Source organism: Lacinutrix himadriensis, assembly GCF_001418105.1.
Taxonomy (GTDB): domain Bacteria; phylum Bacteroidota; class Bacteroidia; order Flavobacteriales; family Flavobacteriaceae; genus Oceanihabitans; species Oceanihabitans himadriense.
In genome coordinates this window covers 230,685-346,027 of sequence record NZ_LIQI01000019.1, presented here as the reverse complement: position 1 = coordinate 346,027, position 115,343 = coordinate 230,685, and the positions used below count along the sequence as shown (strand labels likewise).

The 115,343-nt window shown below is 32.8% G+C and carries 107 protein-coding genes and 1 tRNA gene (2 of these 108 cut by a window edge); 61 read left to right on the top strand and 47 right to left on the bottom strand.

Features of this window, described 5'->3' with window-relative positions:
- Nucleotides 1-300, top strand: the 3' portion of a protein-coding gene (locus AMD28_RS07190) for an REP-associated tyrosine transposase (RefSeq protein ID WP_055443476.1). Its footprint begins 255 nt before the window's first position; only the last 300 of its 555 coding nucleotides appear in the window; its start codon lies beyond the left edge, outside the window; the stop codon is at nt 298-300.
- A 368-nt stretch (nt 301-668) separates the two neighbouring features.
- Here the strand turns inward: AMD28_RS07190 and AMD28_RS07185 are convergent, their stop codons facing one another.
- The 8 genes from AMD28_RS07185 to msrB form a co-directional block, all read right to left on the bottom strand.
- Nucleotides 669-1,886, bottom strand: coding sequence for a bifunctional alpha/beta hydrolase/OsmC family protein (locus tag AMD28_RS07185; RefSeq protein WP_055443475.1), 1,218 nt, complete (start codon nt 1,884-1,886; stop codon nt 669-671).
- A 13-nt stretch (nt 1,887-1,899) separates the two neighbouring features.
- A complete protein-coding gene (locus AMD28_RS07180) occupies nt 1,900-2,400 on the bottom strand; it encodes a peptide-methionine (S)-S-oxide reductase (RefSeq protein ID WP_055443474.1) in 501 nt (166 codons plus the stop codon).
- Nucleotides 2,401-2,420: 20 nt separating this feature from the next.
- Entirely contained in the window at nt 2,421-3,362 is a 942-nt protein-coding gene (locus AMD28_RS07175) for an aldo/keto reductase (protein WP_055443473.1), read from the bottom strand.
- A 75-nt stretch (nt 3,363-3,437) separates the two neighbouring features.
- The gene (locus AMD28_RS07170; RefSeq protein ID WP_055443472.1) at nt 3,438-5,000 is read right to left on the bottom strand and encodes a protein adenylyltransferase SelO; all 1,563 of its coding nucleotides are present in this window, start codon (nt 4,998-5,000) and stop codon (nt 3,438-3,440) included.
- A gap of 15 nt (nt 5,001-5,015) precedes the next feature.
- Nucleotides 5,016-5,549: an N-acetyltransferase gene (locus AMD28_RS18865; RefSeq protein ID WP_241492453.1), complete on the bottom strand. Its 534-nt coding sequence runs from the start codon at nt 5,547-5,549 to the stop codon at nt 5,016-5,018.
- A gap of 2 nt (nt 5,550-5,551) precedes the next feature.
- Nucleotides 5,552-6,040, bottom strand: coding sequence for a peroxiredoxin family protein (locus tag AMD28_RS07155; protein WP_055443471.1), 489 nt, complete (start codon nt 6,038-6,040; stop codon nt 5,552-5,554).
- Between the two features lie 92 nt (nt 6,041-6,132).
- A complete protein-coding gene (gene msrA, locus AMD28_RS07150; RefSeq protein ID WP_055443470.1) occupies nt 6,133-6,672 on the bottom strand; it encodes a peptide-methionine (S)-S-oxide reductase MsrA in 540 nt (179 codons plus the stop codon).
- Nucleotides 6,662-7,123 carry a peptide-methionine (R)-S-oxide reductase MsrB gene (msrB, locus tag AMD28_RS07145; protein WP_055443469.1) on the bottom strand — a complete coding sequence of 154 codons (462 nt, stop codon included), beginning with the start codon at nt 7,121-7,123 and terminating at the stop codon, nt 6,662-6,664. Before msrB ends, msrA begins: the two co-directional genes overlap by 11 nt.
- A 267-nt stretch (nt 7,124-7,390) precedes the next feature.
- Here msrB and AMD28_RS07140 point away from each other — a divergent pair, with 267 nt between their 5' ends.
- Nucleotides 7,391-8,023, top strand: coding sequence for a hypothetical protein (locus AMD28_RS07140; protein WP_055443468.1), 633 nt, complete (start codon nt 7,391-7,393; stop codon nt 8,021-8,023).
- A 164-nt stretch (nt 8,024-8,187) separates the two neighbouring features.
- On the opposite strand, the gene AMD28_RS07135 is transcribed toward AMD28_RS07140, so the two are convergent.
- The 3 genes from AMD28_RS07135 to AMD28_RS07125 form a co-directional block, all read right to left on the bottom strand.
- The gene (locus tag AMD28_RS07135) at nt 8,188-8,487 is read right to left on the bottom strand and encodes a hypothetical protein (protein ID WP_055443467.1); all 300 of its coding nucleotides are present in this window, start codon (nt 8,485-8,487) and stop codon (nt 8,188-8,190) included.
- A 27-nt stretch (nt 8,488-8,514) separates the two neighbouring features.
- Nucleotides 8,515-9,384, bottom strand: a complete 870-nt coding sequence (locus AMD28_RS07130; RefSeq protein ID WP_055443466.1) for a universal stress protein — start codon at nt 9,382-9,384, stop codon at nt 8,515-8,517.
- Nucleotides 9,385-9,536: 152 nt separating this feature from the next.
- The gene (locus AMD28_RS07125; RefSeq protein WP_055443465.1) at nt 9,537-11,111 is read right to left on the bottom strand and encodes an oleate hydratase; all 1,575 of its coding nucleotides are present in this window, start codon (nt 11,109-11,111) and stop codon (nt 9,537-9,539) included.
- Nucleotides 11,112-11,331: 220 nt separating this feature from the next.
- On the opposite strand from AMD28_RS07125, the gene AMD28_RS07120 reads away from it, so the two are divergent.
- The 22 genes from AMD28_RS07120 to AMD28_RS07015 all read left to right on the top strand — a co-directional run bounded on the left by AMD28_RS07120 (nt 11,332) and on the right by AMD28_RS07015 (nt 31,141).
- Nucleotides 11,332-11,790, top strand: a complete 459-nt coding sequence (locus AMD28_RS07120; RefSeq protein ID WP_055443464.1) for a hypothetical protein — start codon at nt 11,332-11,334, stop codon at nt 11,788-11,790.
- Between the two features lie 35 nt (nt 11,791-11,825).
- A complete protein-coding gene (locus AMD28_RS07115) occupies nt 11,826-12,044 on the top strand; it encodes a hypothetical protein (RefSeq protein ID WP_055443463.1) in 219 nt (72 codons plus the stop codon).
- 17 nt (nt 12,045-12,061) lie between these two features.
- Nucleotides 12,062-12,427, top strand: a complete 366-nt coding sequence (locus tag AMD28_RS07110; RefSeq protein WP_055443462.1) for an arsenate reductase family protein — start codon at nt 12,062-12,064, stop codon at nt 12,425-12,427.
- 101 nt (nt 12,428-12,528) lie between these two features.
- A complete protein-coding gene (locus AMD28_RS07105; protein ID WP_055443461.1) occupies nt 12,529-12,915 on the top strand; it encodes a hypothetical protein in 387 nt (128 codons plus the stop codon).
- 6 nt (nt 12,916-12,921) lie between these two features.
- Entirely contained in the window at nt 12,922-14,196 is a 1,275-nt protein-coding gene (locus tag AMD28_RS07100; RefSeq protein ID WP_055443460.1) for an MgtC/SapB family protein, read from the top strand.
- A gap of 264 nt (nt 14,197-14,460) precedes the next feature.
- Complete coding sequence (locus AMD28_RS07095) at nt 14,461-14,727, top strand: DUF5661 family protein (protein ID WP_055443459.1); 267 nt, start codon at nt 14,461-14,463, stop codon at nt 14,725-14,727.
- A 136-nt stretch (nt 14,728-14,863) separates the two neighbouring features.
- Complete coding sequence (locus tag AMD28_RS07090) at nt 14,864-15,373, top strand: ferritin (protein WP_055443458.1); 510 nt, start codon at nt 14,864-14,866, stop codon at nt 15,371-15,373.
- Between the two features lie 40 nt (nt 15,374-15,413).
- Nucleotides 15,414-17,015: an oleate hydratase gene (locus AMD28_RS07085; RefSeq protein WP_055443457.1), complete on the top strand. Its 1,602-nt coding sequence runs from the start codon at nt 15,414-15,416 to the stop codon at nt 17,013-17,015.
- Between the two features lie 34 nt (nt 17,016-17,049).
- On the top strand, nt 17,050-17,868 hold the full coding sequence (locus AMD28_RS07080; RefSeq protein ID WP_055443456.1) for a DUF1269 domain-containing protein: 819 nt from the start codon (nt 17,050-17,052) through the stop codon (nt 17,866-17,868).
- A 45-nt stretch (nt 17,869-17,913) separates the two neighbouring features.
- Nucleotides 17,914-18,612 (top strand): 2,3-bisphosphoglycerate-dependent phosphoglycerate mutase, encoded by a 699-nt coding sequence (locus AMD28_RS07075; RefSeq protein ID WP_055443455.1) that lies wholly within the window; start codon nt 17,914-17,916, stop codon nt 18,610-18,612.
- Between the two features lie 22 nt (nt 18,613-18,634).
- Entirely contained in the window at nt 18,635-19,111 is a 477-nt protein-coding gene (locus tag AMD28_RS07070) for a coiled-coil domain-containing protein (protein WP_055443454.1), read from the top strand.
- Nucleotides 19,112-19,136: 25 nt separating this feature from the next.
- Nucleotides 19,137-19,637, top strand: a complete 501-nt coding sequence (locus AMD28_RS07065) for a hypothetical protein (RefSeq protein ID WP_055443453.1) — start codon at nt 19,137-19,139, stop codon at nt 19,635-19,637.
- A gap of 20 nt (nt 19,638-19,657) precedes the next feature.
- Complete coding sequence (locus AMD28_RS07060) at nt 19,658-20,227, top strand: HdeD family acid-resistance protein (protein WP_055443452.1); 570 nt, start codon at nt 19,658-19,660, stop codon at nt 20,225-20,227.
- A 150-nt stretch (nt 20,228-20,377) separates the two neighbouring features.
- Nucleotides 20,378-21,970 carry an oleate hydratase gene (locus AMD28_RS07055; RefSeq protein WP_055443451.1) on the top strand — a complete coding sequence of 531 codons (1,593 nt, stop codon included), beginning with the start codon at nt 20,378-20,380 and terminating at the stop codon, nt 21,968-21,970.
- Between the two features lie 62 nt (nt 21,971-22,032).
- On the top strand, nt 22,033-22,656 hold the full coding sequence (locus tag AMD28_RS07050) for a DUF2238 domain-containing protein (RefSeq protein WP_055443450.1): 624 nt from the start codon (nt 22,033-22,035) through the stop codon (nt 22,654-22,656).
- Nucleotides 22,657-22,739: 83 nt separating this feature from the next.
- Nucleotides 22,740-23,216, top strand: a complete 477-nt coding sequence (locus AMD28_RS07045; protein WP_055443449.1) for a Dps family protein — start codon at nt 22,740-22,742, stop codon at nt 23,214-23,216.
- A gap of 213 nt (nt 23,217-23,429) precedes the next feature.
- Entirely contained in the window at nt 23,430-24,083 is a 654-nt protein-coding gene (locus AMD28_RS07040; RefSeq protein WP_055443448.1) for a BON domain-containing protein, read from the top strand.
- A gap of 170 nt (nt 24,084-24,253) precedes the next feature.
- Complete coding sequence (locus tag AMD28_RS07035; protein ID WP_055443447.1) at nt 24,254-24,922, top strand: BON domain-containing protein; 669 nt, start codon at nt 24,254-24,256, stop codon at nt 24,920-24,922.
- 22 nt (nt 24,923-24,944) lie between these two features.
- The gene (locus AMD28_RS07030) at nt 24,945-25,841 is read left to right on the top strand and encodes a 3-hydroxyacyl-CoA dehydrogenase (RefSeq protein ID WP_055443579.1); all 897 of its coding nucleotides are present in this window, start codon (nt 24,945-24,947) and stop codon (nt 25,839-25,841) included.
- Between the two features lie 60 nt (nt 25,842-25,901).
- Nucleotides 25,902-27,662: an APC family permease gene (locus AMD28_RS07025; RefSeq protein ID WP_055443446.1), complete on the top strand. Its 1,761-nt coding sequence runs from the start codon at nt 25,902-25,904 to the stop codon at nt 27,660-27,662.
- A gap of 83 nt (nt 27,663-27,745) precedes the next feature.
- On the top strand, nt 27,746-30,247 hold the full coding sequence (locus AMD28_RS07020) for a cation-translocating P-type ATPase (protein WP_055443445.1): 2,502 nt from the start codon (nt 27,746-27,748) through the stop codon (nt 30,245-30,247).
- A gap of 225 nt (nt 30,248-30,472) precedes the next feature.
- Nucleotides 30,473-31,141 carry an exodeoxyribonuclease III gene (locus AMD28_RS07015; RefSeq protein ID WP_241492452.1) on the top strand — a complete coding sequence of 223 codons (669 nt, stop codon included), beginning with the start codon at nt 30,473-30,475 and terminating at the stop codon, nt 31,139-31,141.
- A 14-nt stretch (nt 31,142-31,155) separates the two neighbouring features.
- Here AMD28_RS07015 and AMD28_RS07010 read toward each other — a convergent pair whose 3' ends face one another.
- The 4 genes from AMD28_RS07010 to AMD28_RS06995 form a co-directional block, all read right to left on the bottom strand.
- Nucleotides 31,156-31,512, bottom strand: coding sequence for a hypothetical protein (locus tag AMD28_RS07010; protein ID WP_055443444.1), 357 nt, complete (start codon nt 31,510-31,512; stop codon nt 31,156-31,158).
- Between the two features lie 91 nt (nt 31,513-31,603).
- Nucleotides 31,604-32,011, bottom strand: a complete 408-nt coding sequence (locus AMD28_RS07005; protein ID WP_055443443.1) for a hypothetical protein — start codon at nt 32,009-32,011, stop codon at nt 31,604-31,606.
- 30 nt (nt 32,012-32,041) lie between these two features.
- Entirely contained in the window at nt 32,042-32,818 is a 777-nt protein-coding gene (locus AMD28_RS07000) for an RNA polymerase sigma factor (protein ID WP_055443442.1), read from the bottom strand.
- A 126-nt stretch (nt 32,819-32,944) separates the two neighbouring features.
- Nucleotides 32,945-33,415, bottom strand: coding sequence for a hypothetical protein (locus tag AMD28_RS06995; RefSeq protein WP_055443441.1), 471 nt, complete (start codon nt 33,413-33,415; stop codon nt 32,945-32,947).
- A gap of 188 nt (nt 33,416-33,603) precedes the next feature.
- On the opposite strand from AMD28_RS06995, the gene AMD28_RS06990 reads away from it, so the two are divergent.
- The 3 genes from AMD28_RS06990 to AMD28_RS18615 are packed head-to-tail and all read left to right on the top strand — an operon-like array spanning nt 33,604 to nt 34,494.
- Nucleotides 33,604-33,927 (top strand): YtxH domain-containing protein, encoded by a 324-nt coding sequence (locus AMD28_RS06990; RefSeq protein ID WP_055443440.1) that lies wholly within the window; start codon nt 33,604-33,606, stop codon nt 33,925-33,927.
- Between the two features lie 5 nt (nt 33,928-33,932).
- Nucleotides 33,933-34,292 carry a hypothetical protein gene (locus tag AMD28_RS06985; RefSeq protein ID WP_055443439.1) on the top strand — a complete coding sequence of 120 codons (360 nt, stop codon included), beginning with the start codon at nt 33,933-33,935 and terminating at the stop codon, nt 34,290-34,292.
- Nucleotides 34,279-34,494 carry a DUF6327 family protein gene (locus tag AMD28_RS18615; protein ID WP_055443438.1) on the top strand — a complete coding sequence of 72 codons (216 nt, stop codon included), beginning with the start codon at nt 34,279-34,281 and terminating at the stop codon, nt 34,492-34,494. Before AMD28_RS06985 ends, AMD28_RS18615 begins: the two co-directional genes overlap by 14 nt.
- Nucleotides 34,495-34,550: 56 nt before the next feature.
- On the opposite strand, the gene AMD28_RS06975 is transcribed toward AMD28_RS18615, so the two are convergent.
- The 4 genes from AMD28_RS06975 to AMD28_RS06960 all read right to left on the bottom strand — a co-directional run bounded on the left by AMD28_RS06975 (nt 34,551) and on the right by AMD28_RS06960 (nt 40,268).
- Complete coding sequence (locus AMD28_RS06975; RefSeq protein WP_055443437.1) at nt 34,551-35,621, bottom strand: response regulator; 1,071 nt, start codon at nt 35,619-35,621, stop codon at nt 34,551-34,553.
- Nucleotides 35,614-38,388 carry a PAS domain S-box protein gene (locus AMD28_RS06970; protein WP_055443436.1) on the bottom strand — a complete coding sequence of 925 codons (2,775 nt, stop codon included), beginning with the start codon at nt 38,386-38,388 and terminating at the stop codon, nt 35,614-35,616. Before AMD28_RS06970 ends, AMD28_RS06975 begins: the two co-directional genes overlap by 8 nt.
- A 3-nt stretch (nt 38,389-38,391) precedes the next feature.
- Nucleotides 38,392-39,432: a mechanosensitive ion channel family protein gene (locus tag AMD28_RS06965; RefSeq protein ID WP_161804625.1), complete on the bottom strand. Its 1,041-nt coding sequence runs from the start codon at nt 39,430-39,432 to the stop codon at nt 38,392-38,394.
- A gap of 71 nt (nt 39,433-39,503) precedes the next feature.
- Nucleotides 39,504-40,268: a patatin-like phospholipase family protein gene (locus AMD28_RS06960; RefSeq protein ID WP_055443434.1), complete on the bottom strand. Its 765-nt coding sequence runs from the start codon at nt 40,266-40,268 to the stop codon at nt 39,504-39,506.
- A gap of 713 nt (nt 40,269-40,981) precedes the next feature.
- Between AMD28_RS06960 and AMD28_RS06950 the strand changes: the two genes are divergently transcribed.
- Together AMD28_RS06950 and AMD28_RS06945 are read left to right on the top strand one after the other, a co-directional pair.
- Nucleotides 40,982-41,365: a hypothetical protein gene (locus AMD28_RS06950; RefSeq protein WP_055443432.1), complete on the top strand. Its 384-nt coding sequence runs from the start codon at nt 40,982-40,984 to the stop codon at nt 41,363-41,365.
- A gap of 176 nt (nt 41,366-41,541) precedes the next feature.
- Complete coding sequence (locus AMD28_RS06945) at nt 41,542-41,982, top strand: PepSY-like domain-containing protein (protein WP_055443431.1); 441 nt, start codon at nt 41,542-41,544, stop codon at nt 41,980-41,982.
- A gap of 107 nt (nt 41,983-42,089) precedes the next feature.
- Here the strand turns inward: AMD28_RS06945 and AMD28_RS06940 are convergent, their stop codons facing one another.
- Nucleotides 42,090-42,524, bottom strand: a complete 435-nt coding sequence (locus tag AMD28_RS06940; RefSeq protein ID WP_055443430.1) for an Hsp20/alpha crystallin family protein — start codon at nt 42,522-42,524, stop codon at nt 42,090-42,092.
- Between the two features lie 175 nt (nt 42,525-42,699).
- On the opposite strand from AMD28_RS06940, the gene AMD28_RS06935 reads away from it, so the two are divergent.
- The 9 genes from AMD28_RS06935 (at nt 42,700) to AMD28_RS06895 (ending at nt 58,188) form a co-directional block, all read left to right on the top strand.
- Nucleotides 42,700-43,059, top strand: a complete 360-nt coding sequence (locus AMD28_RS06935; protein WP_055443429.1) for a hypothetical protein — start codon at nt 42,700-42,702, stop codon at nt 43,057-43,059.
- A gap of 130 nt (nt 43,060-43,189) precedes the next feature.
- Nucleotides 43,190-45,574, top strand: coding sequence for a type I restriction-modification system subunit M (locus AMD28_RS06930; RefSeq protein WP_055443428.1), 2,385 nt, complete (start codon nt 43,190-43,192; stop codon nt 45,572-45,574).
- Nucleotides 45,574-46,944 carry a restriction endonuclease subunit S gene (locus AMD28_RS06925; protein ID WP_055443427.1) on the top strand — a complete coding sequence of 457 codons (1,371 nt, stop codon included), beginning with the start codon at nt 45,574-45,576 and terminating at the stop codon, nt 46,942-46,944. The genes AMD28_RS06930 and AMD28_RS06925 overlap by 1 nt, the downstream gene beginning before the upstream one ends.
- Before the next feature lie 123 nt (nt 46,945-47,067).
- Nucleotides 47,068-48,444, top strand: a complete 1,377-nt coding sequence (locus AMD28_RS06920; protein ID WP_055443426.1) for a DUF262 domain-containing protein — start codon at nt 47,068-47,070, stop codon at nt 48,442-48,444.
- 4 nt (nt 48,445-48,448) lie between these two features.
- Nucleotides 48,449-49,588, top strand: coding sequence for a DUF3696 domain-containing protein (locus tag AMD28_RS06915; RefSeq protein WP_055443425.1), 1,140 nt, complete (start codon nt 48,449-48,451; stop codon nt 49,586-49,588).
- Nucleotides 49,581-50,399 carry a hypothetical protein gene (locus AMD28_RS06910; protein ID WP_055443424.1) on the top strand — a complete coding sequence of 273 codons (819 nt, stop codon included), beginning with the start codon at nt 49,581-49,583 and terminating at the stop codon, nt 50,397-50,399. Before AMD28_RS06915 ends, AMD28_RS06910 begins: the two co-directional genes overlap by 8 nt.
- A 12-nt stretch (nt 50,400-50,411) precedes the next feature.
- The gene (locus AMD28_RS06905; protein ID WP_055443423.1) at nt 50,412-53,471 is read left to right on the top strand and encodes a type I restriction endonuclease subunit R; all 3,060 of its coding nucleotides are present in this window, start codon (nt 50,412-50,414) and stop codon (nt 53,469-53,471) included.
- Nucleotides 53,472-53,518: 47 nt separating this feature from the next.
- Complete coding sequence (locus AMD28_RS06900) at nt 53,519-56,839, top strand: AAA domain-containing protein (protein WP_055443422.1); 3,321 nt, start codon at nt 53,519-53,521, stop codon at nt 56,837-56,839.
- The gene (locus AMD28_RS06895; protein ID WP_055443421.1) at nt 56,839-58,188 is read left to right on the top strand and encodes a phospholipase D-like domain-containing protein; all 1,350 of its coding nucleotides are present in this window, start codon (nt 56,839-56,841) and stop codon (nt 58,186-58,188) included. Before AMD28_RS06900 ends, AMD28_RS06895 begins: the two co-directional genes overlap by 1 nt.
- 311 nt (nt 58,189-58,499) lie before the next feature.
- Here the strand turns inward: AMD28_RS06895 and AMD28_RS06890 are convergent, their stop codons facing one another.
- The gene (locus tag AMD28_RS06890) at nt 58,500-59,300 is read right to left on the bottom strand and encodes a hypothetical protein (RefSeq protein WP_055443420.1); all 801 of its coding nucleotides are present in this window, start codon (nt 59,298-59,300) and stop codon (nt 58,500-58,502) included.
- A 1,262-nt stretch (nt 59,301-60,562) separates the two neighbouring features.
- Between AMD28_RS06890 and AMD28_RS06885 the strand changes: the two genes are divergently transcribed.
- The 3 genes from AMD28_RS06885 (at nt 60,563) to AMD28_RS06875 (ending at nt 64,425) form a co-directional block, all read left to right on the top strand.
- Nucleotides 60,563-62,056 carry an alkaline phosphatase PhoX gene (locus tag AMD28_RS06885; protein WP_055443419.1) on the top strand — a complete coding sequence of 498 codons (1,494 nt, stop codon included), beginning with the start codon at nt 60,563-60,565 and terminating at the stop codon, nt 62,054-62,056.
- A 12-nt stretch (nt 62,057-62,068) separates the two neighbouring features.
- Complete coding sequence (locus AMD28_RS06880) at nt 62,069-63,877, top strand: cytochrome-c peroxidase (protein WP_241492451.1); 1,809 nt, start codon at nt 62,069-62,071, stop codon at nt 63,875-63,877.
- Between the two features lie 188 nt (nt 63,878-64,065).
- Nucleotides 64,066-64,425 (top strand): hypothetical protein, encoded by a 360-nt coding sequence (locus tag AMD28_RS06875; RefSeq protein WP_055443417.1) that lies wholly within the window; start codon nt 64,066-64,068, stop codon nt 64,423-64,425.
- 444 nt (nt 64,426-64,869) lie between these two features.
- On the opposite strand, the gene AMD28_RS06870 is transcribed toward AMD28_RS06875, so the two are convergent.
- The 3 genes from AMD28_RS06870 to AMD28_RS06860 form a co-directional block, all read right to left on the bottom strand.
- Nucleotides 64,870-66,204 (bottom strand): exonuclease domain-containing protein, encoded by a 1,335-nt coding sequence (locus tag AMD28_RS06870; RefSeq protein WP_055443416.1) that lies wholly within the window; start codon nt 66,202-66,204, stop codon nt 64,870-64,872.
- Complete coding sequence (locus AMD28_RS06865; RefSeq protein ID WP_055443415.1) at nt 66,201-66,974, bottom strand: XRE family transcriptional regulator; 774 nt, start codon at nt 66,972-66,974, stop codon at nt 66,201-66,203. The genes AMD28_RS06870 and AMD28_RS06865 overlap by 4 nt, the downstream gene beginning before the upstream one ends.
- Before the next feature lie 608 nt (nt 66,975-67,582).
- Nucleotides 67,583-67,667: transfer RNA gene (locus AMD28_RS06860), tRNA-Ser, on the bottom strand.
- Nucleotides 67,668-67,845: 178 nt separating this feature from the next.
- Between AMD28_RS06860 and AMD28_RS06855 the strand changes: the two genes are divergently transcribed.
- From AMD28_RS06855 to AMD28_RS06830, 6 genes are all read left to right on the top strand, one after another.
- The gene (locus AMD28_RS06855) at nt 67,846-68,481 is read left to right on the top strand and encodes a nitroreductase family protein (protein WP_055443414.1); all 636 of its coding nucleotides are present in this window, start codon (nt 67,846-67,848) and stop codon (nt 68,479-68,481) included.
- A 68-nt stretch (nt 68,482-68,549) separates the two neighbouring features.
- On the top strand, nt 68,550-69,011 hold the full coding sequence (locus tag AMD28_RS06850; RefSeq protein WP_055443413.1) for a thioredoxin family protein: 462 nt from the start codon (nt 68,550-68,552) through the stop codon (nt 69,009-69,011).
- A 98-nt stretch (nt 69,012-69,109) separates the two neighbouring features.
- Nucleotides 69,110-70,303 (top strand): DegT/DnrJ/EryC1/StrS family aminotransferase, encoded by a 1,194-nt coding sequence (locus tag AMD28_RS06845; protein ID WP_055443412.1) that lies wholly within the window; start codon nt 69,110-69,112, stop codon nt 70,301-70,303.
- Nucleotides 70,304-70,459: 156 nt separating this feature from the next.
- Nucleotides 70,460-71,752 (top strand): hypothetical protein, encoded by a 1,293-nt coding sequence (locus tag AMD28_RS06840; RefSeq protein WP_055443411.1) that lies wholly within the window; start codon nt 70,460-70,462, stop codon nt 71,750-71,752.
- A gap of 17 nt (nt 71,753-71,769) precedes the next feature.
- Complete coding sequence (locus AMD28_RS06835) at nt 71,770-72,735, top strand: hypothetical protein (RefSeq protein ID WP_055443410.1); 966 nt, start codon at nt 71,770-71,772, stop codon at nt 72,733-72,735.
- 29 nt (nt 72,736-72,764) lie between these two features.
- Nucleotides 72,765-73,577, top strand: coding sequence for a T9SS type A sorting domain-containing protein (locus tag AMD28_RS06830; RefSeq protein ID WP_083478255.1), 813 nt, complete (start codon nt 72,765-72,767; stop codon nt 73,575-73,577).
- 105 nt (nt 73,578-73,682) lie between these two features.
- Here the strand turns inward: AMD28_RS06830 and ribB are convergent, their stop codons facing one another.
- From ribB to tpx, 6 genes are all read right to left on the bottom strand, one after another.
- A complete protein-coding gene (ribB, locus tag AMD28_RS06825; RefSeq protein WP_055443408.1) occupies nt 73,683-74,840 on the bottom strand; it encodes a 3,4-dihydroxy-2-butanone-4-phosphate synthase in 1,158 nt (385 codons plus the stop codon).
- A gap of 15 nt (nt 74,841-74,855) precedes the next feature.
- Nucleotides 74,856-76,685, bottom strand: a complete 1,830-nt coding sequence (locus AMD28_RS06820) for an LptF/LptG family permease (RefSeq protein WP_083478254.1) — start codon at nt 76,683-76,685, stop codon at nt 74,856-74,858.
- Between the two features lie 31 nt (nt 76,686-76,716).
- Nucleotides 76,717-77,352 (bottom strand): outer membrane lipoprotein periplasmic chaperone LolA1, encoded by a 636-nt coding sequence (gene lolA1, locus AMD28_RS06815; RefSeq protein WP_055443406.1) that lies wholly within the window; start codon nt 77,350-77,352, stop codon nt 76,717-76,719.
- 27 nt (nt 77,353-77,379) lie between these two features.
- Nucleotides 77,380-79,809 carry an FtsK/SpoIIIE family DNA translocase gene (locus AMD28_RS06810; RefSeq protein WP_055443405.1) on the bottom strand — a complete coding sequence of 810 codons (2,430 nt, stop codon included), beginning with the start codon at nt 79,807-79,809 and terminating at the stop codon, nt 77,380-77,382.
- Between the two features lie 171 nt (nt 79,810-79,980).
- The gene (locus AMD28_RS06805; protein ID WP_055443404.1) at nt 79,981-80,349 is read right to left on the bottom strand and encodes a diacylglycerol kinase family protein; all 369 of its coding nucleotides are present in this window, start codon (nt 80,347-80,349) and stop codon (nt 79,981-79,983) included.
- A gap of 37 nt (nt 80,350-80,386) precedes the next feature.
- A complete protein-coding gene (tpx, locus tag AMD28_RS06800; protein WP_055443403.1) occupies nt 80,387-80,887 on the bottom strand; it encodes a thiol peroxidase in 501 nt (166 codons plus the stop codon).
- A gap of 373 nt (nt 80,888-81,260) precedes the next feature.
- On the opposite strand from tpx, the gene katG reads away from it, so the two are divergent.
- Complete coding sequence (gene katG / locus AMD28_RS06795) at nt 81,261-83,453, top strand: catalase/peroxidase HPI (protein ID WP_055443402.1); 2,193 nt, start codon at nt 81,261-81,263, stop codon at nt 83,451-83,453.
- Nucleotides 83,454-83,524: 71 nt separating this feature from the next.
- The gene (locus AMD28_RS06790) at nt 83,525-83,995 is read left to right on the top strand and encodes an ankyrin repeat domain-containing protein (RefSeq protein WP_055443578.1); all 471 of its coding nucleotides are present in this window, start codon (nt 83,525-83,527) and stop codon (nt 83,993-83,995) included.
- A gap of 96 nt (nt 83,996-84,091) precedes the next feature.
- Here AMD28_RS06790 and AMD28_RS06785 read toward each other — a convergent pair whose 3' ends face one another.
- The 5 genes from AMD28_RS06785 to AMD28_RS06765 form a co-directional block, all read right to left on the bottom strand.
- Nucleotides 84,092-84,427 (bottom strand): hypothetical protein, encoded by a 336-nt coding sequence (locus tag AMD28_RS06785; RefSeq protein WP_055443401.1) that lies wholly within the window; start codon nt 84,425-84,427, stop codon nt 84,092-84,094.
- Nucleotides 84,428-84,483: 56 nt separating this feature from the next.
- Nucleotides 84,484-84,888 carry a class I SAM-dependent methyltransferase gene (locus AMD28_RS06780; protein ID WP_152975560.1) on the bottom strand — a complete coding sequence of 135 codons (405 nt, stop codon included), beginning with the start codon at nt 84,886-84,888 and terminating at the stop codon, nt 84,484-84,486.
- A 400-nt stretch (nt 84,889-85,288) separates the two neighbouring features.
- The gene (locus AMD28_RS06775; protein ID WP_055443399.1) at nt 85,289-87,064 is read right to left on the bottom strand and encodes an ATP-binding protein; all 1,776 of its coding nucleotides are present in this window, start codon (nt 87,062-87,064) and stop codon (nt 85,289-85,291) included.
- Nucleotides 87,065-87,070: 6 nt separating this feature from the next.
- Complete coding sequence (locus AMD28_RS06770; protein WP_055443398.1) at nt 87,071-88,201, bottom strand: hypothetical protein; 1,131 nt, start codon at nt 88,199-88,201, stop codon at nt 87,071-87,073.
- 176 nt (nt 88,202-88,377) lie between these two features.
- Nucleotides 88,378-91,236 carry an autotransporter outer membrane beta-barrel domain-containing protein gene (locus tag AMD28_RS06765; protein ID WP_055443397.1) on the bottom strand — a complete coding sequence of 953 codons (2,859 nt, stop codon included), beginning with the start codon at nt 91,234-91,236 and terminating at the stop codon, nt 88,378-88,380.
- A 397-nt stretch (nt 91,237-91,633) separates the two neighbouring features.
- On the opposite strand from AMD28_RS06765, the gene AMD28_RS06760 reads away from it, so the two are divergent.
- On the top strand, nt 91,634-92,692 hold the full coding sequence (locus AMD28_RS06760; protein ID WP_055443396.1) for a flavin monoamine oxidase family protein: 1,059 nt from the start codon (nt 91,634-91,636) through the stop codon (nt 92,690-92,692).
- Nucleotides 92,693-92,733: 41 nt separating this feature from the next.
- Here AMD28_RS06760 and AMD28_RS06755 read toward each other — a convergent pair whose 3' ends face one another.
- The 6 genes from AMD28_RS06755 to nhaC all read right to left on the bottom strand — a co-directional run bounded on the left by AMD28_RS06755 (nt 92,734) and on the right by nhaC (nt 97,638).
- Entirely contained in the window at nt 92,734-93,738 is a 1,005-nt protein-coding gene (locus AMD28_RS06755) for an NAD-dependent epimerase/dehydratase family protein (protein ID WP_055443395.1), read from the bottom strand.
- A gap of 60 nt (nt 93,739-93,798) precedes the next feature.
- On the bottom strand, nt 93,799-94,368 hold the full coding sequence (locus AMD28_RS06750) for a Crp/Fnr family transcriptional regulator (RefSeq protein WP_055443394.1): 570 nt from the start codon (nt 94,366-94,368) through the stop codon (nt 93,799-93,801).
- Nucleotides 94,369-94,539: 171 nt separating this feature from the next.
- A complete protein-coding gene (locus tag AMD28_RS06745) occupies nt 94,540-94,797 on the bottom strand; it encodes a DUF6952 family protein (protein ID WP_055443393.1) in 258 nt (85 codons plus the stop codon).
- A gap of 267 nt (nt 94,798-95,064) precedes the next feature.
- Entirely contained in the window at nt 95,065-95,373 is a 309-nt protein-coding gene (locus tag AMD28_RS06740; protein ID WP_055443392.1) for a thioredoxin family protein, read from the bottom strand.
- 6 nt (nt 95,374-95,379) lie between these two features.
- Nucleotides 95,380-96,024 carry a peroxiredoxin gene (locus AMD28_RS06735; protein WP_055443391.1) on the bottom strand — a complete coding sequence of 215 codons (645 nt, stop codon included), beginning with the start codon at nt 96,022-96,024 and terminating at the stop codon, nt 95,380-95,382.
- Between the two features lie 147 nt (nt 96,025-96,171).
- Nucleotides 96,172-97,638, bottom strand: coding sequence for a Na+/H+ antiporter NhaC (nhaC, locus tag AMD28_RS06730; RefSeq protein ID WP_055443390.1), 1,467 nt, complete (start codon nt 97,636-97,638; stop codon nt 96,172-96,174).
- 365 nt (nt 97,639-98,003) lie between these two features.
- Between nhaC and AMD28_RS06725 the strand changes: the two genes are divergently transcribed.
- Nucleotides 98,004-98,954, top strand: coding sequence for a T9SS type A sorting domain-containing protein (locus AMD28_RS06725; protein WP_055443389.1), 951 nt, complete (start codon nt 98,004-98,006; stop codon nt 98,952-98,954).
- 125 nt (nt 98,955-99,079) lie between these two features.
- Here AMD28_RS06725 and AMD28_RS06720 read toward each other — a convergent pair whose 3' ends face one another.
- On the bottom strand, nt 99,080-100,279 hold the full coding sequence (locus AMD28_RS06720; RefSeq protein WP_055443388.1) for an aminotransferase class I/II-fold pyridoxal phosphate-dependent enzyme: 1,200 nt from the start codon (nt 100,277-100,279) through the stop codon (nt 99,080-99,082).
- 165 nt (nt 100,280-100,444) lie between these two features.
- Here AMD28_RS06720 and AMD28_RS06715 point away from each other — a divergent pair, with 165 nt between their 5' ends.
- The 5 genes from AMD28_RS06715 to lpdA all read left to right on the top strand — a co-directional run bounded on the left by AMD28_RS06715 (nt 100,445) and on the right by lpdA (nt 105,809).
- Nucleotides 100,445-100,903: an Lrp/AsnC family transcriptional regulator gene (locus AMD28_RS06715; protein ID WP_055443387.1), complete on the top strand. Its 459-nt coding sequence runs from the start codon at nt 100,445-100,447 to the stop codon at nt 100,901-100,903.
- Nucleotides 100,904-101,032: 129 nt separating this feature from the next.
- Complete coding sequence (locus AMD28_RS06710; protein ID WP_055443386.1) at nt 101,033-102,625, top strand: S41 family peptidase; 1,593 nt, start codon at nt 101,033-101,035, stop codon at nt 102,623-102,625.
- A gap of 65 nt (nt 102,626-102,690) precedes the next feature.
- Nucleotides 102,691-103,317 (top strand): CPBP family intramembrane glutamic endopeptidase, encoded by a 627-nt coding sequence (locus AMD28_RS06705; protein ID WP_055443385.1) that lies wholly within the window; start codon nt 102,691-102,693, stop codon nt 103,315-103,317.
- A gap of 54 nt (nt 103,318-103,371) precedes the next feature.
- Nucleotides 103,372-104,142 carry a LuxR C-terminal-related transcriptional regulator gene (locus AMD28_RS06700; RefSeq protein WP_055443384.1) on the top strand — a complete coding sequence of 257 codons (771 nt, stop codon included), beginning with the start codon at nt 103,372-103,374 and terminating at the stop codon, nt 104,140-104,142.
- 269 nt (nt 104,143-104,411) lie between these two features.
- Nucleotides 104,412-105,809, top strand: a complete 1,398-nt coding sequence (lpdA, locus tag AMD28_RS06695) for a dihydrolipoyl dehydrogenase (RefSeq protein ID WP_055443383.1) — start codon at nt 104,412-104,414, stop codon at nt 105,807-105,809.
- Between the two features lie 88 nt (nt 105,810-105,897).
- Here the strand turns inward: lpdA and AMD28_RS06690 are convergent, their stop codons facing one another.
- Complete coding sequence (locus AMD28_RS06690; protein ID WP_055443382.1) at nt 105,898-106,614, bottom strand: LytR/AlgR family response regulator transcription factor; 717 nt, start codon at nt 106,612-106,614, stop codon at nt 105,898-105,900.
- The gene (locus AMD28_RS06685; protein ID WP_055443381.1) at nt 106,615-107,667 is read right to left on the bottom strand and encodes a sensor histidine kinase; all 1,053 of its coding nucleotides are present in this window, start codon (nt 107,665-107,667) and stop codon (nt 106,615-106,617) included.
- A gap of 378 nt (nt 107,668-108,045) precedes the next feature.
- On the opposite strand from AMD28_RS06685, the gene AMD28_RS06680 reads away from it, so the two are divergent.
- Nucleotides 108,046-108,426 carry a MotA/TolQ/ExbB proton channel family protein gene (locus AMD28_RS06680; protein ID WP_055443380.1) on the top strand — a complete coding sequence of 127 codons (381 nt, stop codon included), beginning with the start codon at nt 108,046-108,048 and terminating at the stop codon, nt 108,424-108,426.
- A gap of 62 nt (nt 108,427-108,488) precedes the next feature.
- Here the strand turns inward: AMD28_RS06680 and AMD28_RS06675 are convergent, their stop codons facing one another.
- The 3 genes from AMD28_RS06675 to AMD28_RS06665 form a co-directional block, all read right to left on the bottom strand.
- Complete coding sequence (locus tag AMD28_RS06675; protein WP_055443379.1) at nt 108,489-109,079, bottom strand: hypothetical protein; 591 nt, start codon at nt 109,077-109,079, stop codon at nt 108,489-108,491.
- A 216-nt stretch (nt 109,080-109,295) separates the two neighbouring features.
- Nucleotides 109,296-110,660, bottom strand: a complete 1,365-nt coding sequence (locus AMD28_RS06670; protein ID WP_055443378.1) for a DEAD/DEAH box helicase — start codon at nt 110,658-110,660, stop codon at nt 109,296-109,298.
- A 40-nt stretch (nt 110,661-110,700) separates the two neighbouring features.
- Nucleotides 110,701-111,531 carry an aldose 1-epimerase family protein gene (locus AMD28_RS06665; RefSeq protein WP_338035230.1) on the bottom strand — a complete coding sequence of 277 codons (831 nt, stop codon included), beginning with the start codon at nt 111,529-111,531 and terminating at the stop codon, nt 110,701-110,703.
- Nucleotides 111,532-111,670: 139 nt separating this feature from the next.
- Between AMD28_RS06665 and pabB the strand changes: the two genes are divergently transcribed.
- The 4 genes from pabB to tilS all read left to right on the top strand — a co-directional run.
- The gene (gene pabB / locus AMD28_RS06660) at nt 111,671-112,999 is read left to right on the top strand and encodes an aminodeoxychorismate synthase component I (protein WP_055443377.1); all 1,329 of its coding nucleotides are present in this window, start codon (nt 111,671-111,673) and stop codon (nt 112,997-112,999) included.
- A 5-nt stretch (nt 113,000-113,004) separates the two neighbouring features.
- On the top strand, nt 113,005-113,838 hold the full coding sequence (locus AMD28_RS06655) for an alpha/beta hydrolase (protein WP_055443376.1): 834 nt from the start codon (nt 113,005-113,007) through the stop codon (nt 113,836-113,838).
- A 173-nt stretch (nt 113,839-114,011) separates the two neighbouring features.
- Nucleotides 114,012-114,365 carry a four helix bundle protein gene (locus AMD28_RS06650; protein WP_055443375.1) on the top strand — a complete coding sequence of 118 codons (354 nt, stop codon included), beginning with the start codon at nt 114,012-114,014 and terminating at the stop codon, nt 114,363-114,365.
- An 18-nt stretch (nt 114,366-114,383) separates the two neighbouring features.
- Nucleotides 114,384-115,343, top strand: partial view of a tRNA lysidine(34) synthetase TilS gene (gene tilS, locus AMD28_RS06645; protein WP_055443374.1) — the 5' portion only. The gene runs 372 nt beyond the window's last position; the window shows 960 of its 1,332 coding nt (coding positions 1-960); it begins with the start codon at nt 114,384-114,386; the stop codon falls past the right edge of the window.

Below are 115,343 nucleotides of genomic sequence, written 5' to 3'. Positions count from 1 at the left end.
AAACAAATAATAAAAACGTTAATAAACTATCCAGAAAGTAGAAGAGAATGGATATTAGATTATTTTAAAAAAGCCTGTAATCATTTAAAACGAGAACAAAATTATAAAGTTTGGCAAAATGGCTATCATGCAGAAATATGTAGTTCTAATACATTTATAAAACAAAAACTAGATTATATTCATAACAATCCTGTAAAAGACAAGATTGTAGCAAATCCAGAAGATTATGTGTTTAGTTCTGCAAGAAACTATGCTGGTTTAGATTATGAATTAGAGGTGCTGATTTTAACGATGTTTTAGTTTGCGTTTGTAAAGTTTGACAGCGCGGATTTGCAATCCGTGCCCATAATATTTGTAACACCGATATCGTGGATTGCAAATCTACACTATTGATATTAACGTATTACAAATTCACGCTATCTGGTTTTCAAAGTCACGGATTACAAATCCGTGCTATCAAATCCGCGCTATCGTTGCACGGATTGCAAATCCGCGCTTTCTGATTAATGAATTTGTGCTATCAAAGTCACAGATTACAAATACGCTCTATGGTTACGCGAATTGCAAATCTGCGCTATCGTTACACGGATTGCAAATCCGCGCTATCTGATTACAAATCTTCGCTATCATGCTATTAGATTGCAAATCCGCGCTAACGTGCTTCTTCATTACAGCAATTCCGTATCAATTAAAACTTCACTTTGTAAGGTTTTATGCACCGGACATTTAGAAGCAATTTCTTTTAATCTTTGTTTTTGCTTGTCATCTAGATTTCCAACAAATTTTAATTTCTTCTGTAAATGATCAAATCGAGTAGGCGTATCTACTTCTATCAGTAAATCATCACTATGCTTTTTAGAATAGGTGATATACACAAAAACTTCTTGTAAATCCCATTTTTTTCTTTGGGCATACATTTTTAAAGTCATTACTGTACAAGCCGCTAAACCAGCACTTAAATAATCGTAAGGCGATGGTCCAAAATCATCACCGCCAATAGATGCAGGTTCATCTGCTATCATATTATGGTTTTTTGTTTGAATGGTCGTGGTGAAATTATCTTCTACCACATTTAAATGTCCAACCAACTGTTCTCCTTTGGTTTCTAGCATTTCATTTTCTACAGTTTCAAAATAACGCTGTGACCAAGTACCAATCATATTTCCAGCATACATGCTGTCTTTAGAATTGCTTAATAAATGATCGGCGCCATCCAACGTGATAAAACTTTTAGGATGATGTGCATTGTGATAAATCTCTTCTGCATTTTTAATTCCGACTATAGTATCCGTTGGCGAATGCATAACCAGTATTGGTTTGCGTAGGTTTTTTACTATTGAAGGCAAATCAGTTTTATCAAAATTTTCAATAAATTCTTTATTAATAGTAAAAGGTCGACCGCCAATATGTACTTGCGCTTCTCCTTTTTCTTTTACCTCATTTATTCCATGAGAAAATAAATGCGTCACATGTTCTACAGAAGATGGTGCGCCAATAGTTGCTATTGCTTTTATATTTTCTAATTGTGCTCCAGCTGTGATAACCGCTGCACCACCAAGCGAATGCCCTACTAATAACGAAGGTGCTTTGTAGTGTAATTGCATATAATCACTCACTGCAATTAAATCGTCTACATTGGCAGAAAAATGACTCTCGGCAAATTCCCCTTCACTTTTTCCTAATCCGGTGAAATCAAATCTTAGTACTCCAAAACCATGCGTAGTTAACGCACGACTAATATTTTTCACAGCACTTAAAGTACTACTACAGGTAAAGCAATGCGCAAAAATAGCATAGTAGTTTGGTTTCTGATTTGCGGGTAATTCCAGATGTGCTTGTAAGGCTTGTCCGTTTTTATTTTCTATTTTTAGTTTTGTGCTTTTCATAAAATGGAATGTATTAGATGATAGGATGTGTTTGTTTTTTAATATGCTCCGAATACTTTTTAGAAAGCATTTCTAATTTCGGATGAATAAATTTTTTGCAAAATGGCTTTTCCGGATTTTTTAAATAGTAATTCTGAATCGCTTCACGCGACCCTTTAAATACCGAAAAAGGCAATACACGTGTTATTAATTGATGCTCAAAATCGGGCTGAAAACTTTTAATTAAATCGGAAGCTTCTTCTTTTTGTGCTTCGGAAAACGTATAAATTGCAGAACGGTATTTTTCTCGCATCGAATGATTACTCGTGCTTTTATGTGTGATTAAATGTACTTCTGTTAAGGTTTTTAAGGATATTTCTTCCGGATTAAAATGCACAATAACTGCTTCCGAAAAACTAGCATTCTCTGCTGTAGAAGCTACAAAACCTTGTTCCACTTTTTCTACACCTTTTAAAGACTGAAAAACAGCTTCGGTACACCAATGACAACCTCCTCCAAATGCTATTTTAATCATAAAAAGTTACTGGTTTTTATTTAGTTCCAAGCTAATTGTTTTCTTTCTTGCCAATATTCCGTTGGATCGACTTTAAAGGTTTTTAGCAGATTTATTTCTTCTTCCGATAAGGTAATTGTATCTACTTGAAGATTCGATTTTAATTGTTCTGTATTACTTGCACCACTTAAAATAATACTCTTTTGAATGTTTTGCTCACAAAATTTTAAAGCGATGACATCTAATCCTACTTGGTGTTTTGTTGCTAATGCTTCTAAAGTATCATATAATTTAGCGTACTCAGGATACTTAGAGTTTCTAAAGATTCTACCATTTGCAACGGCTTCTTTAATAATAATTTTCTTGTCTTGTTGTACTAGTTCCTTCGCTATGGCTTCTAAACTTTGATCTAAAATATTATAGGTAATCTGAAAACCATCAAACAGCTGTTTTCCTTCCACCGAAACATCTAATGCTTTTTTTATGACTTCCAATTGGTTGCTTCCAGTAGTTGTAATCCCAATTTGCGTGTTATATTCGTTTTTTAAAAATGCTAAATGCTTTAAAACATCGGTATTATTTAGAATACCAGTTTCTAAGGTTGCAGAATGTATTTGATATATTTTTAAATGTGGCAGAAATGCATTCGATACTTCCCATTGTTCCTTTAGCTTCTCCAAACTATGCTCTTTTACTTCATGCACTTTTGCGTTTGCATCAAAATTAGCGACATAGGTATATCCCCATTTTGTTGCTATTTGAATCGTTGGATCGTTTTTGGTTTGTAACCACTCTAATAATAAATCTTCTGCCAATCCGTAGCCAGGAGCAGTATCAAAATAACGAATTCCTAATTGGTACGCGTGCTCTAACACGTTAAAGCTATTTTGTTTAAAGGCTTCTAAATGCGGATTTACATTTTTATCCGTTCGTATATTAATGTATTGTGGTCTTCCTAATGCTGCAGTACCTAATCCTAACATGGTATTTGTTTTTAGTGTTTTAAATGCCTTCAGAATAACCTGCGGACAATTTGTGTTTTTATTTTAATTCTAGTTTTATGAACTACAAGATAACATAGAACAGCCGACTTTATTTCTTGCCCAATCCGGACGCTTGGCAAACCATTTTTCATTTTCTGGTTGCTCGTCGTATGGTTTTTTAAGGATCTGAAATAGGGTGTCTATCAATTTGTAATCGCCTTTGTTGGCATCATCAATTGCTAATTGCGACATATAATTACGAAGGACATATTTAGGATTCACCTGATTCATTTTTTCCTTTCTCGCTTCCGCGGAAATACTTTCCTTTTGTAAACGATTGGCGTAATCTGTAAACCACGTATTCCATTTTTCTTTTATATCCTCGGAAATAGTATCTGGTGTATAAAAAGCATCCTGAATAATTTGTAATCCTTCCGAAGGGTTTTCCGCAGAAAAAGCACTTAAGTTTCTAAAAAAGATAGTCATATCGGTTTCGGTTAGCTGAAGGATTTCGTCTAAACTAAAAATTAAGGAAACATCATTTTCACTTTCTAAAAACAATCCTAATTTGCTTTGCATCATGGCTACGTATTGTTCTGCAGCCTTTTCGTTATACTGATTTAAACTATTTTCTAAGCCTTCTGCTTCACCAATCAAAGGATATAGCGCATTTGCTAGTTGAAATAAATTCCATAGACCAATTTCTAACTGCGCACCAAAACGATAGCGTTTATGTTGGTTATCTGTAGTATTTGGCGTCCAATTCGCATCATAACCTTCTAACCAACCATACGGTCCGTAGTCGATGGTTAATCCAAGAATAGACATATTATCGGTGTTCATTACACCATGCACAAAACCGACACGTTGCCAATGGATAATCATTTTTAAAGTATCGTTTAAAACCGTTTCAAAAAACTGCAAATAGGTTTCTTTACTAGGTTCGCCTAAATGCGAAAAATGATGTTTTATAGTATAATCTACAAGCATTTTTAAGGTCTTGGTATCTTGTCTTGCTGCTAAAATTTGATAGCTTCCGAAGCGTAAAAAACTTGGAGCAATACGCGAAACAATAGCACCTTTTTCATAAGCAGCATTGCCATCATATAACATATCTCGCAATACCTGATCGCCAGATACACTTAAAGATAAAGCTCTGGTGGTTGGCACGCCTAAATGGTACATGGCTTCGCTACATAAATACTCCCGAACGGAAGAACGCAAAACCGCCAAGCCATCTGCAGTACGCGAATATGGGGTTGCTCCAGCACCTTTTAATTGGATTGCCCAATGTTTGTTATTGTGTGCTACTTCTGTTAAATTAATAGCGCGACCATCACCTAACTGTCCTGCCCAATTTCCAAATTGATGTCCGCCATAACACATCGCATACGGCTTGGTATTAGGTAAAATGGCATTCCCTGTAAAGACATTTAAGAAGTCTTCACTTTTAGCTTCTTCTGGAGTGATGCCTAATTCGCTAAGCATTTCTGGAGAAACATGTACGAGTTCCGGATTTGCCGTTTTTATAGGTGTCACATAAGAAAAACAAGCGTTTTCCACCTGTCTTCTGGTATTTTCCAGAATAGGATCTGCTGGTAATTCTTTATTAAATTGATCTTGTATATTCAGTTTCATTAGTTCCCTTGCTGCTTAATATGCTATTTTCGTTTTCCATTTCTCACTTTTAGCCGCAACCGATTTTATGTAGCTACAAATAGCCACGGTGGTATAGCCTTCTTTGGTGAGTTGCTCGAATGTTTTTTCGACCAAAACCTTACCAATACCTTGCCCTCTTAAGTTATATGGCACTTCCGAATGCATAAGATACATTTTATTATCTCTTATTTGGTAATCTACTTTTGCTATTTCGTCATTAATAGCTAAGGTAAAACGTTGCTTTTCTTTGTCGTGTGTAATTTCCAAAATTTCTGGTATTAGCTTGTTTATCCATTTTTGTAATTCCTCTGGTTTCGGATTTCTTAATTTCTTTTTTCCAATCGTTATCGTTGGAAAATGTCCCTTCCTGCTTTCATAAAGATTGCGCAATGTTTCCAGATGCACTTCATTTTCTGCTACATCCAAAAAATGATGCGGAAGTTTTGTTTGGTCTAACCAAGTTTTATAAAACGTTGTTTTATGACAAGCGGCTGTTCCAAATAATTTTATTTCTGGAATGTTTTTCATCCCTAGAGCGTTTTTAAAAATGCAATTGTTGCCTTTGGGTATAAATGAAAATCACTCAACACCACATTATCGTGTTTGTCAATAAAAATAAACCAAGGTGTCCCACCAGTTTGGTAGTTGGTCATGAGATTAGAATTTGATTTTCCGTCGGTACCAGCATCATGTCCGAAAGGTATTTTTAGATCGTACTTTTTCTGCGTTTCTACCATCTTTTCATAGGTATTGGCGTGAAATCCTTCAAAAACAGTCTGGACAGCCAGAAACTGAATGTTTTTATTGTCGCTTAAAGCGTCTACCATTTCCTTTAAATCTGGTAAGCCTTTACTATGGCAACCAGGACACCAACTTTGAAAACAGAATACGATTTTAAACTTTCCTTTAAAATCCGATAATTTTATTTCGCCTGTTTTGTTGCCTTCGGCATCGATCCATTTTTTTATATGGAATTCTGGAGCTTTAAATAACGGTTGTTGCTCTTTTAAATTTGCCATTTGTAAATCCTTTATATGGTTAGAACGAATAGGATCCCTTCGAGAGACTTTCAATAAAAAAGAAAACCCCTCGAATAGATATTATGGTGTAACTATTTCAGTTTCTCGCTATGCAGCTTTCTAAGCTTTGCTAGTTTTGGGTCGATTACAAAAGAGCAATAGCCAAAACCAGGATTACTTCTGTAGAAATCTTGATGCTCTTTTCCTGCTTCGTAAAAAACAGGAAAAGCACTGATTTCTGTTACAATTGTATTTTCATAAAATGGAGCAATCTCTTTAATAACTACTTCGGCAATTTCCTTTTGCTTTTCATTATGATAAAAAATAACCGAACGATATTGCGTTCCGCGATCGGCACCTTGTTGATTTAAGGTGGTAGGATCATGTGTAGTCATAAAAATGACCAAGATATCTTCATAGGAAATTACATTCGCATCAAAGGTAATTTGAATCACTTCGGCATGGCCGGTTAATCCAGAACAGATCTCGCGATAGGTTGGGTGCCCAGGAACTGTTCCGCCAGCATAACCAGAGATTACTTTTTCTACGCCTTTTACTTCCAGGAATACAGCTTCTGTACACCAAAAACAACCACCACCAATAGTGGCTAATTGTAGGTTTTTAGTTTTCATTTACGGTCCCTTTCTCTAATTGCATGGATGCAGAATTAATACAATAACGCAATCCGCTAGGTTCTGGTCCGTCTGGAAAAATATGTCCTAAATGTGCATCACAAGTATTGCACATTACTTCTACGCGAACCATACCAAAGGCAGTATCTTTTTTATACTGAATAGCATTTTCTTGTATTGGCTGTGTAAAACTTGGCCAACCAGATCCCGAAGTAAATTTAATGGTAGAGTCAAACAAAGGCGTATTGCAACAAACACAATTGTATTGTCCTTCGTCATAAATACTACAAAGCGCGCCACTATGAGGTGCTTCGGTTCCTTTTTGTCTAGTAACTCTAAATTGTTCCGGAGTAAGTAGTTCACTCCATTCGGTTTCGGTTTTTTCTACTCTTTTATCTGGAGTAGGGTTTCCATTTACGGTATAATTAATAATATGTTTCCAAGTAAGCATACTGTTATTCCTTTCTTAAATTAATAGATGTTTTAAAGATACATTTTTAGACGCTTTTTTGTTAAAAAACTTACAGCTTATTATAAAATCGGCAAACGGGACTAAAAAGACGAAAACAGTTGCTTCGGGCTTTTAAAGTAGCACCCGTTTTTGTACCTAATATGTATAATTATATCTTTTAATAATTTATATGGGATTCTGATATATATCATTGTTATACAGCTTGTTTTAAGATAGTTTTATAAAACACCTTTAAAAACAAATGTTATGAAAACAGTTTATTTAGTAATCGTTTTATTTCTAATGGTTGGTTGTTCCTCTTCTAGAATGGTAGATAGTTGGAAAAGTCAAGAATATACCAACTACAAGCCTAAAAAAGTTTTAATTGTTGGTATGACAGATAATCTTACTGCCAGAAAGCAGTTTGAAGAACAATTAACTTCGGAATTTAAAAAAAGTGGTATCGAGGCAATGAGTAGTTCTAATGTATTTGAACCATCTTTTACCAATGTAAAACAAACAGAAGACGACATTAATACCGAATTAGTAAAAATTTCTAAAGATGGGTTTGACGCTGTTTTAATTTCGGCAGTAAAAGGGGTAGATGAAAAAGAAACATATTCTGGTACGACATATAGACCTGGATATTATTGGAAACGTTTTGGCCGATATTATTACTTATATCAAGATGTTTATTTTGATGATGGGTATTATGAAAAATATAAAGTATATCATGTGGAAGCTTCTTTATATAATATAGAAGAAAATAATGACAAATCATTAGTTTGGGTCGCTTCTTATGATATTGTAGACCCAAAACAAATCAATACAACCGTTAAAGATTATGTGAAAGTTATTATGAAATCGTTAAGTGAAGAAGGTATTGTTAATATAAAATAATAAAGATTATAAAACTACTTGTTTTTAGTACTGAAAACAAGTAGTTTTTTTATGCATAAAATTACTTTTACAGAAGAACTTTGTTCGCTAGAATGTGTGTGAAATCATCTATTTATGAGTCTTGTAGCTTTTATTTGTTCCGTGTTTCGAGGATAAATAAAGGATTACATTTTGGGATCAACCAAAAAGTCGGGACAGTAAATAGGGATAATAAAAAATACAAATACTAAAAATAAAACAGCCCAAAGTACCCACATTAAAAGCGGGAAAGTAATTAATTCCCCTTTCGATTTTGGGCGTAAGGAATGTGCAATTAACCCATGAATACCTAGACTCAATAGTAAAAAATCAAGTGTAGAAATGATAATTAAAAAACTTTTGGTATGGGATTCTTTTGTTATAAAAAGGTAAATTCCTAATGCAACTGCTAGTATAATAACGATTCTAAATATTCTTCTGGACATCTTATTAAATGTTTTAGTGGTTAATTTTTATAAATGGAATATGCCATAATTTTTGGCGTTAAAACTTATCACAGGAATCTTACCATAAGATTCCATTTTTTTAACTAAATCTCTATGGAATACGTGTGCGGATAGCATTTGGTTTTCTCGTTCTAGCATGCCAATTAGATCGGCATTGGAATTACCAAAGTATGTTTTAAGGGTCTTAAATACATCGTCTGCATATAAAATATCAAGTGTTACGTCTGTATATTTAATTTTTTCATGAATTTTATCTTCTAGTTCTTTCTTTTCGGCTATGTTTAATTTTTCATTTAAAGGAAAAACATGAACAAGCTTGATTTTAGCATGAAGAGGTTCTGCAATTTCTACCAGCTTATTAATGGCACCCAAGTCTTCTTCTTCAAAATCTGTGGCATATACAATGGTATTAATTTTAGTATGACTTGCATCTTCTGGAATAGTGAGTACTGGGCAAGGTGAATCTTTAAGAAGGTTTTTAGCAGTGCTACCCATAATGATTTCCTTTATAGCACTAACACCTTTCATTCCTGTAATAATAAAAAAAGCATCCAACTCAGTCGCTTTTTTTGTAATGCCGTGGACTATAGATTTATCTTCAATAGCTTCCACCTTTATGTGCATTTTATCTAAATCGGAACCTAAATGTTCTTCACAAAACGCATTAAGTTTTGAAATGTGTTTTTTAATAGCATCACCTTCCAAGTCTGGAAATGGATCTTCTGCTTTTAAACTAAAATGATCTAACAAGGTTGGATAATCAAAAACATGAATCACTTTTAATGTCGCTCGCAGGGCTTTACTTAGCGAATACGCATATTTTAAAGCAGGAACAGAATTTTCTGAATAATCAGTAGCATATAATATCGTTTTCATTTTTGCATCGGTTTTTTTATAGACACCTAAATTACAGACTATTAACTTGGGAGTAAATGACTTTCGTCAGTATGGTGCTTTTAAAACAAAAAACCGAAGCAAATAGCCTCGGTTTTTTGATTCACAAGATCCTATTGAAGTTTTTTCTTCCATTATTTAATGGATTTGAAAAAAGAATCAATGAGTACTTTAGGGGATTTATCATGTTTTGTAATTTTAGGTATTACCAAATCAATATTTAATAATTGATAGACTGCAGTTTGCGCAGCTCTAACAGAATATTCCACTGTAAATACAACATCATCTTTAAGTTCTACAAACTGGCTTACAAATGCTAGATTTTTGGAGCTTTCAGGAACCGGTTTTGGTCTGTCGTTGTAAGCACGTGGCATAAACATAGAAGTGATATATGGCATTCTGCATGGTACGCAAACTGCGTCTTCAAAGACACTATCATCAAAATTAAAATGTCCCGCTAACTCTTTAAGTATGTCTTGCCCATTACTTTCAATCATTGTTTTTGGTATAAAATCACCAACACGGTTTCCATGTAAGGCATAACCCCAAAGAATATAGACATCATCTGGTTGATCAATAAAATGAGGTTGATTATAAAGTACAACAGACATTAACCAATTAGAATCTTTGAAGGTTACCAGTCCTCCAGTTCCAGCTTTATTACCGGTCATTTTTTCTATTTTATCAAAAAATTCAGAGGATTTAAAAGTTACTGTAAACGATTCCCAAAAAGACTCAGGAATACTGCTGTTAAATGATGCAGGATTTCCAAAGTCAGGTCTTCCTTTTGCAAGTTTTTCCCAAAGCGTCCAACCTTTACTATCTGCTTTTGTTTTTTTAATAGGAGGATGGTCCATAGAACCAATACTTGAAGCATCCACCATAGAGCCATTTTGGAAAATAACAATATCGTCAGGGTTAACTGCAACTTGTTTAGTGCCATTTTTGTTAATTACTGTAAGTGAAGTAACAGTAACTTTTCCATCGATATCTTCCACGTTTATATCGTCTACAGTAGTAGCTAATTCAAAATGAACTCCTTTACCTTGAAGCCAAGCAATTAGAGGGAGTACTAAAGAGTCGTACTGATTATAAATAGTTCTTTTAACACCACCAAGTGTGTTGATTCTTGGAAATTCATTCATGAAACGGTGTAAATAACGCTTAAACTCTACGGCACTATGCCAAGGTTCAAAAGCAAATGTTGTTTGCCACATATACCAGAAGTTTGTTTTAAAAAAACCAGGAGATAACCAATCGGTGATTTTTGAGGTGCCTAATTTTTCTTCTGAAGCTTCAAGAAGTTTAACAAATTCTAATCTATCATGCATATCAAAACCCATGGTAGAAGTGTCTACAATATGACAGTTTTTATCTACTAAACGACCTTGAGAGTGTGCGATGTGTTTTTTATTAAAGGCAATTGTTTCGTCTTTTACAGACATACCTTTATTGTTAATGGATGGGATGTCTTTAAACAAACCCCAAAAACATTCATAAGCATCTGTGGTAAGCATTCTGCCACCACGAAGGGAATAACTGCCATCTTCAAGACGTGCACCATCTAAGCAACCTCCTAGTGTTGGTAGTTTTTCGAAAACAGTAATTTGATTTCCTGAAATTCCGCCATCACGAATCATAAATACAGCTGCAGATAGGGAGCCAAGTCCGCCACCTAAACAATATGCTTTAAAATTTTTAGTTCTCATATTTTTAATTTTTTTATATTAAATATTGTGTGTTCTACAAAATTAGAGTTGGCAATGGTTTACAGAAATGATATAGGTCAGTGGTCTTATTCTTTTAAAATTGAAGAGATATATTATTTGCGAAATTTTACCGATCTGGTGTTTCATAGTTTTAAACTGACCAAAGTCATTTCTTTGGGAGAATTTCATCTTTATCTTTATACTTTAAATAATACTAGTTATGAATGATTATAGAATCAGACCCAAAGACAACTTTATTCATGAAGCAACTTGGACACAGTTATATGCGCTTACCGAGCACTGGAAATCGGATATGCAATTTTATAAAGGCGATTTAAATTTCCTGCATCATCTTATTGATAAATACTTCTTATATCTATCCAAAAAAGAGAATATAGATTTGGTGCTTGAAATGGAAGTAAACCTGCTTCAAGTGGAAAAACAATGTAATTCATTAGTAGATCGTATTAATAAACATTTTCATCATTTAGCGGAGTTGGTAGATGATCCTTTTACATATGTTTCCGATAAATTTAGAACGGAACACGAACAATTGGAAGATGATCTTTCACAATTTGTAAAAGACTACCGGAAAAACAGAAAAGAAATTTTTGCAATTACAGAACACATGATTGGAGGAGAAGAATTGATTAAGCAACTTAATGTTTTACATCCATAGATTATTTACGTTTTAATCATTAAAAAATATGCATAATGAAAGACTTACACAATATTCTTACAGAAATTACACAGTTAACCAATAAAATTGAAACCAATTACCCGGAACTTTATCGGTCTCTTGATGAAAATCCATTAACCTTGCCTGTTAGTGAAAGTCCACATATGGATAAAAAAGTAATGGCAGAATATCTAGAAGGTTTAAAGCAATTATTAGGTCATTATGTGGAGGAAGAAAAAATTAAAAAGCAATAGATTTTAATATTCAAATTATGGGAGAAATTGCGACATCAAAAAGACAAATAACCGTATACTATAATTCAAAGTCGGATATAGCAAAACAAACCTTAGCCTATGCTAAAGCAGATGGTTTTAAGGTGCAGGAAATAGATGTGTTAAAAACTAAAATTACAGGAACGCAACTGGTAGAACTTGCAGAAAGATTACACCTAGAAGTCGCAGATCTTATTAACCAGGACAGTCCAGCGTATGCTTCTGTTTTTGAACATCATAATCTATCTACAGACGACTGGATAAAAATGATACAACACAACCCTGAAATTATGAAGCAGCCAATAGCTTTAAGAGGAGACACAACTATTTTGGTGGAGACACCTACAGATATTCTTAAAATATAAATAAACCCGATTTTAATTTTGTCTCAATACTGACCAAGGTCATTTCAAAGACTATATAAAAAGGTAACCTTTGTGATACTAATTATAAATAATAAACAATCATGGAAAAAGAAATTTTATACAACTCCAACATGCATTTCGAACACGAACAATGGAAAGGCGAATTAGCATTTTGGAAAGGCGAATTAGTATTCTTTAATAATAGATTAAGTGAATTGGTAACACGTTGGACAAACAAAGATGTGCTAGCACAATTAGAGCATTATCAAAATGAATTTATTCTTCATGGTGGTGTTATTGAAGATTTACAAGAAACCATAGAAAAACATGAAGAGCGTATTGCAGGACAAAGCATAGAAGGCGAAGACGCAATAGATGTGCAATTAGCAAAACAGCATGTAGAATTTAGAAATAAAATGGAAACACAACGTGAGATTTACGCAGATCTTAAAAAAGAATTTTTCAGATTTTTAGAAAAATATATGTAATATTAAATGCAATGGTATCAGGAAATTAGTGAGCTCGTAGGGTCTTATATGCTAGGAGTTCTAATCAGTTTAGGGATAGGTCTTATACTTGGTCTAGAAAGAGAGTACGACAAACTCAAGGAAGACAAAGGTATAGCAGGTATAAGAACTTTCCCTATTGTTACCATTCTTGGATTCTCATTAGGTAATCTTACCGAAATATTTACGCCTTGGCTATTAATTATCAGTTTGGGCACTTTTATTCTCTTTTTGGCATTTAATACCTATTCTCAAAAACAAGACATACTTGGTCAAGACCTAACCACCAATTTAGCCTTAATAGCAACCTTTGTTTTAGGAGTTATGGTTTCGGTAGCATATTACCGAGATGCCGTAGCAACTGCTGTAATTATAGTTACTTTATTATCTCTAAAAACGAGGTTTCGTTCTGTAATTCAAAATATTACTTCCGAAGAGCTTTTCGCTTTCATAAAATTCGTAATCATAGCCTTATTAATTCTTCCTTTTCTACCCAACAAAACCTATGGTCCAGATAATCTATTAAATCCATTCGAAATTGGATCCATTATCGTTATTGTTTCTTTCTTAAATTTTATAGGTTACTTTCTTGTCAAATTTATTGGCTCGAAAAAAGGAATTATACTAACGGCAATCCTTGGCGGACTTATCTCAAGCACAGCAGTAGCGTGGAATTATGCATCCAGTAGTAAAGAATCTCCAGAGCTTTCCAAAAAGTATAGTGCAGGAATCATAGTAGCATCTGCCATTATGTTTCCTAGATTGGCCTTGCTAGCATACATTTTTAACAGTAATATATTAATCCATTTAGCAATACCCTTTGGTATATTAACTTGCATTTGCGTGGCAGCAACGTTGTTTTTAATGCGAAAAGACGATGCTATACCTGACACCAATATTAAATTAGGCAATCCATTAAACATCTTGAATGCCATAAAATTCGGAGCAGTATATGTCATTATTCTTTTCGCCGTTTTTTATAGCAATCAGTTTTTTGGCGAAAGTGGTTTGTATTATTCCGCATTAATTGCAGGTCTGGCAGATACCGATGCCATTACCATTAGCATGTCTAAATTCTCTTTAGATGGCGAAAAATTAAATCTCGCAGCTTCCGTAATTATTGCGGCGACCATTAGTAATATGCTAGTAAAATTGGGTATCACTGCATTTAAAGGTTCCAAAGCAGCAGGTAAACTTGTTGGCTATGCTTTTGGAAGCGTAATTTTAGTTGGTATCCTTTACATTTTTATTATTCGTAGCTAATTGTATTTTTCTGTTTTTAAAAGTTGGGCGTGACCACAAGGGTCAGGCTTTACGCTACAATTCCTCGCATCTCCTGCGTCGAGCTGCGGGATTTTCACTGCAATCCTTCACGCAAATTCGCAAAACAAAATACCCTTCAAAAAAATAGATTCTTTTTTATCATGCTGATGTAGGTCAGTGTTCATATGCTTCTATACCAGTAGTTTTACACTAGAAATGAAGACAGTGGTTTTATCAATTTTCTGTCCAATAAATTACAAGACAATGAAAAAATTAAACGCACAAGAAGCAAAAGAAATTGGAGATACTCTTGGTATTCCATGGACAGATGTACCATTAGATGAATTCACAAAAGGAATAAATGTAGAATTCGAGCACGGTTCAAGATACCCAGAAACGAATGTTACCAACGACGATAAAAACATCACTGGAAAAATAGCATGGGCGCATTTAAAAGAGTTTCCAGATTACTATACACGCTTAGAAAAAATGGAAAATGAAGCGGAAGAATTTTGGAACAAAAAGGAGTAAACTGATTTAAATCAGTTTGCTAGCGCTGACGTAGGTCAGTGTGTCTCTCCTCATAACAATATAATTTTGAAGTGTAAACAGATATCAAAAATTAGATACTTCAAAATAAAAAATGAATATTTTAAATAGAAAGAACATGAAAACGAAATCAGAATTTTTAAGCGAAGCAATGGTGAAGTTGCTAAATTATAGAGTAGAACAAGAAGAATATTCTTCAAGAATATATTTAGCCATGTCTACTTGGTTAGATGATAAAGGGTTTGTAGGAGCAGCGAAATTATTTAAACAATATAGTGATGAAGAGTTGGTGCATGCAGCTAAAGCAAAAAAAATGCTTTTAGCAAATGGTATCCAACCAATCACTCCAGCTTTAAAACAACCAAAACAAGATTTTATTAGCCTTCCAGATGTTATTCTGGCAGCATTAGAACATGAAAAAGAAATTACCACACAATGCTATGCACTTACCAAAGCAGCACATACCGAAGAAAACTTTATGGTTGTAGAATTGGGTTTATGGTTTTGCAAAGAGCAAGCAGAAGAGTTAAGCAAAGTGCAATATTTAATAGGACGACTAGAAGCTTTTGGAGAAGAGTCTATCATGCTAAGAGAGTTGGATGAAGAGATGGGAGAATTAGCCGATTAACTAATTTAAATAACAATTAGTAATATTAAAATTAGATATTATGTATAATAGCAATAAAGATAGAAAAGCATATTTCATAGGTGGCGGAATAGGATCCTTAGCAGGAGCAGTATTCCTGATACGTGATGGTGGAGTAGCAGGAAATAATATTACAATCTTCGAAAGTCTGCCAGTATTAGGTGGGAGTTTAGATGCAGGAGGAAATCCAGAGGAAGGCTACACATTACGTGGTTCCCGTATGTTTACATTAAATATTTACGAATGTACTTGGGAATTGTTTAAATCCATTCCATCCCTTACAGATCCAAATACTTCTGTAACCGAAGAGACCATAGCATTCAATGAAAAAGTAATATCAAATGCAAAAGCACGCCTTATAGATAAAAACCGAGCAATTGTAGATGCATCTAAGCTTGGTTTTTCAATGGCAAATCGTGCCGAGCTTCTTAAACTAAGTGAAGCAAGCGAAGAAAAACTAGGTAATAGTTCTATCTACGATTGGTTTTCTCCTTCCTTTTTCGAAACAAATTTCTGGTTTATGTGGCGTACAAGTTTTGCGTTTTCCCCTTGGCATAGTGCCGTAGAATTTAAACGTTACCTACATCGTTTTATGCAGGAGTTTCCAAATGTAGAAACAATGACCGGTGTTAAACGTACGGTTTACAATCAGTACGATTCTATGATTCTTCCATTACAAGTTTGGTTGCAATCCCATGGTGTTCATTTTATGAAAGGTAGCACGGTGACCGATTTAGATACCGAATATGCTCTAGATGCAAGAACAGAAACTGAAAAAGTAGTAGTAAAACATATTACCTATAAAAGTGCAGGTAATATCGAAACCATAGCGATTAAAGATAGCGATTTAGTATTCTATCAAAATGGTTCTATGACTGATGCTTCTAGTTATGGTTCTATGACAAGTGCTCCAGAATTCTTTACTAAAGAAGATAGTCAAGGTTGGGAATTATGGGAGAAACTAGCCAATAAATATCCTGGATTTGGTAGACCAGAAGTGTTTAATACCAATATAGCAGAATCGTTTTGGGAATCGTTTACAGTAACCTTGAAGGACACTGCATTCTTTGATCAAATGGAGAAATTATCGGGAAACAAAGCAGGAACAGGAAGCCAAGTAACACTTAAAGATTCCAATTGGTTTATGAGTTTTTCATTAAATGAACAACCGCATTATAAAGATCAACCAGATAATGTACAAGTGTTTTTTACCTACGGATTGCATCCAGATCGTGTTGGGAACTTTGTTGGTAAACCAATGACTGCATGTTCGGGAGAGGAAATTCTTAGAGAATTATGCGGACATCTAAAATTCGATTATGATGTAGTGTTTGCAAATGCAATTTGTATTCCTTGTAGAATGCCATACATCACCAGTATGTTTATGCCACGATTAAAAACAGATAGACCACTTCCTGTGCCTAAAAACTCTAAAAACTTGGCTTTTATCAGTCAGTTTGTAGAGATTCCAGATGATGTGGTATTTACTGTAGAGTATTCCGTTAGAGCAGCACAAATGGCAGTGTATGAATTACTAGACATCGATCTGGAAATCCCACCGATTACAAAATTCGATAAAACGTTAAAAGTGGAACTAGAAACCGTAGCGAAAGCATTCCACTAAATCAAATCAGTATTAACATTTAAAATTAATAAAAATGGCAAATATTATCGTTGTTCCTTTTAAGGAAGAGAAAAAAGCAATAGAAGCTTTACACAAAATGAAAGAATTAGATGTATATGGAGATATTACACTCTATGAACATATGATGATTCGTAAAAAAGATAACAATCAATACGAAGTACTAAACGATCAAACCGATGGCGAAGGATGGAGAACCTTTACAGGTATGGCTCTTGGAGGTATTATTGGAGCTTTTGTAGGTCCTTTAGGATTAATTATCGGACTATATACAGGTGTAGTCGCAGGAGCCGTTTGGGATATTAGTCGCTATGATTTTGAAGATGCATTTATTAAAAAGGTGAGTAATAAAATGACTCCAGGAACCATAGCAATTGTGGCAGAAGTAGCAGAAGATAGTTCCATTTTTATTGATGAAGCGCTTAAAGGATTAAGTTCCGAAATTATTAGAAGTGAAGCAGGAATAGAATTCGATGATTATGTAGATGAACAAGTAGAAGACATTGAAGATAGCATTGAAGACCAACGTCAAAAACTAAGAAAAGCGACAGCAGAAGAAAAAATTAAAATTAAAGCAAAGATTGCCGATCTAAAAGCAAAAAGAAAAGCGGAAATGGCAGCATTAGAAGTGAAGAGAAAAGCGGCTTTAAAAGAAATTAAAAACCAAACAAAATCTAGAATTAACAAATTAGAATCTCGTTTGGATAATGTAGAACATGCTATTACAGATGCTTTTGCTACAGCAAGAAAAAATAGACTGAATAAGAGAATCAAAAAGGAAGAAGAAAAGTTATATCAACTGCATAGTGCTTTAGGAGAAGATATTGAGGATTAACAAAGAAGAATATAGCGTTAGTAATATTTCAAAAATAAAATAGAAGTGGGAAAGCTCATATTGGTAAGACACGGAAAAAGCCTTTGGAATATAGAAAACATATTTACGGGATGGACAGATATCGATCTTGCTCCTCAAGGAATCGAAGAAGCTAAGGTAGCTGGTCAAATTATAAGGGATAATAAATTAGTTATAGATATCTGTTTTTCATCGTATCTAAAAAGAGCGATACGAACTGCATGGATTATTTTAGATACTGCCAATTTAATGCACATAGACTTCTTAAAAAGTTGGAAACTTAATGAACGAAATTATGGCGCTTGGCAAGGTCGAAAAAAAGAAGCGGTAAGAAAAGAAGTGGGAGATGATCTTTTTTTAAAGGTTAGAAGAGGTTTTAGCACGGCGCCTCCAAGTTTATCTATGGAGGACGAAAGGAATCCGAAATTTGATCCGAAGTATGCGAAGCTTCCTACCGAAGAATTACCATTAGGTGAATCCTTAGAGGAAACCAGACATAGAGCTGTTCAATACTTCTTTGAAGCGATAGTCCCAGAATTAGTAGAAGGTAAGACCGTTTTAGTTTCGGCACACGGAAATTCTATTCGAGCATTAATGGGACATATTGAAAAAATTTCTCCTATTGAAATTTCTAATGTGGAGGTGAAAACCGGAGTGTTAAATATTTATGAGTTTGATACCGAAATGAGATTAAAAGATAAATATGTTTTAGAGCATGAAAGTTAATTCGCAATTTAAATAATGAGATATGAAAGCTAAAATATTTGCATCGGTTGTACTAGTACTTCTCTTAGGAATTGGATGCTTAGGTTGCAGTTCTGCGACAAATAAAAATTTAAAATTAACTAATGAAAACAGTAAGGAAGCTAATCTGCAGGTAAATCAAGTAAGAAAAGATTCCTTAAAAGTACATTGGGAGACATTTAAAAAAGATGCAGAAATAGCTGTTAAAGCAAGAGAGCGTCAAATTGAAGATTTAAAGCGAGAATTTTCCGATATAAATAAAGAAGAACAAAAATGCAGGACAGCACTGGATACCTTAGAACAAAAAAAGAACGGTCTCCAAGAGAGATTGGCTCAGATTAATAAAAAGATTACCACAGATATGGAACATCTTAATGAAAATGATGAAGCCATAAAAACAACCTTTGAAAAATCGTTTGTCCGTGATATGAATGAACTTATAATGGGCCTTAGAGAATTTTGTAAAAAAGAAGAGTATTAATTAATAACAAATAAAACAATCAATTATGAAAAAAAATATTTTATCCTTAACTGTAATTGTATTTATGGCAGGAGTCGTTTTAACTAGTTGTGGACAGGCATCTAAACAAGATGCTAAATCGGTTAAAGAGGACGTAAAAGAACTTAATAATGATCTAAAACAAGGAGCAAAAGACACTAGTGAAGAAATTAAAACTAGTGTGACTTCCGATTGGCAGAAATTTAAAACATCATCAGAAACTGCCATTGATAATACAGAGCATAAGATTAAAGCGCTTCGAGAAAAAATAGCAGTAGCAAATAAAAAGGAAAAAGAAAAATTGACAAAAGAACTAGATACCCTAGAACAAAAAAATAAAGAACTTAAAGAGAAATTAGCAAAAAGAGCTAAAGCGTTTGAAGACGGTGTCGTTTCTTTTAATGCGACTACTGTAGCAAATGAACTGAAATTCGAGCGTGAGTTTAATCATGATATGACAGAACTAGGGACTGCTTTAAAAGATCTTTTTAAAAATAATGTCGATTAATAATTTTAAATAAAAACGTTATGGCAACTACCATTTTAAGTTCCGCACAATCCGCAGTAAAAAATTGGTGGATATCCCTTTTACTCGGTATTTTATACATAATTGCAGGAGTTTGGGTCTTTCAAACACCACTAGCAAGTTATGTGTCTTTAAGTATTGTTTTTAGTGTATTTATCATTGTTTCTGGTATTTCTCAAATCGCATTTTCTGTTTCTAGCAGCAACGAGATGGAAGGTTGGGGTTGGCATCTGGCAGGTGGAATTCTAGATCTTATAATAGGAATATTACTAATCTCACATCCGTTAATGACGATGGCCATTCTACCTTTTTATATAGGTTTTTGGTTGTTGTTTCAAGGGTTTATGGCTATTGGTTTGTCCTTTCAATTTAAATCTGCTGATGTACCTAATTGGGGATGGTTTTTATTTCTAGGAATTCTAACCTTACTTTTTGCCTTTCTATTATTAGCGAATCCAATTTTTGCAGGATTAAGCATCGTGTATATGACAGCAATGGCATGTATTACCGCTGGTGTTTTTAGAATATTTCTAGCATTTGATTTAAAAAAAATCAAGAATAAATTCAGTTAAAACAACAAATTTAAAGTGCTGTTATAACCGTTAAAAGTATACGTTTTTTAATTCGTTTTTAGTAACCAAAACCGTTTACTAATCAGATTTAACGGATAGAAAATACATGAACGGTTATCACATTACTTATTAATTTTTATCTATAATATTATGAGTAAAATAAAAAACAAAAACCCAGAAGAAGCTAAAGTATATCTTATAGGAAGTGGAATAGCTTCTCTTGCAAGTGCCGTTTTTTTAGTTAAAGATGCGGGTGTGCAAGGAAAAAATATACATATTTTAGAAAAAGATACTATTCTTGGAGGAGCATTGGATGGCGCAGGAGATAAAGAAGAAGGTTTTGTAGTACGAGGCGGTAGAATGCATGAAGCGCATTATGCTTGCTATTGGGATTTATTATCTAATATTCCTTCCTATGATGATCCAAATGTTTCTGTACGTGATGAGTCGTTTGAATTTAATAAACGATTTGTATCCAACGGACAAGCGAGACTTTTAAAAGAAGGGAAAATTATGGATGTGTCTTCTTATGGACTATCCAAAAAACAACAAGCAGAATTTTTAAAACTGATATTCGCTTCCGAGAAATCATTAAGTAATAAAAGAATTGAAGATTGGTTTGATCAAGCCTTTTTCGAAACTAATTTTTGGTACATCTGGTCTACCATGTTTGCTTTTCAAAAATGGAGCAGCGTTGTAGAAATGAGACGCTATATGAAACGCTTTATTCATTTAATTGATGGTTTAAAAAGATTAGGAGGAGTAATGCGCACCAAGTACAATCAGTACCATTCTGTAGTTATTCCATTAAGAAATTATTTAAAGGATTACGGTGTACATTTTGACTTAGGTCACGAAGTCGTGGATATCGATTTTAATTTGTCTTCAGATAAAAAAACAGCGACAGTTATCCATTTAAAAGATAAAAATGAAATCGTACTTGGGGAAAACGATTACGTCTTTATTACTAATGGTTCTATTACAGAAAGCACCGATAATGGTGCCTGGGAAAGACCTGCGAAACTAAAAGGAATTGCGGAATCAGGATCTTGGCAACTATGGAAAACACTAGCGAAAAAAGATAAAGCTTTTGGTAATCCAAATCCTTTTTGTGATAACATCGATTTACAAAAATGGTATTCATTTACCGCTACTTTAAAGGACAGTACTTTTCATGATTATATGGAAAACTTTTCTGGTAATGTAGATGGTACAGGAGGTTTAGTGACCATGACAGATTCTAATTGGTTGATGTCTATAGTTATTGCACGTCAACCACATTTTCCAAACCAACCAGAGGATGTTAAAGTATTTTGGGGTTATGGATTGTATCCAGATAGAAAAGGAAACTATGTGAATAAAACAATGGCAGAATGTACTGGTAAAGAAATACTGGAAGAATTATGGTATCATTTAAAAGTACAAGATTTAATGAATCCAATTGTACATGCAGGAAAAGTAAATTGTATTCCAACAGCAATGCCTTATATTGATAGTTTATTTATGCCAAGAAAAAAAGGAGATAGACCAAAAGTATTACCAAAAGGAGCGACTAATTTTGCGTTTTTAGGACAGTTTGCTGAGGTTCCAAAAGATGTTGTATTTACCGTAGAATATTCGGTAAGAACAGCGCAAACCGCAGTTTTTGGTTTGTTTGAAACCGATAAGAAAGTATTACCTGTTTACGATTCTATACATAGTCCGAAAGCCCTATTAACCGCTGTAAAATCGATTAGTGGCTAATGGAATTATAAAATGAAACGTAATAATTTCATTAACCATTTATAATAAATATTGATATTAAAATGAAATTATACAGCAGTGTTGTAACTGTAATCGGACATAAGCCTTTTTGGTTTGGTTTGTTATTTAGTATCGTTTGGGGGAATTCCCTAATTGGTACAACAGACGTTAAGAATTGGTTTATAGAAAATACGTTAACGGTTATTGCACTGCTTTTTTTAATGCTTACCTACGCAAAGTATCGCTTTAGTAATTATAGTTATTTCCTAATTTGTATCTTTCTTTGTCTTCACGTGTATGGTTCTAAATACACCTATGCGCAAAATTTATTTGGCTATTGGCTACAAGAGGTTTTTCATTCTTCAAGAAATCATTATGATAGGTTAGTCCATTTTAGTTTTGGATTTCTATTATATTATCCATTGCAAGAATGCCTTTCCAATTGGATTAAAATTTCAAAAAAAGTAGCTTTAAGATTTCCTATTTTAATTATTCTATCTGCAAGCGCTTTATATGAAATTATAGAATGGCTAGTAGCAGATGTTTTTTTTGTAGAACAAGGAATTTCCTATTTGGGTACGCAAGGAGATATCTGGGATGCACAAAAGGATATGGCAATAGCATTTTTAGGTGTTGTATTTGCTTCTGTGGGATATTCTATCTATTCCGTATTAAAAAAATCTTAAAAATAGTGTCTACTGACTTAGGTCATAATAATTGTTTGAAACATCCAATACCTTTACTTCATAATTAATTAAAAATCATAAAGATGAAAACACCAAACATAGGAATTTCAGCAGAAAACAGACAAGCTATAGCAGACCAATTATCAAAAATATTGGCAGACGAATTTGTATTGTATTCTAAGACTTTAAACTTTCATTGGAATGTTGAAGGTCCAGATTTTCATTCGGTACATGTTTATTTAGAAACCTTATATGAAGAGCAACAAGAGGTTGTAGATACCGTAGCAGAAAAAATACGTATGATAGGGCATTATGTGCCTGCAACTTTAGCAAAGTATTCGGAATTGACACATCTTACCGAAAAAACAAAAGGTAAAAATGATAGTCAAAGTATCTTTGCAGAATTGCTAGAAGACCATGAAAGCATTATCATTTTTATTAGAGAAGAAATAAAACCTATTGCCGACAAATGGCAAGCAGATGGCATTAGCGACTACGTTACAGGGCTTATGGAACAGCATGAAAAAACAGCTTGGATGTTACGATCCCATTTAAAATAAGCATTCCAAATTTATAAATCCTTCAAAATTAAAAACCCAAACAGTAGCTATATTGTTTGGGTTTTTTGTGCTGTAAGATGTTTATGTTCTAAAAAGGATTGCTTTGTTAAAGTTTTCAGAAAAAAGAACCCTACTGATGTAGGTCAGCGTCAGTGTTTTAAGTGGTGCATATCTTTGGTGTATAATAATTGTTTAATTTAAATCATAGAAATAATGAGATCAGATTTAAGTATTAAAGAAGACATCTTAGAAGAATTAGAATGGCAACCAAGTATTGATGAAACGCAAATTGGTGTTGTTGTAAAAGATGGAATTGTAACGCTAACAGGAACTGTAGATAGTTATGTTAAAAAGCGTGAAGCAGAAAAAGCAGCTAAAAGTGTAGTAGGGGTGAAGGCTGTAGCCGAAGAGATTGAAGTGCAGTATGGTACTTCTGCACACAAATCGGATACAGAAATAGCTAAGGCTGCAGTGAATGCTTTAAAATGGAATATTTCGGTGCCTTCCAATAAAATCGACGTTAAAGTGGAAGATGGTTGGGTATATCTAGAAGGGGAAGTGATGTGGGATTTTGAAAAAACTGCGGCTAAAAAAGCGGTGGAAAACTTACAAAGTGTAAAATATGTGGTAAATAATATTGCATTAAAAAACCCGGTAAGAGCAGAAGACATTAAAAATAAAATTAAAAAAGCATTTGAACGTTCTGCAGATATTGACTCTAAAGGGATTACTGTAAAAGCCGAAGGTCATAACATTAAATTGATAGGTAAAGTGCATTCCTTAAAAGAAAAAGAGGATGCTAGACGAACCGCTTTTTATGCGCCAGGAGTATGGAGTGTGGAAAACGAGTTGGTAGTGGAGTATTAATTTTATAAATTTATAAGAAACCATAATAGTGTTGTCTTATAGGAAATCACCCTAACACATCATATGATGTTAGGGTGATTTTTTATACTGACTTAGGTCAGCATATAATATTATTTACCGCAGTAACTTTATACTAAATTAGATATCAAAATATTTAAAGTATATGGATTATGAAAACAGATTTAGAAATTAAAAATGACGTTTTAGCCGAATTAAAATGGCAGCCCAATATTGAGGAAACCGAGATTGGTGTAACCGTAAACAATGGTATTGTAACACTTACTGGAATTGTAAGTAACTTACCAAAAAAAACAGCAATTGAAAATGCTGTTAAGCGTATATCTGGCATAAAAGCTGTCGCAGAAGAAATTAAAGTAAAATACACAGATAGCGATAAAAAATCGGATATAGAAATAGCAAAAGCAGCAATAAATGCTTTAGAGTGGAATGCTTCGGTACCTTCCGAAGATATTATTGTTACAGTAGAAGATGGAATAATTTATTTAACTGGAGAACTAGAATGGGAGTACCAAAAGAGTTTTGCGAAAAGAACTATCGAGCATTTATATGGTGTTAAAGAAGTAATCAATAATATTGATGTAAAGCCGAAAGCAACGCCACAAAATGTAGTAAATCAAATTAAAAAAGCATTTGAACGTTCGGCAAATATAGATGCCAAAAACATTAATGTGGCTATTCATAATCAAGAGTTAACATTAAGCGGAACTGTGCGTTCTATGAAAGAAAAAGAGGATGCAGAAATCGCGGCGTATCATGCTCCAGGAATTACGAATGTGATCAATCAATTGGAAGTAGAATATTCCCCAATATATGTATAAAAACAAATTAAAAAATAGTACCATGAATTATAAAAATGTAACCATAGCAGGAAGCGGTGTTTTAGGATATCAAATAGCATTTCTAACAGCGTTTCACGGATTTAAAGTAACGGTTTACGATATTAATGATGCAGTTTTAGATAAAGCAAAAGCGAAATTTGAAACCATGAGTGAAGCTTTTAAACGTGATTTAAATGCAACACAAGAACAATTAGATAAAACAGATCAAAATTTAAATTATACTTCCGATTTAGCAGAAGCGGTAAAAGATGCCGATTTACTCATTGAAGCAGTACCAGAAAATCCGAAAATTAAAATAGAATTTTATCATAAATTAGCGAAAGTCGCTCCAGAGAAAACCGTGTTTGTAACCAATTCTTCTACGCTTTTACCAAGTCAGTTTGCAGATGCCACAGGAAGACCAGCAAAGTTTTTAGCACTACATTTTGCGAATAACATTTGGATGCATAACACAGCAGAAGTTATGGGGCATGCTACTACAGATCCACAGAATTTTAAAGATGTTGTAGCTTTTGCAAAGGCTATTGGTATGTTGGCTTTACCACTTCATAAAGAGCAGCCAGGATATATTCTTAACTCTTTGCTAGTGCCATTATTAAGTGCAGCGACTAACTTATTGGTAAACGACGTTGCAGATGTGCAAACTATAGATAAAACGTGGATAAAAGCAACAGGAGCACCTGTAGGACCTTTTGGAATTCTCGATATCGTTGGGATTACCACTGCATATAATATTAATCAAATAGCAGCAGAGAAAACCAATAATCCAATAACCATTAAAACGGTAAAATATCTAAAAGAGAATTTTATAGATAAAAACAAATTAGGAATCTCTACAGGAGAAGGTTTTTATAAATATCCAAATCCTGCGTTTAAGAATCCCGATTTTTTAAAATAAATAGCAAGTCATTTTAATTATTAATAGACAAAGGAATAGAAGTTTTAGGCACGTGTATTTATGAAAAAGCATAAAAAATTAAGCGAGTTGGCAGCAACTGCTATTTGTGGGAATGATATTAGTTCTTCCGTATTATACGTGTCTGCTTTGGCTATTGCTTTTGCTGGACAGTATGCCTGGATTACGTTGCTTATCGTGTCTTTGGTGCTTTTTTTGTTTCGAAAAATTTACGGAGAAGTTGTTGGTGCATTACCATTAAATGGTGGAGCTTATAATGCACTATTAAATACAACAAGTAAATTTATGGCCTCTTTTGCAGCCACACTAACCTTGTTGTCTTATATGGCTACTGCAGTTATTTCAGCAAATGAAGCCATTCATTATTTACATCATTTGGTGCCTTCCATTTCTGTAATAATTGCGACCATCATACTGCTTAGTTTTTTTGGAGCGCTCACTATTGTAGGTGTTTCGGAATCTTCCAAAGTCGCTATAGGTATTTTTCTTTTTCACTTGCTGTCTTTTGCTATATTAAGTGGTTTTATTATTTTCTTCTTGATTAATAATGGTATTGGTTTATTTCTTGAAAATTGGCATTTCCCAACCACTTCAGGGAGTATAACCAAAGCCATTTTTCTTGGTTTTGCAGCTTCTATGTTAGGGGTTTCAGGATTTGAAAGTTCTGCAAATTTTGTCGAAGATCAACAGAAAGGCGTATTTCCAAAAACACTAAAGAATATGTGGATTGTAGTAAGTGTACTAAATCCGTTAACAGCATTGTTTGCACTGTCTTTATTTGCAATTCCTTTATTACAAAGTGATGCATATCAAAATACACTTTTAATCGAAATGGCATCACATGTTGGTGGTAATTGGTTAGCGATTTTAATAAGTATAGATGCCTTTTTAGTACTTAGTGGCGCAGTATTAACAAGTTTTGTTGGTGTTTCTGGATTGTTAGAAAGAATGGCTTTAGATAGAGTTTTGCCTCAGTTTTTTCTTAAGAAAAATAGTAGGGGAAGCTCGTATCGCATTATCCTAGTTTTCTTAATTTTAACCATTTCTGTTTTACTTATTACCAAAGGAAATGTAAAACTGTTGGCTGGTGTTTATACCATTTCCTTCTTATCTGTAATGACATTATTCGGAATAGGGAATGTACTTCTTAAAGTAAAAAGAAACAGTTTGCCTCGTCCGGAAAAAGCAAGTTGGATTGCAATACTTATTGCAATTACGGCTGTGATTATAGCGTTAATAGGTAATGTAGTTATGCCTCCAATAGAAGGTGGTGCTAGTAATGTAGCTGTCTTTTTAGATTATTTTATTCCTGCTATTGTTTTTACAACGATAATGCTGAATAGAACTTTATTGCTAAAAGTGCTATTAAAAGTAATCCATACCATTTTTGATCCTGTTCGTAGTTTTGTGATGAAAACAGATAGTAAAATACTGGCAGTAATTGATACGATTAACTCTCAGGAATTTGTCTATTTTACAAAGGATGACGATGTAGAAACACTAAATAAAGTGTTGTTATATATTCAAAGAAATGAACATACCAAAAAATTAAAAGTCGTTACGGCTACAAAAAATGGTAATCCGATTACAGAACAATTTAGAAATGATATAGATGTCGTGGATAGGGAATACCCTTTAATTAAAATCGAGTTTATAGAACTAGATGCTAATTTTGGACCAGAACTAATCACTAAATTATCCAAAGAATGGAACATTCCAATCAACTTTATGTTTATCGGTTCACCAGGAGACCATTTTCCGTATAAAATTGAAGAATTAGGTGGTGTACGATTAATCATTTGATGGAAGGTTTTTCCATTAGAAAGTCCAAATTTTAAAACGAATGTATTAAATTTATAAAAAAACCACTTTCCCATAATTTTTTAATGCAAACAAATAATTTTAACATAAAAGGGCTGACCAATGAAGAAGTATTAGCTGCACGAACTACATACGGTTATAACAAGCTAGAAGCTAAAAAAGAGTATCCTTTTTTGGATGCTATTAAAAGTTTAGTAAAAGAGCCCATGGTTATTTTGCTGTTGGTAGCTTCTTCTATTTACTTTATTAGTGGAAATATAGGAGACGGTATATTTCTTACGGCAGCTACAGTTCTTGTCGCCGCTATTTCCTTATACCAAGATTCTAGAAGTCGGAATGCTTTAGAGAAACTTAAAACCTTTTCAGAACCTAAATGTAAAGTCATTCGTAATGGCGAGACCGAGGAAATAAAAAGTGAATTATTAGTTGTAGGTGACAGCCTTATTGTGGAAGAAGGAGGTACTGTCGCTGCAGATGGAATTATTGTCCATTCCAATGATTTTTCAGTAAATGAATCTATCCTAACCGGAGAATCCCTAACCGTTTATAAAGACAAAACAAAAGAAGATCATCAAGTATATCAAGGAACATTGGTTTCCGGCGGATTGGCTATTGTTACGGTTACTGCTATAGGTAGTGAAACGCAATTAGGAAAAATAGGAAAAAGCTTAGAAGGAATACAAAAAGAAAAAACGCCATTAGAATTACAGATTAACAATTTTGTAAAAAAAATGGCTATTATTGGTGCTGTTGTTTTTATAATTGTTTGGGGAATTAACTTCTACCATTCTCATAATATTTTAGATAGTTTACTGAAAGCTTTAACCTTAGCGATGAGTATTTTGCCTGAGGAGATTCCTGTCGCTTTCGCCACCTTTATGGCAATGGGAGCATGGCGATTAATGAAATTGGGAGTTATTGTGAAACAAATAAAAACGGTGGAGACTTTAGGAAGTGCCACTGTTATTTGTACAGATAAAACGGGAACTATAACCGAAAATAAAATGAGTCTTGCGAGACTTTACACTTTGTCTTCTAATAAAATATTCAAAATAGAGGATGGTTTTGGTGTTGCTGAAAAAGAACTAATTCGAATATCCATGTGGGCAAGTGAACCCATTCCTTTTGATGCTATGGAAATAGCCTTGCATGCTGCATATAAAAATACAAGCGAGATAGACGAACGTTCTCAATTTCAACTGGTACACGAATATCCTTTAGGTGGAAAACCACCAATGATGACACATGTCTTTGAAAACAAGCAAGGAAAAAGGATTATTGCAGCAAAAGGAGCACCAGAAGCTTTAATGGCGATTTCCAATCTTTCCACTTTAGAAAAGGAACAAATAAATAATGCGATTAAAACCATAACATCAGAAGGGTATCGTGTGTTGGGTGTGGCGGAAACGCATTTTGAAGGGAATGATTATCCAGAGAAACAGCAAGATTTTCCATTTCATTTTAAAGGAATAGTTGCTTTTTACGATCCGCCAAAGAAAAATATAGCATCGGTATTTGAAGATTTTAATTTAGCAGGAATAAAGGTTAAAATTATTACTGGTGATAATGCATTAACGACTAAAGCTATTGCCAAAGAAATTGGATTCAAAGGCTATGAAAAAAGTATTTCTGGCGATGAATTAATGCAGCTGAATGCTACCGAATTACAGCAAAAAGTAGCAGACACTACCATATTTACAAGAATGTTTCCGCAGGCAAAATTAAAAATTATCAACGCTTTAAAAGCGAATAATGAAATTGTTGCCATGACTGGAGATGGTGTTAATGACGGACCTGCGCTAAAAGCGGCACATATTGGTATTGCGATGGGTAAAAAAGGAACTGAAATTGCGAAACAAGCAGCTTCCTTGATTCTATTGGAAGATGATCTATCCAAAATGGTAGATGCTATTGCTATGGGCAGACGGATTTATGCAAATCTAAAAAAAGCCATTCAGTATATTATCTCTATTCATATCCCAATTATTTTAACCGTTTTTATTCCTTTAGCCTTGGGTTGGGAATTTCCAAATATATTTTATCCGGTACATATTATTTTTTTAGAATTAATTATGGGGCCAACATGTTCTATTATTTATGAAAATGAACCGATAGAAAAAAATAGCATGCTTCAAAAACCGCGTCCGTTTACGGTTACTTTTTTTAACGGAAAAGAATTAGCCACGAGTATCGTGCAAGGTTTAATAATTACCTTGGGTGTGCTTATTGTATATCAATATGGCATTCAAAATGGTTATAGCGAAGCGCTAACACGAAGTATGGTTTTTACCACATTAATTGCCGCGAATATATTTCTAACCTTGGTTAATCGTTCTTTTTATTATTCCGTTTTAACGACCTTAAAGTATAAAAATAAGCTAGTTCCATTAATAATCGGTATCACCATTGCTATTACAGCATCGTTACTTTTTATAAAACCATTCGCAAACTTTTTTACTTTTGAAACGTTAAACCTTTTTCAATTATTAATTAGCGTGGGAACAGGTTTTTTAGCTGTGATATGGTGCGAAGCTGTCAAGTGGTATAAACGTAAAAAAGCACAATAGTAAATGCGATTCTTATGGTATTTATTTGTTCATTAAAAACGATATTTTTTAGGTTTAAATAATTTAAATATATTTTATATAAAAACAAATTAGAGGTAGTCGATTACACTAAAAAAAAAATAGATTTTATGAAAATTGTGTCTTGGAATGTAAATGGAATACGAGCTATAGTGAAAAAGGATTTTTTTTGAATCTATAGGGATTTTAAACCCAGATATTTTGTGTTTGCAGGAAACAAAAGCGCAGGATAATGAAGTGGAAAAAGCACTGTTGTCGATGCATGGTTATGAACAGTATTATAATTCTGCAGATAAAAAAGGGTATTCTGGAACGGCCATTTTAAGTAAAACGAAACCACTATCTGTTAGTAATGATATGAACATTTCAGAGCATGATGCAGAAGGTAGAATACAATGTGCAGAATACGAAGGTTTTTATTTAGTAAACGTTTATGTGCCTAATTCTGGTCAAAAATTAGATCGTTTAGATTATAGGCAACAATGGGATACCGATTTTTTGAAATATTTAAAAAATTTGGAAAAGACAAAACCGGTTATTATTTGTGGCGATTTTAATGTTGCACACAAAGCTATCGATTTAAAAAACGATGCATCTAATTACAATAAAACTGCAGGTTATACACAAATTGAAATAGACGGAATGGATCATTTTATCCAATCTGGATTTGTAGATAGCTATAGATATTTACATCCCAATACGATTGCATATACTTTTTGGAGCTATCGCTTTAAGTCTAGAGAGCGTAACACCGGATGGCGAATTGATTACTTTTTGGTAAGTAATTTACTAGTTGAAAAAATAGAAGCTACAAATATATTATCCGAATACTATGGTTCTGATCATTGTCCAATTAGCATGGAAATCAATTTGTAAAGTGCTTTACTTATTTAATGCTCATTAAGGAATTCTTTTAAAACATCTACTTGAAAGCTTCCTACAAGAGGTAAACTTTTATCGGCATTCAATATTACCAATCCATATCCTAAATGCGAGAGTTTACAATCCTGAATAATTTCTTCGTTTATTCCACTATATACGGGCATAAAATGTTTGTTTGTCTCCATACCAGATGTTTTTGCAATGCTAATGGCGGTTGCAACAGCATCTGTAATTTGGTCAGGAGATAATCCTTTTTGTAAAAGATCACTGGCCAAATGTGTCATATGTAAACTGTAGTATAAATCCATAAAATTATGAATAGTATCTGCCGTATTATATGTTTTAGTATATAGTAATAATTCCATAGTTGTTGTGCTTTAGTATTTTATGTTTAAAATAACTACTGAAGAAATTGCGTTTAAACTACAATACTAATTTCTTCAGTAGTTGTGATAATTATAGCCCTTTTGCGTAATCAAAAAGAATGCTTTTAAACGTTTTGAAATCTTTTGTAAACGTGTTCATTCTTGCTAAAAGTTGCGCGTGTTTTTCTCTGTAATTATTATCGGATAATCCTTTTTCGGCCAATTCAATTTTCGATAATAATTGTTCGTGTTCCACAACGCTTTCTTTTAAATCATTAAACAAATCAGCATGTACCTTGTCTAAGTTTTTTAGCATGTTTTCATATGCTGCATTGTTTTTTTCTGAAGCTTCTTTTTTCTTTAGTAAATCATTAAAAAATCTAATTTCATCTTTCCAGAAGTCGATAGTTTCTAGCCATTCTCTACTTTCAAAGTGTAAAACATCTAGTCCTGCACCAAGTAAATATTGTGTTTTTGGATTTAAAGTTGCTGTATTCATAATGGTATGTATTAAGTTGTATTATTTTTATTAATCGTTTGGATATCTATTGAAAAAACTTAGCTGTAAAGCTTTCTTCGCATCTTTTAAAAGTTGGGTTACTTCTTCCACTGTATTTTTTCGTATTTCGGCAATTTCTTCCAGCTCTAGTTTTTGGTTTGTAGATAGTTCAAAAACATTACGCATAGCATATGGTAAGTTGTGCAATACCATTTTGATGTGGTTTTTAATTTCCTCATCACTTAAATCTGCATCTATTTTTTCTATCCAACCTTTTTCTTTATTCTCAATAAATACATCCTTTAAAGTATAATCATTGTGATTGTAAGACCTGTCATCAAATTCTTCAATCAATTTTAAGTGTCCGTCGCCTTCTGCATCCGAGCTATACTTCTCTTGCATAGCACTCCATTCTGGTTTAGAATAGTCATCAATATTTTTAAAGAAAAAATCATCAAACGCTTCTTCTTCAATAATATCCTCCAACAAAGCATTGGTTTTTTTAAATAGCCATTTATAAAAGTGTTCTTCTTTTTCCACCTCTTCAATATGGTCGTAGATTTCAATAAATAGTTGATCTATTATATCGTCAGCTTTATACTTGTTTTTGGAGAAATCCCCTTTTCTAATAGCAGCATTTAATTGTGTATTCACATACTGTCTTATTTGCGGCATTATTTCTAGCACTAATGCATTAAAAGAGGTTTGATTCCCTTCTTTTTTTAGTGTAATTAGATTGGTAAAGGATTTTGTTACGAAAAGTCGGAACTCCTTTTTATTTTCGAAATATGAAACATTTGTTTCCATGGTATAGGTCTTAATAAGTTATATGTAAAGGTGGTAACTAAACATTTTATGTGAAATGACTTAGATCAGTTAATTAAATATAAGGCATACGGATTTGTGTTATTAACGCGCTGAAAATTAGTCGTTTCATAATGCTTTTAACTCTTTTTTAGTGCCTCTAACAATTAATAAATAGCGTCCAAGTTGTAATGCTTTTAAATTTAAAGCAGCGCTTTCGGGGTATATTCCTAAACCTCTTAAAATTCCAAAAGGACCGGTTAGCATGGCACCAATTTCTTTGCGTTCTATTTCTTGTAAAAACGTGGACACAAGAAATCCTGTAATGAAAATGGTACCAATTTCAGGATTGGAAAGAATGCCAAAGTCTATTGGATATGGAAATAATGCTTTGCACTTTGTTTCCATTTCCTCTTCTAAAGCAGCTACATTTTTTGTAGCATCCAAAGGGTCTTCATCAAACTTACCAATAATAGAGATTTGTGGGTTTTTATTCTCTGGTAAGTTCATCGCTTTTATTAGTGCTTCTATTTGCTGAAATTTTGGATATGATTTTATAAAAATGCGCTTTTCGGTTGTTTCTTTTATTTTAGATTCCATGGTATTTACTTATTGTAGGTCTAAAGTAGGATGCTTTGCATAAAAAAGGAATGACTTACATCATTTGGCTATTTTTTTTATGCAGTTATTAATATCTAACAGAGTGACCTAGGTCATTCTAATTCCTAGTTTGTTGTCCTACTTTTGAGGTATAGAAATTAATTTATTAATCTTTAAATGATAGAATTATGTCAAGTACTAAAGAAAACACACTATTAGCTTTATTAGCGGGAGCTGCAATAGGAGCTGGAATCGGCGTTTTATATGCACCGGATAAAGGGATTAAAACCAGAAAAAAAATCAAACAAAAAGCAGACGAAACAAAACATGATATTTCGGAACGTGTATCGCATGCTAAAGCAGATCTTACAAGATCAGTACATGAGAAAAAACAAGAAATGAAAGAAAAGTTAGATGAAACTATTTCGCATATGAATGGTAAGGCCGAAGACATTATTTCTAGCTTAGAACGCAAGTTAGAAGAGCTTAAAAAAATGGAGCCTCAAAAATAATTAGTATGGCTTTTGAAAAATTAAAAGAAAACGTATTAGAGACCGATGTTCATGTTCATGCCTATTTAAAAAGCAGTGAAGAATACATTAAGCTTAAAAGTTTTAAAGTGCTTATGCTAGGTGTTACGTATATCACAAAAATTATCGTGATTGGTTCTTTGGCATGTATTACTTTATTAATATTATCTTTTGCAGTAGCTTTTAGACTAGCGCAAATTTTAGATGATACGTTTTATGGTTTTTTAATTGTTGGCTTGTTTTATGTGTTCGTTGTAATGGTTGTTTATTTTTTAAGAGATAGGTTTAACGGACCATTATTAAGAAAGTTTTCTAAATGTTATTTTATAAAAGATGATACCAAATAGTTACAATTCGTTTGACGAAATAGATAATCAGTTAAAAATTTTAAGTCTGCAAAAACAGATTTATAAACAACATATAAAACTGAATTTAAAAAGCTCTAAAGATAGCCTTAGCGCAACTTCTATTAAAAATGAGGTTAAAGGAGCTTTGCAAGAACAACTGCTAACATTTATAATGAATAGTTTGATTAAAAAGTTTAGATAATAAAAAAGAGTTTTACTTTGTGATTATAGTAAAACTCTTTTTTTATTTAATATTTATTATCCAAATTCTGAAATTTGTTTTAGACTTTCTTTGTCTAATATAACAAGCCTTCTGTTTGTTTCTACGTCAATTAAACCTTCATGTTTAAATTCGGTTAACATACGTATAGCCGTTTCTGTTGCCGTACCAATTAATCCTGCAAAATCTTCTCTAGGAATACTTATACCCGTATGTTTATTATCTTTAATTAGTCCTTTTTCATCTAATTCTAACAATGCTTTGGCTGTTCTTTTTCGTACTGTAGCGTAGGCCATATCTACTAAATGTTCCTGCATGTCTATTAAATTATTAGAGATAATATCTATAAATTTATTGGAAACCTCTTTGTTACCATACAAGAGTTTGGTGAAATCTGCTTTTGGGATTCCGCAAATCTCAGCATCTTCTAATACACTTGCCGTTTCTACGTATAAACCTTTATCGCCAAGAAGTGATAACTGACCAATAAAATCTCCAGGTCCATATAAGCCTGTAACAAATTCTTTTCCAGATTCGGTAGTTCTATATGTTTTTACATTTCCGCTTTGTATAAAATATAATTGATGCGCAGCGGTCCCTTCATTAAAAATACAATCTTTCGTTTTATACTTTTCTAGATTGCGATCTTTAGAAAGTTCTTCTAACTTTAGATAGTCTGAAGCTTCGTTGATAAATTCACTAATACCTTCTATGTTTTTAGAGAATTCTTTTTTCAAAAAGGCATTCTTTTTTATACGGCACACTATGGCGTCTAATAATTCATCCTCTTCAAATGGTTTGGTTAAATAATCATCTACGCCAATATTCATTCCTTTTCTTATATCTGTTTTTTCCGATTTAGCACTTAGAAAAATAAAAGGAATACGCGCTGTATTATGGTTTTTACTTAAGCTTTCAAAAACACCAAAGCCATCTAATTCTGGCATCATGATATCGCAAATAATGATATCTGGATTGTTTTTTATCGCTTTTTCAACACCAATTTTACCGTTTTCTGCAGTAATTACGGTGTAATTGTTTAATTCAAGAATATCTGCTGTATTTTCTCTTACGTCTTGATTGTCTTCAATTAATAGTATTTTATTCATCTTGTTTTTCGTTTAAAGGAAAGGTTATAGAAAAGGTAGAGCCTTTATTTATTTCACTTTTAAAATTAATGGTACCATTCATTAATTCGGTGTATTGCTTCACGATATTTAGTCCTAAACCAGTGCCTTGTATATTGGAAGCATTATTTGCACGGTAAAAACGTTGAAACATATGGTCTTGATCTTCGGAAGGAATACCAATGCCTTGATCTTTTATTTCTATGTATACCAACTGATTTTTAGTTGCTATTTTAATGGTGATTTCCTGTTGTTCTTCCGAATATTTTATAGCATTCGATACTAAGTTATAAAGGATGTGTTTTAATAATTTGATATCTAAAAACACATTAATAGTGGAATGTTCACATTGGAAATTGATGATCTGGCCCTCTTTTTTGATGTCCTCCATTTCTTCAATTAACGATTTAGAAAAATCAATAAGATTAAAAGACTCTGGATGCGCAGTTACTTTTCCTTCTTGTAATTTACTTAAAGAAAGGAAGTCGTTAAGTATCACGACCAGGTTTTTAACATTCGATCTAATTTTAGTTACATAACCTATTCTTTTATCTTCTTTTCCAGGCTCATTTTGTTTCTCAATAAGTATTGCTGAAGACAAAATAGCACTTAAAGGAGTTCTAAATTCGTGCGAAGCCATAGAAATGAATCTCGATTTTAATTCGCTTAATTCCCGTTCTTTGGTTAGCGTATTTAAGATGTCTAATTCGACTTGTTTTTGCTGTGTTATATTATTATTGACCAATAAAATCTGCTCAATTTGGTTATCGTTATTTAATAACGGCGTAGTATTAACGAGGTAAGATCTATTCTGAATATCTATTTCAAAGGAACAATGTTCTCCCTTAAATGTTTTTTTAATTTCTTTTATTAATATGTTTTTAACGTCTTCTGTAATGCCATTTCCATCATATACTGTGGCGTTTGTTAGTACTAGGTTGCTATAGCCTAATGCTTCCACTTCTTCACCATCTATAAAAACAATATTTAGGTTGGCGTCAACAACTACGACAAAACCTTTAGGGAAATTTCTAGTAATATTGGCAAGTACTTGTTTGCTATTTAATGCTATGTTTTCCGCTTCTTCTGTTACCAATATTTGGTCTTCAAGACTTAAGTTAGAGGCTACTAATTTTTGAACAACAGTAGTAAGTTCTTTGGTCCGTTCGGCTACTTTTTCTTCTAATTCCAGGGTGTAATCTCGAAGTTTTTCTTCACTTTCTTTTAATTTTTCTTCTGCTAACTTCTGTTTTGTAATGCTATGTGTTACCCCTATTATGCGTTCTGGTTGCCCAAGGTTGTTTTTAAAAACTTTTCCTTTTTCAAGCAGCCAATGCATAGATAAATCAGGATGTGTAATTCTATATTGTACGGTATAGCTATTGGTTTTTTTTATGGCGTTTGCTATGGTTAACCTTACGTTATCTCTGTCTTCAGGATGAATATTCTTTAAAAAATCGGTATAGGTAGTGGTATACTCTTCTGCTGCTATTCCAAATAAAGAGTTTTGATATTTGTCTCTTACTATTTTATCAGATAGCAAATCCCAATGCCAAGATCCAAATTCGCCAGCTTCTAAAGTTAATCGCAGTCTTTGTTCCTTTTCAAGGATTACTTTTTCTGCATTTTCACTTTCGGTAATATCCCGTATGATGCATAAAAAATTATTAGTATCTGTTTTTACTATTCGGGATTCAAAATGTGTCAACTTGCCCATGATGGTTAGTGAATACTCTACAATTTGATTTTCTTTCGTTTTTTCACAATCGGCAAATCCCTTTCTTATTTTCTCACAAACCTTTTTTGGAAGTATCTTATCAATATTATTACCAATATTGTCTTCATAAGGAGCAACAAGTTGGTAGTCTTCCGGGGTGTGCACCTCTAGATGATTTCCGTGTTTGTCATAAAGTATCATGACGTCCGGTAAAGCCTCTAGTAAAGCTTGTGTTTTTTCTTGACTGTTTTTTAGTTTTAATTCAATGTCTTTATGCCTTGTAATATCTTGAATGCTTCCATATAGTTCTTTTGGGAAGCCTTCGCTATCATATATTGTTTTCCCTTTTGCTAGAATATGTCTTATAGTGCCATCTGGTCTCACAATTCTTTGTTTGTGCTTATAGGGTGTTTTATTTTTTACAGCATCGTTTATTGCCCGTATGGTATTTTTTTTATCCTCTGGGTGAATAAAATCTCTTACAGATTTAGAATTCAGCTTTTTATCTCCAGGAGGAAGACCAAGGATTCTGTAAAATTCGTCAGACCAACTTCTCTCGTCCGTTTCTATATTCCAATGCCAATTTCCTACATGCGCAAGACGTTGGGCTTCTGCCATTCTGCTTTCACTACGTAGTAGCGCTTGTTTTGCATTCATGCGCTCTGTAATATCTATTATAAAAGCAATGACAAGCTGTTTATTGTCAATTTCTGTTGGACTTAAACTTATTTCTAACGGAAATTGAGAACCATCTTTTTTCAATCCCCATAAATCCAAATCCTGTCCCATACGTCTTGATTTGGGCTTTTTAGAATATTTGGACCGATAGGATTCGTGATTTTTTTGGTATTGGTTCGGAATAAGATTTTCTACTGTTTTATTAATTAATTCTTGTTGGTTGTAGCCAAACATTTGCGCACTAGCGGGATTGGCTTTAATAATGACACCAGAATCATCTATAACCAAAATACCTTCTACGGAAGAATGGAAAATACTTTTAAAAAGGTCATTATCTTTTAATGCATCTATCATTTTTTATATTTTAAACACTTCCATTTGTCTTAATTTAGGCAAAGAAGCAGGATATTTCTCTTGTATAAAATGGATTAATTGTTCTCGTATATCACAGCGCAGAGTCCAAGTATCGGAAGCGTTTTTTGCACTAAATGACGCTCGTAATTCTATAGATTTTTCAGTACTGTTTGTCACCAAAAGTTCCCCTGTTTTTTTATTCCATAAAGGATGCGCTTTTAAAAGATCCATAAGTTTTGTTCTTAAAACAGAAACAGGAAAGGTATAATCTACATAGATAAAAACAGCGCCAATTAATTCGGTAGCATTAAAGGTCCAGTTTACAAAAGAATGATCATTAAAATAATTAAGAGGCAAAACCAATCGTCTTTGGTCCCACGTTTTTATAACCACATAGGTTAATGTAATATCTTCTACGGTACCAAATTCGTCTTCAATAACCACTTCATCATCTATTTTAATAGGTTGTGCAAATGCGATTTGAAATCCGGTTATTAGGTTTGCAATCGATTTTTGCGCTGCAACACCAGCTATAATACCAATAACACCAGCAGAGGTAAGTATGGTGGTTCCTAGTTTTTTTACTCCGGGGATATTCCATAGCATGGCAGCTATTGCCAGTGTGAAAATAATAACAATAGTAAGGCTTTTTAAAAAGCGTAGTTGCGTCAATACTTTTCTGTCTTTTGTTTTATGGTTGCCATTCACCGTAAATTTTTCTTTAACCACTTCTTCTAAAGCATTTAATAACGCAATAAGTACCCAAGAGAAATTAATAATGATTAGGCTTTCTATAATTTTTTGCCAAAAGGAGTCTAATGCTAAAAGAGAAAGGGAGCTGTATATAAATAGAATAGGAAGAAGAAACTTGGCTGGAGCTTTTAAATGTTTTAGTAACTGCGTTTTTAAAACGCTAGGTTTTCTTTGGTTAGAAAATTTAATAAGTGAAAATAAAATCCATCTTAAAAGTAGCCCTAGTAATATACTGCATAGAAGCACAATACTATATGTAATCCAAGATGCTAAATGTAGCGATGTTAACATGTTATCCATATTCATTTTATTATTAAATACGCGTCTTGTGTTTTTTCAATAAAAGACGATGTGTATTATTTCTATGCGAATACATTATTGTTTTCTTCTAGCGCTTTTTTTGTGGCCGTATATCCTAAATTGAAAATAGCATCTATATGGTTCATATCAAAAGTACCGTAATTAATTAGTTCCTCTGGAGAAATAACCAAATCACAATTTGGAAATTTCAACATGGATTCAGAAGCGACTTTAATTTTATAGGCTCTTTCCACTACGCTATACGAATGTTTTAAATCTGTGATGCTAATTTTTTTTAACGGATTAACGTATACACCAATAATTTTATCACAGTCTTTTTGTAAAGGCTCTACAGGGAAATTGTTTAAAGTGCCACCATCGATATAGTATTTTCCATTAATTTCGGTTGGTGTAAAAACTCCCGGAAAAGAAGCCGAAGCGATAATAGGTTTTATGAGTTGTCCTTTGCTAAAAACTTTTAAAGAACCATCAATAACATTTGCCGCAGTGATAAATAGCGGTTTTTTTAAAGCACTAAAATCATCCATAGGAAGATAGGCTTTGAGATCGTTATAGAATTTTGCCGAATTTATAAATCCGGGTTTATTATGTGCATATCTAGCTGTTTGAAAGATGGATATATTTTTGAAGAAATCTAACATTTCCGTCCAAGGTACACCAGCAGCATATAAGGCGCCAATAATAGCTCCTGCGCTAGTTCCTGAAATATGTGTTGGAAAAACGCCGAATTCTTCAAGTGCTTTTATAGCACCAATATGTGCCGCACCTCGAGCTCCTCCGCCAGAAAGGACTAATCCTGTATTCATTTGTAAGTTGTGTTGTTTTCATGTAAATGTAATACGTTGATTACATAAAAATAATGATTATTATCAGTTGCTCATTAATAAGGGTTTAAAACTTCAGCAAAACCATTTTTTTAATAGGTTATTTTTCGTTTTTTATGGTGTTGTTCCTAATCAATTTGTCCTCTTTTAAATCCTCTGTTAATGGCTTCCTAGTATTTGGAAAACAATGTGAATTCCAATGAAATATTAATTATCTCTTATACAAAAATTAAGGTCTTAAAGTTATTTACAAGAGGAAGTATCTTTGGGGAATAATTGGATGCATGTATTTCTTTATTCTCAGAGGAGAAATTCGAGTAAAAAAAATGAAGATATTCCTTTAAAAGCATTGCTGGCTTTAAGTGTTTTAAAGCTATTTCCTTTTTATTACAATTTTTTTCTTCGGAAAGCCATTTGATTTTTGAGAAAATTTCTAGCGAATTACTCGTCATAAAATTTATGTAATATTATAAGAAGCATGACTTATGTCATTGGAATGCTTCCTTACTATCTGTACTTTTGAATCTATCCATATACATCATTTCCAGGAAGGTATAGTATCTAGAAATGAAGAATTAGATGGTGAAAACTGATTTTCTTTACGGATGCATGGGAAAGGAAGTGGTTTTTAAAGTTATTCGGAATAAATTATCAAGTTACTTAATGTATAAAATCACAATTTAAATAGAAAATATATGAAAACGCAAAAAAGATTAGGTATTTGGATGGATCATTCCACCGCAAATTTAATGGATTTAAATGCTAAGAAAGAAAGCCATTCTATAGCATCGAAATTTAATTTTAGCACCAAAGAGGAAGCATTAAAAAGAAGTGAAAGCTTGATGCACAATAAAAGACAACAAATGCAAGAAGAATATTATAAAGAAATTGCAGACGCTATTTTGAAATATGATCATGTGCTTTTATTTGGTCCTACAAATGCAAAAACAGAACTACATAATTTTTTGAATAAAGATTTGCATTTTAAAGATATAAAAGTGGATGTGGCATCTGCAGATAAGATGACGGAAAACGAAAAAAATGCATTTGTAAAAAAACATTTTGAGAACCTGCATTAACCATATTCTCATTATATGCATCGCTAAAGCGGTATCCGTGTTTTTTTAATCAACGATCACGCTGGTGAATAATTTTAAGGAAAGCAATATGAAAAAGTAAAAAACAAGTTGGGAATGCCGTAAGAACCACATGCATATCTCACCCATTTAAGGATTATTAATTAAATATTTATAACATGAAAAATTTAAAATTATTAGTATTTGTATTATTTGCAACAGCAACATTAAGTGCCCAAGAATTAACAAAAACAGCAGTGCCACAAAGTTTTACAGAAGGACTTTTAAAAGAATATCCTAAAGCGCAAAATATAGAATGGAAACGAAATGGTAATGACTTTAAAGTAACGTTTGACGTAGGAAACATGGAGCGCGAAGTTTGGTTCAACAGGGAAGGAACAAAGGTGCGTGTAGAAAAAGAAATTACGCATGTAGAATTACCATCTGCACTTGTGAATTTACTGAAAACGCAATACGCAGATTATAGAGTCGATGCTGTAGAGTCTAACGAAAAAGAAGGCGTAACCACCTATAAAGTGGAGTTAGAAAAAGGATGGAATGAAGAAATAGAAATTACCTTTACCAGCACAGGAAAGGTGTTAAATATTTATAAAGATTAATTAATTTTTTTTTTAATACCCATGTATTTATAATCGGAAGATTATACCAATAAAAAGGAGGAGATGAAACCATTCATCTCCTCCTTTTTTTTGGATATATTCTATCCTTAAGAAATTGCTATTTTTTTAGGCTTATGGTTTTTAGACGCTTCTGTTTTAGCGAGATTAAAGCTAAGAACGCCGTCTTTGTATTTCGCTTTCACGTCTTCTTCTTTTACAGAATCCGGAAGTTGTAGTCTTTTTTCAAAAGAATTATAACTAAACTCTTTACGCGTATAGTCGTCGTCTTTTTCTTCTTTCGTGTTGGAACTTTCCGCCGAAATATTTAAGCAGCCATTATCAATGGTTACATCAAAGTCTTTCTTTGCAAAACCAGGCGCTGCTAATTCCACTTCAAAGGCATTATCTGTCTCCTTAATATTTAATGCAGGTGCATCGTTTTTTTTATTCCATAAACGATTATCAAAGAAATCATTGGTATCTAATACATCTGTTGAAAAAAGATTTTCTAAAGGGGTTCTTTTAAATTTTACGAGTGACATAATTATAAGATTTAAGTTAAACAATTAATGAGTAGCTAATGTATAATCAATGAGTTACTTAACAAATGACCTAGGTCAGAGCAATGAAATAATTTGGTTTACGGTTTTCCGTAAGGAAATGTGTGGGGATGGGGTTAGGTTTGGGGTGCTGTTCATCTATTTTAAATTATATAAAATGAAAAACCTTTTACTAAGTCTAGTATTTCTAATAGCTACTTTAACCACATATGCGCAATCTTGTCAAGAAATGATAGATTTCGTGAAATCAAAAAGTTATGGTACCACATATACTAGTTATGATAGTGATGCTATTTCTAAAGTGACTTTTTATAATACACAAATAGAATATCAAACCTATTACTTTGCTGTTGTATGTTTCAAGCAAGAGTATTCTTATGGTTGTAACGAGTATATTTATCAAGTGGGATCCAATACCAAATTAAATTATTCTATGTATTATTTAGATAGTGCAGGTAAAGCCTTTTGGGAATATATTCAGCCGTATAATGCAACCTTAGGTTGTGCACCTAATTAATTTGAAAAACTTTCCCTTTTTTCGATGTATTACTTAGTTAGTTTTAATAAAGTTTATATATTTAAGCTCTCCCTAATTAGCTATTAGCACAGCATTTTTAATAATAAACAAAAAACACATTTATTTATAAATGAATAAATCATCGCACAATAAATTAGTATCTTTTATTTGGTCTATTGCAGACGACTGTTTACGTGACGTTTACGTAAGAGGAAAATACCGTGACGTCATTTTACCAATGATAGTCCTACGCAGATTAGACGCCTTATTAGAACCAACCAAAGACGCAGTTTTAGAAGAGTTAGCCTTTCAACGTGATGAAGCTGGTTTTACCGAATGGGATGAGTCTGGTTTACGTGAAGCTTCAGGTTATGTATTTTACAACGTAAGCACTTGGACACTTCAAAAATTAAAAGATACCGCAACCAATAGCCAACAAATACTACAAGCCAATTTTGAAGATTACCTAAACGGTTTCAGTCCTAATGTGAAGGAAATCATCGAGAAATTCAAACTACGTAGTCAAGTGCGCCACATGGCAACCAAAGATGTGTTGTTAGATGTGTTGGAAAAATTCACATCCTCATACATTAACTTAACGCCTTTTGAAAAGGAAGATCCAGAAGGTAGAAAATTACCAGCCTTATCCAATTTAGGAATGGGTTATGTATTTGAAGAACTCATTAGAAAATTCAACGAAGAAAATAACGAAGAAGCAGGAGAACACTTTACACCACGTGAAGTGATTGATTTAATGACACACATTATCTTCGACCCCATAAAAGACAATTTACCACCAGTAATGACCATTTACGATCCTGCTTGTGGTTCGGGAGGAATGCTTACCGAAAGTCAGAACTTTATTAAAGATGAAGCAGGCGAGATTCGTGCCACAGGTGATGTCTATCTCTATGGAAAAGAAATAAACGACGAAACCTACGCTATTTGTAAGAGTGATATGATGATTAAAGGAAACAATCCTGAAAACATCAGAGTGGGTTCTACTTTATCTACAGATGAATTTGCAGGCAAGTCTTTCGATTTTATGCTATCCAATCCACCATACGGAAAATCATGGTCTAGTGAGCAAAAATACATCAAGGATGGTAAAGATGTTATCGATCCGCGTTTTCAAATCAATTTAAAAAATTATTGGAATGTAGAAGAAGAAGCCGATGCCATTCCTAGATCGTCCGACGGACAATTACTGTTTTTAATGGAAATGGTCGATAAAATGAAATCCTTATCCCAAAGCAAAACAGGAACACGTATTGCTTCGGTACATAACGGAAGTAGCCTATTTACAGGAGATGCAGGAGGAGGAGAAAGCAACATACGCAGACACATTATAGAAAACGATTGGCTAGAAGCCATTGTGCAATTACCAAACAACCTGTTTTACAATACAGGTATTACCACCTATATCTGGATTTTAAGTAACAATAAAGCTGCCAACCGAAAAGGGAAAGTGCAATTGATTGATACGGTACAATTGTACCGTAAATTGCGTAAAGCCTTAGGAAACAAAAACTGTGAGTTCTCGCCAAAACACATTACTAAAATTGTAAATACTTATAAAAACATGAGTGTTGAAGAACGTGTAGGTGAGCAAGGTATTTCTTCAAAAGTCTTTGATAATTCAGATTTTGGCTATTACAAAGCCACTATTGAGAAACCAAAACGTTTATGCGCCCAATTTACAGCAGAGCGTATTGAAGCCTTACGTTACGACCGCGTATTACAAGAACCCATGCAATATGCATTTGAAACCTTTGGAGACAACATATACACCAACACCAAACAACACGAAAAGGAGTTGTTAGAATGGTGCGAAAAAAACGAACTCAACTTATCATCTGCCAATAAAACAAAATTGACCAAGCTAACAACATGGCAAAAGCATTTAAACTTAGTAAAAACAGGAACTGTGTTGTTAAAAGCTATTGGTGAAGACGAATACAACGACTTTAACCAATTTAAAAAATTAGTGGATGCCGAAATTAAAAAACAGAAACTAAGTATTTCTGCAAGCGATAAAAAAGCCATTTTAAACGCAGTAAGTTGGTATGATGCTGAAGCAGAAAAAGTCATTAAAAAAGTAGAAAAACTATCTGGCGATAAACTAAACAAACTCTTAGCCCATTTAGATTGTGAAGAAAAAGACCTGGCAGACTTTGGGTATTATGGTTTTAGTAAAGATGTCTCCTCGAGCGCAGTCGAGAGGTCTCTTAAAAAGGGAGAGTATGTAATATACGAAACCGAAAGTGACCTACGCGACACAGAAAACGTACCACTAAAAGATAACATACACAGTTACTTTTTACGCGAAGTACAACCACACGTACCAGAAGCTTGGATAAACCTAGACGCTACCAAAATTGGTTACGAGATTAGTTTTAATAAATACTTTTATAAACATAAGCCTTTACGAAATATAGAAGACGTAACGAATGATATTCTAGACTTAGAAAAACAAAGTGATGGTTTAATTACTGAGATTTTAAACTTGGTATAATGGTTGAAGCAAAAACAAAAATAGAGCGTTACGAAAGCTATAGAGATTCTGGAATAGAATGGTTAGGAGAAATCCCAAAGCACTGGAAGATTGAATCCTTTAAACATATTCTAACAGAGCGTAATGAAAAAAATGCGCCTATAAGAACTAAAGAGATTTTATCACTTTCTATTGATAAAGGTGTTACTCTATATGCTGAAAAGACTACAAATTTAGACAGATTCAAAGATGATTTTTCCAAATATAAGTTAGCTCATAAAGGTGATTTAGTGTTTAATAGTATGAATATGATTGTTGGAGCAGTTGGTGTTTCAGACTATTTTGGTTGTGTAAGTCCTGTTTATTATACATACTATGGAGAACTTAATAATTCTGATACTTCAAAGTTTTATGAATATTTGTTTAGAAGTAAAATAGTTCAAGGTGTTTTGTATAGTCTTGGAAAAGGATTAATGGCTATTGATAGAGGTGATGGGAAATATAACACATTGAGGTTAAAAGTTTCTAGAGATGATTTACGGTCGATGAAATTGCCATTTCCTAATCCCTCAGAACAAACCAAAATAGTACAGTTTTTAAACGATAAAACGACCAAAATAGAGGATGCTATTGCTATTAAAGAGCAACAAATAAACTTACTTAAAGAACGCAAACAAATTTTAATACACAAAGCCGTAACACGTGGTTTAGATGATAGTGTTACGTTAAAAGATTCTTGTGTGGAGTGGATTGGGGAGATTCCTGAGCATTGGGAGGTGAAGCGGTTTAGATATGTTTTTAATCTTGGAAAAGGCTTAACCATTACAAAAGATAATTTAAGAGAAGAAGGTGTTTTTTGTGTGAATTATGGAGAGATTCATTCTAAATATGGGTTTGAATTAGACACTAATATCCATAAATTAAAATGTGTAGATGAAGACTATCTTTTAAACAATCCAAGTGCACTAATAAATTATGGAGATTTTGTTTTTGCTGATACATCTGAAGATATTGAAGGTTCTGGAAATTTCACTTATTTAGAAAGTAAAGATGAAATTTTTGCAGGTTATCATACAGTTGTTGCTAAACCTAAATTTGAGATAGAGTCAAGATTTTTTGCTTACATCTTTGAATCTGAGTCTTTCAGGAATCAAATAAGAACAAAAGTAAAAGGAGTAAAAGTTTTTAGTATAACACAGTCTATTTTAAAACAGCCAACCGTTTGGTATCCATCAAAAAATGAACAAAAAGAAATTGTTGATTATTTAGATTCAGGCACAAAAAAAATAGAAACTGCTATTGGCTTAAAACAGCAGGAGATTGATAAGTTAAAAGAGTATAAAAGTAGTTTAATAAATGGGGCTGTAACTGGTAAGGTTAGAGTGTGTTAACAACACAAAGTAGAACTATTGATAGATTATTATTATTGACTATAGTTGGAAAGAAGTTTTTAATATATCTTGTGAAAGAACACAAATTAAATTTGTTAAATTTGAAAAAGTAAAATAAAAAACATGTTGATAGAAATCAAAATCGTAAATAACGAAACCGTTTTTTTAAAACCAATAAGAAAAACTAATGATAGTGGAATTGATAATGTTTTTGAACTTATCGATAATAAAAATAAAAATTGGATTGATTTAAAGCTTGAGAATAATAGATTTCTGATCCTAAATAAGGATGAAAAAATTGTTGAAGATGACTATATTCTTAAAATAAAACTAGATAGATTAGTTCTTGATGTTATAGAAGCTGAACAGTCAGGCACAGAAAATAATGAAACGGACATAGATGAAGAAATAAGTCCTTTTAATCCAGAGGATATAAAAGTACATGCTAAGCAATTCAGTTTACGACTCATTTATGATATGATCAAGATTGGAGATATTGATTTATCACCAGATTTTCAAAGGAATTTTGTTTGGAATAATTTTCAAAAATCTAGACTTATTGAATCTATTCTATTGAGAATACCATTACCAATGTTTTACTTTTCGGAAGACGATGAAGGTCGAATTACAATTGTTGATGGTCTCCAACGATTAACTACAATAACAGAGTTTATGGACAATAAATTCCCTTTGAAAAGTCTTGAGTATTTAGGAAGCAGTTGTGAAGGTAAATATTTTTTTGATTCAGAAAAAAAAGAGGGAATTGACGCAAAATATGTTAGATGGTTTAATCAAACACAATTTTCTGTTAATGTAATTGACCCATCTTCACCTCCAAAAGTTAAATACGATATTTTTAGAAGAATAAATACAGGAGGTAAGCCATTGAATAATCAGGAAATTCGAAACTGCTTAGCAAGCGAGGTTTTGAGAGATGTTTTAAATATAATGATTGAGTTGCCTGAGTTTAAAACAGCAACGGATTACAGTATTAAATCCACAAGAATGGATGATCAAGAAATGGCCTTACGTTTTCTTCTTTTTTATAGATATAAGGAAAAAGATAATTTTATTTATAACTATAATGGATATATGCATTCTTCTTTAGATGAGCTGACAGAAGAATTAATGAAGTCTAAAAGGGAGAGTTTACAAAAATATATAGATGCTTTTTCTAATGCAATGAAAAACGCAGAGTATCTATTCGGAAGAAAATATGCATTTAGAAAAGTTAGGCTATATGATTTGGAGCCAAATGCTAATAAACAATTAATTAATAAAGCGCTTTTTATTAGTTGTTCTGTCTTATTGGCTGATATTGAAAATGAGACTATAATTAATGAGAATGCAGAAAAGAGATTACTTGAGCCTTTAGCATATGAAATAGAGAATGATAAAGAATTATTGAATTATCTATCTTATGGTACTAATGGTAGAAACAACTTACTGTATGTTTTTGGGGCAATAGAAAATCTTATTGAAAGAAACTTAAATTTTTAAATTTATGAAATATCTTAAAATTGAAAATTTTAAATGTTTTTATGACGCAGATATACCGCTAAATGGCCTAACTATTTTGGCAGGTGCAAATGGTAACGGTAAGAGTACTGTGATGCAAGCGTTACTTTTTTTAAGAAGAACTATTGAGCATTGCTCAATATGGGAGAATAATGTATATAACTTTAATGAGCCCAATGGACTAAATGTAGAATTGAATGGTTCATATGGTTTATCACTTGGAAATACTGGATTAATTATACCAAGAAGTATCTCTACCAATGTAAATATAAATTTAGGAATCTTTGATGAATTAGAAGAAATCATGGTTTCCTATGAGATTGGAGAGGATAGTTTAGGTTTGAAGCCTATAAATGTCTTAAATGATACTGAAAAAATAAAAGCTTTATTTAAACAAGAATTTTATTATTTAAATGCAGAAAGAAATGGTCCTAGAATAAAACAAGACATTCGTTTTTATGATTATCCTTCTACTGGTTATCAAGGAGAATTTGTAGCTCAACTAATTGGAGATACCGATTTTAATTATAGATTTAAAATTGATGTTAATAGATTACATCCTAAAATTAATAATAGAAGATTAGAACATCAAGTAAATGCTTGGCTAGATTATATTATACCTGGTGTTTCTGTTTCAGCAAGCTATGACAAGGATACTCTTTCAGCACAAATAAGGGTGAATAATGTATTTACAAAGGGTGAAAATACAATAGCGCCAAATATTGGATTTGGCATTAGCTATGTATTACCAATAATTGTAACAGGATTAATCGCTCAAAAAGGTGCTTACATGCTTATCGAAAACCCCGAAGCTCATTTGCATCCTTCAGCTCAATCAAAAATAGGAAGATTTTTAGCAATGATTGCGAATTCAGGTGTTGAAATTATTGTAGAAACACATAGCGATCATTTTCTTAATGGGATACAAATAGCTGCAGCTTCTAATGAGATTGATTCAGAATTAATAGCAATAAATTATTTTAGTCATAATGAAGAATCATTGCAGCCAGTTATAGAACCTATTTCAATTAGTAACAAGGGAGAACTTTCAAAGTGGCCTAAAGGGTTTTTCGATCAAACACAAATGGACTTCTCTGAACTATTTAAAATAAGAGAAGATGAATAATTTTTTCTTGCTTAATGAAGCACTTAATAAGACTACAGTCGTAGAGTTTGAGAAAGGAATAAAAGTATTAAATGATATTCATACAAACAAGTTACCTGAAAGAGATAATTTTATTGTAAATGATAATATTTGGAGGTTTCAAACTAATAATGGAGTTATTTATGAATTCACATATAGTATTGTAAGTGAGGAAATAAGGATTTTGATTCCCAAACTTTTCGGAGCTTTTAAAATAACGACTTCGTATTTTGCAACTGAAAATATACTTGACTTAAATTATCCAAATTGTTGTAATGGGTTTTTAGGTATAAATTTTCAGGGTTTAAATATTACAAACGCCAATCAAATAAATTGTATTTCCAAATTTGATTCATTTATAAATAATTGTGTTTGCAATCAAAATTTTAAAACAGTTCTTGAGTTTTGGGATTTAAGGGCTGGGTTATTTCCAAATTTAGTCTTTTGTGATCGTGTGTTAAGTCAAATAGAACATTTGTCTATTAATGACGATAGACTTAAGTTAATAAACAATAAGTTAGAAGTCTTAAATGAATTTACTGGTAATTGGAAAGAAGGTTTATTTAATTACAAAAACTTAGGCTTAAACAATAGTCCTGACACTCCAACCAGAGTAAAGAAGACATTAGATTTAAGAACATTTTCTTGTCCAAGTATTGGTGACAAAGTTTTTAGTCTTCACATAAAATGGTCTTTTGGTAAAGAACCGTTTAGATTGTATTATTTCCCTAATGATATAGATAAAAAGGTTTACATAGGATACATAGGACCTAAGGATGATATTGGATTTTAAAATATATGATTTATGCATAGCCAAACCAACGAACAAGCTTTAGAAGCAGCCATAGAAAGAACCTTAACAGGAACTTGCATAGAGGACATTAAAAAGGATGGTGCATCTGTAAACGCAGTCAACGAAAATGCAGAAATCTATAGAACAGGTAAAGGCTATTACATTGGACAGCCTTCTAATTTCAATGCACAGTTTGCAATAGATGAGCAGTTCTTTTGGGACTTTTTAGAAAGTACTCAGAAAGAAGAACTGGACAAACTACAAAAGCAAAGCGATTGGAAATTAAAAATTCTAAACCGTTATGATCGTTTGGTTAAAAAGTATGGTATTCTGTATCTGCTTAAAAAAGGCTTACAAGTAGATGATGCTAATTTTACATTGTTTTATCAAAACCCATTGGCAAGTAGTAGCCAACAAGTAAAAGACAACTTTGCTAAAAACCGTTTTAGTGAGACCAGACAATTACGTTACAGCATAGACAACCCAAGAGAAGAAATAGACATGGTTTTGTTTATTAATGGTTTGCCTCTTGTAACTATGGAACTTAAAAATGCATGGACAGGTCAAAATGCTAGAGTGCATGGGCAAGATCAATATAAATATAAACGTGACATAAAACAACCATTATTGCAGTTTGCACGTTGTGTGGTACACTTTACTGTAGATACAGACGAAGCATACATGACTACCAAATTAGATGGTAAAAACACGTTTTTCTTACCATTTAATAAAGGAAATAAACATGGCAAAGGCAATCCGGAATTAGAAAAAGGAGCAATTGGTCACAGAACTAACTATTTATGGAATGAAGTCTTTACTAGAGAAAGTTTAGCCAATATTATTCAACATTTTGTGCGATTGGATGGTAAAAAGAAAGATCCAATACAGACTAAAACATTATTCTTTCCAAGATACCACCAAATGGATGTGGTGCGAAAAATAATAGCCGATGCAAGTAAAAAAGGCGTAGGACAAACCTATTTAATTCAGCATTCTGCAGGTTCTGGTAAATCGAATTCCATTACTTGGGCAGCCTATCAACTAATAGAAACCTATCCTGAAGATAATACAGTACCTGGAATTACAGATGTAGAACGACCATTGTTTGATTCGGTTATTGTAGTTACCGACAGACGTTTATTGGATAAGCAAATACGCGATAATATTGCAGATTTTTCAGAAGTAAAAAATATTATTGCACCAGCGTATTCTTCTGCCGAATTAAGAAGTAGCTTAGAGCAAGGCAAGAAAATTATTATAACTACGATTCAAAAATTTCCTCATATTATAAATGGTATTGCAGATTTAAGTGACAAGCGATTTGCGGTTGTTATTGACGAAGCACACAGTAGTCAAAGTGGATCTGCACATGACAGTATGAATACCGCTATGGGTCAACAAGCCAATGAAGATAGTGAGCTAGATGCTCAAGATAAAATAGTACAAGCCATGCAGTCGCGTAAAATGCGTGGTAACGCAAGTTACTTAGCTTTTACAGCTACACCAAAACCTATTACTTTAGAAAAATTTGGTGTGCAACAAGACGATGGTAGTTTTAAACCGTTTCATTTATACTCTATGAAACAAGCTATTGAAGAAGGTTTCATTTTAGACGTCTTAGCCAATTACACAACATTAAAAAGCTATTACGAAATAGAAAAGTCTATTGAAGAGAATCCACTATTTGATTCCGCGAAAGCGCAAAAAAAATTACGTGCTTATGTAGAACAACATCAACAGACTATCAATACCAAAGCAGAAATAATATTAGACCATTTTATTCCTAAAATAGTCAATCAGAAAAAGCTAAAAGGAAAAGCGAAAGCTATGGTGGTCACGCAGAGTATAGAATCTGCTATTCGTTATTATAAAGCCTTACAAAATATATTAAAAGATAAAGGGCGTCCATTTAAAGTACTTATTGCATTTTCTGGAAGCAAAGAAGTAGATGGTATCGAATACACAGAAGCAGAGATGAATGGCTTTGCAGAAAAAGACACACGTATTAAATTTGATGAAGAGGACTATAGAATATTAGTAGTCGCTAATAAATACCTAACAGGGTTTGACCAACCAAAACTGTGTGCCATGTATGTAGATAAAAAATTACAAGGTGTATTAGCAGTGCAAGCCTTATCACGTTTAAACAGAGCAGCAACCAAATTAGGTAAGAAAACAGAAGATGTATTTGTGTTAGACTTTTTTAATTCGTCTACAGATATAAAAGCATCCTTTGATCCTTTTTACACCGCAACTTCTTTAAGCGAAGCCACAGATGTAAATGTGTTACATGAGTTAAAAGAAGTGCTGGATGATGTTGGTGTTTATGAATGGAGTGAGGTAGAAGATTTTAATATTAAGTTTTTTAATAAAGAGGATGCACAGGTTTTAAGTCCGATTATAGAACATGCGGCAGAACGTTTTGTTAATGAACTAGAATTAGAAGATGAGGATAAAGCGGATTTCAAGATTAAAGCAAAGCAGTTTGTGAAAATCTACGGACAAATGGCTTCTATTATGCCTTTTGAAATCTTGGATTGGGAAAAACTGTATTGGTTTTTAAAGTTCTTGATTCCTAAATTACCTATAAACAATACTGAAGTAGATGCGTTAGATGAGCTTTTAAGTTCGGTAGACTTATCGACCTACGGTTTAGAACGTGTGCGTTTAAATGAAGTGATAGGATTGGATGATTCGGAAAGTATGGTAGATCCACAAAATCCAAATCCAAGAGGTGCACATGGTACAGATGAAGATAAAGATCCTTTAGATTTAATAATACAGAGTTTTAACGAAAAGTGGTTTCAAAATTGGGAAGTGACACCAGAAGACCAACGTGTAAAGTTTATAAGCCTTACTAAATCGATACAAGCACATCCCGACTTCTTACAAAAAGTAGTTGAAAATAGTGACGAGCAGAATAAGAATTTGGCCTTTCAGAAAATACTTGATGAGGTGATGTCTAAACAACGTAAGCAAGAACTAGACTTATATAGATTGTATGCTAAGGATGATGCTTTTAAAACAGCGTTTTTTGATACGATGAAGCGTATGTCTAGTGTATCGAAATAATTCCCTTCCCAAAAACAATCTACTAAACCTAAATAATGTAAATTTTAATGATTTTAGACAAATACCAACTATACGGAGAAATCCAAAACAGAGGTTATTCATCAACCGCAAAAGTAACAGATGAAAGTGGAGACATTTATTTTGCTAAATGGATAAAAGGAATTGAGAAAAACTCGCAACCGAGTAAAATTCTTTACAACAAATTAAGGCACTTAAAAAAAGCAATTCACAGTTCCCTACCGAAAATTATTGAATACGTATGGGACGACAGTCAAAGTGCGTATTGCATCATATTTGAAAATAAAAATGCAACTTCTTTAGAAGAAAAAATTTTTGAAATTAAACCAACGTATTTTTTAAAAGGGATCGAACAAATTGCAAATTGCCTACAGCAATTGCAACAAAAACATAAACTTGCTCACGGAGATATAACACCTGCGAATATACTTGTAGATGAAAATTTTGATTTTTACTTAATTGATTTTGGTATTTCAGATATTTCTGCAACATTAAGCCAGTCACAAGAATTAGAAATTTTCGCAAAAGAATTTGCGTCACCTGAAAAATGGGATAGAAAAATCCCAAAGGGATTTCCCTATCAATCTGACATTTATTCTATTGGTAAAGTTATTGAATGGTATTTCGTGAAAAATGAAATTAACGAATTTGAAGAAGTTCAGAAATTGGCAGACAAAACTTGTGAGCAATTACCATCTAATAGAATAAATTATGTTTCCTTTTTAGAGGAATTATCGAAAATCACAAGTGAAATTTCTTTTGATGGTAAAAAATCCGTTGCCATAAATGCAATACCAGAGGTTATAGAAGATTTAAATAATTCCGATTTCAAACCAAAATTTGACATAAGTCCGAGTAGAGGAGAAAACATTCTATTAAATATCTCAACTAAAAGTTTCTATATTCATTGTATTTGGAAAATATCTGAAAATGGTTTAGAAATCCTAAATGGAGAAAGAAAAGAAAATAAAGAAAGGGAACATTCTAATACTTTGAGATATGGAAAAGAATTAGGCTTGCCAATTGTGTTTACTTCTCAAAATGCTTATAACGAACGTTTTAACTTAACACCTTTTTTCAAGAAAGTACAAAAAGAAAAACAGCACGAAAGCGAATATAGAAAAGGAAAAAGAGAGATTACTAAAGAATTGAAATTCTTTAAAGATTTACTAACCAAAGAAATGCAAGTTTTAGAAAAAAACTCATTAAGATTACGTTTTGTAGGTTTTGAAAAAAAAGGAAATTATGAAATTTCATTTAAAATTCAAGATAATGAGAAATACAGTAAAAATGGTTTAATCTTTTCTCATATTGACAAAGCAACACCGCCAAGTCCAGAAGATTTTGAATTTATTGTAAGTGAAACTGCCGATAAAAAACAAATGAAAGACCCAATGAAATTTTCGGGAGTTGCTTATGATTTCAATACAAAAACAAGAGTTCTAAAATTTAAGGATTGTGAACGATTAGATTTTGAAAAAATCCCAAAAAATGGTTACATATTTGAAAATATCAGTAAACAAGAAGAGGAAAAGAAAAGACAATTAGAAGCAATACGAAAAGTAGAATATAATGAAGTTCAAAATAGAGATTTAATACATTACGTTTTTAATCCTACTGATTTGCAAGGCAAATATCTTGAATATCAAGAACTAACAAATGTTTATCAAACAGACGAAAAAGGAAATGACTTTGTATATAGTTTTAATCAACAAAAAGCAATACTAAATGCAATTCATAGAGAACCTTTAACAATTATTCAAGGTCCACCAGGAACAGGAAAAACAACTGTAATCACAGAAATTGTTTTTCAAATTTTAAATAAAAATCCTGATGCTAAAATTTTAATCACTTCTCAAACAAATGATGCAGTGGATAACGTGTTAGATAATCTATTGGAAAAAGAGATTCCAATTGTTCGATTAAGTGGTATTAGAAAACCAAAACCAAGTTTGCAAAAACATACTTTAGATAGAAAAATTGAGGGTTGGAAAGAAGAAGTAAGAAAAAAAACTAAAGCTAATTGGAAACCATATAAAGAACAATTTAAAAAGGCATTAGAAAAAGAGAATATTATTCTATTACCAATTTTTGAAATCCTTTCTTCTAATAATCAATGGAATGTAAAAAAGCAACAAATAAAAAAAATGTTAGAACGTTTTAATACGTTTAAAGGTTTAGATAAATCTTTAACTTCTGAAACAGAGTTTATAACTTCAATCAGTAGTTATGTAAAAGTAGATTTTGAAGAATATTTTTTAAAACAACAAATATTTAAAGATTGGTTAGCAACAATTAGTTCGTTAGATGAGAATAGCAATATAAATCAAAAATTAATAGATAGTATTAGAGTAATTGGTGCAACAACGAATCATATTGCATCAAAAAAATATCAAAAATATAATTTTGAATTTGACTATGTAATAATGGACGAAAGTGGAAAAGCAACCACAGCAGAAGCATTAATACCAACAGTTTTAGCCGAAAAATTAATCCTTGTTGGTGACCATAGACAATTAAGACCAATGCTAACTGCAAATCGTGAAGTTGAAAAATGGTTAAGAGAAAAGTTTAAAACTGACACAGATGAATTTGATAGTTGGGATGATTATTTTAATAGACCAAGTTTATTTGAGCAAGTAATAACAAAAATTGATGACGACTTTAAAAGTCAGTTAGAAGAATGTAGAAGAAGTTCTAAAGACCAAGTTTTACTAACTTCAAAATGTTTTTACGAACCTTTTGGAGATGAACCGATAAAACCAGTTGAACGACCACAAGAAAAAGAACATAATCTTGATTTAAAAATTGATAGTTCAATTATCTTTCTTGATATTGGTAATTCATATAAAAGTGAAATTGATGGAAATGGTTCGTCAAGAAATAAATTAAGTGCTGAATTAATTCCAGAACTTCTAAATGGATTAGATAGGTTTGATAAAGTAAAGAATTACACAATTGGTGTTATTACGGGTTATTCTGCACAAGTAAGAGAAATAAGAAAAGTTGTAAGAAATAAAGTTGATTATCGTAAACTAAAAAATGTAAAATCTAACAATGTAGTTATATCTGTTGTAGATAAATTTCAAGGTTTAGAAAAAGATATTATAATTTTTGATTTAGTAAGAAGTCAGCAACAAACATTAGGATTTTTATCTAATGCAAATCGTATAAATGTTGCTTTATCAAGGCAAAAAAAACTATTAATTATTGTTGGAAATTTAGATAGCATATTAAGTGCAAAACCACCTAAAGATTTAGAAAACACAAATCAAAAACCAGCATTACAAAAATATTTAAGTGAATTGAAGAAAGATTGGATTGTTAAAAACGTAGAACAAATATTTTAATGGACATACAAGAAATACATAAAAAGTTAGACAAACAATGTGCAAGCGATTATAAGATAAATGAAATTATCCAATTTGCATATCCTTATAGACGAATTCGTGTAAACGCAACTGTAAATAAATCGCCTGAAAAATCAATACAACAAGTATATTCAGTTTTTTTAAGAACAATAAAAGCGGGTTATAACAAAGAAGAACAAATAATTAAATTTTTAGGTCTTAACAAAGAAGATTTTATATTAAGAGAATTATACTTTTTGCGTGAAAGAGGATTTGTAGATTTTACTTCAGGTATTTGGTTAGTAACCGAACAAGGAGAAGAATTTGTAAAAGATAATAGTATTTTAAAAATTCTTGAAGAAGAAGAATTTGAATTTTTAATTGATGCAATATCAAATCAAGCGATTGAAAAGAATTTTAGATTATTTAGCGATAAAAACATTGAAAACAGATTAAATCCAGAGATTGATTATTCAATAAAAAATCCTGAATTGCTTAAAAACAAAAACGAACAACTTTCTGACATTTATAAAAGTCAGAGTAATGGAAAAGCGTATTTAGTTGATTATGACAAGTCAAATATTAAGTTTGATAAAAAGGAAAATCACGATTATTATTTAATCGAATATATTCCGATAAAGGAAAAAGAAAGTGAATTAGAACCATATATCGAAGTTAGAAATACGGATAAAGATATTTCAAAACAAAAAAGACTTTCTAAATCACTATCTGAAAAATATCCAAGTATATTATATCAATTTACAACTTCCGACAGAACAAGTTTTGCGAAAATTCAAGAAGATAATAATAGTGAACTTTTAGAAGAGTTTAAAACAACTGAAATCGAAAAAAAGATAACAGAGACACAAACACTATCGGTTTGGGAAACGCAAGAGAAATTTGCAGAAGCATTAAAGACGGTTAAATCAAAAATATTAATAGAAAGTCCTTGGGTAAAACGTGCTACATTAAAGTACATGGATAGTATTGAAAAAGCATTGCAAAGAAGTGTAGATGTTATTATATTGTATGGAATTGAGAGCAATGATGAACATCATTACGGAACAATTGAAAAACTGCGAAATTTAAAAAGTAAATATCATAAGAATTTTCATTTAATACATTTGCCTAGTCATTTTGAAGAGCAAGGAAATTATAAAATGACAGGAACGCATAGGAAATTAATAATAAAAGATAACGATTATTATATACAAGGAAGTTTTAATTTTTTGTCATTCAATAAAGAAAAAGGTCAGAGAATTGCGAATGAAGAGAGTATTTTAATACCTAAAAATGTGGAAACAAAATGGGAAAATATTCTTAAAGAATACAAATTAGTAATAGATTAACTAATGATAGATTCTATTATTTTTTTAAAATATTTAACCAAAAAAATCCCGTACAGCAAGCCATACGGGATTTTTTAACTATTTTTAGCTAACAGCTAACAGCTAACAGCTAACAGCTAACAGCTAACAGCTAACAGCTAACAGCTAACAGCTAACAGCTAACAGCTAACAGCTAACAGCTAACAGCTAACAGCTAACAGCTAACAGCTAACAGCTAACAGCTAACAGCTAACAGCTAACAGCTAACAGCTAACAGCTAACAGCTAACAGCTAACAGCTAACAGCTAACAGCTAACAGCTAACAGCTAAAACTAACCAGCAGCAGCAATTTGCATGCAATGCCCTTGCGCAAGGGCATACAATTCGCCATTTACCATTTGGTAAAACACAATAGCAGTCCCAGCAAATAAGGCTGTAGTTACTGGTATAGGAGCATAAGCCGTTAAGTCTACAGTTAAATCGGTTACAGCACCAACCATACCACTTAAAGCAATGGCATCGCTATAGCTTACATCGCCACGACCATTAACATTTTCTTCTACAGGCTCATAAGATTTTAGAGCAGGTTCCCATTCATAATTACTGGTATAACCAGCGGCTAATGCTAGTTTACAATGGGTGGCACCTTCTGGTATATTAATATACGTTTCGGTATTAAAATCAGGAATAGACCAAGTTACGGTATCCCGACTGGCGTTTATTGTTGGTCCTACAGAAGGAGCGTTAAACTGACTGTCAAAAGGCTTGGTTTTATCAAAGTTAAAACCAAAAAAAGTGGCGGTATTATCTACCACATTAATGCTGCGTGCACCACGAGCACCAACACCATTAGATACAACACTACGCATAATACCCGTAATTCTTGCGCTTAAGTAATTATCACCAACCAATCTGGCAATTCCAGAAAAACTTTCTCTAAAGGCTTTACTACATCGTGCAGCACCTCCAAATTCTTGCATATTCTCCCGAGTACGTTTGTACGCAGGATCATTTAAAATGCGTTTTTTACTTACGCTACTTTTTGTTTTCACAAAATTCTCGCCGTTCTTTCTAAAAAAGGTTAAGCCATCTAAGGTTCCTTCCAATCGAATAAATGAATTGTTCTTTGCCATAATATTAAAAATTTATGATGCATGTAGCTTATGGCATACTAAAGCCACATATTGCATCTAGTTAAACAAAGTACCCAAGTATGGGCGTATAAAATAAAAGGGTTTTTTGTAGTTCTCTATAAAACCGGTATCATATAGATAGCAAAGAAACACCTAAGTCAATTAACTATAAATCAAACATATAAAATATTTTTTTATTGAGAAGTGCACTCTAATTAAGCATTCGTAATAAAATATAGAAAATTTTCTCAATTATTTAATAAGTAACGAATTATAGCGGATAAATTTTAAAATTCTTACAAACACCCGAAAGGTGATTAAGAATCTCATAAAAATGACAATTAGAATTTAAAAAAAATAACAACAAAAAAGCACAACAAGCAAAAATACAATAAGTACGCACTCGTATCTCCCCCGGTTGTCCTTCGGATATGCCTCGGATATGCGTCGGGTGTAGATAAAAAACGAATAAGTGCATACTTTTAAATAAAGAAGCATTTAGCGGTATAAGGATTAAAAAATGTTGCTTATTGAGAATAAAGCCTAGAATTTCCCTAGAAAGTAATCCAATACAAGTATAAAAACCACAACCAAACGAACCATTTACTTAAACCCCAAAAAAATCATACCTTAAACCATACAAGATATTTTAGTAATCACCAACCACCAATTTCCTAATAAATCGTTTTGATCTTTTGGTAGCCTGTCCTGAGCATAGTCGAAGGGTTTTGCATCAAGGCAAATGCATAGCATTCATGAATACCAATAAAAACAAATAAGAATGCATGAATAAAATGAACATATAAAAAATAAACACTAAATAGTACATCAAGGCAAATGCATAGTATTCATGAATACCAATAAAAACAAATAAAAATACGCGAATAAAAGGAATATACCAGAACAAGCGCAAACACATCTATTTTGTGCAAACTAAAAATCTACCTAGACACAAGAAATACATATCTTCTAAATGACAGAATTGTAGTTTGTCTTTAGTAAGCGTTGAGGTATAGTAATTTACATGTAAAATAGGAGTAGGGTTTGCTTTTTTATAATGTAATACGGCATAGATATTTTAAATCCTCCTTAATTTTTAGATAACATTAGAGTTTAAAATGGAAGATGTTGGTAATAGTGACGTAATATGGTTAACGTTAAGTTAGCGGTAACTTAATCAAACTATCTTCATTAATTAACAGGTTTATAAGAGGCTAAAAGTAGTTTTGGGGACACATTATAACCACTTAAAACCTAAAATTATGAACAAAATTTTTAAACTATTTTTATTCGCATTTATTATCACAGCATCAGGAGTACTTGTTGTTAGTTGTGATATTGAAGATGGAAAGGACGGTATCGACGGAATTGACGGAGAAGACGGTAGCGATATTTCAGATTACTTATCCGCATCAAAAACACCTACTTTATTAAAGGTTACAGATGCATTTATTAACCTAAGAATTTCTACGCTTTTAACTTCAGAAGATGTTATTCCAAACACACCTAATTTTATTTATGGGTCTATGGCTGATGGTGCCGGATTAATTAATAATGGTGATAATACCTTTACTTTAATTAATAATATTGAAGCAGATTATTCTATCGCTAGAATTTTATTAAACGAAAATTTAAGACCATATCATGGGGAATATATATTAAATGCTTCAGCAACTGCCGAAACAGCAATGTGTTCCGGAACTTTAATAACGCCAGAAGAGCATGGATTTGGACCATTATACCTTTCAGGAGGAGAATGGGGTGGTGCTTCAAAAGGAGTATTTGCAGTAGATCCAAACAAAAGTGTTGAAGATGCTAGTGTAGGAGAGACCTTAGCAGCTTTAGGACAATGGTCTACAGAAAATGCGGTTCCAATAGGAAAAGATGCTTATGCTGATAAGACGGTTGTTTTTATTGGAGATGATCATGCAGATAACTCGGTGCCTTCTGGTCAATTAGGAATGTATGTTGGTAATCGTGGAGATTTATATGGTGGTCAATTATACGGATTAAAAGTAACTGCTGCAGGTGTAGATTTTGAAATGGATATGGTAGAAGGAACATCCTACAGTGCGGAATTTGTTCCATTAAATGAAACAGAAATTGATGCTTTAGATACGGAAGCAAAAACAAAAGGGGTTATGGGATTCTCTAGACTAGAAGATATCGATTGGAGAAGAGGTGCTGCAGCAAACCAAAGAGAAATCTATTTTTGTGTTACAGGGCGTGTTTCTGCAAGTTTAACAGGAAAAGGATCTGCTTTAGGTCGTGTGTATAAAGTAACATTAAATGAGACAGATCCAACAGGTCCTGCAACAATTACTTGTGTTTTAGATGGTGATATTGTTGGTGGTGTAGCAGAAGGGTTCCATTCCCCAGATAATATTTTAGTGACAGAAAACTATGCGTACATTCAAGAAGATCCTAATGGATATTTAGATACTTCAGTAAATGGTTATGCTAAACTTTACCAATACAATTTAAATACAGGGGAATTAAAAACGGTTTTAGAAGCAGACCAAAGCAGAGCTCAGAGTTTAGGGTACGGTACAACTTCCAGTACTTGGGAAATTACAGGTATGATTGATGTTACCGATGTTGTAAACAATGGAGAGAACACCTTTTTAGTGATGACACAAAATCATGGCTGGAATCCTGCTGACGGAACGTCTTTTACAGATCCATTAGCTAATCCTAACTTGTCAAATGCTAAAGAAGGTTCGATGCTTTACGTTATAAAAGGTTTAGATAGATAATAAAAAATTAGCATGAATAATAATATATTTATGAAAGCGAAGACATATACATCTTGTATATGTCTTTTGCTTTTAATGACAGTGTCGTGTAAAAAGGAGGCGAAAACGGTAAGCATGGATGCTACCGATAAAAAAATAGCCTCGTTTTATAATTCAGAATTAGAAGCTTGTATTACTTTTTTAGATTCCATCTCGATGTCCAAAAATGCTATGAAGCGTATTGCTTATTATAAAAAAGCACGAAGACATTTTAAAGCGATGGAGCCGGTTTTGGCTGCTATAGATAAAAATAATTTTAAATCTTTAAATGCACCAAATATCTTACAAGTTCAGGAAGAGGATTTAACCGATGTAAAAATTAGAAATCCATTTGGTTTTCAGGTGATTGAAGAGTTATTGCACGAGGAAGAAGCAGATGCTGCATCCTTAAATAATGCGTTAATAATTACTTCGGATCGATTGAAGCTGTTGCAACGTAATACCCATATTAAATTACAAGATTATCATCTTATTTGGTTGCTTAGAGATCAAATTATGCGAACTGCAGCCACAGGTATCACTGGGTTTGATTCACCTGTTTTAGGACAAGCATTAACCGAAAGTCAATATACCACCCAAACACTTATTGCGTTGATAGATATCTGTAAAGATAAGTTTAGCGCTATAGAAATTTATGAGGACTTGAGAGCTTCTTTTAAAGAAGGAATTACAGCTCTAGATTCCGATTTTGATGCTTTTGATCGTTTTAGTTTTATAAAAAATTACACAGATAATCAATTAAAACTGTTAGTAAAAACGCAGGAGGATTGGAAGGTTACGTTTCCATTTGAAATGGCTATATCCAATAACGCTACTTCCTTTTTTGGAGCAAATACGGTGAATGTGCTATATTTTTCAGACTATAAGAGCGATACCCTTCACTTAAAACAGAAGGAGGTTTTTGGAAAGGCGCTTTTTAATGACCAAGCACTATCCAGAAGTAAGGATATGGCTTGCGCAAGTTGCCATATTGAAGAAAAGGCTTTTACCGATGGCAGAAAGACTTTTGATGACCGACAAGTAAGAAATTCACCAACGCTTACTTACAGTGCGTATCAACAATCTTTTTTTATGGATGGTCGTGCCGGGAGTTTGGAAGGACAAGTGGTAGGTGTAGCCGAAAATCATGATGAATTTAATTTACCTATGGATTCTATAGTGCGTCGTGTATTAAAAAACCCAGCATACAAGGCTGCGATAGATAGCTTGTATGACAGCAAACGTATTGATTTTAATATCAGACATGCTATCGCTAGTTATGTTCGAAGTTTAAATGGCTTTAATTCTAAATTTGATAATAATATAGAAAGTATCGAGTCTTCCTTAACAGCAGAAGAAAAGCAAGGGTTTAATCTGTTTATGGGTAAGGCTGCTTGTGCGACTTGTCATTTCCCTCCATTATTTAATGGTACGGTTCCACCTAATTATAAAGATACGGAGGTAGAATTAATTGGGGTGCCAGGAACAAATGATACTATTAACGCGGTTATTAGTGCCGATTTAGGACGTTATAATGTGTTTGGTACCGATCAAAGAAAGCATTTTTTTAAAACACCTACGGTCCGGAATATTAATGTAACAGGACCCTATATGCATAATGGCGTTTATACTACTTTGGAAGAGGTTGTGGATTTTTATAATCGTGGCGGAGGAAAAGGAATAGGTATTCATGAAGCATTTCAAACCTTGCCTTTTGATGCATTAAATCTGACTAAGTTTGAACAAGAGAGCTTGGTGGCATTTATGAAAACCTTAACGGATTCCGATTTTATAGAAAAATAAGTTATTATAATATTATTAATCTGGATTTAGAATGCGGTATCGCTTCATAGTACTTTATATAAGTAGTATGAAGCGATTTGCTTTTAGGTCTATTGTGGTTTTGGTTGGTAGAATTTCACAGATTAATTACTTTTGACAAGGGATATACGGAAAGGCTAACTTATAAAGGAATATAGATTAAAAACCACATGACCATAAACGAATTACCAGGAACCTACCACATCACAGGCAGCAACCAAGACGAAACAGCAGTACCTTACAAAGGCACACTAGATTTAAGCCTAGATGCAAACAACCGTATTCTTGCCAAATGGGTCATTAACAACAACCAAAAACAATTAGGAACTGGTTTTTTTAAAGATAATATCTTGGTGATTAATTTTAACTATCAAGGGGATGATGCCGAAATATATAAAGGCGTCGTCGTGTATAAATGCATCACTAAAGATGTTTTAGAAGGCTTTTGGTCGGAGAAACATGGCGATCCCCAATATCTCGGAGAAGAACGTTGTTATAGAATTGGTACCCAAAAAGAGGCGCTTCATTAGTACTGGCACTGCGAGCTTTACGAGGGGACGAGAGGAAGATTGCTTCGTGCCTCGCAATGACCAAACGAGAAACAGATTGCTTCGTACCCGCAATACCGTTCTCCATATCTTCTGCACATCCAAATAATCCTTTTGCGGTATTTTACTTTAAATACTATCGTACTTGAAATTCCGACAACGTCGGAAGCAACGATTTTCAGAAATAATGAGCAATGGAAATTGTTTTAAAAATTACTCAAGGATTGAAATATTTATATAATTCTAAGCAATAGTCTCGCATGTATCAGAGAATGGTACTTTAGTGATTTCCTAATAAATCGTTTTGATCTTTTGGTTCGTTTTTGCATCAAGGCAAAATGAACATAATATATAATCAGATTATTCATGTATTTTTAATTATCCATGACTACCTCGCATAGACATAAAGAGAAACAGATTGCTTCACTACGCTCGCAATGACGTTCTCAATATCTTCTGCACATCCAAATTATCCTTTTGCGGAATCAAGAAGTTTTCTAAATCTTCGGGAGTATTAATTTGTTCCGATTTATCTAGAAAGCCGTAACCTAAATACACATTGTTTTTAATGAGTACAAAAGCTTCCTCGTGGCTATTTCGTCCTTTTTGTTTGAGCACTAAATCTTGTTTGCTTTCTGTGATACAGGTAATTGCTGCAGTGACACGTGTATTATAATCGCTTACGGTTTCATTATCGCAACAAACTCCTTTGCAAGTCGTAATTTTATAATGGGAGCATTGTGTAACTGCTTCTTGTAGATGGCAAAATTTCGGACATAATTCAAATTCCGTACACATTTTTTCTAGGTACTGTCGGCAATCGGCAATAGTAGAAAAGGTTTGCATGGCGTTTGGTGTCGCTTTTAAAGTGTTGTATGCCAAGTGGGTTATCCCTTTTCTATCTTCATAGCTGAAAATAGCGTAGGCTTTTGGTGCGCGTTTGGAAACCACATTAAATTCCGGATAATGCTGTTTAATGGCAGCATCTTCCATCAGGAAAGCGATAAGCTCACTTCCGGATAACTCAAAGTCAATATCTGAAGTTTCCCTACATAGGTCTAAAGATTTCTGTGTTTTGCTATAAAAATGGCTTAAAACACGTTTCTTAATATTTTTCGCTTTTCCAATGTAAAGGATAGTTCCTTTCTTGTTTTTAAAGTAATAAATACCTGCTTTATCCGATAGGTTATTAAACACGGAAGTCGGTAAATGCGAAGGTAGTGTAGCTTCTTTAGAGGTTTTCTTTAAGAAGTCATTAAAAACTGTTTCGGAGCCTTCTTTCTGCAATAGCATTTCAAATAAAACAACCGTTGCTTCGGCATCGCCACGTGCTCTGTGTCTACCAACAATATCAATATGTAATGCAGCACAAAGTTTTCCTAAGCTATACGATTTATGCCCCGGAATGAGCTTTCGGGACAAACGAATAGTGCATAGTTTCTTTCGATTGAAATCGATATCTAAAGCTTTGAATTCATTACGTATCACATTATAATCGAAGTTGACATTATGTGCGACAAAAGTCGTGTCTTCGGTAATGGCTAATACATCGGCTGCGATTTCCGAAAAAGTAGGAGCATTAGCAACCATCACATTATCAATTCCGGTTAAGGAAGTAATATATACTGGAATGATCACTTCCGGATTGACAAGCGATGTAAATTCATCTACAATTTGTTTTCCATCGTATTTAAAAATGGAAATCTCTGTGATTCGGTTACTAGTTCCGCTAGTTTCCACATCTATAATGGTGTACATCATCTTATAATTCGTTCTAATGCTTTTAATTCTACGCCTAATTCATTAAACATGCCGAGAATACTACTGATTTTTAGTTCTTCTTCGGTGTATTCTTGGGTGTTAATACTGCAAGTAAACTCCCAAAGTTCTAATACTTCATGGATAGGTACACTATAATCGTTGTATACTTTATTGTCTGACATGAGTAACAAAGAGCCATTCAAATCAATATTATTATACACGCGTTTATATACCATACCATCATTTAAGGTGATTAAAACATAGGTTTTTCCCGTTTTTATTTCACTTCTATCTTCTACAAAACGCCCAATAACAAATGCGCCATCCTTCATTGGGAGCATCGAATCTCCTTTAATAGGAAATGCACGATGTTTTCCTGTTGGTAAAAACGGTAATTTTATTTTTTGAAGTTGCTCAATATATTCCGGATCGTCATATCCTGCTAAATATCCTGCGGAAGCTTTTACAGGAACAATTTCAATTAGATTTTCATTATCGCTATCTACAGTAATAGGAAACAGAACACGCTGGTTCCGTAATTCGATAAACGAAGTATCTTTTGCTTTCGTTAAATCATTACGAAGTAAAATATCTATAGGAAGTTTAAAATAATCCGACAATTGAATGAGCATTTCAATAGTAGGCGCAGAGCGACCTTCTTCGTAAGAGCTTATGCGTGATCGGGTTACTTGTAAGTCTTCCGCAAACACTTCTTGTGTAACTCCTTTTAAACTTCTTAAATGACGTATGTTTTGGGATATAAATTTCATAGCGCTACAAATATAAGCAATAATTGCTTGTAAATGTAGCGGATTTTTTAACGTGAAAAAAAAATATTTTACAACTGAATTTAAATATGTTCTTTATGCTTTGTTAATGGTCGATTTATATTCGATTAAAGAAAAGGCTGTTGCTCGTTGGAAACATAGGAGAGAGGTGTTGCTATTTGTTTGGATTATAAAAGTTACATGAATATATCTGTGGCAAAAAGGTAAAATCCTAAAGTGAAACTTCACTTTTTCTATAAAATAAAACTTTCGTTATGGTTTTCCTTTTGCGGAGAATGCGGATTGCATATCCCATAGTGGTTATCCAATACAAGCATAGAAAACCAAATCAAGTGTTACTTGATCTGTATTTTGTTTTACACAAAATGCTGAAGTGAACTTCGTGTTTTGTATAAAGACTTAACTATTAACGTTATATATTTTTATAAAGTAAGGGATTGCATATCCCATAGTGGTTATCCAATACAAGCATAGAAAACCAAATCAAGTAAAACTTGATCTGTATTTTTGTTTTACACAAAATGCTGAAGTGAATTTCGCGTTTTGTATAAAACAAAAAAACCATAACTTTCGTTATGGTTTTCCTTTTGCGGAGAGTAAGGGATTCGAACCCCTGGAGGTGTGACCCTCAACAGTTTTCAAGACTGCCGCATTCGACCACTCTGCCAACTCTCCAGTAGTGTCTATTTGGATAATCTCCAAATGCGAGTGCAAATATATAATCCTTTTTAGTTCCTACCAATAAAAAAGCGAATTTTTATTACTTTTTTTTTATTCTGCTACCAATAAGTTTTTCCAGAACTTGGTTATTAAGTCATTACAAATAGTATTTTTGCCAAAATAAGTAACTAGAATGAATATAATAGACCATTTATCTTGGCGATATGCAACAAAAACCTTCAACCAAGAGCTGTTAATTGATAAAGAAGCATTACAAATACTCTGTGATGCATTTAATCTAACAGCAACATCATACGGATTACAACCTATAAAGTTGGTGGTCATTCAAGATAAAAAATTGCAGGCAGATTTAGTAGAACATTCTATGAATCAGCAGCAAGTAGCACAAGCATCGCAGGTATTAGTATTCTGTATTGAAACTAATATTGATAAAGAATTCATATTAAACTATTTTAATAGAATTAAAGATATTAGAGATACGCCAGATGCTATCTTAAATCCGTTTCGAGACTTTTTAATCGATGACTTCTCCAAAAAAGAACAAGAAGCCATCGAAGAATGGGCAATCAAACAAGCATATCTTGCTATGGGAAACATGCTAACCGTTTGTGCTACACAAGGCATTGATTCTTGTCCGATGGAAGGATTTAGTCCAGAGAAATACGATGAGATATTAGACTTAAAAAGCAAAGGTTTAAAATCGGTATTAATTATGCCAATAGGGTATCGCGCAGAAGACGATATGTTTGCTGGATTTAAAAAAGTAAGAAAAGCGGTTTCCGAATCGGTAATCCTACACCAACAATAAACTGGCAAGATTGTTGTTATATTAAAAAAAAATATACATTTGTATAAATCACCATATCCATTTTTAAGATGAAAAATCTAATTCTAATTGTCGCTTTTGCTTTTGTAAGTAGTGTTTTTTCGCAAGAAGAAGAAATGTCTAACCTAAATTGGTTAACAGATATTAATCAAGCAAAATCCGTGTCTTCCAAAGAGAAAAAACCGATTTTAGTATATTTCACAGGAAGTGATTGGTGTCCGCCTTGTAAAATGTTGAAAGAAGATTTTTTCAATTCGCCAGCATTTGAAGAGAAAGCAAAAAGCATGGTGCTTTTAATGGTAGATATGCCAAGAAGAATTGATATTATCTCTCCAGAACAAAAGGAGAAAAATATAGCACTAGTACATAAGTATAATAAAAACGGTAGTTACCCAAATATTGTTGCCCTTAACGCAAGTGGAAAGGTTATTGGCGAAATTTCGGGATATACCTTTTTAAGAGAAACAGATAGACACGATGCATTTGTAGATGCTGTATTAGAAAATTATTAAAGAAATTAAATATAAAAAAAGCGTCAATACGAATAGTTTTGACGCTTTTTTTATTCCTTATATTAAACGTAAATTTGCAATAACAATTACTATAAATTATGCCTGGATTTGAACTTTTTGGAGATAAAGAACGTAAAGAAGTAAACGATGTACTAGAAAATGGTGTGCTGATGCGCTATGGTTTTGATGCCATGCGAAACGGACATTGGAAAGCAAAAGAATTAGAACAAGCTTTACAAGATAAATTGCAAGTACAACACGCACAATTAGTGTCTAGTGGTACGGCTGCGGTTTCTATTGCAATGGCTGCTGCAGGAATTGGAGCTGGTGATGAGGTTATCATGCCTACATTTACTTTTGTTGCCAGTTTTGAAGCTATTATGATGCTTGGCGCTGTTCCTGTTTTAGTGGATATCGATGATACGCTAACTTTAAATCCGGAAGCCGTTAAAAAAGCAATTACACCAAATACAAAAGCGGTTATGCCTGTCCATATGTGCGGAAGTATGGCAAATCTAGATGCTTTAAAAAATATTTGTGAGAACAATAATTTAATACTAATCGAAGATTCTTCACAAGCAACAGGAGCAACCTATAAAGGGAAACCTCTTGGTAGTATTGGTGATTTGGGATGTTTGTCTTTAGATTTTGTAAAAATAATTACCGCTGGTGAAGGTGGTGTGGTACTGACTAATAATCCGAAATATGCATTGCACGCAGATCATTTTAGTGATCACGGACATGACCATAAAGGAAATGATAGAGGTGCAGAAACACATCCTTTTTTAGGATATAATTTCCGTATTTCTGAATTACACGCAGCAGTTGGTTTGGCACAAATTAATAGATTAGACGAATTTGTAGCGATTCAGAAAAAAAATTATACCATTCTTCGGGATGCTTTAGCACAAATTCCAGAAGTCGTTTTTAGAACCGTTCCGGAAGGAGGAGAAGAAAGCTATTCGTTTTTAAGCTTCTTTTTAGCGGATTTAGAAACCACCAGAAAAGCTTCGGCAGCATTAAAAGAAAATGGTATCGATGCTTGTTTTCATTATTATGATAACCAATGGCATTATATTAGAAAATGGCAACATCTTAAAGATCTAAAAACATTATATCCTATTCCTGCAGAAGTGAAAAAAGGATTGAAATACCTAGAAACTGCAGATTATTCGAAATCTGACGATTTTATAGCTAGAAATATCTCTTGTTTAATAAAATTATCTTGGACGGAAGAAGAAATAAAACTTCGTGCAGAAAAAATGGTTGCAGCAATACGTGCTTCGATTTAAAAAAAGATATAAATTCTTTAAATCCCTTTTAGGCAATAGCTTAAAAGGGATTTTTTTTGTTTCAAAAATTAATGTTTTAAAATGTTAACCTTTTGATTTTTAATGTATAAATAAGAAGTAAACAGCTATTAATCCATTAAATAAAAATCAAAGATCATGAACTATTTTTACAAAAACCACGAATTCAAAAAGAGTAAATATCTAGCGAGTAAAAAAGCACTCACTTTAGTTATTACTTTACTGTTAACGCTAAGTAGCATTGCCCAAAACGGAATTAACTATAAAGCGGTTATTAAAGACGCAACAGGTAACGTGATGGTGTCTGCACCAATAAGTATTCAATTTACTATATATGAAGGTGTAGCACTTACTAATAAAGTGTATCAAGAAAGCCATACTTTAAATACCGATGCCAACGGCATGATTATCGTTAATATTGGAGAAGGGATATCTGGATACAATTTTTCTGCAATAGATTGGGGAAATGATGATCATTATTTAAACGTGCAGGTAAATGTTGGTGCTGGCCTAGTCGATTTAGGAACCACGCAATTTAAAACGGTGCCTTATGCTTTAGTCGCTAAAGATGTTGAAAATGCAGTTTGGGAAACCAATGGTATAAATGCTTTTTATAATGATGGGAAAGTGGGAATTGGTACCAATACGCCGCTTGCGGAACTAGATGTAAAGGGGACTGGATTTACAAAAGCTCGTGTGACTTCTGTCTCTGAAACGGCATCGCTGCAACTTTTTCGACCTGGAGCATCAAATATAGATTGGTCCTTCAATAATGCTACAAATAATGAACTTCAGATTGCAAGCTCTAATGATGATATATTATCTGGAGCGGTGAGATTGCGTTTAAAATCTAATGGAGATATTATTATGGCACAAAATGAAGGGCGTGTTGGTATAGGAACTTTTTCTCCTGTAAACCCTTTATCGGTATTGCAAACTTCAGGTACAGCAAATACCGTTCGTATTGAAAGTCTGGACCAACCTACAGGAAAAGATCTTATCGAACTTATTGTGCCTGCTGGATCTACATCGGGATCGCAATTTATAGAAATGCAAAATGGGGGGGATATTGTTGCGGCTGTAAATAGTGATGGTTCTGCTGAATTTAAATCGGTACAGTTTGAAGATAATAGTGTGCAAACTACAGCTGCTATTGGTCCGGTAGCTTATGGCTTTGTGGGAACTACAGGTGGTGTTTTATCTGGTTCGGGGAACTACAGTGCTTCTTGGGTTGCGGCAAGTAATAGATATGAAATTACAATTACAGGAGAGAGCTATTTCTGGACACTCTATACGACCAATGTTACGGGTTCTTCATCTGCTATTGAAAAAACACGTGTCACTAGCGCTGCAGGGAAATTAGTAGTGTATCTGTATGACGATGCAGGCGTAGCTATTCAAGGTAATTTTCAGTTTGTCACGTATAAATAATCTAAAAAATAAGCATTATGAAAACAATATTAATCTTAGTATTCCTTTGGAGTTATACTATATGTAGTACAGCGCAAACTATAGATACGTTTAGTGTCGATAGTGGAGGTGCTTCCGTTTCCGCTGGCAACATAAGTATACTTTATACTCTTGGAGAAGTTAATGTGCAAGAGTTACGTACAGATCAAGTTCAGATTTCCGAAGGTTTTATAAACGCCAATTTTAAAATAAAAATAGACCCGAAACTATTTTTACAAGGCCCTCTTTTAAGTCCTGCAGTCACCGGTTTAATGAATGATAATCTGCGTATCTCCTTACTACCAACTACCAGTCCGTATGCAGATGCAGCTACTTGTGATGCTTCGGTATTTACCATTACAGGAAACAATGCTATTGTAGATTGGGTTTGGGTAGAACTTAGAGCGGCAATTGATAATACCAAAGTCATTAATGGTAAATCGGCACTCGTACAGCGAGATGGTGATGTGGTAGCTGCAGACGGTGTAACCAATCTACTTATGAATGCAGCACCAAGTAACTACTATGTGGTGGTAAATCATAGAAATCATTTGGGAGCCATGAGTGCATCCACTATTGGTTTATTGGAAGATACCGCAACGGTAGTCAATTTTAAGAGCAGTAGTTTTTCCACTTTTGGAAATCATGCACAAACCACACTTGCTTCAGGCGATATGGCGCTTTGGGCAGGAAATGCAAATGGCGATAATGCGGTTCGTTATTTGGGAGGCGGTAATGATACTAACTTTATTAAAGATGAAGTATTAAACCATCCTAATAATCCTTCTGGTGTTAATTTAATTCCGTTTTCGGGATATAATAATGCAGATATTAATTTAGATGGAACCGTACGCTATTTAGGCGCTAATAATGACACCAATATCATTAAGGATATTATTTTGAATCATCCGAATAATGGTTCCGGTTCCAATTTATTTCTATTGCTAAGTCAGATTTCAAATTAAAAAAACAAACCATTTTAAAATTTACAATTATGAAAAAACAATATATAACTTTCGTTTTCACATTATTAACAACAATAATGCTTCAGGGGCAAGATGCTTATCAGTATAGTTTAAGTTTTCTTGGTGTAAATCCTGCAACAGACAATTATCAAATGGCTTTACTAGCTACACCAAATTTTGATGCATCAAATGGGAACACGGCAGATCTTGGAGCTGCTTTTTATGTGCCAGAAGGATTGGGGATATCCATTGGTAATTTTCAAGCAGCAGATTCTGGTATTCCGGCTGGTGAATGGATTGGTTATTCTAGCGGTACAGATGCTGGAAAAGAACTTTTTCAAATATTGAGAGTTCCAGGGGTTACTAATTATTTTATAAATGCCGAAAATGGCGTGCCTATTCAATTGGCTGTTTTCGATATTATAGCGGCAACAAATCCAACAACAGGTACCATAACGTTAGCTAATAATGACGATCCTTTTGTTTTGGCTACTTTTTCTGAAAATTTCTTAAATGTGAGTTTTACAGGAACAACAACCAATTATTTCGGACAGCATGATGCAACGGCAAATAGTATTAATTTTGATACCTTGTCTGTAGATGAAATTTTGGTTACGGATAGTGTGAAGCTTTCGGTATACCCAAATCCTGCGTCCAATGTGATTCATATATCGGCTACATTTCCAGTAGAAAAAGTAGCGCTTTATGATGTGACGGGGAAACTCGTTTTAAGTAGTAACGATACCAAACAAATACAAGTGAATGCATTAAATGCGGGTATGTATTTGCTGAAAATATATGCGAATCAACAAACACTAACTAGAAAAGTGGTTATTGAATAAGAATTTAAAAATGCTATTAATCGAAGTGATTAGGGGAACTATTCTAGCGTAAGCTACAATAATTCCCCTTTTTTTCACTTAAAATATATGTTGTAATTAATAGGCTTAATATCCTACATATTCTACAATCTCTAAGCCATATCCAATCATACCAACTCGTTTGGTTTGTTGTGTATTAGAGATTAATTTTAGCTTATGGATATTTAAATCGTGTAGAATTTGTGCACCAATACCGAAATCTTTAGAATCCATTTCAATACTAGGCGCTTTTACTACTTCACCTTCTGTTTGTGTTTCTTTTAAAATACTTAATCGTTTTAAAAGATTCATCGATTGCGATTGCTGATTGATGAAAATAACGGCACCTTTTCCAGCATCGTTAATCACTTTAAACATATCGTCTAGTTTTTCATCTGCATTATTGGTTAAAGTACCAAGTATGTCATTATTAACAAGCGTAGAGTTTACACGTGTTAAAACCGTTTCGTTTGCAGACCAAGAACCTTTGGTTAGTGCAATATGAATCTGGTCGTTTGTAGTTTGATGATATGCTCTTAAACGAAAGTTTCCAAAACGCGTTTCAATATTAAAGTCTTCTTTTTTCTCTATTAATGAATCGTGCTCCATACGGTAAGCAACAAGGTCTTCGATAGAAATAATTTTTAAGTCGAATTTCTTAGCCACTTTTACCAATTGTGGTAAACGTGCCATGGTTCCATCTTCATTTAAAATTTCTACTAAAATTCCAGCAGGTTTTAAACCCGCTAAACGTGCTAAATCTACAGAAGCTTCGGTGTGACCTGTTCTACGTAAAACACCTCCGTTTTTGGCACGTAAAGGAAAAATATGTCCTGGACGACCTAAATCTTGGGGTTTGGTATCTTCTTTTACTAAAAATTCAATCGTCTTAGATCTATCGTGTACCGAAATTCCGGTAGTACAACCATGTCCTATTAAATCTACAGATACTGTAAATGGTGTATGGTGTAAAACAGTGTTGTTTTGTACCATCATATCCAAATGTAATTCTTCACAGCGATCTTCGGTTAATGGTGCGCAAATTAATCCGCGACCATGAGTTGCCATGAAATTAATCATCTCTGGAGTTACTTTTTCTGCTGCGGCAATAAAATCGCCTTCGTTTTCTCTGTCCTCATCATCTACAACAATAATAACTTTACCGTTTTTAATATCGGCTATGGCTGCTTCAATAGTATCTAGAGTGTACTCTTTATTATTGCTTTCTTTTGTTGGTGTTATCATGTTACAAAGGTATTCTTATTTTAATGTATTAGAAAAGTCTTCCTTAATTTTATTTAGTCTTAAAAAATGCGTCAACGGATAAAAAACATAACCAACAAATAGTCTTATTGGGTTTTTAGAATTTGTTTTATCATCCATGAATCCATAAAGTGCTTTTATGTTTAAAAACGATTTTATATAGTAAATAATTAGCATTACAAACGAAACGATGCTTAGTTGTACTGCTGCTGAAGCAAAATTAGGAAGTTCATTGTTTTTAAACACAAAGAATAATATAATTAATACTAATCCTGTGATATAGAAAATTAATGCCGTTTTAGAATGAAAGCTATAAGCAGTGAAAATAGATTTAACTTGATCTAGATCCTTTATATCAACTGCGCTTTCTTCGATATTTGAAACGACTTCTTCATCAGAAGAGGCTTTAATTTTAAAGAGTTTTTTTATCGGTTCAATAATATGATCAAACTCAAATAAACCTCTGTCTGCCGTTGCTCTTCGTGTTAAAAAGACGCCCAAAGGAAACATAACAATAGTAGAAAGCCAAGGTGCTAGAACCGGATTTACACTACCATCATTCGCACTATTTTTGGCGAAAATACCAATAAAGTGGTAGGTTAAAAATAACAGAATTGCAATAACCATAGGTAAACCAAGACCTCCTTTTCTAATTAATGCACCAAGTGGCGCACCAACAAAAAATAAGATGACACAAGCAAATCCTAAAGCAAATTTTTCATGTAAGGCAACAATGTGTTTGTTGTATTTTGTTTTTTTATTCTTTAAATATTTTTCTTTAGAGACAATCATTTGCCTTGTGCTATTCGTAGAGTTTATTGCTAAATCTATTAATTGCAAGGTTTTTTTAGTATCGTATAAACTTAAAATATCTCCATTAAAAATAGAATCTTTTTTAGGTTGTAAACCAATATCTAAAGATGTTATTTGTGACCTTTTGTATAGATTATCAGAGAATTCATCGTATTCTTTTTTGTTTTCAAGACTTAGCGAATCTATCGTGTAGTTTAGGTCGCTAACATTAAGCATGCTGTATTTGTCTGAAATGTTTTTCTCATCTAAATCTTGGCTGTTCTCTTTAGATAAGTCTATGTTGAACGTATAGGTTTTAAATGCGCTTTTTACTAATGGATTTTTTTCTCTGTCCTTAAATTTTTTAGGCGGTGTATCATCATAGAAATAACCATCGTGTAATATTAGTTTTAATACACTAGACTTGTCATCTCCAATAAGTTCTCCGGTTTTAGATACTATGGTTGTATTGTTTTTATTCCCTCTTGAAGTACTGCTTTTTTTATGTATAACAACACCTTTAAGGTCTTTTCCGTTTAGACCACTTTTTTCTTCTACCTTAATATTAAAGTCTCCAACATCATTAAACTGGCCCTCGGCAATAGCCATTGCAGGTTTTAATTTTTTTATATTGTTACGTAAATTATACGAATTGTATTCTCCCCAAGGTATTACGCTATTGCTAAAAAAGAAGGTAGTGATCCCAAGTATACCAATAAAAATCCCTAAACCAGTCATGGCGCGTTGTAGCGAAATCCCTGTAGATTTCATGGCTGCAAACTCATAGTTTTCGGCAAAATTACCAAATACCATAATAGAGGCAAGGAGGATGGTTAGTGGTAGTACTAACGGAATTAACTTTGGTGAGTAGTATAGTAAGAACTTTAAAACTACAATTAAATCTAAGTCTTTACCTGCTAATTCTTTGATGAATAACCAAATAGTTTGTAAAACAAAAATCAGCATGAGTATTAAAAACACGCTGATAAAGGTTTTGAGATAAGTGCTTAAAATGTATCTGTCTAATATTTTCACACTTTAAATGTATTGCTATTCTTTAATTAACCTAATCTAATTTTTCTATGTAGTAGTCCTTAAACTTACTTTTGTCAAAGGTAAATAAGGTTTTTGATATAGTCTCATTAGTTTTAAAAGAATTAACAGTAAAAGTGGTTTTTGTTCCATTTTTACCTGTTTCTATTAAATTGTAGATGTGTTTTGTTTGTGCATCAATACCTAAAAGAACATTTTTTATTTCCGAATTAGAATCAATAGGAGTTAATTGTACATACTGTATTTTTCTTCCTTGTACATTTTGAACAATGTCCATTTTGTAAGAGTATCCATCTTCGTAAAAAGATAGCATTTTACTAGGTGTAATGCTTCCTTCTTCATCCATACTTTCGGTAGAAATGGTTACTTGTTCGTCTTCCGGACTGATGCTATATAGCGTTTTTCCATCATAAACTCTAGTGATACCAAGAATGTTTAGTTTATATTTTTCGCCTTGTATTACTACATCACCACGTGTTTCTTGTTTGATGTTTTCGGCATTATTATGTAGCATATACTTAAAGTCGATCGCTATATTATCATAGCTTTTAACTTTTTGAGAAACTTCATCTAATAACGTTTTTGCTTCGTTTTGAGCAAAACTAGTCATGCTTAATAAAATGGTAAATATGAAAATTAACTTCTTCATAATAAATATTTGTTTTTTTTCTATTTGTTATAAACTTTCGTTTTCTAATAATTGATCGAGACTAACTAAATCTGGAACTAAAACTTGTCTTGCTTTACTACCTTCAAAACCACCAACAATTCCGGCAGCTTCCAACTGGTCTATTAGTCGTCCTGCACGATTGTATCCTAATTTTAACTTACGTTGTAATAGGGATGCAGACCCTTGTTGTGCAATAACAATAAGTTCGGCAGCTTGGCGAAATAATTTATCTCTATCGCTTATATCTATATCAAGACTTGTGCCACTTTCTTCACCAACGTATTCTGGAAGTAAATGCGCGTCCGGATAAGCTTTTTGTGCACCAATAAAATCTACTATTCGTTCTACTTCTGGTGTATCTACAAAAGCACATTGTATACGTACTAACTCGTTTCCTTGCGTATATAACATATCTCCACGACCAATAAGTTGATCTGCTCCAGAGCCATCTAAAATAGTTCGAGAATCTATTTTACTAGTTACTCTAAAAGCGATTCTTGCAGGGAAATTTGCTTTAATAATACCTGTAATTACATTTACCGAAGGTCTTTGTGTTGCAACAATTAAATGAATTCCAATAGCACGGGCTAATTGTGCTAAACGCGCAACAGGAGTTTCTACTTCTTTACCAGCTGTCATAATTAAATCGGCAAACTCATCTACCACTAAAACAATGTATGGTAAAAATGCATGTCCGTCATTCGGATTTAATTTACGCGCTTTAAATTTGGTGTTATATTCTACAATGTTACGACATAATGCGTTTTTAAGCATTTCGTAACGGTTATCCATTTCAATACAAAGGGAATTAAGCGTGTTAATTACTTTGGTGTTATCGGTAATAATGGCTTCTGCTTCGTCTGGAAGTTTTGCTAAATAATGGCGCTCAATTTTATTAAATAAAGTAAGCTCTACTTTTTTAGGATCTACTAAAACAAACTTCACTTCTGCAGGATGTTTTTTATAAAGGAGGGAAGTAAGTACTGCATTTAAACCTACCGATTTACCTTGACCTGTTGCTCCAGCCATAAGCATGTGTGGCATTTTGGCTAAATCTACTACAAAGGTTTCGTTACTAATGGTTTTACCAAAAGCAATAGGTAATTCCATTTCTGATTTTTGGAATTTTTGCGAAGCGATTACCGATCGCATCGAAACAATCGTCGAATTCTTGTTGGGTACCTCAATACCAATCGTTCCTTTTCCAGGAATAGGAGCAATAATACGAATACCTAATGCCGAAAGCGATAAGGCTATATCATCTTCTAGGTTTTTAATTTTTGAAATACGTACTCCAGCTTCTGGTACAATTTCATATAAGGTTACGGTGGGACCAATAGTAGCCTTGATACTTGCAATACCAATTTTATAATTGCTTAAGGTTTCTACAATACGGTTTTTGTTTTCTTCAAGCTCTTCTTGGTTGATAGAAATCCCTTCGTTATCGTATTTTTTTAATAGGTCTAAAGGCGGAAATTGGTAATTACCCAATTCTAAAGTAGGATCAAATTGGCCAAAGTCGGCTACAAGTTTGTTGGCTAGATTATCGGTTTCGGAAAGTTCTTCCTCCACTTTTTCAATTTTCATCGCTATTTCACCTTCCTCAATGTCTTCCTCTATTTCTTCTTCTTTGGCTATTTCTATTTGAAAGTCTTCTGTATTCGTTTCTATTTTAACCTCTTTTTTAATTTCAGGTTCTTTAGGTTCTATAGTGTTTTCTAAAGGAACTTGATGTGCTTTTTTAATTTCTTCGGCTTCCGCAGTTAAATCATTATCTATAGGAGTGAATTCTTCCTTAAAGTCTTCTATCTCGTCATTGATCTCCTTTTTCGCCTTTTTGAAAATCTTTTTAAAGGTATCCACAGTCATTTCAAAACGAATGGCTAAATAGGTGATTAACCCAAAAACAAGAAACAGTAGGGTTCCTATTTTACCAATATAATCTTGTAGATACGAATTGATTTCAAAACCAATAGTACCACCTAATATGTCGTTTTTATGTGCAAAGAAGCCAAAGAAAATAGAGAGCCAAATAACAATTAAAGTTCCCCAAAACCAATGTTTGCCTAGTTTTTCTTTTTTTAGGTTTAGCAAAACATAAACTCCAGAAAGAAATAGTAAACCAGCAAATATAAAGGATGCAATACCAAAACCGCGTTGTATAAAAAAGTCGCTTAACCAAACACCAGATTTGCTAAGCCAGTTTTGCGTTTCTACGCTTCTAGAAGCAAATTCAGATAAAGTACTTTGGTCTGCTTTTCCTGTAAAAAAGAAAGATAAAAAAGCGATAAAAAGCAATAAACCAAGTATTACTAATAAACTACCTAATACCAGTTTTTGCTGATTAGATAACTTAAAACTTGGTGCTTTTAATGTTTTTGTTTTCTTGGTTGCAGTCTTTGTAGTCTTTGCCGTTTTCGGTTTCTTTTTTGCCATACTTATTTTCCACGAAAGTGAAAATCTTTAATTTCTAATTTTTTGCTGAATATGCTTTGAAATAAATTTTGTTTCGATGGAAACAAAAATACAAATTACAAATGGTAACGAAACTTTATTCTGAAAAATTGTAAACAATGTTTTCAAGAAAATAAATTCCTAAGGAATATACTAAAAAATCTTTGGGATATATATGATGCAACCAATAATAGACGCCGCAATTGCAAAAATAAAAACAGCGCCAGCAGCAAGGTCTTTAATGAGACCTATTTTTGGGTGATGGGCTGGGTGAATAAAATCTGCAATTTCTTCAATGGCAGTATTCATTCCTTCTAAAGCCAAAATAAGCGCAATACATAGTATTTGTATCATCCATTCTGTAGCAGAAAGTTGGTAATAAAACCCAAGAATGGTCATGATAATACCAATACAAAATTGGACTTTAATACTGTTTTCTGTGGTAAGTAATAAAAAGGCACCTTTAAAAGCATATTTCACACTTTTAAGTCTGTTTACAAGAAAAGATTCTTTTTTAGCCATGGTATAACTTTTAAAGGGACCTCTTTTTATGAATGTTTTATTTTAAAGCTTCTAATGCTGCTTTATAATTTGGCTCATCCACAATTTCTTGTACTTGTTCGGTATGTGTAATCATGCCGTTTTCGTCTATTACTACTACACAACGAGAATGTAAAGTATCTAAAGGTCCATTAACAAAATTTAAACCGTAGTTTTTTCCGAAGCTTCCATCTTTATAATCGGAAAGATTTACTACATTTTCCAAACCTTCAGCGCCACAAAAACGTGCTTGTGCAAAAGGTAAATCGTGAGAGATACAAAGTACTTTGGTATTATCTAACGTGCTCGCTTCTTTATTAAATGTTCTAACAGATTGTGCACAAGTTCCTGTGTCTACACTAGGGAAGATGTTTAATACCACTTTGCTTCCTGCAAAATCGGAAAGCGATTTACTTCCTAAATCTGTTGTTGTTAATGTGAAATCAGGTGCTTTGGTGCCAACTTTTGGTAATTCTCCAGAAGTTTGTATTGGGTTTCCTTTTAAGGTTACTGTTGCCATATTTATGATATTTAATTAAAGTATAAATTTAAGAATAATTAGATGTTTAAACTATTTGTTTTCTTTTTTTTTGAATTTTTATTCCTTTTAAATATTTCCTAGAAACCCATACGGTACGCTTTTTTATTTAATTGAATTTTTTAGTAAAATATTGATTTTTACGGAGGCGTTAAGATTTCATTTATAAAGCAATTCAATTTGAAGATGCTTTTTTTGTTTTAATAGATTGGTTTCTTTAACTTTAAGGACCATCTAAATTAATAGCGATAAGTATTTATTATGATAAAATAAAAACAATCAATTTTATTTATTAACTTTAAGCTTGTTAATAGAGTAAATTTATCAAAAATTAAATAATATAAAGATATATAATATGGATCATTCTAATAATGGAGACGCAAGTAAATGCCCTTTTTTAAGCGGAACAGTGAAACAAACCTCTGGTGAAGGAGTAAAAAACAGAGATTGGTGGCCAAACGAGTTAAAACTAAACATTTTACGTCAAAATGCTTCAAAATCGAATCCAATGGGAGAAGATTTTGATTATGCGGAAGCGTTTAAAAGTCTAGACTACGATACCTTAAAGAAAGAACTTACTGCTTTTATGACCGATTCTCAAGATTGGTGGCCTGCAGATTATGGTCATTATGGAGGATTGATGATACGTATGGCTTGGCATAGTGCAGGAACCTATAGAGTTGGTGATGGTCGTGGTGGAGCAGGAGCAGGAAACCAGCGTTTTGCACCTATTAATAGTTGGCCAGATAATGGTAACTTAGATAAAGCACGTTTATTATTATGGCCTATTAAACAAAAATATGGAAACAAAATTTCTTGGGCAGATTTAATGATTCTTGCAGGAAACTGCGCATTAGAATCTATGGGCTTTCCAACCTATGGTTTTGCAGGAGGAAGAGCAGATGTATGGGAACCAGAACAAGATGTGTATTGGGGAAGTGAAACCGAATGGGGAGCAAATGAAGATCGTTATGCAGAAGGAGATTTAGAAGATCCTTTAGCGGCAGTAATGATGGGATGGATTTATGTAAATCCGGAAGGACCAAATGGTGTGCCAGATCCAATGGGTTCTGCACATGATGTACGTGAGACTTTTGGAAGAATGGCAATGGACGATGAAGAAACGGTTGCGTTAGTTGCTGGAGGACATACCTTTGGTAAAGCGCATGGTGCTGCTAATCCGGATGAATATGTTGGTAAAGAACCACATGGAGCTCCTATTGAAGAAATGAGTACAGGTTGGAAAAATAGCTATGGTACCGGCGTTTTAGACGATACGATTACTAGTGGAATTGAAGGTGCATGGACACCAAATCCTACACGTTGGGATGCAGATTATTTTGATGTGTTATTAAATTACGATTGGGAATTAACTAAAAGTCCAGCGGGTGCACACCAATGGAAACCAACTGCAGCATCTAATGCTAAAATGGCTCCAATGGCTGATGATGCTAGTAAAAGACAAGATTTAATGATGACTACCGCAGATATCGCTTTAAAAGTAGATCCTGCATATTTAGAGATTTCGAAACGTTTTCATGCCGATCATAAAGCCTTTGAAGATGCTTTTGCTCGTGCTTGGTACAAATTAACACATCGTGATTTAGGTCCAACATCTCGTTATTTAGGTCCGGAAGTGCCTAAAGAAACCTTATTATGGCAAGACCCAATTCCTACAGTAAATTATACCTTAAGTGCTGCAGATATTGAAACTTTAAAAGGATTAATTGCAGCTTCTGGATTAAGCATTTCACAATTAGTAACTACTGCTTGGGCTTCGGCATCTACGTTTAGAGGATCAGATAATAGAGGAGGAGCAAATGGCGCACGTATTCGTTTAGAGCCACAACGTAGTTGGGAAGTGAACAACCCTACCGAATTAAATAAAGTTCTGACTGTTTTAGAAGGGGTTCAAAGTCAGTTTAACGGAGACGTTTCTATGGCAGATATTATTGTGCTTGCAGGAAATGTTGGTGTAGAAAAAGGATTGAAAAATGCGGGTTACAATCAGACCGTAGATTTTGCACAAGGTAGAGGAGATGCAACACAAGAACAAACAGATATCGAGCAGTTTGGCTATTTAGAACCTTTGGCTGATGGATTTAGAAACTATATTAAAGGGAGTTTAAAAATAGCTGCTGAAGATTTATTAGTAGATAAAGCGAATTTATTAACCTTGTCAGTACCAGAATTAACCGTGTTAGTTGGTGGTTTACGTGTATTAGGTGCTAATTATGATGGTTCTAATAATGGTGTTTTTACAGATAACGTTGGAAGTTTAACCAATGATTTCTTTAAAAACATATTAGACTTTTCCTACACTTGGAAAGCAACTACGGAAGACGATAGATATTTTGAAGGAAGCAATCGAAACACTGGCGAAGTGAAATTTAAAGGTACTCGTGCAGATTTAATTTTTGGATCGAACACAGAACTTAGAGCTATTGCGGAAGTATATGGTGCAAATGATGGTCAAGATCGTTTTGTAAAAGACTTTGTTGCTGCTTGGACTAAAGTAATGAACCTGGATCGTTTTGATTTAAAATAAAATAAAGAATAGTGATTTTAAAAGGAGTGGATTTAAAAATCCATTCCTTTTTTATTGAAAAAAAGTATACCATGAAAAATGTAGAACAGGTTTTTGAAAGCATAAAAAATAAAGACAATAGTACTTTAAAAGCATTGTTGTCTGAAAACCCAAGACTAGCCGAAGCAAAAGACCAACGTGGTTTTACACCATTAATTTTAGCTACGTATTTTGATAATGAAGCTGCTACCAAAATACTAGTAGAAAACAATGCGCCAATTAATGATAAAGATGCCTCTGGAAACACGGCCTTAATAGGTGTGAGTTTTAAAGGGAATGTCGCTTTTGCGAAGTATTTAATTGAAAATGGAGCAGATGTAAATGCTATAAATAATCACGGAACCACTGCCTTAACCTTTGCTACGCAATATGATAAAGTAGCCATCGTGAAGTTGCTTTTAGAGCATAAAGCAGATATTTCTATTAAAGATAACGAAGATAAAACCGCTTTAGATTATGCGGAAGACAAAGGGTTTACAGAAATTGCTACACTCTTAAAATAAAGAAGTATATTCTTAATAAAAACGGCGTTTAAAATTGGATTTGTTCCTTTTTTAAACGCCGTTTTATTTGTTTTAGCGGTGTGTTACCTCCAATTTTTATTTTTCGCCATAGCCTATGATTGCCGAATGTGGAAAAGAATAGCCTTTGCCTTTTATAAATGCATCACAATTTTTAACGAAATCGTTTTTAATATCCTTTTGTTTTCCTTCAGGAAAGAGATGTAAATTCCCCCAATCCCAACAACCATTTATCAAAGGATCTAGCGAATCCATATTCCAACTGGTATCTAGTTTTTCTAACTGGAAATTTTTTAAACTAGCCTTTGTGGCAATGTCATTATAGGTATCAAAATCGGTAACCCCAAATAGTGGTCCGTGTGGTAGTGCAGATAATTCGTGATGTTTTGCAAAGGCTTGAAAAAAAGCACCCAAGGAACTTTGTTCTTCATTGGCTCCCCAAACAGCAAAAGCAAATTTCCCGTTAGGTTTTAAAACTCTATGAATTTCTTTAAAAACGGTATCGGTTCGGCAAAATGATGCACAACAAAATTGGCGATTACCACATCCATACTATTGTCCTCTAGTGGCATATTCTCGGCATCCGATTGTTTAAAAGTAAGGTTTGGATGCGAAGCATTCGCTTGGTCAATCATTTTTTGAGAAAAATCGATTCCAATAACTTTTGCTCCAGATGCACTAATTCTACTTGTGGAGTTTCCTGCAGCACAACCAATATCTAAAACCTTCAGATTGGCGTCTACTTTTGTTTTTCGTAATAATAGCGGAAGTGTTTCATTGGTTAAAGTCGCCCAAGTGTCGTTATAACTTGGGGAGCACCTCGACCAAGTTTCTAATTCGTATGCTCGTACTGCGTTTTGGTTTGGTTGTTCCATAAGGTTAGATTTTTTATAAGATTCATGTTTCAAGTTTTAGGGAACAAGTATGTGTGCAATAATTTTTAAAAAAGAAAACAAGGAGAATTGTAATTCGCTTATTTTCAGCAATATAAAAAAATAATTTCATATAGTTTGCGGTTTTTTTTATTCTTTACCATGGTCCAACCGAAACCTTTCAAAATTTAGCAATTACTTAATATTAGAAGCGCATAAGAAAAAATACATTTGTACAATAGGAAAACTAATTGTTGCCAACGGAAAACTGTATGTAAAAGAATAATAAATAAACAGTTAGAGGGTAAGTAGGTTTTAATTGCAAACAATCGAATAGTGAATTGAGTTGAATTTATATTAGTAGGCCAGTACTAGCCATTAATTTTATGTGGTGTTAGTTGCTTTATTTTTTCCATTCTTTGATTATATCTTCAAAATTTACGTCTTTCCATTTTTCTTTCCAAACTTCAATATATTTAATGTCAGATGATTTTGGAGATGGTGAACACTCATTTAAGTGAACTAATGATGGAATTGCAATGGATTCTCCAACAAGCAATGCATCTCCTGCTTTTAAAGATGGTAACATTTCAGTCATATTTCCCATTGTATCAGGTAATAGTTTTTTTACATAATTTTGATCATCAGGATTAGTCAATCTCATTGCAATAAATGTATTGCATTGAGAGAATATTGTTTCTGATACTTCCGAAGGTCTTTGACTAACTATTCCAAGAGTTACTCCGTATTTACGTCCTTCTTTTGCAATTCTTTCAATAGCGGTTTTAGAAGACCTATATTTTACTAAATCACTTTTAGGGACGTATTTATGTGCTTCTTCATAAAGCAGTAAAATTGGTGTTTCACAATCAATATTTTCATCTAATTTCTTTTTATAGTAAAAGCCAAATTCGAACAGCATTCTTGAAATTAAGGAAACAGTTATACTTAATGCTTCAAATGGTATACCACCTAAATCAATAATTGTAACATTTGAGTTTTTAGTGCCTTCTTTAGAATATCCAATAAATTGCTTAATGGTATCTTCAAATGATATTTTTTTTGCCTTTTCATCAAGAAGGAAGTCTAGTCTTTTATCATTCAATTTAATTTGTAAACGATTTATAAAGTTTATAAACTTTGCATTTAAAGTACCTGTGGCACTTCCTTTTTTAATTTTAAGACCTTCATTAAATAGTTTTTCAGAAGTTTCTTCTGAAAAAGTAAATTCTTCACCATTTTCTGTCCAAATTATTGAAGTATCAGTTTGCTTTTGCTCAGTATTTCGATACTTTAAATATTGAAGTACTTCATTAATATCGAAATACAATGGAGAATCAAAATGAATTTTTGATTTTGCTTCATCTCCATCAGTTGAATGTTTTTTCTTATTCGAAGTTACTGCTTCTTGAAAAACACTTCTTTGATTATGGTCGTTTGCATCTGTATCTATAAAAAGTTCCGTTAATTCATCACTATTTAATAGCCAATAAGGTAATGTGAGGTTGTTTATGTCGATGTAACTTGAATCAGGAAATGCTTTTTTATATTCTCCGTGAATGTCAAAAATCACAATATGAGAATTGTTAAGTCCATTATATCCTCCATTTTTAGAACTTACTGCTTCTTGTAATACTTTTGCAACTGTATGAGATTTACCTGAACCAGTAGAGCCTACAATTGCAAAATGTTTATTAAAGAATTTATTACCATTTACTGGTACTTCAATATCCTTGTTTGTCAAAAGAGTAGCAAAAGAAAATTTTTCATTTTCGTTAATGTCAGATTGATATATTTTTTCAATATCTTTTGCACTTGCTGGTTTTACTTTTGTTGGTGGAATAGTTAATGAATCACCACCTCTTTGAAATTTATCATTAACTAAAGTTCCGAGAGGATTTGCTTCTATAATATATCTTTTGTTTTTTAGGATTCTTTCATCACCACTTTCTTCTATTATTTTCTCTTCTTTATATTCTATAGAGTAACTTTCTATAATAACGATTAATTTATGGTTTTCATCATCTGAAACTTCTAAGTATGAGCCAACTCGCAACTTTTCTAGTTGGCTGTCAATTGTAGAAAATTTGCTTAAATCGTCAATTGATATTTTGACTCTATTTGGATATACAGCAATTACTTCTGCAATTGGTTCGGTTGCTTCTTTTGAATTTTCCATAGTTTATTATATTACTTTTAATATTTCATTTGCATTTTGAATCGCAATTTTAGTTTCTGTAACATCTTGACTTATTTCGATTGGTTTACTTTTGTAAAATTGATAAACCTTTTTCAAGGTATTGAAATTGAAGTCAATGACTTTGTTTAATTCATTTTTATTATTTATTAATTTAAGTGAAATTCTATTTTCTTTTGATGATTTTAAAGTAATTGAATTCAAGTTAAATTGACTATTTAAGAAATCATAACCGTCTTTGAATATTATTTCATTCTCTACTAATTTTTCTTTCACTTTTATAATATTATTTGAATCGATATTGTGAATAAAAATAAAAGGTGCTTCTCCCTTAACATCCCTCGTTAATTTTTTAAAACATTTTTCGCTTATTTTTTTTAGTAGCAATGTTATTTCTGAGATACTTTCTAAACCATCAAGTTCGATTATAAAAAACCTAATAGTTTTATCAATATTATTAAAAGTGAAAAACTCATTCTTCATTTTTTTGAAATACAAATCCTCTCCTTTAAAAAACCTAAAACTATTATCAAAAATTACTTTTCTATCATTTTTAAAAAGATTTATTAAATCTTGCTTAGTACAAGTCCTCTTTGATATATTACTTGGGGAATTATTTACTACTAAACTTCTTAAAAAATTAGATGCTCTACTATGGAATATAATAGATTCATCTTCATTGTAATTTAATTTTTGTATTTCACGAATAGTTTGTTCTAATTGAATATCAAATTGAGAAGCAAAATTTAATTTGAAAGACTTTTTAAAGTCATTTTTTTGCTGTTGAGTATAATTTGATTTTGAAGAGCCTAAAATTGAATCAATAGAAGTGGATTCTGTGTAACCATTAAAATCTTTGAAATAACAATACAGAATATATTGTTTCGAATTGTTTTTTATGAATTCGTCTATAAGTTGGATTACAGGTTTTTTAATTGCAGATGGAGTGAATTTAGTTGCTTCTTTGTATTTTACTTGCATTACAAAATCAACTGAATCTATATCTTGATTTTGTTCAATATTTATTGCTTTTTTTTCATCTGTTTCTTTAAGAATCTCAAGTATATTCTTATCAATTTGATATTCAAATCCTTTTATAGCATAATATCCTCCATCCATTTTTTTTAGTATTCTTTCATTTGAGTTGTCATATTGCAGGTAACGGTTACGTATAAGAATAGTGCGTTTTTGTGTGCGAGGATTTTCCGAAGGAAAACCAGATGTAGCAAAAGTGCAATGACTTTTAAATTTAGTTCTAATTTAAGCCTTATTTTTATACATTGTTGTGTGCAGTATTAATTGTTTTCTATCGTTATCACAAAATTTACAGGATTAATATCATTAATATCGTAGAATCGTATAAAATATTCTGTATTTCCGTTTAAATTCACTTGTGCTGTTTCCGCATTACCACTAGAACTGTTAGAAGTAATTATTGGGCTTGAAGATGTACAAGATGAAAATAACTGAAAACCTGCATTTCCATTAAAACTAACTCCAATATTATATGAACCAGAATTTGTAGTTTCAAATCGATACCACATTCCTCTATTTCCGTCTGAACTATATCCTATAATATTATCTATATTCCAATTTTGCTTATAATAAACAGTATTTAAATCTAGTTTGTAATTATTTGAAGAACCTGTATCTGAACAATTATCTCTTGGTGTATTATTTCCAACATCTACTTGAGGATTACCACCACCTGAACCTTCTACATTCAAAGAGAAACTTTGTTGCCAACTTCCTTGGTCAGAAGTTATGTCAAGTATAAAATCAACTGTTTTGGTAGGGCAATTAACGTCAATGTTAAAATCAAAATCAGTATTCCAATCTGTTGAACCAACCGTGATTGTACCATAAGTTTCGTTTGCGTCTGTAATATTTATTTCACTATCATTAGTAGATAAAACAGCTGTAACATTAGTTGCAGTAGCGGTACCTGTATTTTGTAATTGTACACTTAATTCAATTTCTTCTCCAGCTTCTGGTATTCCGTTATTATTTCCATCACTTCCACCACTTGTATCATCATCAATTTCAAATTGATTTGTTACAATTATATTCGGTTGACCTGAATTACTGGTAGTAGTAAAGTTTAACTCATTACCGTAATTAGTTCCTTCACTATTTGTAGCATAAGCTTTTACATAATATGTTGTGTTAGTAATTAGTCCAGAAATAGTACTTGAGAAATTTCCAGTTCCAGTTCCATTGTTAGATGTATTATCGTTGATGTCAGGATTAGGATTAGTACTCCAACAAACGCCTCTAGCTGTAACATTACTTCCACCGTCGCTTGTGATATTCCCACCACTAGAAGCAGATATTTCTGTTATACTAGATATTGAATTAGTAGTTAATGTTGGTGTTGTATTGTTGTTTGATGTTGTAGTGAAATTTAACTCATTACCGTAATTAGTTCCCTCACTATTTGTGGCATAAGCTTTTACATAATAAGTTGTGTTTGTATTAAGTCCAACAATAGAACTTGAGAAATTTCCAGTTCCGCTTCCGCTGTTAGTTGTATTGTCATTTACGTCGGGATTGGGACTGGTACTCCAGCAAACACCTCTAGCTGTAACATTACTACCACCATCGTTAGTGATATTTCCACCGCTAGTTGCAGAAGTTTCAGTAACATTATTTGTTGAATTAGTTGTTAAAGTTGGTGTTGAATTACTTGATGTTAATGTAGTGAAATTCCATACTGGCGAAGTTGCTAAAACTGAATTGTCATTATTTAAAGTTTCTACTTTCCAATAATAAGTTGTTCCTTCTTCTGTGCCAGAGTATGTGTTATTTGGTGAGCTACTAATGTTGAAATTTGTAGGGTTGCTACTGCTACCGAAAAATATTTTATATGTAGCATCATTTGGTGTATTTGTACTTGGTGTAAATGTTAATTGCCCCGAGAGAGGAACATCGGTTGAATTATTGCTTGGTGTTGGATTAAAAACAGGGGAAACAGGGGAATCTTCACAAACAAAAATTTCATTATTTACATAAGTATAACATATGTTTTCATTGTTTTCATATAAAGCATATAAAGGAAAAACATATGCTGCTTCATAATACTCATTGACAGATTGAAGAAAGCTCAAATCCGAGAAAAAATCAAATATTTCGCTAAAGTTACCCATATCAATATTGAAACAGCTACTATCTACGACATCTAAAAAGTTATCTCCAACATAGGTTAAAATATCAATAAAAGTATTAAGTGCATTTCCATTATTGTCTTCATAAAAAGCCACAAAACTCACATTACTATAAATTGTAGAAAGGGTATCTACCAAACAGTTTCCATCAACAGCATTTGCCAATACTATCCCAATTGTTTCATCTAAAAGAGAAATATAGTCTGCTTCAAATGCATTTAACGCCGCTTCTGTTATGGTTTGACCTAAAGGCAAAAAACCTGACCTAACTACAAAAGTATATTCTGTGTTTTCGCTTTCTAAATCATAAGACAATTCTTCATCAGAATCCAATAATTCGTTTTGCACTAATAAACTCCCTTTGTAAACATCTATACCCACATGAAAAGGAGAGATATTTTTTATTTTAACGTTATTACCGTTAAATTCAGAAGATGTTACTGGTAAATCAAATTGACTACTATTTCTACTAACTACTAGATTAGAAAAAACTTCTCTTGTTGTTAAAGCTAACTTATTCAAAAAATCAGTATTCTGTATTGAAATATTTTCTTGTGAATCTAGAATCTCTACTGCTTTTACAAAATTCTGATTTGAAACAATTTGTTCAATAACCTCTACCTTCTGATCTACAGATAATTTTCTAAAGGTTGAATTCAAAGTTGCCAAAAATAAAGCTGTAGACTTCGAAGAAATATCATTATCTGCATAATTAGGGTATTTCCTACTTAAAAAAATGATTTCATCATTTTCATCTAAAATAAATTCAAAACCATGTAAATCATTTGGCTGCTGTATATCTTCACTTCCTAAAACTGTTTTTCCAGAAAAACTTGCGATTTTTAATAATTCTGGAATATTATTATTTTTAGAAAACACTATTCTACCATTAACTATTTTTTCAGTTTCAACTTCAACCTTTTCATCATCTTTTTCGCAACCAAAAACAAAAATCAAAAGCATTAAATAAAGGTATTTTTGTAATTCCATAATTTAGTTTTTTTTTAAATTTATATATTCAATTTATCATTTAAAACTTATGATGATAATCTATGGTTTTAGAGTGAAAATTGTGTTAGCAAATAGTCACTCAATATTGCACACAACTCGTTATATCATCATTTTTATAGATTATATTCTGTAAATAAGACAGTATATAATAAGTCCATTAATACTATCATTCAATAAAACTATACGCACCCAAGTTAGTTTTTATTTTACTATCATAAAATACGTAGAACTACGTATTTTTCTCTTATTAAGCAAGTTACATTGTTTTGTGTTAACTATTTTACGGTAAACCGTAATTGCCAAAAAAAAACAAAAAAACCACCAAGCTTTCACCAGGCAGTTTTGTATCCACCCGCACTTCGTTATCTTTGAAGAAATGAAAAAGAAAATAGTAATTATTGGTGCTGGGCTTTCGGGTTTGTATTTGGGATATAGATTAAAAAAAGAAGGTTTTTTAGTGCGTATTCTAGAAGCGAATGCTAGAATTGGCGGAAGAATTTTTACCAAAAACGTGCAGGATACCCATGTAGAACTAGGCGCAACTTGGCTATGGAAATACAATGAAGAGCTATTGAAATTGTGTAGGGAATTAAACATTACCTTATTTGAGCAAGACATGCGTGGCGATGCGTTATTTGAAGCTACGAGTGTTCATGCAGTGCAACGTTTTCAGCTTCCACAAAATCAAGAAATAAGCTATAGAATTGCTGGTGGCACGCGTGTTCTTTTAGACCAATTGGCCATGGCTTTTTCTAAAGAAGAATTGTTGTTCAATCAAAAAGTACAGCAAATTAATACCACAGAAAATGGGGTAGAAGTCCTTACCGAAAACACCGCTTTTACTGCAGATCTTGTGGTTTCTACGCTGCCACCAAAAGTATTGGTGCATAGCGTGACGTTTTCTCCCGCATTAGATAGCAATTTGATACAAGTTGCCAAGCATACACACACCTGGATGAAAGATGCTATTAAGTTTGCATTGGTGTATAAAAGTGCTTTCTGGAAAGAAAAAGGGTTGTCTGGTGTTGGTTTTAGTAATGTTGGTCCGTTTACAGAAATGTATGATCATTCCGATTTGGAGCATAAACACTTTGCATTAATGGGTTTTTTACATGGTGCTTTAGCTACCGAAACCAAAGCTTATCGAGAAGAAAAAGTACGGGAACAGCTTTTTAAATTTTTTGGCGAAGATGGCGTTAATTATCTTTCGTATGAAGAAAAGAATTGGAGCGAAGAACCTTTAGTTTCCACAGCGGATTCTGGATTTATAAGTCCGCACGAAAACAACGGCCATCCCATTTATCAAAAGGCATATATAAAGGATCGTTTTTTCATAGCCGGTTCGGAAACCTCACCAAGTTATGGAGGCTATATGGAAGGTGCCATTTATAGAGGGAACCAAATTGTAGCACAGATAAAAAGGGGATTGGTATAAGTTAAAACCACCAAGCTTTCACCAAGTGGTTTTAGGGTTTATTATTTTTCTTTCCAATCGTTTTTTAAATATTGAAGAGCTTCTTCTAAGGCTTGTTTGGAGGGTTTGGGAGTAAAACCTAATTCGTTTATAGATGTAGTGATATCATAATCCTGTTTTAGTCCGTAAAACATATCTAAATAATGCCGTTGCAATAAGGGTTCTTTTCCGGTTATTTTACTACTAAACTCCATAAGTCCTGCCACCGAGTACAATAAACATTTGGGTACTTTTTTAGGTGTTTTTAATTTTAATTCGGGATATAAAGCTGCGGCAATTTTTACACTTTCTTGCAATGTGGTATGTGTTGGGTTTGCTAATATATATCGTGTGCTGTTTTTTCCTTTTACCATGGCTTGGTATGCGCCAAAAGCAACATCTTTGACGTCTATCCAATTTAACGTGATGTTGGTGTCTACAGGAATTTCACCTTTTAAAATTTGATGCACCAAATGGTTGGAGTAACTAAGCTTGTGTGCATGGCTTCCAATCATGGCAGATGGTAGAATGACAACGGTTCTTATGTTGTATTTTTTGCCTAAGGCTAGAGCTAATGTATCGGAATCGTTTTTAGAATTGTAATACCAGTTTCTTCGGTCTTTATTATACCCATTATCTACATGAGCAGGTAAGGAGGTGAAGTCTAAAGAAGCAACAGAACTAACATAAACGATGTTTTTAATACCCGATGCTTTGGCGATATCAAATAGGTTTTGTGTGCCTTGTAGGTTGTTGTCATAAATTTCCGTTTTCGGGTTTTTCGCCCACATACTAAAATTTGCCGCTACAGCATAAAGATGGGTAATTCCTTTAAATGCTTTTTTTAAAGATGCTGTATCCAAAAGGTCGGCTTGTACCACTTCGCAATCTAAACCTATAAAAGGCGCGGTGTTATGGATGTCTCTTACGGTTGTTCTTACCTTTTGGTTTCTAGAAAGTAATAAACGGATTACATTGTTTCCTAGATGTCCATTTCCTCCAGTTACTAATGCTATTTCTTTGCTCATGTTTTATTTTTTTGTTGCAGCAAAGGTGCGAAGTAATTAAAAGTAGAAAAATAACATTTGTTAGAAAGTGATTTGTTTTCTAATACGACTTAAAGATTGTGGTTCCATACCTAAAAAGGAAGCCATATTATCTACAGACACATGTAATGCTAGGTTTGGATGTTGTTTTATAAACTTTAGATAGCGTTCTTTTGCCGTTAATATCTGAAAATCTTTAACGCGTTCGACTTTACAGTTTAGATGCTCATTAGTAACGGTTTTTATGAAGTTACTCCAGAAGGAGGAGTTGCTTTGAAGTAATTCGTAATCTGGTTTAGAGATTTTTAAAAGTGTACAATTGGTAACGGTTTCGTAGTAATCAGGAGCAGCTGTCTCACTCATAAAACTATCTAAAGAAGTGAAGAAATCGTGTTCTGCAACGAGATGTTGTACTACAATTTTACCATCTATATTTTGATAGCCTTTTACAATACCTTCACTCAAAAAATAAATATAGCGTTCTACTTTTCCTGCTTCTAAAAGTATGGTTTGTGCCGGTACATTTTCGCTAATAAAATAGTTTTCAACGAAGCTTATATCGTCATTAGTGATCGTAAATCGAGATTGAATATAGTGTAGTAAATTTTTCATTGGTATGCTTTACATGGTTTGGAACAGCTACTAAATAAATGCGATTTACATTATTGGTATTGGTATTAAACGAAGATAGTAGAAAGTTTCACAAAGTCAAACTTCCGTATAAACAAAAAAACCACCTTGTTTTCACAAGATGGTTTCTTAAATACTAATTTTCTTTTTCAGTTATTTATCGATGGAACCTAAAACACGTTGCATAAAGTTGTTTACTGCATCTTTTTTAGTTGCACCTTCTTTAATCATTTTGTTTACTTCAATGGCACCATACATATTTGAGATTAATTCTCCAATAACGTCTAGTTCTTCATCTTTTAAGGAAGGAACTTCGGTTAATGCTTCTAGGGTTTCAATGGTTTCTACTATATAGTCTTCGTCATTGTCCTCTATAAACTGTGCTAAGTGTTTTATTACTGGTAATTTCATTGAAAATATTTATTTTTTCATTTCCGTGAAAACGGAAACCTGTATTGTTTTAAAAGTTGTTCTCGATACAATTCCGATAAAAAATCGGAATCACTCGAACTGACATTTCTATTTGAAAAATTGTTTTCGTTAGAATTCCGATAAAAAATCGGAATCACTCGAACTGACATTTCTATTTGAAAAATTGTTTTCGTTAGAATTCCGATAAAAAAATGGAATCACTCGAACTGACGTTTTTTTAATTCCGCTACAGCGAAAAGTAATAGGTTATGCTACTTCGTTTACTAATTCTTTTAAAACGTCAAATTTGTTCGTCTGTGTTTGATTCACAAATTTCCCATCTTTAAAAGCAGCAAAGGTTGGTAAATTATCTACGGTCGCTAATTTTCTAGATTCCGGAAATTTTTCCGCGTCAGCGATAACAAACGTAATATCTTCTAACTCACTAGCTAATTTCTTAACTTTTGGTTTCATAATACGACAGTTACCACACCACGTTGCAGAATATTGTACTACAACGGTTTTGTTAGCGGCAATAATTTCGGCAAGATTATCTTGATCTAATTCTTGTACCATGATAAATTAGTTTACGTGATTTGCTAAATACTCTGCAGTACCTAATCTGTTTGCACTCATTGCATCTTTACCTTCTTCCCAGTTTGCAGGACAAACTTCTCCTTTTTCTTGCACGTGTGTTAAAGCATCGATAATACGTAAAAATTCGTTTACGTTTCTACCAATTGGCATGTTGTTGATTCCTTCGTGTTGTACTACACCATCTTCATCAATTACGTATGTTGCTCTGTATGTTACGTTGTCACCATCTACAGTTACCACACCAGTTTCTTCGTTGTATTTTTCGTTAGTGATATCTAAAATCCCTAAAGTGTTTGCTAAGTTACGGTTAGAATCTGCAAGAATTGGGTAAGTAACACCTTCAATACCACCATTATTTTTTGGTGTATTTAACCATGCAAAGTGTACTTCTGGAGTATCACAAGATGCACCAATAACGATTGTATTTCTTTTTGCAAATTCTTCTTTTGCAGCTTCAAAAGCGTGTAATTCTGTTGGACAAACAAAAGTAAAATCTTTAGGATACCAGAATAATAATACTTTTTTCTTGTTGTTTTTTGCTTCTTCAAGAACGTTTAATTTGAAAGTATCTCCCATTTCGTTCATTGCATCCACATTTAAATCTGGGAATTGTTTTCCTACTATAGCCATTATTTTAAAATTTTATAAATTATTATATTGTGTTTTCAGTGTGCAAAGATACATTGCAACACCAAAAAAACAAGCCTAATAAAATTTTTAAATCTTATTAGGCTATAAATTTTTGTTATAGTAAAATGTAAACGAAATAGTTTCCGGCTATTTGTTTTTTAGTTGTCTTATTTTAATATTTAATGCAGCAAAAAGTAAAGTAGTAAAAGGACTTAACCAGTTGAAGATGGCATATAAAAAGTACTCGGATACACCAACACCTAAAACTCCAGATTGGTATGCGCCACAAGTATTCCAAGGAATAAGTACCGAAGTTACAGTTCCAGAATCTTCCAGCGTTCTACTTAAATTTTCAGGAGCTAAACCTTTGTCTTCGTATGCTTTTTTAAACATTTTTCCAGGGATAACTATTGCTAAATATTGATCACTAGCAATAGCGTTTAAACCTAAACAGCTAATTACAGTACTAGCAAATAAACCAAATACGGTAGTTGCTAATTTTAATAATTCTTTGGTGATTCTTGACAAGGCGCCAATAGCATCCATGATACCTCCAAAGACCATAGCACAACAAATTAAGAAGATAGTCCAAAGCATACCTTTCATTCCTCCAGCGCTAAACAAATCGTTTAATTTTTCGTTATCTGTAGTAATTTGTGTGTCGGTAAAAATAGCATTTGTAATTGCTGTAAAGTTAGAATCGGATAAACCATTTAAAACATCCATTTGAAAAACAAAAGCAAAAACAGCAGCTAAAAGCACACCAGCACCAAGTGCGATTAAGGGTTTTGTTTTTAGTAATATTAAAGCAATAACACCTAATGGGACCAAAAATAATAAAGGTGAAATAGTAAAGGTGCTTTTTATGCTAGCTAGTAATCCGCTAATATCTGCACTTCCTGTAGTATCAATAGTTGCACTCATAATTGAGAATGCAATTAGTGTAATAATAATGGTAGGCACTGTTGTGATGGTCATGTATCTAATATGGGTAAACAAATCGGTTCCAGCCATAGCAGGAGCAAGGTTAGTGGTATCACTTAAAGGCGACATTTTATCTCCAAAATAAGCACCTGAAATTACTGCTCCGGCAATCATTCCTGGATTGATGCCTAAGGCAGTACCAATACCAACGAGTGCAATACCTACAGTTGCAGAGGTCGTCCAAGAACTTCCAGTAGCCACAGAAATAATAGCACAAATAATTACAGAAGCTGGTAAAAATATCGCTGGACTTAATACTTGTAATCCGTAATACACCATTGCAGGAATTACACCACTGACTAGCCAAGTTCCTGCTAAAGCACCAACAAGAAATAAAATCATAATGGGTACAAAAACACTTTTAAGGTTTTCCCAAATCTCTTGCACCATAATTAAAGGCGTCACTTTATTAAATAAACCATCAATAAAAGCAACAAAACCTCCAATTAATAAAATGATTTGGTTGGAATATTCTCCAAACATTTCGCCATCCGCAAAAAAGATATTATACGCTAATAAGCTCATTAAGACGACAACAGGAATAAGTGCTTCCCATATATTAAGTTCTTTGTTATCTATGATTTTTTGGTCTTCAATATTAATTTCGGAAAGATTATCGTCTTCTTGCATGAATTTGGTTGGTTTAAGAAATGTAATGTTACGATTTTCGTATAAAGTATGCAAATGGAATAATAGAACCTTTTATATGATGTTTAAATGCTTTTTATATCTCTAGAGGATGGAAGAACATATGACGCTTTTTTACAAAATTAAATCTCTTTAAGCATGATCAATGGCTACCTGTATCTCCTTTTTAATAAAAGCAGGAGTCTTTTTTTTTTGTTGTATGTAGCTTGTGTTTAGTGGTTTGTGGTGTTGTTTTGTTTGCTATGGATTGTTGTGTTTTATGCTTTTACAAAACCTAAAAAATGTGTACGGTTTTATAAGATAAAAGATTATTTTTGAAGTCCAAATCAATAACTTAATCTAAAATTATGAAAAAAATTACATTAAATTCTTTATTAATTTTATGTGCCTTATTATTAAATAACAGCATGTATTCTCAAACATTAATCAAGCAAGAAGGCTTTGAGGGTCCTGATTATTCAGGATATACTACTTCTACACCTTTTTTTGACTATCCAGGTAGTGATTATTTTTTAAGAGGAAATAATGACAGTACTTGTCTTACTTGTTGGACGAATATTTCAAATTACGAAGGTTCTAATTTCTTACTATGGGAAGATTTTGATGGCTATGTTGGTGGAGATGGCACAATAACAATTACACTAGATCCAATTAATATTTCTAATTATTTAAATATGGAGCTTAGTATTGGAATGGCAGCACCAGATGCAACATATAACAGATACGAAACACAAGATTTCATAATGGTGGAATACCAAGTGGATGGCGGAGCATGGATACGAGCGCATTATGCTTCTGGAGGACCAGAGGGAGGAAATACATCAGGAAGATTTAGGTATGATGATAATCGTGATGGTTTTTATAATGCTTCGGAAACAGTAATTGAAACATCTATGGTGTCCTTTAATGCGAATTTAAATAGTATTTCAGGGTATAGTGTAGCTGGTAGCTCTATGAATATTAGGGTTACAGCATTAAGTGGTGTACAAGAAGAAATGGCTATTGACAATATTCGTTTAACAGGAACATTCACTTTATCTGCAGAAGAGAATGCAATGGAGAGTTTGGCTGTATATCCAAACCCTGCTTACCATACAATTACATTAAGAAATCCAAAGCAATTGGTTTTAAACAACCTGAATTTATATGATTTAAGAGGAAGGCTAGTAAAATCGATTCCTTTAAATTCTGGTTCTTTAGAAGAAACTATGGATGTTTCTAATTTAGAATCAGGAGTTTACTTATTAGAAATTCAAAGTAATAATGGAACACTTGCTAAGAGAATAATTAAAAAATAAGGATACTAAATACGTTAGTAGTACTACCATTAAAAATCCGTTGAAAATATCGCAACGGATTTTTTTATGCACTATTATTTTATTTCCTTGTTTTAAGAAATAGATTAGAATTAAACCATTTGCTATTATAGAATATCTAATGATTCCATGCAACCTTTCATCATTTCATAAGTACGTTCAATATCTGCATCTAATCCGATAGAAAAACGAATTAAGCCATCACTTAGTCCCATAGCAACTTGTTCCTCTTCAGGTATTTCTGAAGAAGTAGAACTTCCAGGAGCAGAGAATAATGTTTTATAAAACCCTAAACTAACCGCTAAATAACCAAGGTTTTTTTCTTGCATTAATTCCATTAAAGCATTGGCTTTATCAATAGAACCAACATCGATAGTTAACATACCACCAAAACCATATTTATCATTCATCATCGATTTAAATAAATCATGAGAAGGATGTGATTTTAGTCCAGGATAGACTGTTTTTAAACCTAAATTTTCAAATCTTTCCGCTAAATAGGATGCATTCAAACTGTGTTGTTGCATTCTAATATGTAAGGTTCTCAAGTTTTTTAAAACCGAAGCTGCGCGTAAACTATCCATAGTAGAACCTAGAAGCATACATGCACCATCGTTTACATTTCGTAAATCATTGATAAATTCTTGGGTACCACAAACCACACCACCAACGGTATCAGAAGAGCCATTGATGAATTTGGTTAAACTGTGAATAACTACATCTGCGCCTAATTCTGCAGGAGAAATAGATAACGGTGAAAAGGTATTATCTACTACTAGTTTCAGGTTGTGTTTTTTCGCTAATTTTGCTAATCCTACAATATCTGCAACCTCTAATAAAGGGTTACTTACCGATTCGCAGTATAAAATTTTTGTATTGGAAGTAATAGCAGCTTCCACGATATCTAATTTTGTAATATCTACAAACGAAGTAGAAACATTAAAACGCGGCGTAAAGTTTTTTAGGAAGGCGTAGGTTCCTCCATAAATTGTTCTACTAGAAACAATATGATCTCCAGAACCACAAAGTTGCAAGATTACAGGTGTAATTGCACCCATTCCGGAAGCAGTAACATTCGCCGTTTCTGTACCTTCCATGGCAGCAAGTGCTTCGCCTAAATATAAATTAGAAGGCGTAGAATGACGGGAATATAAATAGCAACCATCTGCATTACCTTCAAAAGTGTCGAACATGGTTTTTGCCGATAAGAACGTATAGGTAGAAGAATCTGAAATGGAAGGGTTCACACCTCCAAATTCGCCAAAATATTGAAGATCTTGTATGTTATTTGCTGGTTTAAATGCCATAATAGTAATTGGTTTTAGTTTATATAAATGTAAATTACCATCTTATTAGATTAATAATCAATATATGATTGGTTATTTAGATTTTAAATCTGTATTTTGTTATTTTTGTGGTTTTATAATAATAAAGAATAGAATTATTTCTGTTTTTTCTGAAAATTTTTCAATATGACTTTTGACGCAATCGATAAAAAACTAATTCAGCTTTTACAAGAAGACAGTAAGCAGACCAATAAAGCGCTATCTAATAAATTAAATCTTTCGGTTACTGCAGTGTATGAAAGAATTAAAAAACTTGAAAATCAGGGCGTTATTAATAAGTATGTTGCTTTGGTGAATAAAGAAAAAGTGTCCAAATCTTTTGTTGCTTTTTGCCATGTAAAACTTACGCAACACACACAAGATTATGTGATTAAATTTGAAAAAGAAGTGGCGGATTTACAAGAGGTTTTAGAGTGTTATCATATTAGTGGAGATTATGATTACCTTTTAAAAGTACTGGTAAAAGACATGGAAGCTTTTAGAGAGTTTATGGTAAATAGATTAACTAAAATTAATCATATTGGGAGTACACATAGTATGTTTATGATTAATGAAGTGAAGCATACTACAGCAATTACAGTATAAGTTTAAAACATATTTTTTTCTTAAAATTATGAATTAGAGGAGATTCTAAAATGATATAAATAGTATATTTAAAGTGTAATAAGCTGGTTAAAGGTTTATTTTATTGTTAATCAGTGATATACGAATTTTATGAAAAAACTTTTACTTCTTTTTACGCTTACTATACTTTTAGCTTCTTGCTCTAGTGCAGAAAAATTCAATCAGCAAATAACATCTTTACATTCTGTTGAAAGTTTACAAAACGATGTAGATAAAACATATACCCAACTAAAGCGGAATCATCCTAATCTTCATTTATATATTTCTGAAGAACGCTTAGATTTTAAGTTTGACAGTTTAAAGAAAACCATAAACAAACCATTAACTACCTATGCGTTTTACACAAAATTAGGACCCGTTATAGGTAGTATAAGACAAGGCCATATTAGTTTGTTTGCGCCAAAAAAACACTTGAATAGAAAAGATTATAAAGCATTCCTTAAAAAGAAATTTACGTTTAACGACTTAGATTTTGATTACTTAGAAGACAGGCTTTTGGTTACCAATACAAGATCGAAAGATTCTTTTTTGATAGGAAGTGAAGTGGTTAAAATAGAAGACGAAGAAATTTCGGATTTAATAGCTAAGATCAAAAGACAAATCACGTCTGATGGTTATAACACCACATTACAGGATAGAGTTTTAGGAAAAAGATTTGCTGCGTATTACAATAGTGATAAATATTTTATAGATAGTTTACAGGTTACTTTTAAAAAGGAAGACTCTTTGTTTCAAAAGGTTTTTAATCGTGTAAATAAAGAAGAAATAAAGAAAGATACCATACAGAACGATAGCATAAAAAAAGAAGTAGTTGTTAAACTTACCAAGGAACAGCGTAAAGAAAAGAAACAAAAAGCAAAAATTAAGCGAAAGCATAATGTGTTATATGGTTATAATAAAACAAGGGATGAGTATATTCGAGATATAGATTTTATAGGAAAGGATAGTAGCGTTGCATACATGAAAATAAGAGGTTTCATGGGAGGGGATATAAAGAAGTTTTATAAAGAAGTTTTTAAAGAAATAGATTCCGTAAAGGCAGAAAACTTAGTAATTGATTTACGTGATAATGGAGGAGGAAGTCTTGCCGAAATTGCAGAATTGTATTCGTACTTAGCAGATGAACCCTTTCAGTTTCTTAAAGCAGGAGAAGTAAATAGCAGAGTGCCCTTTTTAAAAATGGCAATGTCGAATACTTCTTCTACCGGATTAAAATTTTTTGTAGGTGTGTTTTCTCCGATTATTGTAGTCCATAATTGGCTTAAAACGAAAAAAGAAGATGGTAAATTATATTATAAATTTAAGCAAAGCAAATTAGCAGAGCCTAAAGAAAATAATTTTAAAGGAGATGTTTATGTGTTAATTAATGGACATTCGTTTTCGGCATCTTCAGTTTTGTCTAATCAATTACAAGCAAATAAAAGAGCTGTTTTTGTTGGAGAGGAAACCGGAGGAGCATACAACTCTACCGTTGCAGGTATTTTTAAAGTCTATGAATTACCAGAAACGAAACTGAAAATTAGAATAGGTTTAATGGAGTTAGAAACACCACATAAACAAGAGCCAGGCGGTTATGGTGTAAAACCAGATCATGTAATTTTACCAACCATTAATGATAGAAGAGAAAACAAGGATCCAGAATTAAATTGGATTTTAAATACGATTGAAAGTAAAAAAGAGTAATATTTTAACGATAACAGCTTTTTTATGAATCGCATTATTTAACGCTATTTTTTGTACATTTAATTATGCAAGCTACCCTTTATAGATATATAGAATTATTCATTATTTTTATACTACTACCTGTAAGTTTTATATGGAATTACTCTGTTATAATAAAACTTATTTTAGGTGTAGTTGGCTTTGGTTATGTGCTTTATATTTTACTTAAAGTAGAAAAGAATAAATTTAAAATAAACCCAAATTTAAACTGGAAACGCTTTTGGAAAATGACTTTGCTAAAGTTGTTGTTAATAGCAGTAATTACTACGCTTTTTGTTTGGTTTACAAGTAAAGAAAGTCTTTTTAATGTGGTGATAAATAAGCCTTTTTTATGGCTTGGTATCTTGTTTTTTTACAGTGTTTTTTCGGTATATCCACAAGAGTTGTTATACCGAACTTTTTATTTTCAGCGGTATCAAAAATTGTTTAAAAGTGAGGCGTTATTTTTTTTAGTAAATGCTATTGTTTTTTCATTAGCACATTTGTTTTTCAAGAATATATTAGTACTAATCATGACTTTTTTAGGAGGATTACTTTTCGCAATAACCTATAAAAAAACGAAGTCTACGCTATTAGTGTCTATAGAGCACGCTATCTACGGTTGCTGGTTATTTACCGTTGGTATGGGAGAAATGCTTGGGTTTCCTAGTTAGATTATTTTTTTTTAAATTGCTTGATGTTTCCAAATGCTTACTAATTGATTTTTTATGAAATACGCGCAAATCAAACTATTTTACAAATCTATTTTCGAGTCTTATGACTCACCATCTTTAGAAACGCATATTCAAAAAATTATAGATTTAGATTTTTATCTGCCTTATAGCTCCACTTTTTTCTGTATAACAAATACCCAAGACCTTACTTTTGAATATATAAGTAAGAATTTTAATTCCTGTTTAGGCTTAGATACAAATGATTTAAAAGCAAAAGGAATGCGATACTTTTGGAGCAGAATTCATCCAGATGATATTGATATCTGGTTGCGTGCTTTAAATAGTTTAATGGAATTTACTATTGGGGAAATACCTGCTGATAAAAGGCAACACGCAAATTACACATGGAATTACCGATTTAAAAATGCCAAAGGAAATTATGTAAATATTGTTCAAAACACAACACCTTTAGCTTTTGATTCGGATATGAAACCTATTATCGGTTTAGCACATTACACGGTTTTAGATCCTAATATAAAAATGCAAATAACAGCTTCAGCAAAGTTATTAAACGATCAAAAGGAATACGAAACCATCTACTTTAATAACCATTCGCAAAAATTACTAGAAGGCGGAATAAGTAAAAGAGAACGCGATGTTGTTCGCTTATTAGTGCAAAATCAGACCAGTAAACAAATTTCAGAAAAATTAAATATCAGCTCACATACTGTAGATACACATAGAAGAAACATTCTAAAAAAGTTAAACATATCTTCTACAGGAGAATTAATAGGAATGCTAAAAACAAATAAGAATTTAATTTAACGTTTTTCTTACAAATTACTCAAATTGAGTATTGTATATCATTCGTAATTCTATGTAATTTGTATTGCTATTAATCAGTTTTTATAAATAAGCCTATTCTTTTCAAAATGTATTTTTTGAATTATGGAGTGGGCTTTTTATTATTCTTCCTTTAAAAAAGTATTCTATTAAATTTCATTAATTGTAATTCGCAATTCATAAATCAATGTTGTACTTTTGCTTTAGTTTCCGCGAAAGTGGAAATTTTTTAAATATAAAAAGAAATTATTATGAGTAAATACGATGTAGCAATAATAGGTTCAGGACCTGGAGGATATGTAGCAGCAATACGTTGCGCACAATTAGGAATGAAAACTGCAATTATCGAAAAATATTCTACACTTGGAGGAACCTGTTTAAATGTTGGTTGTATACCAAGTAAAGCGCTTTTAGATTCTTCACATCATTACGAAGATGCTGTCAAACATTTTGAAGAACATGGTATCGACATTCCGGGAGAAATAAAAGTGAATTTAAAGCAAATGATTGCAAGAAAGCAATCTGTTGTAGATCAAACTACAGGCGGAATTGATTTCTTAATGAAGAAAAATAAGATTGATGTTTATGTTGGTGTAGGAAGCTTTAAGGATGCAACACATATTACCATTACTGGTGAAGAAACAACAGAGATTGAAGCTAAAAATACGATTATAGCAACAGGATCTAAACCATCTACATTACCATTTATAAAATTAGATAAAGAACGCGTAATCACTTCTACCGAAGCTTTAAAGCTAAAAGAAATTCCAAAGCATTTAATCGTAATTGGTGGTGGCGTTATCGGTTTAGAACTTGGTCAAGTATATAAAAGATTAGGAGCAGAAGTAACGGTTGTAGAATATATGGATAGAATCCTTCCTACAATGGATTCTGGTATTTCTAAAGAATTAAACAAAGTTTTAAAGAAGCAGAAATTTAAGATTAATACTTCGCATAAAGTAAAATCTGTAGAGAGAAATGGCGATGAAGTTATTGTGAAAGCAGATAACAAAAAAGGAGAAGAAGTAACTTTTACAGGAGATTATGTTTTAGTTTCTGTTGGTCGTCATGCATATACAGATGGTTTAAATGTAGAAGCTGCTGGAGTAAAATTAACCGAAAGAGGTAAAGTAGAAGTAAATGAGCATTTACAAACTAGCGCTTCTAATATTTACGCTATTGGTGATGTTATAAAAGGAGCAATGCTTGCACATAAATCGGAAGAAGAAGGTGTTTTTGTTGCCGAAACTTTAGCCGGACAAAAACCACATATCGATTATAACTTAATTCCTGGTATTGTGTACACATGGCCAGAAGTAGCTTCTGTTGGTAAAACGGAAGAGCAATTAAAAGAAGCAGGAGTAGATTATAAAGTAGGTCAGTTTCCAATGCGTGCTTTAGGTAGAAGTAGAGCGAGTATGGATTTAGACGGATTTGTAAAAATTCTTGCAGATAAGTCTACAGACGAAATTTTAGGAGTACACATGGTTGGTGCACGTGCTGCAGATATGATTGCAGAAGCAGTTGTAGCTATGGAATACAGAGCATCTGCGGAAGATGTATCGCGTATGTCTCATGCACATCCAACATTTACAGAAGCAATTAAAGAAGCAGCGTTAGCAGCTAACGATAGAGCTTTACATATCTAACACAAGTTCCTGCGAAGACAGGAATCTCATTATAGAAAATGACCAACTTGATTACAAAAAGTAATTTAAGTTGGTCGTTTTTATTTATTTAATATTTTTCCAACAACGCTAAAACCTCCTTTTTATAACTTCTACTAATTGGCAACGCTTTTTCTTTTATAGTAACATGCTCGTTGGTAAATGAAGTAATGCTTTGTAAAGAAATTATAAACGATCTATGGATTCGTAAAAATGTATTCGAAGGTAACTTTGCTTCAATCGCACTAATCGTTTCCCGAGTAACAATGGTTTCGTTTGCTAAATGAATCTTTATATAATCGCTATAACTTTCTACATAAAGGATCGCTTCAAAGTCTACTTTTAGCATACGTCTGTCGGAACGGACAAACATAAAATCGGCTGTTTCTGTTTCTTTTGCTGTCTCTACTTTCGTAGTACTGTACACTTCAAAATAGGTGTTTACCGCTTTTAATAAACGTTCAAACGGAATGGGTTTTAATAGATAATCGACAGCCTGTAATTCAAAACCTTCAACCGCATAATCTCTATAAGCCGTGGTGAAAATAATCTTAATGTCTTTGTTTATCGATTTAGCAAAAGAGATTCCAGAAATCTCTGGCATATTAATATCCAGAAAAACCAAATCGATGGTATGATTACTTATTACATTAAAGGCTTCCATCGCATTACTGCAACTTGCGACAACGTTTATATTGTCGATTTTAGAAAGATGCGTAGCTATAATTTCTCGAGCAATAGCTTCGTCATCAACAATCAGGCAGTGTATGTTTTTTTGATCTTGCAATTAGTCGATATTTAGTTTTAAAGCTACTTTAAAAAAGTTTTCCGAAGTATCAATTTCTAAGTCGTACTTATTCTTATAGAGTAAATCTAACCTTTTTTTTATGTTCTGCAAACCGATACCTTTATTTGCGTTTTCGGGAATAGCACTTGTGTTTTTAATGGAAAAAAGAATGTTTTCTGGAGTGGTAGCTAAATCAATTTCAATTTTTAGAACGCCATTTTTTATGCTTCCATGTTTAAAACTGTTTTCTATAAACGGAAGCAAAAGCATGGGTGCTATTTTGGTGGTTTCGTTAATCGCTTCACTATTAAAAGTAATATCTAGTGTCTTATTAAAGCGCATTTTTTCTAAAGCGATATAATCTTTTATATGATTTATTTCATCCACTAAAAGCACAAAAGGTTTATCTACTTGATATAGTAAGTAATCCAATAGATTAGAAAGCTTCAATATCATTTCTGGCGTTTCATCTGCTTTTTTTAAAGCGAAACCATACATGGTATTTAAGGTGTTAAACAAAAAATGTGGATGAATCTGCATCTTTAAATAGTGCAACTCTTGTTCTTTTAATTTTAGCTGACTATCGAGAATTTTAGTTTCTAATGCTTTTGTTTTTTCGGCATGGTTTAAATTCAATTTTAATAATTTAAAAGCACTAACCAAAACCACCACGATGTAAACCGCTGTGGTAATTAAAATAATATTTCTCGTTAACGGATTCATATCCGCATACTTAAAATTGGATACATATATCAGGCTAAAAAAAACGGAAACCATGATTAGATATCCCGAAATAATTATCGTGTACACGCTGTATAAAACAAATCGGAAATAGCGTTTAGTGACTAAATAATCTGGTATTAATTTATAGATAGAAACATAGGTCGTTGCTATGGTTATTGGTAATAAAAATAAGGAAAACGTTAAGGTCCCTTCATAGTTTTTACTACCAACACCAAAAAAATAAGTAAAGAACAAGAGCACAACACCCCAGAAAATAATGTGAAGTGTAATTTGGCCTGTTTTATTTAAAATGTCTTTTTTGGTAAACATCTAGAGGTTTAATTTATCCGTTGTCTTTTTGGTTTACATTTTGTCAATTCGAGTGGATTTCATGTTTTTTCGAACATGAAATTTGTATCGAGAATTAGTAATTTATTTTAAATAGTAATTCTTGTAAACGATTTTTCTATCGCAAATTACTCGAACTTAATAATGCATATTATTTTATATAAAAACATACAGTCTTTGTAATTTACAATAATACTATATTTTTTGCGCCATTATATTTTTTGTAGACGAATAACAGATTTAGTACTTGTTTTAACCTTCCCGTTAATACCATTGCTAAATTGGTAGTCTATCGCATTTCTGTTTTAGAACGAATAAAGTATTTTATGTTTGCTCTATGTTTAATTAAAACCAATACTTATGAGATTTTTAACCATTCAAATTGCAGATCGTTTTGAAGAAGGAGGATTCTTTATGATGACCTTAATACTAATCTGTTTATTACTTTCTATTTTCTTTTTAATTAAAGGATTTATGGATGTAAAGAAGAATAATGCTGTTTCCAAAAAGATGCTAAAACTAGCAACAGATAGTAGTCTTCTCGGATTGGTGATTGGCTTTTTTGCTTCTGTTTTCGGATTAATTTCGGCTTTCGATTCTTTAGAAGCAATGGGAAATGCAGATCCAGCGGTTTTTGCCGGAGGACTAAAAGTGTCTTTATTAACAGCGCTATTTGGGTTGCTAACTTTTATTATTGCTAGAATTGGAATTCTTCTTTTAAGAGCATTGCAAAAAGAGTAATTATATTATAAAATACCTGCAAGGTTTTTTTAACCTTGTAGGTATTTAAAATGAAAAAAAAACTATAATTCCCGTATTAAATCTCGAATACGAAGGCGTTTATTGTAGTTGTGTTCATTAACATCTCTAACAAAACAGAAGATACTTATTTTTTTGTTTTCTACTTTTTCAGAAAGTTGTGCTACGGTAAAAGGTCCAAATTCTTCAGCTTTTTCAATATAGTAAAACTCGTGATCCGATATTAAACTAGCCGCTTTTCCCTTATATTTATTATGAAGAAATTGCTGTACGTCTTCCAATGTGTTTAATGTTTCCGAACAACGGTCTTCGTTTATAAAAACTGCACAATCGTCTGTTTGTATTCGGTTTAAAACTAAAATATCGTCGTCTTTAAAATATGCTTTTACGGTAGTTTTTCCGTCTTCCGTTTCAATAGAAAAAGTGTTTTTTACATCGATACACCAAGAAGTTTCTGAGGTGTTTTCGTTTTCTATAATATGAAGTGTGTTTTCATCTTTAAAAATATAAACCGCTTTTTTATTGGTAATGCCATTTACTAAAACCCAATTCTGATTTAAAAACAAATCTTCATAATGGGTGTCATGATGAAAAGGTTCTAGGTTAGGAAATAAATTAAAAATAGCAGTTGACATGAAATACCTTTAGTTAGTTTTAAGTGTAACGAAAACGGAAAGATAATATTTTATTAGAAAAATTCCATGACCGAAGACCGAAGACAAATGATGGATGCTATAATGTACAAACAGCCTAATAAAAACACCATGTTTTATTGGATTACAATTCTTCTAATTAAAATAAATCAGCAATAGAAGCAAAAACAACTGTACACTGCGACTGAACACGGAATACTATTTTTTCTTATTCTTATTATGCTTTTGGTAATTCTTATCCCCACGCGTTTTAGGTTTCTTATACTTCGCGGCAATTTTAAATTTGTACGAACCTCCTAAGTTTTCTTTCGAATTTTTTTCCGATTTTTCATGGAAAGCAGGTCCTGGAGCATCCTCGTCTTTTAAACGTTTATGCGGATTGTTACGTTCTTTTATCTGTGGTCTTTCTTCTTCTATTAATTCATCCGAAATAACTACTTCATCAGGAATGGCTAAATGCGGAATTTCCATTTGCATTAATTCTTCGATAGTTTCTAAAGAATCTTGCTCTTTTTCCGTAGTAAAAATAATAGATTGTCCTTCACGTTCTGCACGACCAGTTCTACCAATTCTATGCATGTAGTTTTCAGGGAAATCTGGCGTGTCAAAATTGATAACATGACTTACATTATCAATATCTAATCCACGAGCCATTACATCTGTAGCCACTAAAATTCGATTAAAACCTTCTCTAAATTGCTCAATACTTCGCAATCTGTAGTTTTGTGTTTTGTTCGAGTGAATCACACAAAGTTCTTCATGAAACTCTTCATCTAAAGCTTCAAACAAACGGTCGGCCATTTTCTTATAAGCCACAAAAATTAAAACTTTATTATACGCTTCGGTATCTTGAAGCAAGTGTTTTAATAGATTCAGTTTGGTATGAAAGTTAGGTGTCGTATATTTTGTTTGTGCAATATTATCTAACGGTGTACCAGAAACAGCAATAGAAACGCGTTCTGGTTGGATAAAGAAATCATTAATAAGTTCACTAACATCTTCCGTCATAGTTGCAGAAAACATAATGTTCTGTCTTTTTTCTGGAAGGATATCAAAAATATTAATAAGCTGATGTCTAAAACCTAAATCTAGCATCACATCTACTTCATCAATCACTAATTTCTGTATCGATTTTAACTGTAAAACTCTAGATAAAGCTAAATCGTACATTCTACCAGGAGTAGCAACAAGAATATCAATTCCTTCTGCAATAGCCTGCTTTTGGGTGTTAATATTCGTTCCTCCATAAACACCTAAAACACGATTGTTTATGTATTTAGAAAGCTTTTCAATTTCATCCACAACCTGAACAACCAATTCTCTAGTTGGTACTAAAACTAAAACTCTAGGGTTTTCTTGTCTAGAATAAGACAAGTTTTTTAGAATAGGCAACATATAGGCAAAGGTTTTTCCTGTTCCTGTTTGTGCGATACCAACCATATCCTTTCCGCTAGAAACCACATTAAAGGCTTCTGCTTGAATAGGTGTAGGAATGGTAAAACCTAAATCATCTAAAGCGTTGTATAAAGGTGTGTTTAAATTTAAATCTTGAAAAGTACTCATGGTTTTGTTATAAGCTGCAAAGCTACTACTTATATATTAATTACACTAAATGCGCTTTATGTATTTCTATGGTGTATTTCGCTTTAAATTTGCGGTTTGCATCTAGCTTCATAATGCCTTCTTTAGTGGTTATATCTTGGTTTGTGGTTTCGGTATCTGCATAACCTAACCAAGGTTCTATACAAACATAGTCGGCATTTGGTTTTGCCCAAATACCTAAATGCGGAAAATCGGTATGGGTTACCGTTAAAATATCTCCTTTTGTTTTGCTGTGTAGCTTTACTTTTCTAGATTTTAAATCTTTAAAAATAAGCGCATCTTTTTTAAATAAATTATAATCTAAAGGTATTGCGTTAGTGTCTTTAAAAACGGGTTTTGTACGATTAGAAATCAAACCATTTTCGGTATTTAATAAATAAGTTTCTGCGGTTTCGCTATGTTCAAAAAGGAGGCTGTAGTCGGTATATTTTTCATCTGTATACACCGGACATTTAAAAGCTGGATGTCCGCCAAGATTAAAATACATCGTCTTTGTATCGAGATTGCAAATTTCATGATGTACTATTAATTGGTTGTTTTCTAAAGTATAACTTATGGTATAGCTGCATTTAAAAGGATACATTTTCAGTAGCTCGTCATTGTATGTAAGCTGAAAAGCAAGGCTGTTTTTCGTTTCTTTAATGCATTTTATATCCGTATTATGCCTAATAAAACCATGTTTTGGCATGGTATAGGTTTTGCCTTCAAAAATGTATGTATTATTTTTTAAAGCACCAATTACAGGAAATAGGTTAGGAGCAAAGCTTCCCCAAATATTAGGGTTTGCGTCCCACATAAATGGCGTGTTGTCTTTACGGAAGAAATTTCGCAAAGTTCTGCGCCAATTTTTTTAATAGCAATCTGTAGTAACTCGTTGGATATCTGATACATTTAAGAAAGGATTTAATCTAATCCCGAAAAGATATTATTTTTTAACTATTCTGATTAACTTTACACGTAATATTTTTTTATTGAGAACAACAACAAAACATAAACCAAAGTCGATAGAAACCTTCAAGCAACAGTTGTTGCTATGGAGTCAGCAATTTGATGATGTAGTTTGGCTAGATTCTAATAGTCATACATCAAAATACTCCAGTTATGATGCTGTTTTAGCTGTAGATGCTTTTACTAGTATACAAACCGATTATACCAATGGTTTTGTGAAGCTGAAGGAATATCAATCCATTACCAACGATTGGATTTTTGGGTATCTAACCTACGATCTTAAAAACGATGCAGAGGAATTAGAATCTGCAAATTTTGACGGATTACAGTTTCCGGATGTATACTTTTTTCAACCAAAAAAAATATTTTTAATTAAAGGAAATACGGTAAAGATTAAATATCTAAATGCGGTAGATGATGAATTGGAAGAAGATTTAAAAGAGATTCATTCTTTAACCGAATGTCACACGGAGCCCTTCGACTGCGCTCAGGGTAAACTCGATCGAAAGGTCTCAGAGAAGCCTATCAAAATCAAACTCCGCATTCACAAAGACGAATACTTCCGTAAGCTAGACAAAATGCTTGCACATATCCATCGAGGAGATATTTATGAAGCTAATTTTTGCCAAGAATTCTATGCCGAAGAAACAGAAATTAATCCGCTAGAAACCTACAATAAGCTCAACGCTATTTCGCAAGCACCTTTTGCTACTTTTTTAAAGTGCAATGATAAATACTTACTGAGTGCTTCGCCAGAAAGATATATTAAAAAGAAAGGCAACAATATTGTTTCGCAACCTATAAAAGGAACTGCAAAACGAAGCGCCAATCACAATGAAGATCAAGCTTTAAAATACGAATTAAAGCATGACGATAAAGAACGAAGCGAAAACATAATGATTGTAGATTTAGTCCGTAACGACTTGTCTAAAACTGCAAAAAAAGGAAGCGTTAAAGTCAAAGAATTGTGTAAAATATATTCGTTTGATCAAGTGCATCAAATGATTTCTACGGTAGTTTCTAAAGTAAAAAAAGAGACACATCCTGTAGATATTATGCAAACTACTTTCCCAATGGGAAGCATGACTGGCGCACCAAAAATTTCAGCAATGCAAATTATTGAAGATTTAGAAGAAACCAAACGTGGCTTGTATTCTGGTGCTGTTGGCTATTTTTCGCCAAAAGGGAATTTCGATTTTAATGTGGTTATTCGCAGTATATTATACAATGCTACCAATAAATATGTTTCGTATTCTGTTGGTGGAGCAATAACGGCAAAAAGCGTTCCTTTAAAAGAATATGAAGAATGTTTGGTGAAAGCAAAAGCAATGCGTGAGGTTCTAGAAAATTAATTTATATGGTACATAATACATTTCCGTTAACAATTGAAAAACAGGTTATACATGCCGAATATTGGCAACCAGAAAATCCAAAAGCAACCGTAGTTTTACTCCACGGTATGGGCGAACATTTAGGCCGCTATAACCCTTTTGTTATCCCAGAATTAACCGCAAATAAGTATGCGGTTTTGGCTTATGATCAAATCGGACATGGAAAAACAAAAGGGAAACGCGGACATGTTTCTAGTTATCAATTGCTATTAGATTGTTTAGATATTGCCGTTTTAGAAGCTAAAAAACGCAATCCGAACCTACCTGTTTTTGTTTACGGACATAGTATGGGAGGAAATGTGGTGATTAATTATGCTTTAAAAAATCCATCGCAAATTAAAGCCGTAGTTGCTACTAGTCCGTTGCTACGCTTAGCCTTTAATCCGCCAAAATGGAAAGTGTCTTTAGGTCGTTTTATGCTTAATATCTTGCCAGGTATTACCCTACCAAGCGAATTAGATGCTTCCGGAATTTCTAGAGATAAAGCGGAAGTAGCACGTTATCAAAAAGATCCGCTGGTTCACGATAAAATTAGTCCAATGTATTCTTTTCCTGTTTTTGATGCAGGCGAATATGCTATTGCAAATGCCAACACCTTAAATCTTCCAATGCTAGTTTGTCACGGTACAGGAGATAAAATTACTAGTTGGGAAGCTTCTAAAGCTTTTACCGATAATACACCAAAAGCAGATTTGAAGCTTTTTGAAGATGGCTATCATGAACTGCATTATGATTTTTGTAAAGAAGAATTAATGGAGTCCATAATTGCATGGCTAGATGCTGAAGTAGAAAAGGGGTAAGAGGAAAAGGCAAAAGGGAAAAGGGATAAGGCAAAAGAGAAAAGAGAAAAGAGGAAAGGGGAAAGAGGAAAGAGGAAAGAGGAAAGAGGGAAGAGGGAAAAGGCAATAGAGGAAAAAGGTCTTTTTAGAAAAGAAAAAAAGCATACAAAAAGTTAAATGCTTAAATTTGATAAATGAAAAGTTATAGAGATTTAATCGTTTGGCAAAAATCGGTAAACATGGTTACTCTTGTTTACAAGCTTTTAAACGATTTTCCTAAAGATGAAAAATTTGGGCTTACTTCTCAGATAAAAAGAAGTTCTGTTTCTATTTCTTCAAATATAGCAGAAGGCTACGGAAGAAATTATACAAAAGATTATATTCGTTTTTTAAACATTGCTAGAGGTTCATTATTCGAAATGCAAACGCAATTACAAATCGCAATCAACTTAGGTTTTTTGAAATTAGATGATTTAAACGAAATAAATAACTTGTCATTGCAAATAGAGAAAATGCTTAATTCATTAATTAAAAAAATCGCAATCTAAACTTATGCCTCTTTTCTTATGCCTATTAAACTTTTAAATACCTTTAAAGAACATATAAACCAAAATCTTCCTTTCCTACAAGAAAGTAAACTCCTTATTACTATTTCTGGAGGATTAGATTCTGTGGTTTTAACGCATGTATGCCATCAATTAAATCTTAATTTTTCTTTAGCACATTGCAATTTTAATTTACGCGGAAAAGAAAGTGATGGCGATCAAGATTTTGTAGAACAATTGGCAGCAGATTTACAAGCAGAAGTTTTTATCCAACATTTTGATACCAATACTTTTGCTGAAACGCATAAAATCTCTACCCAAATGGCTGCTCGAGAATTGCGTTATAATTGGTTTCAAGAGTTAAGTGAGCAACTACAATTTGATTATATTTTAACAGCACATCATGCAGATGATAATCTGGAAACCTTTTTAATAAACCTAACTCGAGGTACAGGATTAGACGGATTGACAGGGATTCCGGAAGTGAATGAGAATATTGTAAGACCATTACTTAAATGTACTCGAGAAGAAATAGAAAGTTTCGCAAAAGCAAATAAATTTCAATGGCGAGAAGATAGTAGTAATGCATCTACCAAGTATTTACGAAACAAATTACGTCATGATGTAATTCCTGTTTTAAAGGAAATGAATGCCGAATTACTTCAAAATTTTGAAACCACACAAAACAATTTACAAGATGTCAAAAGCATTATTGAAGATGCGATAACAAGCGTGCAGAAAAAAGTAGTTTCGGTAGAAGGTGAAATCATAAAATTCAACATTAAAAAACTTCAGAAGTTATCCAACACCAAAGCATATTTGTTTGAATTGCTTAAGGGTTTCGGATTTACAGAATGGAATGATGTTTATAATTTATTAGAAGCGCAGTCCGGAAAACAAGTGTTTTCTAACACACACCGATTATTAAAAGATAGAGCATATTTGTTGTTAACCGAAGTGGATGATGACCTTTCGAGTGAA

What these genes read in the sequence shown, in the direction of transcription:
- AMD28_RS07185 (WP_055443475.1), bottom strand. Translation starts at nt 1,886, where the DNA reads ATGAAAAGCACAAAACTAAAAATAGAAAATAAAAACGGACAAGCCTTA.
- AMD28_RS07180 (WP_055443474.1), bottom strand. Translation starts at nt 2,400, where the DNA reads ATGATTAAAATAGCATTTGGAGGAGGTTGTCATTGGTGTACCGAAGCT.
- AMD28_RS07175 (WP_055443473.1), bottom strand. Translation starts at nt 3,362, where the DNA reads ATGTTAGGATTAGGTACTGCAGCATTAGGAAGACCACAATACATTAAT.
- AMD28_RS07170 (WP_055443472.1), bottom strand. Translation starts at nt 5,000, where the DNA reads ATGAAACTGAATATACAAGATCAATTTAATAAAGAATTACCAGCAGAT.
- AMD28_RS18865 (WP_241492453.1), bottom strand. Translation starts at nt 5,549, where the DNA reads ATGAAAAACATTCCAGAAATAAAATTATTTGGAACAGCCGCTTGTCAT.
- AMD28_RS07155 (WP_055443471.1), bottom strand. Translation starts at nt 6,040, where the DNA reads ATGGCAAATTTAAAAGAGCAACAACCGTTATTTAAAGCTCCAGAATTC.
- msrA (WP_055443470.1), bottom strand. Translation starts at nt 6,672, where the DNA reads ATGAAAACTAAAAACCTACAATTAGCCACTATTGGTGGTGGTTGTTTT.
- msrB (WP_055443469.1), bottom strand. Translation starts at nt 7,123, where the DNA reads ATGCTTACTTGGAAACATATTATTAATTATACCGTAAATGGAAACCCT.
- AMD28_RS07140 (WP_055443468.1), top strand. Translation starts at nt 7,391, where the DNA reads ATGAAAACAGTTTATTTAGTAATCGTTTTATTTCTAATGGTTGGTTGT.
- AMD28_RS07135 (WP_055443467.1), bottom strand. Translation starts at nt 8,487, where the DNA reads ATGTCCAGAAGAATATTTAGAATCGTTATTATACTAGCAGTTGCATTA.
- AMD28_RS07130 (WP_055443466.1), bottom strand. Translation starts at nt 9,384, where the DNA reads ATGAAAACGATATTATATGCTACTGATTATTCAGAAAATTCTGTTCCT.
- AMD28_RS07125 (WP_055443465.1), bottom strand. Translation starts at nt 11,111, where the DNA reads ATGAGAACTAAAAATTTTAAAGCATATTGTTTAGGTGGCGGACTTGGC.
- AMD28_RS07120 (WP_055443464.1), top strand. Translation starts at nt 11,332, where the DNA reads ATGAATGATTATAGAATCAGACCCAAAGACAACTTTATTCATGAAGCA.
- AMD28_RS07115 (WP_055443463.1), top strand. Translation starts at nt 11,826, where the DNA reads ATGAAAGACTTACACAATATTCTTACAGAAATTACACAGTTAACCAAT.
- AMD28_RS07110 (WP_055443462.1), top strand. Translation starts at nt 12,062, where the DNA reads ATGGGAGAAATTGCGACATCAAAAAGACAAATAACCGTATACTATAAT.
- AMD28_RS07105 (WP_055443461.1), top strand. Translation starts at nt 12,529, where the DNA reads ATGGAAAAAGAAATTTTATACAACTCCAACATGCATTTCGAACACGAA.
- AMD28_RS07100 (WP_055443460.1), top strand. Translation starts at nt 12,922, where the DNA reads ATGCAATGGTATCAGGAAATTAGTGAGCTCGTAGGGTCTTATATGCTA.
- AMD28_RS07095 (WP_055443459.1), top strand. Translation starts at nt 14,461, where the DNA reads ATGAAAAAATTAAACGCACAAGAAGCAAAAGAAATTGGAGATACTCTT.
- AMD28_RS07090 (WP_055443458.1), top strand. Translation starts at nt 14,864, where the DNA reads ATGAAAACGAAATCAGAATTTTTAAGCGAAGCAATGGTGAAGTTGCTA.
- AMD28_RS07085 (WP_055443457.1), top strand. Translation starts at nt 15,414, where the DNA reads ATGTATAATAGCAATAAAGATAGAAAAGCATATTTCATAGGTGGCGGA.
- AMD28_RS07080 (WP_055443456.1), top strand. Translation starts at nt 17,050, where the DNA reads ATGGCAAATATTATCGTTGTTCCTTTTAAGGAAGAGAAAAAAGCAATA.
- AMD28_RS07070 (WP_055443454.1), top strand. Translation starts at nt 18,635, where the DNA reads ATGAAAGCTAAAATATTTGCATCGGTTGTACTAGTACTTCTCTTAGGA.
- AMD28_RS07065 (WP_055443453.1), top strand. Translation starts at nt 19,137, where the DNA reads ATGAAAAAAAATATTTTATCCTTAACTGTAATTGTATTTATGGCAGGA.
- AMD28_RS07060 (WP_055443452.1), top strand. Translation starts at nt 19,658, where the DNA reads ATGGCAACTACCATTTTAAGTTCCGCACAATCCGCAGTAAAAAATTGG.
- AMD28_RS07055 (WP_055443451.1), top strand. Translation starts at nt 20,378, where the DNA reads ATGAGTAAAATAAAAAACAAAAACCCAGAAGAAGCTAAAGTATATCTT.
- AMD28_RS07050 (WP_055443450.1), top strand. Translation starts at nt 22,033, where the DNA reads ATGAAATTATACAGCAGTGTTGTAACTGTAATCGGACATAAGCCTTTT.
- AMD28_RS07045 (WP_055443449.1), top strand. Translation starts at nt 22,740, where the DNA reads ATGAAAACACCAAACATAGGAATTTCAGCAGAAAACAGACAAGCTATA.
- AMD28_RS07040 (WP_055443448.1), top strand. Translation starts at nt 23,430, where the DNA reads ATGAGATCAGATTTAAGTATTAAAGAAGACATCTTAGAAGAATTAGAA.
- AMD28_RS07035 (WP_055443447.1), top strand. Translation starts at nt 24,254, where the DNA reads ATGAAAACAGATTTAGAAATTAAAAATGACGTTTTAGCCGAATTAAAA.
- AMD28_RS07030 (WP_055443579.1), top strand. Translation starts at nt 24,945, where the DNA reads ATGAATTATAAAAATGTAACCATAGCAGGAAGCGGTGTTTTAGGATAT.
- AMD28_RS07025 (WP_055443446.1), top strand. Translation starts at nt 25,902, where the DNA reads ATGAAAAAGCATAAAAAATTAAGCGAGTTGGCAGCAACTGCTATTTGT.
- AMD28_RS07020 (WP_055443445.1), top strand. Translation starts at nt 27,746, where the DNA reads ATGCAAACAAATAATTTTAACATAAAAGGGCTGACCAATGAAGAAGTA.
- AMD28_RS07010 (WP_055443444.1), bottom strand. Translation starts at nt 31,512, where the DNA reads ATGGAATTATTACTATATACTAAAACATATAATACGGCAGATACTATT.
- AMD28_RS07005 (WP_055443443.1), bottom strand. Translation starts at nt 32,011, where the DNA reads ATGAATACAGCAACTTTAAATCCAAAAACACAATATTTACTTGGTGCA.
- AMD28_RS07000 (WP_055443442.1), bottom strand. Translation starts at nt 32,818, where the DNA reads ATGGAAACAAATGTTTCATATTTCGAAAATAAAAAGGAGTTCCGACTT.
- AMD28_RS06995 (WP_055443441.1), bottom strand. Translation starts at nt 33,415, where the DNA reads ATGGAATCTAAAATAAAAGAAACAACCGAAAAGCGCATTTTTATAAAA.
- AMD28_RS06990 (WP_055443440.1), top strand. Translation starts at nt 33,604, where the DNA reads ATGTCAAGTACTAAAGAAAACACACTATTAGCTTTATTAGCGGGAGCT.
- AMD28_RS06985 (WP_055443439.1), top strand. Translation starts at nt 33,933, where the DNA reads ATGGCTTTTGAAAAATTAAAAGAAAACGTATTAGAGACCGATGTTCAT.
- AMD28_RS18615 (WP_055443438.1), top strand. Translation starts at nt 34,279, where the DNA reads ATGATACCAAATAGTTACAATTCGTTTGACGAAATAGATAATCAGTTA.
- AMD28_RS06975 (WP_055443437.1), bottom strand. Translation starts at nt 35,621, where the DNA reads ATGAATAAAATACTATTAATTGAAGACAATCAAGACGTAAGAGAAAAT.
- AMD28_RS06970 (WP_055443436.1), bottom strand. Translation starts at nt 38,388, where the DNA reads ATGATAGATGCATTAAAAGATAATGACCTTTTTAAAAGTATTTTCCAT.
- AMD28_RS06965 (WP_161804625.1), bottom strand. Translation starts at nt 39,432, where the DNA reads ATGTTAACATCGCTACATTTAGCATCTTGGATTACATATAGTATTGTG.
- AMD28_RS06960 (WP_055443434.1), bottom strand. Translation starts at nt 40,268, where the DNA reads ATGAATACAGGATTAGTCCTTTCTGGCGGAGGAGCTCGAGGTGCGGCA.
- AMD28_RS06950 (WP_055443432.1), top strand. Translation starts at nt 40,982, where the DNA reads ATGAAAACGCAAAAAAGATTAGGTATTTGGATGGATCATTCCACCGCA.
- AMD28_RS06945 (WP_055443431.1), top strand. Translation starts at nt 41,542, where the DNA reads ATGAAAAATTTAAAATTATTAGTATTTGTATTATTTGCAACAGCAACA.
- AMD28_RS06940 (WP_055443430.1), bottom strand. Translation starts at nt 42,524, where the DNA reads ATGTCACTCGTAAAATTTAAAAGAACCCCTTTAGAAAATCTTTTTTCA.
- AMD28_RS06935 (WP_055443429.1), top strand. Translation starts at nt 42,700, where the DNA reads ATGAAAAACCTTTTACTAAGTCTAGTATTTCTAATAGCTACTTTAACC.
- AMD28_RS06930 (WP_055443428.1), top strand. Translation starts at nt 43,190, where the DNA reads ATGAATAAATCATCGCACAATAAATTAGTATCTTTTATTTGGTCTATT.
- AMD28_RS06925 (WP_055443427.1), top strand. Translation starts at nt 45,574, where the DNA reads ATGGTTGAAGCAAAAACAAAAATAGAGCGTTACGAAAGCTATAGAGAT.
- AMD28_RS06920 (WP_055443426.1), top strand. Translation starts at nt 47,068, where the DNA reads ATGTTGATAGAAATCAAAATCGTAAATAACGAAACCGTTTTTTTAAAA.
- AMD28_RS06915 (WP_055443425.1), top strand. Translation starts at nt 48,449, where the DNA reads ATGAAATATCTTAAAATTGAAAATTTTAAATGTTTTTATGACGCAGAT.
- AMD28_RS06910 (WP_055443424.1), top strand. Translation starts at nt 49,581, where the DNA reads ATGAATAATTTTTTCTTGCTTAATGAAGCACTTAATAAGACTACAGTC.
- AMD28_RS06905 (WP_055443423.1), top strand. Translation starts at nt 50,412, where the DNA reads ATGCATAGCCAAACCAACGAACAAGCTTTAGAAGCAGCCATAGAAAGA.
- AMD28_RS06900 (WP_055443422.1), top strand. Translation starts at nt 53,519, where the DNA reads ATGATTTTAGACAAATACCAACTATACGGAGAAATCCAAAACAGAGGT.
- AMD28_RS06895 (WP_055443421.1), top strand. Translation starts at nt 56,839, where the DNA reads ATGGACATACAAGAAATACATAAAAAGTTAGACAAACAATGTGCAAGC.
- AMD28_RS06890 (WP_055443420.1), bottom strand. Translation starts at nt 59,300, where the DNA reads ATGGCAAAGAACAATTCATTTATTCGATTGGAAGGAACCTTAGATGGC.
- AMD28_RS06885 (WP_055443419.1), top strand. Translation starts at nt 60,563, where the DNA reads ATGAACAAAATTTTTAAACTATTTTTATTCGCATTTATTATCACAGCA.
- AMD28_RS06880 (WP_241492451.1), top strand. Translation starts at nt 62,069, where the DNA reads ATGAATAATAATATATTTATGAAAGCGAAGACATATACATCTTGTATA.
- AMD28_RS06875 (WP_055443417.1), top strand. Translation starts at nt 64,066, where the DNA reads ATGACCATAAACGAATTACCAGGAACCTACCACATCACAGGCAGCAAC.
- AMD28_RS06870 (WP_055443416.1), bottom strand. Translation starts at nt 66,204, where the DNA reads ATGATGTACACCATTATAGATGTGGAAACTAGCGGAACTAGTAACCGA.
- AMD28_RS06865 (WP_055443415.1), bottom strand. Translation starts at nt 66,974, where the DNA reads ATGAAATTTATATCCCAAAACATACGTCATTTAAGAAGTTTAAAAGGA.
- AMD28_RS06855 (WP_055443414.1), top strand. Translation starts at nt 67,846, where the DNA reads ATGAATATAATAGACCATTTATCTTGGCGATATGCAACAAAAACCTTC.
- AMD28_RS06850 (WP_055443413.1), top strand. Translation starts at nt 68,550, where the DNA reads ATGAAAAATCTAATTCTAATTGTCGCTTTTGCTTTTGTAAGTAGTGTT.
- AMD28_RS06845 (WP_055443412.1), top strand. Translation starts at nt 69,110, where the DNA reads ATGCCTGGATTTGAACTTTTTGGAGATAAAGAACGTAAAGAAGTAAAC.
- AMD28_RS06840 (WP_055443411.1), top strand. Translation starts at nt 70,460, where the DNA reads ATGAACTATTTTTACAAAAACCACGAATTCAAAAAGAGTAAATATCTA.
- AMD28_RS06835 (WP_055443410.1), top strand. Translation starts at nt 71,770, where the DNA reads ATGAAAACAATATTAATCTTAGTATTCCTTTGGAGTTATACTATATGT.
- AMD28_RS06830 (WP_083478255.1), top strand. Translation starts at nt 72,765, where the DNA reads ATGAAAAAACAATATATAACTTTCGTTTTCACATTATTAACAACAATA.
- ribB (WP_055443408.1), bottom strand. Translation starts at nt 74,840, where the DNA reads ATGATAACACCAACAAAAGAAAGCAATAATAAAGAGTACACTCTAGAT.
- lolA1 (WP_055443406.1), bottom strand. Translation starts at nt 77,352, where the DNA reads ATGAAGAAGTTAATTTTCATATTTACCATTTTATTAAGCATGACTAGT.
- AMD28_RS06810 (WP_055443405.1), bottom strand. Translation starts at nt 79,809, where the DNA reads ATGGCAAAAAAGAAACCGAAAACGGCAAAGACTACAAAGACTGCAACC.
- AMD28_RS06805 (WP_055443404.1), bottom strand. Translation starts at nt 80,349, where the DNA reads ATGGCTAAAAAAGAATCTTTTCTTGTAAACAGACTTAAAAGTGTGAAA.
- tpx (WP_055443403.1), bottom strand. Translation starts at nt 80,887, where the DNA reads ATGGCAACAGTAACCTTAAAAGGAAACCCAATACAAACTTCTGGAGAA.
- katG (WP_055443402.1), top strand. Translation starts at nt 81,261, where the DNA reads ATGGATCATTCTAATAATGGAGACGCAAGTAAATGCCCTTTTTTAAGC.
- AMD28_RS06790 (WP_055443578.1), top strand. Translation starts at nt 83,525, where the DNA reads ATGAAAAATGTAGAACAGGTTTTTGAAAGCATAAAAAATAAAGACAAT.
- AMD28_RS06780 (WP_152975560.1), bottom strand. Translation starts at nt 84,888, where the DNA reads ATGGAACAACCAAACCAAAACGCAGTACGAGCATACGAATTAGAAACT.
- AMD28_RS06775 (WP_055443399.1), bottom strand. Translation starts at nt 87,064, where the DNA reads ATGGAAAATTCAAAAGAAGCAACCGAACCAATTGCAGAAGTAATTGCT.
- AMD28_RS06770 (WP_055443398.1), bottom strand. Translation starts at nt 88,201, where the DNA reads ATGGATGGAGGATATTATGCTATAAAAGGATTTGAATATCAAATTGAT.
- AMD28_RS06765 (WP_055443397.1), bottom strand. Translation starts at nt 91,236, where the DNA reads ATGGAATTACAAAAATACCTTTATTTAATGCTTTTGATTTTTGTTTTT.
- AMD28_RS06760 (WP_055443396.1), top strand. Translation starts at nt 91,634, where the DNA reads ATGAAAAAGAAAATAGTAATTATTGGTGCTGGGCTTTCGGGTTTGTAT.
- AMD28_RS06755 (WP_055443395.1), bottom strand. Translation starts at nt 93,738, where the DNA reads ATGAGCAAAGAAATAGCATTAGTAACTGGAGGAAATGGACATCTAGGA.
- AMD28_RS06750 (WP_055443394.1), bottom strand. Translation starts at nt 94,368, where the DNA reads ATGAAAAATTTACTACACTATATTCAATCTCGATTTACGATCACTAAT.
- AMD28_RS06745 (WP_055443393.1), bottom strand. Translation starts at nt 94,797, where the DNA reads ATGAAATTACCAGTAATAAAACACTTAGCACAGTTTATAGAGGACAAT.
- AMD28_RS06740 (WP_055443392.1), bottom strand. Translation starts at nt 95,373, where the DNA reads ATGGTACAAGAATTAGATCAAGATAATCTTGCCGAAATTATTGCCGCT.
- AMD28_RS06735 (WP_055443391.1), bottom strand. Translation starts at nt 96,024, where the DNA reads ATGGCTATAGTAGGAAAACAATTCCCAGATTTAAATGTGGATGCAATG.
- nhaC (WP_055443390.1), bottom strand. Translation starts at nt 97,638, where the DNA reads ATGCAAGAAGACGATAATCTTTCCGAAATTAATATTGAAGACCAAAAA.
- AMD28_RS06725 (WP_055443389.1), top strand. Translation starts at nt 98,004, where the DNA reads ATGAAAAAAATTACATTAAATTCTTTATTAATTTTATGTGCCTTATTA.
- AMD28_RS06720 (WP_055443388.1), bottom strand. Translation starts at nt 100,279, where the DNA reads ATGGCATTTAAACCAGCAAATAACATACAAGATCTTCAATATTTTGGC.
- AMD28_RS06715 (WP_055443387.1), top strand. Translation starts at nt 100,445, where the DNA reads ATGACTTTTGACGCAATCGATAAAAAACTAATTCAGCTTTTACAAGAA.
- AMD28_RS06710 (WP_055443386.1), top strand. Translation starts at nt 101,033, where the DNA reads ATGAAAAAACTTTTACTTCTTTTTACGCTTACTATACTTTTAGCTTCT.
- AMD28_RS06705 (WP_055443385.1), top strand. Translation starts at nt 102,691, where the DNA reads ATGCAAGCTACCCTTTATAGATATATAGAATTATTCATTATTTTTATA.
- AMD28_RS06700 (WP_055443384.1), top strand. Translation starts at nt 103,372, where the DNA reads ATGAAATACGCGCAAATCAAACTATTTTACAAATCTATTTTCGAGTCT.
- lpdA (WP_055443383.1), top strand. Translation starts at nt 104,412, where the DNA reads ATGAGTAAATACGATGTAGCAATAATAGGTTCAGGACCTGGAGGATAT.
- AMD28_RS06685 (WP_055443381.1), bottom strand. Translation starts at nt 107,667, where the DNA reads ATGTTTACCAAAAAAGACATTTTAAATAAAACAGGCCAAATTACACTT.
- AMD28_RS06680 (WP_055443380.1), top strand. Translation starts at nt 108,046, where the DNA reads ATGAGATTTTTAACCATTCAAATTGCAGATCGTTTTGAAGAAGGAGGA.
- AMD28_RS06675 (WP_055443379.1), bottom strand. Translation starts at nt 109,079, where the DNA reads ATGTCAACTGCTATTTTTAATTTATTTCCTAACCTAGAACCTTTTCAT.
- AMD28_RS06670 (WP_055443378.1), bottom strand. Translation starts at nt 110,660, where the DNA reads ATGAGTACTTTTCAAGATTTAAATTTAAACACACCTTTATACAACGCT.
- AMD28_RS06655 (WP_055443376.1), top strand. Translation starts at nt 113,005, where the DNA reads ATGGTACATAATACATTTCCGTTAACAATTGAAAAACAGGTTATACAT.
- AMD28_RS06650 (WP_055443375.1), top strand. Translation starts at nt 114,012, where the DNA reads ATGAAAAGTTATAGAGATTTAATCGTTTGGCAAAAATCGGTAAACATG.